General features: G+C 40.4%; 113 protein-coding genes and 3 pseudogenes (1 of these 116 running past the window's edge). 55 read left to right on the plus strand and 61 right to left on the minus strand.

Annotation, left to right across the window (positions count from 1 at the left end; all coding sequences use genetic code 11):
* Positions 1 to 172: 172 nt before the first annotated feature.
* The 3 genes from VB693_RS02275 to VB693_RS02285 form a co-directional block, all read right to left on the minus strand.
* A complete protein-coding gene (locus VB693_RS02275) occupies positions 173 to 928 on the minus strand; it encodes a creatininase family protein (RefSeq protein WP_323264879.1) in 756 nt (251 codons plus the stop codon).
* A gap of 127 nt (positions 929 to 1,055) precedes the next feature.
* Positions 1,056 to 2,186, minus strand: coding sequence for a mechanosensitive ion channel family protein (locus VB693_RS02280; RefSeq protein WP_323264981.1), 1,131 nt, complete (start codon positions 2,184 to 2,186; stop codon positions 1,056 to 1,058).
* A gap of 5 nt (positions 2,187 to 2,191) precedes the next feature.
* Positions 2,192 to 3,289, minus strand: coding sequence for a mechanosensitive ion channel family protein (locus VB693_RS02285; RefSeq protein ID WP_323264880.1), 1,098 nt, complete (start codon positions 3,287 to 3,289; stop codon positions 2,192 to 2,194).
* Positions 3,290 to 4,431: 1,142 nt separating this feature from the next.
* On the opposite strand from VB693_RS02285, the gene VB693_RS02290 reads away from it, so the two are divergent.
* Positions 4,432 to 5,211, plus strand: coding sequence for an S-layer homology domain-containing protein (locus tag VB693_RS02290; RefSeq protein ID WP_323264881.1), 780 nt, complete (start codon positions 4,432 to 4,434; stop codon positions 5,209 to 5,211).
* Positions 5,212 to 5,421: 210 nt separating this feature from the next.
* On the opposite strand, the gene VB693_RS02295 is transcribed toward VB693_RS02290, so the two are convergent.
* The 3 genes from VB693_RS02295 to VB693_RS02305 form a co-directional block, all read right to left on the minus strand.
* Complete coding sequence (locus VB693_RS02295) at positions 5,422 to 5,694, minus strand: cupin domain-containing protein (protein WP_323264882.1); 273 nt, start codon at positions 5,692 to 5,694, stop codon at positions 5,422 to 5,424.
* A gap of 23 nt (positions 5,695 to 5,717) precedes the next feature.
* Positions 5,718 to 6,068: a Mo-dependent nitrogenase C-terminal domain-containing protein gene (locus tag VB693_RS02300; RefSeq protein ID WP_190700497.1), complete on the minus strand. Its 351-nt coding sequence runs from the start codon at positions 6,066 to 6,068 to the stop codon at positions 5,718 to 5,720.
* A gap of 634 nt (positions 6,069 to 6,702) precedes the next feature.
* Positions 6,703 to 9,237, minus strand: a complete 2,535-nt coding sequence (locus tag VB693_RS02305; protein ID WP_323264883.1) for a type II CAAX prenyl endopeptidase Rce1 family protein — start codon at positions 9,235 to 9,237, stop codon at positions 6,703 to 6,705.
* Positions 9,238 to 9,807: 570 nt separating this feature from the next.
* Between VB693_RS02305 and VB693_RS02310 the strand changes: the two genes are divergently transcribed.
* A complete protein-coding gene (locus VB693_RS02310) occupies positions 9,808 to 10,290 on the plus strand; it encodes a hypothetical protein (protein ID WP_323264884.1) in 483 nt (160 codons plus the stop codon).
* Positions 10,291 to 10,404: 114 nt separating this feature from the next.
* On the opposite strand, the gene VB693_RS02315 is transcribed toward VB693_RS02310, so the two are convergent.
* Positions 10,405 to 13,155 (minus strand): hypothetical protein, encoded by a 2,751-nt coding sequence (locus VB693_RS02315; RefSeq protein WP_323264885.1) that lies wholly within the window; start codon positions 13,153 to 13,155, stop codon positions 10,405 to 10,407.
* A gap of 836 nt (positions 13,156 to 13,991) precedes the next feature.
* Between VB693_RS02315 and VB693_RS02320 the strand changes: the two genes are divergently transcribed.
* Positions 13,992 to 14,270 carry a hypothetical protein gene (locus tag VB693_RS02320; RefSeq protein WP_323264886.1) on the plus strand — a complete coding sequence of 93 codons (279 nt, stop codon included), beginning with the start codon at positions 13,992 to 13,994 and terminating at the stop codon, positions 14,268 to 14,270.
* Between the two features lie 8 nt (positions 14,271 to 14,278).
* Here VB693_RS02320 and VB693_RS02325 read toward each other — a convergent pair whose 3' ends face one another.
* Together VB693_RS02325 and mnmE are read right to left on the minus strand one after the other, a co-directional pair.
* Entirely contained in the window at positions 14,279 to 15,049 is a 771-nt protein-coding gene (locus tag VB693_RS02325; RefSeq protein WP_323264887.1) for an SDR family NAD(P)-dependent oxidoreductase, read from the minus strand.
* Positions 15,050 to 15,194: 145 nt separating this feature from the next.
* Positions 15,195 to 16,586, minus strand: a complete 1,392-nt coding sequence (gene mnmE, locus VB693_RS02330; RefSeq protein ID WP_323264888.1) for a tRNA uridine-5-carboxymethylaminomethyl(34) synthesis GTPase MnmE — start codon at positions 16,584 to 16,586, stop codon at positions 15,195 to 15,197.
* Positions 16,587 to 16,874: 288 nt separating this feature from the next.
* Here mnmE and VB693_RS02335 point away from each other — a divergent pair, with 288 nt between their 5' ends.
* Entirely contained in the window at positions 16,875 to 17,075 is a 201-nt protein-coding gene (locus tag VB693_RS02335) for a hypothetical protein (RefSeq protein WP_323264889.1), read from the plus strand.
* Positions 17,076 to 17,089: 14 nt separating this feature from the next.
* Here the strand turns inward: VB693_RS02335 and VB693_RS02340 are convergent, their stop codons facing one another.
* Both VB693_RS02340 and rsmI read right to left on the minus strand, forming a co-directional pair.
* Complete coding sequence (locus tag VB693_RS02340) at positions 17,090 to 17,800, minus strand: Uma2 family endonuclease (protein ID WP_323264890.1); 711 nt, start codon at positions 17,798 to 17,800, stop codon at positions 17,090 to 17,092.
* A gap of 61 nt (positions 17,801 to 17,861) precedes the next feature.
* Positions 17,862 to 18,719: a 16S rRNA (cytidine(1402)-2'-O)-methyltransferase gene (gene rsmI, locus VB693_RS02345; RefSeq protein WP_323264891.1), complete on the minus strand. Its 858-nt coding sequence runs from the start codon at positions 18,717 to 18,719 to the stop codon at positions 17,862 to 17,864.
* 75 nt (positions 18,720 to 18,794) lie between these two features.
* Between rsmI and VB693_RS02350 the strand changes: the two genes are divergently transcribed.
* From VB693_RS02350 to VB693_RS02365, 4 genes are all read left to right on the plus strand, one after another.
* Positions 18,795 to 19,661, plus strand: a complete 867-nt coding sequence (locus tag VB693_RS02350; RefSeq protein ID WP_323264892.1) for a sugar kinase — start codon at positions 18,795 to 18,797, stop codon at positions 19,659 to 19,661.
* Positions 19,658 to 20,536, plus strand: coding sequence for a 3'(2'),5'-bisphosphate nucleotidase CysQ (locus tag VB693_RS02355; RefSeq protein ID WP_323264893.1), 879 nt, complete (start codon positions 19,658 to 19,660; stop codon positions 20,534 to 20,536). Before VB693_RS02350 ends, VB693_RS02355 begins: the two co-directional genes overlap by 4 nt.
* 189 nt (positions 20,537 to 20,725) lie before the next feature.
* Positions 20,726 to 21,040, plus strand: coding sequence for an RNA-binding protein (locus VB693_RS02360; RefSeq protein ID WP_323264894.1), 315 nt, complete (start codon positions 20,726 to 20,728; stop codon positions 21,038 to 21,040).
* A 129-nt stretch (positions 21,041 to 21,169) separates the two neighbouring features.
* Positions 21,170 to 21,928: a hypothetical protein gene (locus tag VB693_RS02365; protein WP_323264895.1), complete on the plus strand. Its 759-nt coding sequence runs from the start codon at positions 21,170 to 21,172 to the stop codon at positions 21,926 to 21,928.
* Positions 21,929 to 21,976: 48 nt separating this feature from the next.
* Here VB693_RS02365 and VB693_RS02370 read toward each other — a convergent pair whose 3' ends face one another.
* From VB693_RS02370 to VB693_RS02380, 3 genes are all read right to left on the minus strand, one after another.
* Positions 21,977 to 22,864 (minus strand): hypothetical protein, encoded by an 888-nt coding sequence (locus VB693_RS02370; RefSeq protein ID WP_323264896.1) that lies wholly within the window; start codon positions 22,862 to 22,864, stop codon positions 21,977 to 21,979.
* 49 nt (positions 22,865 to 22,913) lie between these two features.
* Entirely contained in the window at positions 22,914 to 23,423 is a 510-nt protein-coding gene (locus VB693_RS02375; protein ID WP_190700787.1) for a hypothetical protein, read from the minus strand.
* A 128-nt stretch (positions 23,424 to 23,551) separates the two neighbouring features.
* Positions 23,552 to 24,199 carry a class I SAM-dependent methyltransferase gene (locus tag VB693_RS02380; protein ID WP_323264897.1) on the minus strand — a complete coding sequence of 216 codons (648 nt, stop codon included), beginning with the start codon at positions 24,197 to 24,199 and terminating at the stop codon, positions 23,552 to 23,554.
* A gap of 122 nt (positions 24,200 to 24,321) precedes the next feature.
* Between VB693_RS02380 and VB693_RS02385 the strand changes: the two genes are divergently transcribed.
* The 4 genes from VB693_RS02385 (at position 24,322) to VB693_RS02400 (ending at position 28,528) form a co-directional block, all read left to right on the plus strand.
* Positions 24,322 to 25,941, plus strand: a complete 1,620-nt coding sequence (locus tag VB693_RS02385; RefSeq protein WP_323264898.1) for a glycosyltransferase family 39 protein — start codon at positions 24,322 to 24,324, stop codon at positions 25,939 to 25,941.
* Positions 25,942 to 26,036: 95 nt separating this feature from the next.
* Positions 26,037 to 26,672 (plus strand): restriction endonuclease subunit R, encoded by a 636-nt coding sequence (locus tag VB693_RS02390; protein ID WP_323264899.1) that lies wholly within the window; start codon positions 26,037 to 26,039, stop codon positions 26,670 to 26,672.
* 54 nt (positions 26,673 to 26,726) lie between these two features.
* Entirely contained in the window at positions 26,727 to 27,956 is a 1,230-nt protein-coding gene (locus tag VB693_RS02395) for an FAD/NAD(P)-binding protein (protein ID WP_323264900.1), read from the plus strand.
* A 47-nt stretch (positions 27,957 to 28,003) separates the two neighbouring features.
* Complete coding sequence (locus VB693_RS02400) at positions 28,004 to 28,528, plus strand: GrpB family protein (RefSeq protein WP_323264901.1); 525 nt, start codon at positions 28,004 to 28,006, stop codon at positions 28,526 to 28,528.
* Between the two features lie 13 nt (positions 28,529 to 28,541).
* On the opposite strand, the gene VB693_RS02405 is transcribed toward VB693_RS02400, so the two are convergent.
* From VB693_RS02405 to VB693_RS02420, 4 genes are all read right to left on the minus strand, one after another.
* Positions 28,542 to 29,531, minus strand: coding sequence for a metal ABC transporter solute-binding protein, Zn/Mn family (locus tag VB693_RS02405; protein WP_323264902.1), 990 nt, complete (start codon positions 29,529 to 29,531; stop codon positions 28,542 to 28,544).
* Positions 29,532 to 29,684: 153 nt separating this feature from the next.
* The gene (locus tag VB693_RS02410; RefSeq protein ID WP_323264903.1) at positions 29,685 to 30,017 is read right to left on the minus strand and encodes a hypothetical protein; all 333 of its coding nucleotides are present in this window, start codon (positions 30,015 to 30,017) and stop codon (positions 29,685 to 29,687) included.
* 17 nt (positions 30,018 to 30,034) lie between these two features.
* A complete protein-coding gene (locus tag VB693_RS02415) occupies positions 30,035 to 31,096 on the minus strand; it encodes a hypothetical protein (RefSeq protein ID WP_323264904.1) in 1,062 nt (353 codons plus the stop codon).
* Positions 31,097 to 31,351: 255 nt separating this feature from the next.
* Positions 31,352 to 32,329 (minus strand): GTP-binding protein, encoded by a 978-nt coding sequence (locus VB693_RS02420; RefSeq protein WP_323264905.1) that lies wholly within the window; start codon positions 32,327 to 32,329, stop codon positions 31,352 to 31,354.
* A 261-nt stretch (positions 32,330 to 32,590) separates the two neighbouring features.
* On the opposite strand from VB693_RS02420, the gene VB693_RS02425 reads away from it, so the two are divergent.
* Together VB693_RS02425 and VB693_RS02430 are read left to right on the plus strand one after the other, a co-directional pair.
* Positions 32,591 to 32,851, plus strand: a complete 261-nt coding sequence (locus VB693_RS02425) for a hypothetical protein (RefSeq protein ID WP_323264906.1) — start codon at positions 32,591 to 32,593, stop codon at positions 32,849 to 32,851.
* A complete protein-coding gene (locus VB693_RS02430) occupies positions 32,851 to 33,480 on the plus strand; it encodes an all3515 family Zur-repressed PEP-CTERM protein (RefSeq protein ID WP_323264907.1) in 630 nt (209 codons plus the stop codon). The genes VB693_RS02425 and VB693_RS02430 overlap by 1 nt, the downstream gene beginning before the upstream one ends.
* A gap of 118 nt (positions 33,481 to 33,598) precedes the next feature.
* Here VB693_RS02430 and VB693_RS02435 read toward each other — a convergent pair whose 3' ends face one another.
* The 3 genes from VB693_RS02435 to nifH form a co-directional block, all read right to left on the minus strand.
* Positions 33,599 to 34,504 (minus strand): alpha/beta hydrolase, encoded by a 906-nt coding sequence (locus tag VB693_RS02435; protein ID WP_323264908.1) that lies wholly within the window; start codon positions 34,502 to 34,504, stop codon positions 33,599 to 33,601.
* A 33-nt stretch (positions 34,505 to 34,537) separates the two neighbouring features.
* Entirely contained in the window at positions 34,538 to 34,978 is a 441-nt protein-coding gene (locus VB693_RS02440; protein WP_190700440.1) for a SufE family protein, read from the minus strand.
* A gap of 163 nt (positions 34,979 to 35,141) precedes the next feature.
* Positions 35,142 to 36,035, minus strand: a complete 894-nt coding sequence (nifH, locus tag VB693_RS02445; RefSeq protein WP_323264909.1) for a nitrogenase iron protein — start codon at positions 36,033 to 36,035, stop codon at positions 35,142 to 35,144.
* Positions 36,036 to 37,704: 1,669 nt separating this feature from the next.
* On the opposite strand from nifH, the gene psaK reads away from it, so the two are divergent.
* A complete protein-coding gene (gene psaK, locus VB693_RS02450; protein ID WP_323264910.1) occupies positions 37,705 to 37,965 on the plus strand; it encodes a photosystem I reaction center subunit PsaK in 261 nt (86 codons plus the stop codon).
* A 149-nt stretch (positions 37,966 to 38,114) separates the two neighbouring features.
* Here psaK and VB693_RS02455 read toward each other — a convergent pair whose 3' ends face one another.
* From VB693_RS02455 to petN, 4 genes are all read right to left on the minus strand, one after another.
* Complete coding sequence (locus tag VB693_RS02455; protein WP_323264911.1) at positions 38,115 to 39,677, minus strand: NAD(P)/FAD-dependent oxidoreductase; 1,563 nt, start codon at positions 39,675 to 39,677, stop codon at positions 38,115 to 38,117.
* A gap of 663 nt (positions 39,678 to 40,340) precedes the next feature.
* Complete coding sequence (locus VB693_RS02460; protein WP_323264912.1) at positions 40,341 to 43,382, minus strand: GAF domain-containing protein; 3,042 nt, start codon at positions 43,380 to 43,382, stop codon at positions 40,341 to 40,343.
* Positions 43,383 to 43,549: 167 nt separating this feature from the next.
* Positions 43,550 to 43,711 carry a hypothetical protein gene (locus VB693_RS02465; RefSeq protein WP_323264913.1) on the minus strand — a complete coding sequence of 54 codons (162 nt, stop codon included), beginning with the start codon at positions 43,709 to 43,711 and terminating at the stop codon, positions 43,550 to 43,552.
* 7 nt (positions 43,712 to 43,718) lie between these two features.
* Positions 43,719 to 43,808: a cytochrome b6-f complex subunit PetN gene (petN, locus tag VB693_RS02470; RefSeq protein ID WP_010998401.1), complete on the minus strand. Its 90-nt coding sequence runs from the start codon at positions 43,806 to 43,808 to the stop codon at positions 43,719 to 43,721.
* A gap of 154 nt (positions 43,809 to 43,962) precedes the next feature.
* Between petN and VB693_RS02475 the strand changes: the two genes are divergently transcribed.
* Complete coding sequence (locus VB693_RS02475; RefSeq protein ID WP_323264914.1) at positions 43,963 to 44,415, plus strand: hypothetical protein; 453 nt, start codon at positions 43,963 to 43,965, stop codon at positions 44,413 to 44,415.
* Positions 44,416 to 44,509: 94 nt separating this feature from the next.
* On the opposite strand, the gene VB693_RS02480 is transcribed toward VB693_RS02475, so the two are convergent.
* Complete coding sequence (locus VB693_RS02480) at positions 44,510 to 45,397, minus strand: M23 family metallopeptidase (protein ID WP_323264915.1); 888 nt, start codon at positions 45,395 to 45,397, stop codon at positions 44,510 to 44,512.
* Between the two features lie 255 nt (positions 45,398 to 45,652).
* Between VB693_RS02480 and VB693_RS02485 the strand changes: the two genes are divergently transcribed.
* The gene (locus VB693_RS02485; RefSeq protein WP_323264916.1) at positions 45,653 to 46,858 is read left to right on the plus strand and encodes an HhoA/HhoB/HtrA family serine endopeptidase; all 1,206 of its coding nucleotides are present in this window, start codon (positions 45,653 to 45,655) and stop codon (positions 46,856 to 46,858) included.
* Positions 46,859 to 47,001: 143 nt separating this feature from the next.
* Here the strand turns inward: VB693_RS02485 and VB693_RS02490 are convergent, their stop codons facing one another.
* From VB693_RS02490 to ispD, 3 genes are all read right to left on the minus strand, one after another.
* Positions 47,002 to 47,349 (minus strand): DUF760 domain-containing protein, encoded by a 348-nt coding sequence (locus tag VB693_RS02490; protein ID WP_190700411.1) that lies wholly within the window; start codon positions 47,347 to 47,349, stop codon positions 47,002 to 47,004.
* 277 nt (positions 47,350 to 47,626) lie between these two features.
* Positions 47,627 to 48,154, minus strand: coding sequence for an SMC-Scp complex subunit ScpB (scpB, locus tag VB693_RS02495; RefSeq protein ID WP_323264917.1), 528 nt, complete (start codon positions 48,152 to 48,154; stop codon positions 47,627 to 47,629).
* A gap of 206 nt (positions 48,155 to 48,360) precedes the next feature.
* Positions 48,361 to 49,041 (minus strand): 2-C-methyl-D-erythritol 4-phosphate cytidylyltransferase, encoded by a 681-nt coding sequence (gene ispD / locus VB693_RS02500; protein WP_323264918.1) that lies wholly within the window; start codon positions 49,039 to 49,041, stop codon positions 48,361 to 48,363.
* 140 nt (positions 49,042 to 49,181) lie between these two features.
* Between ispD and VB693_RS02505 the strand changes: the two genes are divergently transcribed.
* The gene (locus tag VB693_RS02505; RefSeq protein WP_190700403.1) at positions 49,182 to 50,138 is read left to right on the plus strand and encodes a glycosyltransferase family 9 protein; all 957 of its coding nucleotides are present in this window, start codon (positions 49,182 to 49,184) and stop codon (positions 50,136 to 50,138) included.
* Between the two features lie 249 nt (positions 50,139 to 50,387).
* Here the strand turns inward: VB693_RS02505 and VB693_RS02510 are convergent, their stop codons facing one another.
* Positions 50,388 to 50,885: a CRR6 family NdhI maturation factor gene (locus VB693_RS02510; RefSeq protein ID WP_323264982.1), complete on the minus strand. Its 498-nt coding sequence runs from the start codon at positions 50,883 to 50,885 to the stop codon at positions 50,388 to 50,390.
* Positions 50,886 to 51,145: 260 nt separating this feature from the next.
* Here VB693_RS02510 and VB693_RS02515 point away from each other — a divergent pair, with 260 nt between their 5' ends.
* The 3 genes from VB693_RS02515 to VB693_RS02525 all read left to right on the plus strand — a co-directional run bounded on the left by VB693_RS02515 (position 51,146) and on the right by VB693_RS02525 (position 53,064).
* A complete protein-coding gene (locus VB693_RS02515; RefSeq protein ID WP_323264919.1) occupies positions 51,146 to 51,343 on the plus strand; it encodes a hypothetical protein in 198 nt (65 codons plus the stop codon).
* Between the two features lie 250 nt (positions 51,344 to 51,593).
* Positions 51,594 to 51,812, plus strand: a complete 219-nt coding sequence (locus VB693_RS02520; RefSeq protein WP_323264920.1) for a type II toxin-antitoxin system HicB family antitoxin — start codon at positions 51,594 to 51,596, stop codon at positions 51,810 to 51,812.
* Positions 51,813 to 51,918: 106 nt separating this feature from the next.
* Entirely contained in the window at positions 51,919 to 53,064 is a 1,146-nt protein-coding gene (locus tag VB693_RS02525) for an FAD-binding oxidoreductase (RefSeq protein ID WP_323264921.1), read from the plus strand.
* Between the two features lie 169 nt (positions 53,065 to 53,233).
* Here the strand turns inward: VB693_RS02525 and VB693_RS02530 are convergent, their stop codons facing one another.
* Positions 53,234 to 53,971 carry a hypothetical protein gene (locus tag VB693_RS02530; RefSeq protein WP_323264922.1) on the minus strand — a complete coding sequence of 246 codons (738 nt, stop codon included), beginning with the start codon at positions 53,969 to 53,971 and terminating at the stop codon, positions 53,234 to 53,236.
* Between the two features lie 136 nt (positions 53,972 to 54,107).
* On the opposite strand from VB693_RS02530, the gene VB693_RS02535 reads away from it, so the two are divergent.
* Positions 54,108 to 54,533 (plus strand): hypothetical protein, encoded by a 426-nt coding sequence (locus VB693_RS02535; protein WP_190700387.1) that lies wholly within the window; start codon positions 54,108 to 54,110, stop codon positions 54,531 to 54,533.
* A gap of 31 nt (positions 54,534 to 54,564) precedes the next feature.
* Here the strand turns inward: VB693_RS02535 and VB693_RS02540 are convergent, their stop codons facing one another.
* A complete protein-coding gene (locus VB693_RS02540) occupies positions 54,565 to 55,482 on the minus strand; it encodes a histone deacetylase (RefSeq protein WP_190700384.1) in 918 nt (305 codons plus the stop codon).
* A gap of 115 nt (positions 55,483 to 55,597) precedes the next feature.
* Here VB693_RS02540 and VB693_RS02545 point away from each other — a divergent pair, with 115 nt between their 5' ends.
* Entirely contained in the window at positions 55,598 to 56,635 is a 1,038-nt protein-coding gene (locus tag VB693_RS02545) for a mechanosensitive ion channel family protein (protein ID WP_323264923.1), read from the plus strand.
* 111 nt (positions 56,636 to 56,746) lie between these two features.
* On the opposite strand, the gene VB693_RS02550 is transcribed toward VB693_RS02545, so the two are convergent.
* Entirely contained in the window at positions 56,747 to 58,828 is a 2,082-nt protein-coding gene (locus tag VB693_RS02550) for an S-layer homology domain-containing protein (protein WP_323264924.1), read from the minus strand.
* Positions 58,829 to 59,001: 173 nt separating this feature from the next.
* The gene (locus VB693_RS02555) at positions 59,002 to 59,640 is read right to left on the minus strand and encodes a Uma2 family endonuclease (RefSeq protein WP_323264925.1); all 639 of its coding nucleotides are present in this window, start codon (positions 59,638 to 59,640) and stop codon (positions 59,002 to 59,004) included.
* 108 nt (positions 59,641 to 59,748) lie between these two features.
* Between VB693_RS02555 and VB693_RS02560 the strand changes: the two genes are divergently transcribed.
* Both VB693_RS02560 and VB693_RS02565 read left to right on the plus strand, forming a co-directional pair.
* Entirely contained in the window at positions 59,749 to 60,651 is a 903-nt protein-coding gene (locus tag VB693_RS02560; protein ID WP_323264926.1) for an alpha/beta fold hydrolase, read from the plus strand.
* A gap of 227 nt (positions 60,652 to 60,878) precedes the next feature.
* Complete coding sequence (locus VB693_RS02565; protein WP_323264927.1) at positions 60,879 to 61,886, plus strand: serine/threonine-protein kinase; 1,008 nt, start codon at positions 60,879 to 60,881, stop codon at positions 61,884 to 61,886.
* Positions 61,887 to 61,985: 99 nt separating this feature from the next.
* On the opposite strand, the gene rimM is transcribed toward VB693_RS02565, so the two are convergent.
* Together rimM and VB693_RS02575 are read right to left on the minus strand one after the other, a co-directional pair.
* Complete coding sequence (gene rimM / locus VB693_RS02570; protein WP_323264928.1) at positions 61,986 to 62,639, minus strand: ribosome maturation factor RimM; 654 nt, start codon at positions 62,637 to 62,639, stop codon at positions 61,986 to 61,988.
* A gap of 133 nt (positions 62,640 to 62,772) precedes the next feature.
* Positions 62,773 to 64,056, minus strand: a complete 1,284-nt coding sequence (locus tag VB693_RS02575; protein ID WP_323264929.1) for a valine--pyruvate transaminase — start codon at positions 64,054 to 64,056, stop codon at positions 62,773 to 62,775.
* 446 nt (positions 64,057 to 64,502) lie between these two features.
* Here VB693_RS02575 and VB693_RS02580 point away from each other — a divergent pair, with 446 nt between their 5' ends.
* Positions 64,503 to 65,612, plus strand: a complete 1,110-nt coding sequence (locus VB693_RS02580) for an S-(hydroxymethyl)glutathione dehydrogenase/class III alcohol dehydrogenase (protein WP_323264930.1) — start codon at positions 64,503 to 64,505, stop codon at positions 65,610 to 65,612.
* Positions 65,613 to 65,625: 13 nt separating this feature from the next.
* On the opposite strand, the gene VB693_RS02585 is transcribed toward VB693_RS02580, so the two are convergent.
* The gene (locus tag VB693_RS02585) at positions 65,626 to 66,297 is read right to left on the minus strand and encodes a rhomboid family intramembrane serine protease (protein WP_323264931.1); all 672 of its coding nucleotides are present in this window, start codon (positions 66,295 to 66,297) and stop codon (positions 65,626 to 65,628) included.
* A 420-nt stretch (positions 66,298 to 66,717) separates the two neighbouring features.
* Here VB693_RS02585 and VB693_RS02590 point away from each other — a divergent pair, with 420 nt between their 5' ends.
* Together VB693_RS02590 and VB693_RS02595 are read left to right on the plus strand one after the other, a co-directional pair.
* On the plus strand, positions 66,718 to 67,107 hold the full coding sequence (locus VB693_RS02590; protein ID WP_323264932.1) for a sugar ABC transporter permease: 390 nt from the start codon (positions 66,718 to 66,720) through the stop codon (positions 67,105 to 67,107).
* A gap of 1 nt (position 67,108) precedes the next feature.
* Positions 67,109 to 69,244 carry a caspase, EACC1-associated type gene (locus VB693_RS02595; RefSeq protein ID WP_323264933.1) on the plus strand — a complete coding sequence of 712 codons (2,136 nt, stop codon included), beginning with the start codon at positions 67,109 to 67,111 and terminating at the stop codon, positions 69,242 to 69,244.
* A gap of 399 nt (positions 69,245 to 69,643) precedes the next feature.
* On the opposite strand, the gene VB693_RS02600 is transcribed toward VB693_RS02595, so the two are convergent.
* Entirely contained in the window at positions 69,644 to 72,757 is a 3,114-nt protein-coding gene (locus VB693_RS02600; protein WP_323264934.1) for a plasmid replication protein, CyRepA1 family, read from the minus strand.
* Positions 72,758 to 73,258: 501 nt separating this feature from the next.
* On the opposite strand from VB693_RS02600, the gene VB693_RS02605 reads away from it, so the two are divergent.
* Positions 73,259 to 75,799: a penicillin acylase family protein gene (locus VB693_RS02605; RefSeq protein WP_323264935.1), complete on the plus strand. Its 2,541-nt coding sequence runs from the start codon at positions 73,259 to 73,261 to the stop codon at positions 75,797 to 75,799.
* A gap of 232 nt (positions 75,800 to 76,031) precedes the next feature.
* Complete coding sequence (locus tag VB693_RS02610; protein ID WP_323264936.1) at positions 76,032 to 76,475, plus strand: hypothetical protein; 444 nt, start codon at positions 76,032 to 76,034, stop codon at positions 76,473 to 76,475.
* A gap of 94 nt (positions 76,476 to 76,569) precedes the next feature.
* On the opposite strand, the gene VB693_RS02615 is transcribed toward VB693_RS02610, so the two are convergent.
* Positions 76,570 to 78,048, minus strand: coding sequence for an alpha-amylase (locus tag VB693_RS02615; protein ID WP_323264937.1), 1,479 nt, complete (start codon positions 78,046 to 78,048; stop codon positions 76,570 to 76,572).
* Between the two features lie 47 nt (positions 78,049 to 78,095).
* On the opposite strand from VB693_RS02615, the gene VB693_RS02620 reads away from it, so the two are divergent.
* Positions 78,096 to 78,236, plus strand: coding sequence for a hypothetical protein (locus VB693_RS02620; protein ID WP_323264938.1), 141 nt, complete (start codon positions 78,096 to 78,098; stop codon positions 78,234 to 78,236).
* A gap of 20 nt (positions 78,237 to 78,256) precedes the next feature.
* On the opposite strand, the pseudogene VB693_RS02625 reads toward VB693_RS02620, so the two are convergent.
* Positions 78,257 to 78,646 (minus strand): annotated as a pseudogene (locus VB693_RS02625) (3-phosphoshikimate 1-carboxyvinyltransferase); the annotation flags it as partial.
* A gap of 37 nt (positions 78,647 to 78,683) precedes the next feature.
* Positions 78,684 to 79,892: a transposase gene (locus tag VB693_RS02630; RefSeq protein ID WP_323264939.1), complete on the minus strand. Its 1,209-nt coding sequence runs from the start codon at positions 79,890 to 79,892 to the stop codon at positions 78,684 to 78,686.
* Between the two features lie 516 nt (positions 79,893 to 80,408).
* On the opposite strand from VB693_RS02630, the gene VB693_RS02635 reads away from it, so the two are divergent.
* The gene (locus VB693_RS02635) at positions 80,409 to 80,921 is read left to right on the plus strand and encodes a hypothetical protein (protein WP_190697456.1); all 513 of its coding nucleotides are present in this window, start codon (positions 80,409 to 80,411) and stop codon (positions 80,919 to 80,921) included.
* Between the two features lie 42 nt (positions 80,922 to 80,963).
* Here VB693_RS02635 and VB693_RS02640 read toward each other — a convergent pair whose 3' ends face one another.
* Together VB693_RS02640 and VB693_RS02645 are read right to left on the minus strand one after the other, a co-directional pair.
* Positions 80,964 to 81,545: a thioredoxin family protein gene (locus tag VB693_RS02640; protein WP_323264940.1), complete on the minus strand. Its 582-nt coding sequence runs from the start codon at positions 81,543 to 81,545 to the stop codon at positions 80,964 to 80,966.
* Between the two features lie 172 nt (positions 81,546 to 81,717).
* Complete coding sequence (locus VB693_RS02645; RefSeq protein ID WP_237990779.1) at positions 81,718 to 81,933, minus strand: chlorophyll a/b-binding protein; 216 nt, start codon at positions 81,931 to 81,933, stop codon at positions 81,718 to 81,720.
* 218 nt (positions 81,934 to 82,151) lie between these two features.
* Here VB693_RS02645 and VB693_RS02650 point away from each other — a divergent pair, with 218 nt between their 5' ends.
* From VB693_RS02650 to VB693_RS02665, 4 genes are all read left to right on the plus strand, one after another.
* Positions 82,152 to 83,645: a thymidylate synthase gene (locus tag VB693_RS02650; RefSeq protein ID WP_323264983.1), complete on the plus strand. Its 1,494-nt coding sequence runs from the start codon at positions 82,152 to 82,154 to the stop codon at positions 83,643 to 83,645.
* 54 nt (positions 83,646 to 83,699) lie between these two features.
* The gene (locus VB693_RS02655; RefSeq protein ID WP_323264941.1) at positions 83,700 to 84,260 is read left to right on the plus strand and encodes a dCMP deaminase family protein; all 561 of its coding nucleotides are present in this window, start codon (positions 83,700 to 83,702) and stop codon (positions 84,258 to 84,260) included.
* Between the two features lie 33 nt (positions 84,261 to 84,293).
* The gene (locus VB693_RS02660) at positions 84,294 to 85,016 is read left to right on the plus strand and encodes a dCTP deaminase domain-containing protein (protein WP_323264942.1); all 723 of its coding nucleotides are present in this window, start codon (positions 84,294 to 84,296) and stop codon (positions 85,014 to 85,016) included.
* An 80-nt stretch (positions 85,017 to 85,096) separates the two neighbouring features.
* A complete protein-coding gene (locus VB693_RS02665; protein ID WP_323264943.1) occupies positions 85,097 to 85,576 on the plus strand; it encodes an XRE family transcriptional regulator in 480 nt (159 codons plus the stop codon).
* Between the two features lie 51 nt (positions 85,577 to 85,627).
* Here VB693_RS02665 and VB693_RS02670 read toward each other — a convergent pair whose 3' ends face one another.
* Positions 85,628 to 86,164 (minus strand): P-loop NTPase family protein, encoded by a 537-nt coding sequence (locus VB693_RS02670; protein ID WP_323264944.1) that lies wholly within the window; start codon positions 86,162 to 86,164, stop codon positions 85,628 to 85,630.
* Positions 86,165 to 86,470: 306 nt separating this feature from the next.
* Between VB693_RS02670 and VB693_RS02675 the strand changes: the two genes are divergently transcribed.
* From VB693_RS02675 to VB693_RS02690, 4 genes are all read left to right on the plus strand, one after another.
* Positions 86,471 to 87,055 carry an adenylate kinase family protein gene (locus VB693_RS02675; protein ID WP_190697438.1) on the plus strand — a complete coding sequence of 195 codons (585 nt, stop codon included), beginning with the start codon at positions 86,471 to 86,473 and terminating at the stop codon, positions 87,053 to 87,055.
* 195 nt (positions 87,056 to 87,250) lie between these two features.
* Positions 87,251 to 87,988 (plus strand): ribonuclease PH, encoded by a 738-nt coding sequence (gene rph / locus VB693_RS02680; RefSeq protein ID WP_323264945.1) that lies wholly within the window; start codon positions 87,251 to 87,253, stop codon positions 87,986 to 87,988.
* 349 nt (positions 87,989 to 88,337) lie between these two features.
* The gene (locus VB693_RS02685) at positions 88,338 to 88,769 is read left to right on the plus strand and encodes an NfeD family protein (protein WP_323264946.1); all 432 of its coding nucleotides are present in this window, start codon (positions 88,338 to 88,340) and stop codon (positions 88,767 to 88,769) included.
* A 43-nt stretch (positions 88,770 to 88,812) separates the two neighbouring features.
* Positions 88,813 to 89,787, plus strand: coding sequence for an SPFH domain-containing protein (locus VB693_RS02690; protein WP_323264947.1), 975 nt, complete (start codon positions 88,813 to 88,815; stop codon positions 89,785 to 89,787).
* 105 nt (positions 89,788 to 89,892) lie between these two features.
* Here the strand turns inward: VB693_RS02690 and VB693_RS02695 are convergent, their stop codons facing one another.
* Positions 89,893 to 91,281 (minus strand): cytochrome P450, encoded by a 1,389-nt coding sequence (locus VB693_RS02695; protein ID WP_323264948.1) that lies wholly within the window; start codon positions 91,279 to 91,281, stop codon positions 89,893 to 89,895.
* Between the two features lie 10 nt (positions 91,282 to 91,291).
* On the opposite strand from VB693_RS02695, the gene VB693_RS02700 reads away from it, so the two are divergent.
* Positions 91,292 to 91,879 (plus strand): TetR/AcrR family transcriptional regulator, encoded by a 588-nt coding sequence (locus tag VB693_RS02700; RefSeq protein ID WP_323264949.1) that lies wholly within the window; start codon positions 91,292 to 91,294, stop codon positions 91,877 to 91,879.
* A gap of 102 nt (positions 91,880 to 91,981) precedes the next feature.
* Here VB693_RS02700 and VB693_RS02705 read toward each other — a convergent pair whose 3' ends face one another.
* Entirely contained in the window at positions 91,982 to 92,374 is a 393-nt protein-coding gene (locus VB693_RS02705) for a Fur family transcriptional regulator (protein WP_190697525.1), read from the minus strand.
* A gap of 143 nt (positions 92,375 to 92,517) precedes the next feature.
* Between VB693_RS02705 and purS the strand changes: the two genes are divergently transcribed.
* The 3 genes from purS (at position 92,518) to VB693_RS02720 (ending at position 95,783) form a co-directional block, all read left to right on the plus strand.
* On the plus strand, positions 92,518 to 92,796 hold the full coding sequence (gene purS, locus VB693_RS02710) for a phosphoribosylformylglycinamidine synthase subunit PurS (protein WP_190697420.1): 279 nt from the start codon (positions 92,518 to 92,520) through the stop codon (positions 92,794 to 92,796).
* 130 nt (positions 92,797 to 92,926) lie between these two features.
* The gene (gene purQ / locus VB693_RS02715; RefSeq protein WP_190697417.1) at positions 92,927 to 93,601 is read left to right on the plus strand and encodes a phosphoribosylformylglycinamidine synthase subunit PurQ; all 675 of its coding nucleotides are present in this window, start codon (positions 92,927 to 92,929) and stop codon (positions 93,599 to 93,601) included.
* A 241-nt stretch (positions 93,602 to 93,842) separates the two neighbouring features.
* Positions 93,843 to 95,783 (plus strand): hypothetical protein, encoded by a 1,941-nt coding sequence (locus VB693_RS02720; protein WP_323264950.1) that lies wholly within the window; start codon positions 93,843 to 93,845, stop codon positions 95,781 to 95,783.
* A 54-nt stretch (positions 95,784 to 95,837) separates the two neighbouring features.
* Here VB693_RS02720 and VB693_RS02725 read toward each other — a convergent pair whose 3' ends face one another.
* The 4 genes from VB693_RS02725 to VB693_RS02740 all read right to left on the minus strand — a co-directional run bounded on the left by VB693_RS02725 (position 95,838) and on the right by VB693_RS02740 (position 97,769).
* On the minus strand, positions 95,838 to 96,443 hold the full coding sequence (locus VB693_RS02725; protein ID WP_323264951.1) for a Uma2 family endonuclease: 606 nt from the start codon (positions 96,441 to 96,443) through the stop codon (positions 95,838 to 95,840).
* Positions 96,444 to 96,453: 10 nt separating this feature from the next.
* A complete protein-coding gene (locus tag VB693_RS02730; protein ID WP_323264952.1) occupies positions 96,454 to 96,630 on the minus strand; it encodes a hypothetical protein in 177 nt (58 codons plus the stop codon).
* Positions 96,624 to 96,752: a hypothetical protein gene (locus VB693_RS02735; protein WP_323264953.1), complete on the minus strand. Its 129-nt coding sequence runs from the start codon at positions 96,750 to 96,752 to the stop codon at positions 96,624 to 96,626. The genes VB693_RS02730 and VB693_RS02735 overlap by 7 nt, the downstream gene beginning before the upstream one ends.
* Before the next feature lie 99 nt (positions 96,753 to 96,851).
* Positions 96,852 to 97,769: a LysR family transcriptional regulator gene (locus VB693_RS02740; protein WP_323264954.1), complete on the minus strand. Its 918-nt coding sequence runs from the start codon at positions 97,767 to 97,769 to the stop codon at positions 96,852 to 96,854.
* An 85-nt stretch (positions 97,770 to 97,854) separates the two neighbouring features.
* On the opposite strand from VB693_RS02740, the gene VB693_RS02745 reads away from it, so the two are divergent.
* From VB693_RS02745 to VB693_RS02755, 3 genes are all read left to right on the plus strand, one after another.
* Positions 97,855 to 98,601 (plus strand): SDR family oxidoreductase, encoded by a 747-nt coding sequence (locus VB693_RS02745; protein ID WP_323264955.1) that lies wholly within the window; start codon positions 97,855 to 97,857, stop codon positions 98,599 to 98,601.
* A 6-nt stretch (positions 98,602 to 98,607) separates the two neighbouring features.
* A complete protein-coding gene (locus VB693_RS02750; protein WP_323264956.1) occupies positions 98,608 to 99,525 on the plus strand; it encodes a gluconolactonase in 918 nt (305 codons plus the stop codon).
* An 83-nt stretch (positions 99,526 to 99,608) separates the two neighbouring features.
* Positions 99,609 to 100,169 (plus strand): antibiotic biosynthesis monooxygenase, encoded by a 561-nt coding sequence (locus VB693_RS02755; RefSeq protein WP_323264957.1) that lies wholly within the window; start codon positions 99,609 to 99,611, stop codon positions 100,167 to 100,169.
* Here VB693_RS02755 and VB693_RS02760 read toward each other — a convergent pair.
* Positions 100,170 to 100,262, minus strand: a pseudogene (locus VB693_RS02760) (element excision factor XisI family protein); the annotation flags it as partial. It lies immediately after the preceding gene.
* A gap of 64 nt (positions 100,263 to 100,326) precedes the next feature.
* Here VB693_RS02760 and tnpC point away from each other — a divergent pair.
* Complete coding sequence (gene tnpC / locus VB693_RS02765; protein WP_323264958.1) at positions 100,327 to 101,799, plus strand: IS66 family transposase; 1,473 nt, start codon at positions 100,327 to 100,329, stop codon at positions 101,797 to 101,799.
* Between the two features lie 36 nt (positions 101,800 to 101,835).
* Here the strand turns inward: tnpC and VB693_RS02770 are convergent.
* Positions 101,836 to 101,889 (minus strand): annotated as a pseudogene (locus tag VB693_RS02770) (element excision factor XisI family protein); the annotation flags it as partial.
* Positions 101,890 to 102,212: 323 nt separating this feature from the next.
* Here VB693_RS02770 and VB693_RS02775 point away from each other — a divergent pair.
* Positions 102,213 to 102,455, plus strand: a complete 243-nt coding sequence (locus tag VB693_RS02775; RefSeq protein ID WP_323264959.1) for a hypothetical protein — start codon at positions 102,213 to 102,215, stop codon at positions 102,453 to 102,455.
* A 33-nt stretch (positions 102,456 to 102,488) separates the two neighbouring features.
* Here the strand turns inward: VB693_RS02775 and mdh are convergent, their stop codons facing one another.
* From mdh to VB693_RS02800, 5 genes are all read right to left on the minus strand, one after another.
* A complete protein-coding gene (gene mdh / locus VB693_RS02780) occupies positions 102,489 to 103,472 on the minus strand; it encodes a malate dehydrogenase (RefSeq protein WP_323264960.1) in 984 nt (327 codons plus the stop codon).
* Positions 103,473 to 103,680: 208 nt separating this feature from the next.
* On the minus strand, positions 103,681 to 103,896 hold the full coding sequence (locus VB693_RS02785; protein WP_323264961.1) for an NAD(P)H-quinone oxidoreductase subunit O: 216 nt from the start codon (positions 103,894 to 103,896) through the stop codon (positions 103,681 to 103,683).
* 106 nt (positions 103,897 to 104,002) lie between these two features.
* On the minus strand, positions 104,003 to 104,875 hold the full coding sequence (locus VB693_RS02790) for a DNA-formamidopyrimidine glycosylase (RefSeq protein ID WP_323264962.1): 873 nt from the start codon (positions 104,873 to 104,875) through the stop codon (positions 104,003 to 104,005).
* Between the two features lie 240 nt (positions 104,876 to 105,115).
* On the minus strand, positions 105,116 to 105,328 hold the full coding sequence (locus VB693_RS02795; RefSeq protein WP_190697365.1) for a photosystem I reaction center subunit IV: 213 nt from the start codon (positions 105,326 to 105,328) through the stop codon (positions 105,116 to 105,118).
* Between the two features lie 294 nt (positions 105,329 to 105,622).
* Positions 105,623 to 106,207 (minus strand): PAP/fibrillin family protein, encoded by a 585-nt coding sequence (locus VB693_RS02800; RefSeq protein ID WP_323264984.1) that lies wholly within the window; start codon positions 106,205 to 106,207, stop codon positions 105,623 to 105,625.
* Positions 106,208 to 106,451: 244 nt separating this feature from the next.
* On the opposite strand from VB693_RS02800, the gene VB693_RS02805 reads away from it, so the two are divergent.
* From VB693_RS02805 to VB693_RS02815, 3 genes are all read left to right on the plus strand, one after another.
* Positions 106,452 to 106,691, plus strand: a complete 240-nt coding sequence (locus VB693_RS02805; protein ID WP_190697359.1) for a DUF3134 domain-containing protein — start codon at positions 106,452 to 106,454, stop codon at positions 106,689 to 106,691.
* A gap of 75 nt (positions 106,692 to 106,766) precedes the next feature.
* Positions 106,767 to 107,870 carry a phospho-N-acetylmuramoyl-pentapeptide-transferase gene (gene mraY, locus VB693_RS02810; RefSeq protein ID WP_323264963.1) on the plus strand — a complete coding sequence of 368 codons (1,104 nt, stop codon included), beginning with the start codon at positions 106,767 to 106,769 and terminating at the stop codon, positions 107,868 to 107,870.
* A gap of 198 nt (positions 107,871 to 108,068) precedes the next feature.
* Entirely contained in the window at positions 108,069 to 108,500 is a 432-nt protein-coding gene (locus tag VB693_RS02815) for a hypothetical protein (RefSeq protein WP_323264964.1), read from the plus strand.
* Positions 108,501 to 108,568: 68 nt separating this feature from the next.
* On the opposite strand, the gene VB693_RS02820 is transcribed toward VB693_RS02815, so the two are convergent.
* Both VB693_RS02820 and psb28 read right to left on the minus strand, forming a co-directional pair.
* A complete protein-coding gene (locus VB693_RS02820) occupies positions 108,569 to 109,072 on the minus strand; it encodes a molybdenum cofactor biosynthesis protein B (protein ID WP_323264965.1) in 504 nt (167 codons plus the stop codon).
* A 124-nt stretch (positions 109,073 to 109,196) separates the two neighbouring features.
* Positions 109,197 to 109,532 carry a photosystem II reaction center protein Psb28 gene (gene psb28, locus VB693_RS02825; protein WP_190697346.1) on the minus strand — a complete coding sequence of 112 codons (336 nt, stop codon included), beginning with the start codon at positions 109,530 to 109,532 and terminating at the stop codon, positions 109,197 to 109,199.
* Positions 109,533 to 109,824: 292 nt separating this feature from the next.
* On the opposite strand from psb28, the gene VB693_RS02830 reads away from it, so the two are divergent.
* Complete coding sequence (locus VB693_RS02830; RefSeq protein WP_323264966.1) at positions 109,825 to 110,568, plus strand: alpha/beta hydrolase; 744 nt, start codon at positions 109,825 to 109,827, stop codon at positions 110,566 to 110,568.
* Here the strand turns inward: VB693_RS02830 and dtd are convergent.
* Both dtd and VB693_RS02840 read right to left on the minus strand, forming a co-directional pair.
* Positions 110,558 to 111,022 (minus strand): D-aminoacyl-tRNA deacylase, encoded by a 465-nt coding sequence (gene dtd / locus VB693_RS02835; protein WP_323264967.1) that lies wholly within the window; start codon positions 111,020 to 111,022, stop codon positions 110,558 to 110,560. The genes VB693_RS02830 and dtd overlap by 11 nt on opposite strands.
* A 72-nt stretch (positions 111,023 to 111,094) precedes the next feature.
* Complete coding sequence (locus tag VB693_RS02840; protein WP_323264968.1) at positions 111,095 to 112,228, minus strand: GTP-binding protein; 1,134 nt, start codon at positions 112,226 to 112,228, stop codon at positions 111,095 to 111,097.
* A 250-nt stretch (positions 112,229 to 112,478) separates the two neighbouring features.
* Here VB693_RS02840 and cysS point away from each other — a divergent pair, with 250 nt between their 5' ends.
* A complete protein-coding gene (gene cysS / locus VB693_RS02845; protein ID WP_323264969.1) occupies positions 112,479 to 113,999 on the plus strand; it encodes a cysteine--tRNA ligase in 1,521 nt (506 codons plus the stop codon).
* A gap of 93 nt (positions 114,000 to 114,092) precedes the next feature.
* Positions 114,093 to 115,343 carry the 5' portion of a TldD/PmbA family protein gene (locus tag VB693_RS02850; protein WP_323264970.1) on the plus strand. Its footprint extends 189 nt past the window's final position, so only the first 1,251 of its 1,440 coding nucleotides appear in the window; the start codon lies at positions 114,093 to 114,095; its stop codon lies off the right edge, out of view.

Below are 115,343 nucleotides of genomic sequence, written 5' to 3' on the forward strand. Positions count from 1 at the left end.
TTAACAAACTATGGTTTGCTTGCTGAATCTACCGAAATGGACTAATCAACAGCTTTAAGTGGTGAATAGATATTTCTCTATGTCTAGATATTTTGATGTTAAAAAACTGATTTTTTCACCACAGAGACACAGAGAAGAAAATATTTAGCTGTCCCCTGTCCCCTGTCACCTATCACCTATTATCCCCTGTCCCTAAAAATTCTAAATATCCTTGGCTGAGTTCTTTGACGGCTAAATCATAAAACTGTTCACCATGTTCTGGTGTGGCTAAAGCAGGGTTAGAACCCATGCGTCCATCTGGGTAACGCAATCTAAAATCTGTGGCACTATAAATTTTATGTCCAGATGCAACTTCTGGTGATAAGTATGCTTGTTTAATCGCTTCTGGATAAACGTATTGGGTGACAGCTACTTCACTAGGGGTAGCGTGAGAACCTTCTTCATCCCCATATAATTCTTTTGCTAGTTTGTAGACAGAACTGCACATAAACCAATTCGCAACCTGACATTGCACCTCTTGTGCATTCTTCATCTGTAAATCTTCCAGATGGGCGTAAGTTTCAGAAAATGCAGCTTTCAGGGTGGCGATGTTACCACCATGTCCGTTAATGAAGTAGAACTTAGTAAAACCTGCTTTAACTAAACTAGTTACATAGTCGCGCACTACTTGAATTAAAGTGCTGGGACGCAAACTAATAGAACCAGGAAAAGCTGTGTGATGTAATGCCATCCCTACATTGATTGTAGGGGCAACGATCGCCTGTGTCACTTCACCCACTCCACGCGCGATCGCTTCTGCACAAATCGCATCAGTCCCAATTAAACCCGTAGGGCCATGTTGTTCTGTTGAACCAATGGGAAAAATAATCCCTCTGGATGTTTGCAAATAGGTTTCAACTTCTTGCCAAGTGCTTAAGTGTAGTAACATTTTTGCTAAATATCCTCATAAAAATTTTGTTAATCAGCCAATACGTTTCAGTTAAAGGTATTTTAGGGATACAAAACCCCTCCTTTTTATCTTTAATCTAAGTTATATTTCTCTATTTTTCTATGACTCAAATAGTCACGGGTGACTCTACATAAATATTTGGTTCTTGCATAGTGAACTCAATTCCATGATTGATTAACTTTTTAGAGATTTTTTCATTAGCTAATTCTAAAAGACGCTTACGCAATTGCAATGAGTTATCACTAGAACCCAAAATAAAAAATGTCACTCTGGTACGAGTAATTTCTTTGGCTGAATGGTGATTTAAGAAAGTAATACTGGTACTTCCTGGATCAATCCCAAACAAGGAATTGGTACTCTCAACAATTACTTGCTGAACTAAGGCTTGTTCTTTCTCTGCAAGGAAATGTAAAAAATCAAGGTAAAGTAAAACCATGATTTTCTTTCCGCGAGTAATATTTTCTATTTCTAAATTCGCCAAGATAGAATTTGGAATAATAAATAAGGTACTTTTGGCGGCTGTACGAATTTTAGTGGAACGTATACCAATTGATTCCACTCTACCAAACAAACCTTCAGGAATTTGTGGCGATCTTTGCAACCGGATATACTCCCCAGGAACGAAGGGTCTATCTAAATACAACACTATTGTTCCTAGCAATTGCTCAAGGGTTTTCTGAGCCGCAAAAGCCACGGCTAAACCACCAATTCCTAAGCCAGTTAATAACCCGATTAAATTAAACTGTTGGCTTTGGGCAAATGCCAATACAGCAATAAATCCAATAATGACGTTTGCTAAAGTTTCAAATACCAAAAGTAATTCGTCTACTTCTCTCCCAAACTTCCGTACTAATTCGATGCCATACACACGAATAAATTGACGGAATAAGCTCGATGCTAGCCACGCCAGACTAACAATAACAGCTAAATCTACAATTGGTGACAAAAATCTATAAACTGATGTATATTCTTCAATCCATGATAAGGATAAGGAAATAAGAATTAATGTACCTGCAATTTTAAATGAGTTTCTAATTGGTTCAATTAAGTTGTTGTAAATACTAGCAACTTGCTGCGGAGCAAAACGCTGAATAATAATTCGCACGAAGCTAGGGGTATAGCGTCCTACTAACCATGATAAGAGAATAAAAAAGAGAAATATACCAAACTTAGTCAGAGCATATATTGTAGTGTCCCGTTGCAGAAACTTGAGAATCAGGTTAGAAAGTGCTGTCATCATTTCTAAATAGTAATTGGTGAATCCACATAAATCGTTGGTTCTTCTATCTCAAAAGCAATACCATATTCTTTTAAATATTGAGTGATGCTTTGAGTAGCCAAATCTAGAAGTTGACGACGCAATTCCATTGAGACATCACCAGAACCTAAAATGAAGAAAGCAACTTGTGCTTGTGTGATCTCTGCATCTGGCAAATGATTAATATTTTTAAAAGTAATGTCTGTATTGCGAGAGTCTATCCCGAAAATATCACTGGTACTTTCGAGGATTACCTGACGAATTAAAGCTCTCTCTTGACTACTAACCACGCGAAAGAATTTTAAATAAAGAATAGACATCACTTTCTTAGCACCAGTGAAGTTTTCAATATTCACTTGTGTCAGGGAACTGTTGGGAACTATGACTAATGTGCCTTTACCAGAGGTTCTAATGCGGGTAGACCTTAAGCCAATTGACTCAACTCTACCAAAAGTTCCATCAGGTAAACCAATATAATCATCAATCACAAAAGGTCTGTCAAGATAGAGAACAATTCCACCTAAAACTTGTTCTAATGTTTTTTGAGCGGCGAAGGCTACTGCTAAACCACCAATACCTAAACTGGCTAGTAACCCTAAAATATTAATTTGATGTGTTTGCGCGTAGACAAAAATGGCTACAAATACAATTACCAGATTAGCTAACCACTTGAAAAGAATTAGTGACTCGCTACTGACTTTTTGTCCGCTCTTAAAGGCAGCATTTAATAAGTATAAATCAAAGAAATTTTTAAATACTTGTGCTGCTAACCAACTGGTAGCGATCGCGAAGATTAAGCTATTGATAATTTCAAAGGAACTAGTACCCTGATTTTTGGGTAATATAGCTGTAAAAGTCTCAATAATGCCAATTATAATCACAACAGTTATTAAACCCTCATTTGGCTTAATTAACTTTTGATAAGGATCACTAAGTTGTAAATTAGATAAGTTCTCCCAAAATGACTTAATCTGTCCTATGAATAAACGTCCGACTAGAAATATAAAACATCCTAATACTAGACCGAATAAACCAATTTGTAGCTCTCCAATTGTCAGATTTTTGGGTAAATAAATCAGCATTTCTTTCAAGTATTACACAAATCAATACTAGGCAAATCTCTCAAGTATTTGCCATGATACGATTAGGTTTCTAATTATTAGAGACCTAATCATATTCATAGTGCATTGTACAACAGTCAATTCACTCATTTAGGTGCTGAGAGACTGAAAGCCACAAGTAAACACTAGAAAGGTACGCTACAGCTATGATGCAGATAGTAGAGATAAATTCAAAGTCATTCATGATCTTTAATAAACTTAGAGTGTGTGAGACGTGAACAAGTTAAATTAGAAACGTTGAAACTGTGCATTTGCTTCTCAAAATGCAGCAAAAACAAATTTTGGCTTACTTAATCAAGCATAATTAGGTCATAACACTGATGAAGCTTCTCATATGGGGTCAGTTTGGATATAACTAACCTCAGACAATCTGCATCACTGATTGACCGGAAAAATAAATGCAACTTTTGAACAAAATGCCAAAGTTTTGCCGAAAAGAGAACAATATCATCCTATTTGGGAATTAATTCCCATTAGATACATCATCAAATCTAAAATTTGATGGAAACTTATACCTATAAAGAACTCTCAGTAGCACAGATTTTAAAATAATTCCTGGCTGCTGTTAGCAAAATCTGGGTATAGCCCATGCTTCTATTTTTGGTAGAATTTCCTCAACTCTGTTGAGGTAGATGGCTAAATAGTAGTGATGAATTATACTGGTTTTATTTTTGGCTAGCTTTTCACCAAAACTGTAACTGTGCTACTAACTCTTAACTACTGTATATATCAGCAGCATCAACAAGGTAGCTAGCATCTCTTAGCCAATGACTATGATGATGATTTTTTGAACTACATTTACTCTATTTTAAACCAAATTGGCAAAACTTGGCAAAAAAAATATAGTTGAAAATTTAGACATGGAAATAAATCAAGCTATGTTAACTAATGTAAAACTATCGAAATCCATTTCGTAGTTAGGACTTTAGCTATTCACTAACAAATAAATTTCTTGCTGAGACAATTTTCAGCATATTCTTTTCTACTCACACATATTTACTTTTGAGTCTAAAAAATATTTCTGCTCATTTAAACATTACTCAAGATGAGTTACCTAAATAGTTTTTATACTTTTAACATCTACAAGTAAAGGTAAAGTGATCATGTATTCTAAGATTCAATTTGTTGTAAATGCTGTCAGTCTAACTACTGTGGCTTTAGTTTGTTTGGGTATCAGTCATTCATCTGCTGCACAGCCCCCTAGACTACTCTTAACTAGTGAAAGTACAATTAGTCAATTAAAGTCCTCAACCACTTTTACTGATATTGCTGGTGTTTCCGGCGAGACAGAAATTAGACAACTAGCAGCACTAGGAGTATTAGAAAGTACATCAGGTCAGTTTAAACCACAAGCACCAATTACTCGTGGTCAATTTGTTGCTTGGCTAGTCAAGACTTATAACCAGCTACACAAAGAGCCAATTACTATACCTGAGAACACCAGTTCAGCTTTTCCTGATGTTGCTTCCTCTGATCCCCACTTCACTTTTATTCAAGCTGTTTACAATGCAGGTTTTCTGGCTGGTTTTGATGATGGTAACTTTAGACCTGATGATCTTTTGACACGAGAGCAGATGATTGCGCTCAAAACAACTCTAGATTCTACTGGTAGAGATAATCGTTCACCCGCTACGCTGCGTAACTTCATCGGTAAAACTAAAGGGTTTACTGATGTTGAGGAAATTAGCGAAAGGTATCTTTCTCACATTGCTTTAGATTTAGGTAATGCGGCTAGTGGCAGAAACTTTACGCGTGTTTATGGTATAACAACTCGCATATATGCACCCCAAAAAGCCGTGACGCGGGCTGAAGCAGCCGTACTTCTATCTCGGTTTCGGAAGGGTGGAACAGTAGAACAGGCTTTAAAACGCAGAAACAGATAGAACTATTTAATTTGATGAATACTTTTGTGGGTATGGAGTCGCTACGAGTTTTCAAATATAGGGATACAACAATTTATCGATTCTGCAACTTTAGCAACACGCGCTGCGAAACTCCATACAATTTCTCACTACTTGATGAGATGGTTACTTTTTTTGCAAAGTTGAGAAGTTTAGATTACAAGGGAAATAACCCTGATGGTTCACTTTTAGCTAATCAAATAAATAATGCTTTTTTACGTCGCTTTTAATTTCCCATGTACAAGACATTCCCGCCGGGAAGGTTACTAAATCTCCTTTACCCATCTGCACTGGTTCACCGCCATCAGGCGTAACAATTACATCACCTTCTAAAAAATAACAAGTTTCTTGAGTATCATAAGTCCAAGGAAATCGGGATATTTCTTTTTGCCAAACTCCCCATTTGAATACACCCAATTGGTGTAGTTTTTCTTGACTTGGTTGATGCTCAATTTTGATTTCCATATCACACTTTCTCGATTTTTAGATTAGCAGTAGGACTGTATATCCTCTCCACATTTATCTACTAAATAACACAAAGCACGAAAACGCAAACCAACTAACTGATCGTATAGGGGATTCAGCTTACACATTGGAGGAATGTGGGCTATTTTACGACCAAATAACATCACGTCACGCTCAAAAGGACACTGAGCAGGAATATATTTGGCGAGAAAGTAAGCTAATTTACGATTGTGTATTTCTAGTGCGTCAAGCCTTTGACGCAAAGGTTCTAACAAATCAAATTTTGGGGAAATATCTGCTTTTGGGGAGATACCTTCATGTTTAATGAAAGCAGATAGAACAATATGTTGATTTTTTGTCTTGATTACACTCATAAACTCAGCCTTTTGGTGAGAATAAATTACTTATCAATTGTGCAGCTTACCATACAATCTGTTCTCACGAATTATGTTCCGTGCAGATAAATTAAGATAAGCACAAATGTAGGTTAATTTTTAGGAAGTTGGTCGGTAAACGGGTAACTAATTGATATTTAAACTTACTGAATGGGTGAGAACTGTCCCGTTAAATACAAAATAACAAAGAAAATATAAAAGTGGTATTTCTTTAACTTATCGACTTCTGATATTGCTAATAGCAATTTCATATGTCTAGGGAAAATCTCCGGTTGGGAAACTATACAGTGTATGGAAATGTACTTTTATAAGTAGAAATGCTACTTTGCTGAAGTTTTAGTAATGTTTAGTGGGGTTTAAGCTTTACGGACAATTGATTGTAGGCTATTGAGTATCAAATAAATTGTCATCTACGCTACATAAGCTGACCTGAATATTATTTAATAAGTTCCCCCTTAACCTTTGATAAGCATAAACTAACTTAGGAAAAAAAGTGATTGATTAATATCTGAGGTAAGTTGCTTTTCTCTCAAAAGTAAATTACCCTCTTTTATGGGAAAAATAACAGGCGATCGCAAGAATAGTATTTTTAAACGCAGAGGGGCGCGGAGGTTCACGCGGAGGGGCGCGGAGATTTTATTAGTCCTCCGAATCCTAATAGCCACACTGCTACTACAATCCAGTGGATGAGGACGATTACCCAAAAACAGCCTGTGAGTGCATAGGCGACTGTGCAGCATAGTCCTAAGAGTCCGGCTAAGGTGAGAAAAATGGGGTGAAAGAATGTGGGAAGTCCAGCCGGGAAAAAAGTTTTGGCGTTGAGGGGATGGTAAAGAAGAAACAGCAAGAGTATGAATGTTGCCCACAATGCCCATTTATACCAGTTGATGACTTCTATGGGATGGGGAAGGGGTAAAACCCGAAATACCAATTCTTCGGTGATGGCTGGTGTAATAGCTGCTTGTAATACGATCGCCATTTTCTCTTTTTTCTGAGTCGGAGTGAAACTCCAGCGTAAAAAGCCTGACTTTAAACCCAAAGGTAAAGCGATCGCTGCATAAATTAAGAGGGTTACTCCCATCACTAGCCAATCTTGGGTTCGGGGTATAACGACAGATGCTAGTAGTCGATTGAGAAAAATGGTGATGGGTGCAATGTTTGTTCCCGGAATTTTCAGATACCCTAATCCCATTGTAGGTGCTAGGGGGGCTATATCGGGATTCACTCCACCAATTTGATTGGTTCTGAGAAACCACAGTTTCGCACCATGTCTTAAGAATAGGTTGGCGAGTTCGTCATGTGCTTGTCTGGGTAGCATAGTCCGCCAACTTGTTAACGCCGCCCAAATACTGCGATCGCGTTCTGCTTGTTTCCCATCACTAGTCCCCATTAAATAGTCTGCACTACTTCGCCAGTCGGCACGAACGATCCCCAAAGGTGTTAATTGCCGTTCCAAAGCTTTACCCAGACTGACTAACTGCTGAAAGCGTAATGTCTGGGGATCATCAGGATGATTGTCTAGCCATTGCTGAATTACTGGGTTAGATTTAAGTTGCCCAGTGATGACTCTAATTGCAATATATAGGGCTTGACTGGCATCTTGGACACAAGAAGTCGCCGGGGAAACTGTCGCGCTACCTGTACCATCACCTGTGCGATAACGCGCCATCATGATTTGCAACTGTTGGAGAAATTCTGTAGCGGGGGAGAGTTTGATCCCCGCGAAATTATAGTCTTGGGTAACAGGTGCAAACTTAATTAGTATGTCAGAAATGGGGCGTGTTGCTGCCCATCCCCATTGTAAGTTCCCCATATAATCAGCCCAGGAATGTTTACCTGCAATGATCCCATCGGCATTGTTAGCGTAAATCTGGGCATATTCAATGGCAAACTGTAATTCTTGGGTGATGGGTTCACTCACTACCTGCGCCATGCCAAAGGCAAAGTGTCCGGTGACTGTAAAAACTGGGAATCCTTCGGCTTTTTTACCGCCAATCCCGCCGAAGTTGTGTAAGACGATGGCTTTATCTCCTTCTCGCCAGTCTAATAAGGCTTTGGGTGATGAGTTGGCGTTGGGATCAAGCAAAACCTTGGTGATTTTCCCTTGTTCTGGGGGTGTAATCTGCCAATTTTGATCCTTGGTGTAGATTAGTCCTGCTTCTTGCCCTAATACTATTTTACTGGGCTGGAGTCGGAGGAGCGATCGCGGGACTAATCCCTGAACAATAAATATTCCTTGGGGGTCTTTCGCACCATATATGTACCAACCGGCTATTCCTACTGGGGAGGTTTCGATTTGTCTAGGGGTGGATGGTGGTAGATTACGTGTATCAAATACCTGTTGGGGAATCCGAATAATTTCTTCCACGCCATCAAATTGGCGAGAAACTCGATTGTAATGGCGCACACGGAAGAAATCACTAGCACAAGGCGAACTCCCCGGACAAACTGAGGACGCAGGATATTGTGGGCTAGTTGGTTCTGGATTTAATATTTTGACTAAGCCATAGAACCTACCCGTTACTAGTACAGGTTCATCGGCAATTTGCAGACGGGGTTGACCATTTGCTGTCACTACTTCCGCATCATCTAAAGAGACAATTACATCGTCATTAGGTCTTGCACCAGCCAGTGATTGCAAAGCCCCCACCTGAAGACGACCATCCAGACGCGCCGGATGGATATTACCCATAGTTTCGCTGTTTTTGGTGCTTTTAGTAAAATTCACATCTCGCTGTACAGCCTGGAAGTAAGACTTTAACTGGGGTTTGTCTTGCCATTCTAAGCGGATGATTTTACCCATTAAGGACTGCGCTTCGGGGGGTGCGTGTTGTATTTCTATCCATACCCAATCCTCTCCCGGTTGGATTTGTTGTGATGCGGGTAAGATTAACCTGCCTACCCACTTAGCTACAGGTTGATATAAATCAGGGTTGATAGTTTGATTGAGAGGATAAAACTGAGTTTGATTAAAGCTTTGACGTTTGTGGATAGCGTAATTGCTTTCTTGTCTGACTATTGGTTGTGGACGTGGATAAAAAAGGAAAATAGCGATCGCACTAATGATCACCAGTAGCACAAACATCCCCAAGCGAAATTTTGTCCTTTGGTGCGATCGTTGTCTGCTAGACAGTTTTTCATTTGGCATTGCCCTGATTTAATACCCTTATTAGTAGTGATTGTCTATGTTAAAGCCTGCTGATCCCCCTTGGGATTAGTCTGCTGGGTTGCACCCCAACGTAGCTGATCGCTTATGATGAGGCATAAATTACCTGTAAAAATATGATATTTGTCTATTTACCATAAGACAAATATCATATTTTTATGTCGGTTTTATTTTAATAATTTAACGGCAAAATCTTTCTTTTTAAAAATATATGTTGTAATTTATTAAATGAGAATACAAAATCAAAATCACAACCTTAAAAACTGTGATAGTGTCATTAATAGATATGGTCAAATTGAGTATTTTTGAAATACAGATAGGGAGACATTTTGTGTGGGCTTGTCTCCCGACTTAAGTAAACTCTGACTTTTCACTTTATGTGGAAAAATTAACGCGAAATCTAACCCCCTAACCCCTTGCCTACTAGGAATAATTGTCCCTAAACTTTACTACAAAAAACCTGCATATTAAGTTATAAATCCAGTTTATATAAGCTACATAGACAACATCTCAGCAACAATTTTAATTCATCAACACAAAGGATTTCTGAACATGAATTTACCTTCCCTTTCTGCTGGTAACTGGTTACAAATTGGTCTATCTCTGACAGGTTTAATTGGCTGCTTAACTTTGGGATCTGCTCCAGCATCAGCACAAGTCTTAATAGAAGACCCTATCGCCGATTTCGGCTCTGGAGATGCTGGAGCTTTTGCAGGTGTAGCAATATATGTTACCCCTAGTGCTTATTTGTCTACAATTGCGGCTGAAGCAGTTGCTCCTACAGGAACTTATTTTAGAGGAATTAATGGTACTGGTATGTTAACAGTTACAGCAACCTCATATATAGATCCGATTACTCATGTGGCATATCCAAGCCTAACACTTCATACAGGTGGACTAGGAGTTCTCCCATATGATGCAGGTGGAGGCTCTATCCGAGGTGCTGTAGTTGAAAGACTAAGATTTGGCAATCTTACATTGGATGAATTTACGGCTCTTGTTAGGGCTGCTGTTGGTAATGATGGGTTAGAATAATACCCTTTCTATAGCAATCCTAAATCATTGATAAAGTGGAGAAGCCTGGTTTCTTTTAGCAAGAAACCAGGCTTCTATATTCAAGGCAGATAACAATATAACTTTTTTCAGGCTTTAAAACCTAAAATCTCCTTCAAAACGGGCTTCAAAGATATCTCCACTCATCCCAATACGAGACTTCCAAAACATACTACTACTTGGAGTATTATGCTGAATTATCAGGCCATAAGAAAAATCATTAACTCTATTTCGTATGCCTCGCTCAAGACTTACAAAATTCTGTAGATAAACTCCCGAAGACCACTGTGGATTTATTTGTTTAATGCCTTCTAATGTGTAAAAAAACTGGTCTCTTATTTCTACAGAAGTGCTAAATTCCAACCCTGTATTTAATACCAATTTCCCCTGGAAGAATCCCGAAGGTATGAAGCTAGATTCATCATTCAGCAATATAACCCCTGTAGATAAAGAATAATTCAAATTTCTATCTTGACGAGAAAAAAAGTAGCTCAAATTCAGGTAATTAGGATTTTGGAAATTAGCCGCACTATTCCAATAAAATTGCAAAGATGGAATATGATTAGTAATAGCTTGAGTTTTACCCTCTACATCAACCTCTACAGAGGTATTGATATAATTCAATGCGCCATTAGCATAAATACCCATTGTTGGCTCTAAGAACCCAAAGTTATTGGTTACATTAAAGGTAGTATCTGCATTTAGGTTAAACCACATACCTGAATTAACACTATAATTCCATTTACTAGAAGAACCAGTCAATAAAATTTCTATAGTAGGTAAATATAAATATCCACTAAAAGCTTGTAAATCAGTCATAATTTGACCATCTTGACTTAACTCAATGCGGTCAAAAGCAATATCGAACAACCGGAGATCAATCGGTAATGATGTCATATCAGATGAACTTAAGCTTTGGGAAAACTGCTGACCATTAGGATCAGTTAAAGTTACCTGTAGAGCTGATGAGCGATTGCTTGTTCCTTGAGAGGGAATAGGTGCATTTACAGACGTTAAACTACCAAAACTGTTATTAGAAACTTCAGCCTTAGAAATGAAAGTCTCTCCTTCTCTCCAAGTACGCTTTCCATCTAGAAACTGAACTAATCGCCGATGATTACCAGTACGAATTTGTAAAATATTGGAACTATTTGGTGTAATTGTACTGGGAAATGTCAATTTTCCAGAAACTTGTTCTAACCCACTCGTGCGATTACCTAGAAACAAGCTTCTATTTAGTCTTTGGTTAATTTCTCTTCTTTGCTCTGGTGTTGCTTTTGAGTCTAGATTTGCAAAATTCTCTTGTCGAGAGAAACGTTCTTGAGCTTCCTGTAAACTTTGCGTTAAATGAGGAAAATCGATTAACCCAAAAATTCCTCCCATGAGCATTCCTAATGTAGAGTTAGCAGTTTGTAATTCATCTATTTCTCTTTCACCAAATGACAAAGATAAAGAAATTCCTGGATTTGTAGAAATATTAGTATAAGTTGCTTTAGCCTCTAAAGGATCATACTCCAATAGAGTACGATTCTGAGAATAGCTAAAATAAAATCTATGCCAATCATTGTTTTCAGTTTTCTCTCTAATTCCTCTATTATTTTGTCTCTCACTTAAAGAAACCCAATATAGAGAATTCAAGTAATATAAATTGCGTTGGTTATCAGTAATAGATGGATTAAGCAAAATATTATATAAATCGGAATTATCAAATTGTTCTCTATTACCAAATTTTATCCCTGGAGCAGATGTGATTGGCGGCTGAAATTGACTTCTTTCTCTAGTTAAAGGATTACCCCAAATAAAACCTGCATTTTCTAAAGTATCTTGAGGAATTACAGAGCCACGAGAAAGACTTACCTCTCCTAATAATGGTTGTAAATTGCTTGTGGGAAATGTTTGTAAAATTAATGGGTCTTTATCTGCATTAAAGCTAGAGATATTTGGGACAAGAGAACTTATAGAATTATTTTGATTACTTCTACTATTGATAATAATAGGAGCAGCTGGAACACCTACAGGATTATTCACCTCCGCAGCAATTGATTCAATAGAAAATTGATTAATACCAATTCCCTCTGTTAATTCTTGCAGTGATTCGGGAAGAGAGAAAACTGTTTGCATACCCCAAAGTTTTTGCGTCAATCTAATCGTCTGTCTAATTTCAGTATTACTTGATTCTCCTTGGTACAAAACTCCACTCTGCCAACCTTTGGTTTCTACTACAACCCGATTACCAGGTAAGACCCAATAGAATTGATCTTTTTGGGGAAAATCAGCAAACGTAAATCGGTTAAATATGGCATCTTCTGATGAAAATTTAATTGAAAAATCAATATATTTACTATTTTCAAGAGGATTAAATGTAGAAGAATAAAATGTAAAATCATCTCTAGGATCAATAATCCAAGGATATTTGAATACACTATTGCTAAGAGCATTTAATATTAATAATTCTAAATCGTTTTTTGGCAATTTTGTATTAATATCTTGATCATCAAGAGTATTTGGTTCTATCTTGTCATTTTCATCATAATCAGAATCTGGATTCTGAAATGGTTTGATTCGATCTAAAATATTTATATCATTAGGATTAGGAATAACTCTAATTGGATCTTGAGATGAATTTTGTGTAATAAAATTAGAGTTTAAAGCTCCTGGAATTTTTTTTAATAAACTATTGTTAGATATTTTTTCTGTTGTATTGTCAACTGATTTACTAGATACTAACAAATTTATGTCTAATTTTCTTTTTGCATTCACTTTACCTACCATAAAATTAGTCGTTAATAAAAGTGTGAATAGAGCTATATTAACAACTCTATTCAGATGATTTGATGTTGTAAACATGATAGTCCCAAATAAATAATCTAAGCTATATATGATCAGTGTCTAGATAGTTACATCAATAATTTGAACCTTTATGCAGACTTACATTTGCTACATTTAAAAGGGTATAAAATTAATGCTTAGATGAAAAATATCGGCTACTTAGATTTGCAGTTAAGGCTGAATTCTTGTGGAGCTATGATTACTATTTCACCTTCAAGCATATTTTGTATTTGGAGAGGTTTACATATAGCAAACATATTGCTGAAAATAGTAACCTAGTAAATTAATTAATCCTATTTAACTAAAGGCTGAATTAACTTGAATAGAGAAAAGGTATATTGGATAGTTTAATATTTTTGTGGCGAGATAATAATACCTAAGGTCTTTTTGAAAATGTCTTTTGGCTAAGAGTATGTTTGAAAAGTTTTGGGCGAAACAGGCTAAGTCCGGATGGTGCGCTGACTAACCAAAAATGAGGTTTTTCACACCCATGTAGGTGGGTTTTGTCTGTGTAGCCAAGCCACTACTTTGGGCAGGTTTCCCGACTTGTAGCAAGTGCTACGGGATTTATAATCGCCAGGATTAGTTGTAGAGATTCATGCTTTTTTATATTGCAATTTTGTCTTTTTTCTAGCAATAATTACTATCGCATTAGTAGATTTTTATTGAATACTGGTTATTTTGGTACATGGATATACAAAGAGAGTGCGATGGGCTACGTCCCTAATCACATCAAGTATCAAAAGGCTGAATTGAGGTTCTCTCTGGAGATTTATGAATTGATAACAGAAAATGCTTATATTCAGATTATTAAGATATTTTGCTACCAAATCATGTAAGTGAAACAAATAATTATGTCACATCCAATTACATCTATTGAGCAATTATTGACTGAATTAACTCCAGCAGCAGAGGCTAATATAATTGGTGGCGTTAAAATTGCAACTACCAATAAAAGTGAAAATAATCGCACTAACATTAGCATTGATAATGCTAGTGCTAAAATTCGCGTTGAATTGGGAAAAGCGTCACCAAATCAAAGTTTTAAGAATAAATTTGGTCAATGTAGCTCACATTTTGATGAATTTACTGGACAATTCACTTTTTCTTGTATGTTGAAAAACTCTAAGTAATTTAGAGCCTACCAAGGTAATCTACTTCCATCCCATGAGAAAAATTGTCCGCTATCGCTTTTTTGTAGTTGTTCAATAACAGCAAGTAGTTGGGTAACAGTGCGTTCAACTGAGAATAATTTCTCCGCCGATACATTTTTTTGGAAGGGACGAGAAAGCTGTGTATCAGTTGTACCGGGATGTAAAGTGACGACTATAGTTTGAGGACAACTTCTACTATACTCAATCGCCACATTTTTCATAAACATATTGAGTGCTGTTTTAGAGGCTCGATAGCCATACCATCCACCAAGTTGGTTATCGCCTATGCTGGCTAATTTAGCTGATATAGTAGCAAATACAGCCAATTGATTATGGCGAAATAATGGTAAAAGATGTTTAGCCAAAAGTACAGCACCAACACTGTTAACTTGGAAGTAACGTAATAAATTATCGGCATTAATTTGTCTTAAACTTTTTTCGGGTTGCAAATCACCTTCATGTAGCAATCCCACGCAGTTAATTACTAAATGGAATTTATCTATTTGAGTGCGTATCTGTTTTATAGTTTCAGCAATTTGTAACTCATCAGTAATATCTAATACTAAACAAGTTAGACGACTCGAATATTTATTAGTTAATTCTATTAACTCAGAAGCTGATTCTGCTTGACGATAGGTTGCATAAACTTTGCTAACTCTGTCATCTTGGAGTAGTTTTTTCACAAAACCTAAACCAATCCCTTGGCTTGCTCCTACAATTAAGGCGTTGGTATGATTAATTTCATCAATAAAAGACATATAGTAATCCGTTTTGATTTTTTAAGTTATTTGTTTAGGAAGGGGACAGGTGACAGGACAGGATTTAAGTGCAAGCGCAGGCTATGCCTTACGTTAGGCTATTACCAACGCTCATAAAAATCAAACAAGAGTGATTTTAGTGATATTATTTACCAATACAAAACCTACTAAAAATCCTATTAAGTACAGATTCAGTTACATCTTCTCCTGTTATTTCTCCTAGTGCTTGAATTGCACCTCTTAAATCAATTGTCCAAAAGTCTAAAGGTAACTGTTGAGCTATTGTCATCTGTACTTGTGCTAAAGCAATTTTAGCTTGAGTCAATGCAGCAGCTTGTCTTTGATTAATGGCTAAATCCATATCAGCAGCTTGTACTTTCCCTGTATGAACTATCTCTAGAATTGCTCTCTCTAGGGAATCAATGCCTTGATTTTGGGATGCTGCTGTGTGGACAATATGATGGATATGCTGGGGATATACTAAAGCGTTAATGAATTGCTTTTCTACTAAGTCAATTTTATTAATTACGAGAATCAACGGCCGGTGTTGTACTTGTTCGTAGATCTGTCGATCGCCATCTGTCCAACCTGTGGCCGCATCGATGGTAAACAAAACTAAATCTGCTGTGTTGGCAGCACGACGCGATCGCTCTACCCCTATCTTCTCTACTTGGTCTACTGTGTCCCGAATGCCTGCTGTATCTAGCACCTGCACCGGAATACCCCCCACGACTAGCTGAGATTCCACCACGTCGCGGGTTGTACCGGGTAAGTCTGTGACAATGGCGCGATCGCTCTGACTCCAAGCATTCAACAAGCTGGATTTACCCACATTCGGACGACCAACAATCGCCACTTTCAACCCTGTACGCAGCAGTTCACCTTTTTCTTTACTTACCAGCAATTTGGTTATTTCTGCGGCAATACTGTCAATATCTGATATTATCTGTTTATCATCCAACGGGGGTAGGTCTTCTTCAAAATCAATCCGAGCTTCAATTTCTGCCAAAATATCCAAACAATTAGCGCGTAACTGACGGATGGGATGGGCTAATTTTCCCTGTAACCCAGCTAAAGCAGTTTGAGCGGCTTGGGGTGATTTAGCTCCCACCAAATCAGCAATACTTTCGGCTTGAGTTAAATCTAATCGTCCATTCAAAAAGGCGCGGAGGGTGAATTCTCCTGGTTGTGCTAGCCTTGCACCATTTTCTAAACACAGCTGCAATACCTGCTGCACTGCCATAATCCCGCCATGACAATGAAATTCCACTACATCTTCACGGGTGTAAGAACGGGGTGCTTTCATCATTAGTAGCAAGGCTTCATCTACCATCTGTTGCGTCTGGGGATGGCGGATATAACCGTAGAGAATGCGGTGACTTTCCCAAACCTGCTTTCCAGGGGCATAAAACAGAGTTTGAGCAATGGCTAGAGCGTGGAAACCAGACACCCGCACAATACCTACACTACCCTGTTGGGGGACAACAGCAGTAGCGATCGCGGCGATAGTTCCAGTGATAGCCAACAGTTCCGACATGAGCGACCTTTTGAGCAAGAGATTGCATATATACGGTTAGCGTAGCAGGGATTGGGCATTAGGCATTGGGCATTGACTTTTGTGCTTCCTGCTTTTTTTTTAAATCGTAAATATTTAGACTAATTTGAGATCAAATAGCAGGGTAAAATTTACCTGGAAAGTAGAAATAACAAACAAAGGAAATAAAAATCCCTTTTCACTACTCCCCAGTCCCCAGTCCCCACAAGTTGTTGAATTTTGAATTGATTCGTCCCCGATCCCTATTTTCAAATCAGAGAGGAATTGACAGTGGAGCAGAAAATTAACTGCGCTCAAGCCTGCGTTAACGGTTGTGTTTTAGGGGAGAAATGCCCAAACATTGAGTATAGAGAGGCTGCATCAAAATTTATCGCTGAGACTTCTTTAGACAGAATGCTAGAAATTGCGGAAGAACGTCTCAGGCGAAAAATGACAGAACCTCCGAAATGGGTGTTTCCCGAAGAACAGTAAGCATCCCTTGAGCATTAAATAGTATTTGGATCTATACCTAATTCTCGCAGCTTCGCCTCTAAGCGATCGCTGCGTTGTTTTTCTTGTTCAGCGCGTTGTTTTTCTTGTTCAAAACGCTGCATCTCCAATCGTGCAACTTCTTGAGGTGTGAGTACGATTTCCCCATCAGCAGTGTAAAAGCGTAAATTCTGCTGTTCAACCCCTAAATATAACTCTAATTGCTGACTCCATAGCCTACCTTGGGGGTTTGGTGCGATTGGCTCATATTTACCACCCATTAAAATAAACCCAGCAAATTCTAAATTATTGGGGTCGAACCAAAAGTATTCCGGTGTGCGGAATATATCTTGATAGATTTGTTTTTTTAAGCCTCTGTCAGTAGACGAAGTAGAATCTGATAGTAGCTCTACAATCACGTTGGGATACTTACCTTCTTCTTCCCAGACAACCCAACTTTTACGTGGTTTGCGTTCTGTTCCTAACACCACGAAGAAATCCGGCCCGCGAAAGTGTTCGGATTTCAATTGTCTCGGACTATAAAAAATAGTCAGATTACCCGCAGCAAAAAAATCATTGCGGTCTTGCCACCACCATTCTAAGGTGTTTAATAACAGGATTAGTTGCTGTAAATGTAGATAACTTTCCAAAGGCGGCTCATCACTGTATAAATCCCCTGGAGGAAAGATAACATATTCTGGGTTTGTTAAATCTTTGGCTACAGACATGGCAGCAAATCTCTTACTCCTATAAGTTTAGCCTAGAAATATTTGTAGATAGCTGTTGGTATTACTCAGGATTGAGATCAATCGCCAGAGCAATTTGATAAACTTGACGACGGTTAAGGGCAGTATATTTATTTAATTGTCGGCTAGCTTGCGATCGCGATATACCTTGACGCATTAATTGTTCTAGTTCGGCTTTGAGTTGTGCTTCTGTGAGTAAGGGTTGGCTGGGTGGATTCCCTGCTAATACTAGAGTATATTCACCTTGGGGTTCTTTTTGTTGATAGTGGGCGATCGCGTCTCCAATACTACCGCGCCAAAATTCCTCATACAATTTAGTTAACTCCCGCGCCATCACAATTTGGCGATCGCTTCCCCAAATTTCGGTTAAGTCTTGTAAAGTATCACGTAAACGGTGGGGCGATTCATAGAAGATGAGAGTGCGAGATTCTGTCTGTAAAGTCTCTAAATGTTCTCGCCGTTGCTGACTCTTCGCCGATAAAAAACCCTCAAATACAAACTTATCTGTGGGTAGTCCCGCCGCACTCAACGCTGTAATCGCTGCACTCGCACCAGGAATGGGAACTACGGGAATCGTTGCTTCAATACAAGCCTTCACCAATTCATACCCCGGATCAGAAATTCCTGGCATACCCGCATCACTAACTAAAGCGATCGCTTTTCCACTCTGCAAATGCTCTATTAATTCTGGGATGCGACTACTACTATTATGCTCATGGTAACTTGTCTGGGGTGTTTTCACCTGTAAATGTTGTAGTAATTTCCCCGTGTGGCGCGTATCCTCTGCGGCAATCAAATCCACGTTCTGCAAAATCCGCACCGCCCGCAAGGTAATATCTTCTAAGTTACCAATGGGTGTGCCTACTATATATAGTGTTCCTGGTTTGGGATCGGTTTGCATTTAAAATTCAAAATTCAAAATTCAAAAACTTGTGGGGACTAGGGACTAGGGATTGGGGACTGGGGAGAATAACTAATGACTAATCACGCCTTATTTGTAGGTTTAATCACTTTAGATTTAATTTACTTAGCTGAATCTGCCCCACAAAATAATCAAAAGTTAGTTGCATCTGACTACACTGTAGCAGCAGGCGGCCCAGCTACCAACGCATCTGTCACTTTTAGTTATCTAGGGAATCAAGCTACAGTTTTGGGTGTGTTGGGTTCGCATCCCATGACAGAGTTAATTCGGGGAGATTTAACTATATATAGTGTAGCGATCGCTGATCTTGACCCTACGATCAATACAGCACCGCCTGTATCTTCCATTATTGTCACCCAATCAACTGGGGAACGGGCGGTAATTTCCATCAATGCTGTCAAAACTCCAGCCAGTAGTAGCTCGATTCCAGCAGATATCTTACATAATATAGATATAGTCCTGATTGATGGACATCAGATGCAGGTAGGATATGCGATCGCCAAAATGGCTAAGGCTCATCATATCCCTGTAGTTATTGATGGTGGTAGTTGGAAAAGCGGATTTGAGCAAGTCTTACCCTTCGTAAATTACGCCGTTTGTTCAGCTAATTTTTACCCTCCCAATTGTCACTCCGAAGCAGAAGTTTTTGCCTATCTCCGCGCCTGGGGAATTCCCCACATCGCCATTACTCACGGAGAAAAACCAATTGCCTACTCAAGTCATGGTAAACTTGGTAGCATAGCTGTACCTTCTATCCAACCAGTTGATACACTAGGGGCTGGAGATATTTTTCACGGGGCTTTTTGCAACTATATTGTACAAGCAAGTTTTACTGATGCCCTTGATCAAGCAGCTAAAGTTGCAGGTGAAGCTTGTAAATTTTTTGGTACGCGTCGCTGGATGGATTTGAGGAGACAATGAAAGACTTACAAGAAATACTAGCGATCGCTCGTGCCATCGGTTGGGGTGCAGCAGATATATTACAATCTTATTATCACGGCACTGCCACAGACCCTAATCTGGACGTGCAGTATAAACAAAATGAACCTGTCACCGTCGCTGATGTCGCAGTTAGTCAATACATTCTCCAAAAACTACAAGCGGCCTTGGGTAACGAAGATTTTGCTTACATCAGCGAAGAAACCTATAAATCCAAAATAAATACAGATACAGACTCTACACCTGATTGGGTATGGATTATTGACCCTTTAGATGGTACGCGTGATTTTATCGACAAAACTGGGGATTATGCAGTTCACATCGCTTTAGTCAAAGCACATAGACCAGTCTTAGCAGTGGTTGCAGTGCCAGAAAAAGAGAAACTGTACTATGCTACCCAAGGAGGCGGAACATTTGTGGAAACCCGCAACGGTGCTGTTCCCCTACAATTACTATTTAGTGATAAAAATAAGCCGATTGAAGATTTAACTTTAGTTGTCAGTCGTTCTCACCGCAATCAACGCTTAGATTATCTACTGCAAAACTTGCCCTTACGCCATCAAAAAGCCGTCGGTAGCGTCGGTTGTAAAATAGCCACCATTCTCGAACAACAAGCAGACATTTACATTTCCCTTTCTGGCAAGTCTGCCCCCAAAGATTGGGATATGGCAGCACCAGAACTGATTTTGACAGAAGCTGGCGGACAGTTTACTCATTTCAATGGTAATCCGCTACAGTACAATACTGGCGATATCAATCAATGGGGTGGATTGCTCGCTAGTAATAGTCAGCATCACAATATCTTGTGTCAAGAAGCAGCAAAAATATTAGAGCAGTTAGCAAATGCTGCAAATTAGGATAAATTCCAGGTCATGCACTGCTCAAAACTTTTGGTTTCTATCGGCTACTTCGTCAGAGCCAATATTTAATCGCTGTGCTATCCTTGTCAATATAAGAATTATTTTCGGTTGAGTAACTACTTTTGATGTCTAAAAAGCGTCTCTCCGAATTTAAGTCTCTACACTTGTTTAATTCGGAGACATTGTATGTCAATTTACGTAGGTAACTTGTCCTATCAAGTTACAGAAGATGACCTGAAGCGTGCCTTCGCAGAATATGGGAAGGTTAACCGCGTTCAGCTACCAACTGATCGTGAAACTGGTCGTCCTCGTGGTTTTGCCTTTGTAGAAATGGAAACAGAGACTGAAGAAAATGCTGCCATTGAAGCCCTTGATGGTGCTGAATGGATGGGGCGCGATCTAAAAGTTAATAAAGCTAAACCGCGTGAAGAAAGAAGTTCTCCTCGTGGTGGTGGTGGTGGTAATTGGGGTAATAACAACCGTAGCGATCGCCGCTACTAGAAATTTTTCTAAACAATTAACTTCAGAGTCTCCAGCAGATAAAGCCAAAGGCTCAACTCTGCTGGATTATTTTTTGTCTCCAGTCTTCAACTATAAGAATATAGACTGCTTATTTAGGTTTTGAAGAAAATGTTGCGTGTTTATCATTTGCTTATAGGTGCTTTTTTATTAATTTCTCTTCCCGTTGGAGCTAAATTTATTTTACCCCAATTTTCGGACAACAAAATAGCAACAACAACCCCAAGTGTTACACCTCCAAGCACTACATCAACAAAAACCAGTGTTAAAGCAGAAAATATTTGGCAAAAAGTTTTAAGTAAAACTACTGCTCCCAATGGTTGGGAAGTTAAACCTTGTCAGGACAATGTTGCTTTGCTGTGCGTGTCTGAGCAAGGTGAACGTTTGGGTACAGTAGAAATTGTGGTTTATCCAGTCAACAATAATCCAGAATTTCAAAAGCATTTAACAGCATCTGGTATTCCTTTAGGTTCTCAAGCAGACTACCAAAATCAGGAATATCAAGCAAAAGTAATCAAAGTTCTCCAAGCTTGGGTTGCAGACTTCAACACTAGCTTTGTCAAAAACCGTCAGGGCGTTTACGGTAATAAAGTTGTTTTCTCCACCTATCCACCGCAACAAGTCAAAATAGGTAAACTCCCTGGTATTCGCTATGGTTTGGTGGGAATTAAGTCAGAGGGTGGAGTAGAAGAGCAGCATATTGGCCATGTTACCTACGATGGTGCAAAGTTGTATGTCGTAACTACATCTTTTGCTCCAGGTACAGGTAAGTTTGCCAAGCTGGAGAATTTGGCCATCTTTCAACCATATCTATATGCGATCGCAGAAAATTTAAACTTACCGATGAAGGGTTCAGGCACAAAACCCTAATAATAGGTAATAGCCCAGAAAAACTGGATTTGAGCTATTACCTATGATTTAAATCTCTGCTACAGCTCGTTCAATTAAACGACGTGCGAGAGTCTGCGTACCTGTATGTTCGTAGTAATTGGTGGCTACATCTAAAAATGCTGCTAGATAATCTAACTTGTCATCAGCAAGTTGCATAAAACCTTGCAAATTACCGACAACTTTTTGAGGGGTTAAATTATTAGCAGAGACAATACCATTCATCCAACCTTTAACTGATTCAAAGCTTTCGCCAATAAAATTGAGCTTACTACCGGCATTGTTACCAGGAATCATATCCTTCATGCTTTGGAAAGTGGAATTTTGATCCAACTCCTGGGGACTGGTTTGGTTCAATCCAGATAAAGCTTTATCGATAAAGTCTGGCCCTAAGGGTATCAAACCATCAATACAAACTAAAGCCACCATGCGAATTAGGGACTCACCACTGTACTCTCCTAAAGAAGCGACAAAATCGCCAATGCTATCACCGGGGATGCCATTAATTTGGCAGAAGGCAACTAATTCAGCTACTAATTTCAGGGATAAATCGATAGTTTGGGCTTTGTCTGGTTTGGGAGTAATTGAGTTTAAGAAACCCAAAAGTGGGATTTTTTCACCAACTTTGTTAGCTAAAGCGGCTGCACCTAAAGCTTTATCTGTACCATCAACAGTTTGATAAAGCCATAAAGCTTTTTGATATCCTTGGGAGCGATCATTGTAAAGATAAATCGCCCGTTCGCCAATTTGCTGAATTAAATCTTCGTCGGTTTCACCAGTGACGGTTTTAATAGTATTGACAAAGCCCACTGTATTTTGCCACTCACCAGGAGCAACAAAATCTAAAGCATTTAACATCGAAATAGTCAAGCCACTAGTTGGTAGTTCATCAACCAACTCAAAAATTGGTTTGCTCACAAAAATCTCCTGATTTAGTTTTTTTTATGTCTAATTGCATGGGTGCAGACTATTTGAGTTTGGCGAGTCCGTCAAGATTAAATTTTTCTACCCAATCAGCGCGATCGCTGGCGGTAAATGATGGTGAACGAGACAATACTTTTACCTGATATTTACCTACTAAAACCGCAGTTTGCGTATTACCTACCAATACCGACGGATAACCACCAATTTCTTTGCTGCTGTTCGAGAATTTAGCGGCTGCACCTGGTGTGCTTGTGGTGTCAGAAATAGATAACATCGCTAAGTCTTTGCCGTCTTTTTTCAATTTGGCTTCAGCAAAGCCTTTTTTCTCTTGGGTAAATACACGCTGATAACCAGCTGCTTCGGCGGGGAAGAATTTGTTAAATTCACTTCCCTGAGTCGCCTTTTTAGCAACAGCTTGCCCGCTTTTTTGTTTACTACTTTCTTGTTGTACCTGATCAAAGCGGCTTGGTGCTTGGGCTGTACAAGCTGTAGTCAGTAAAACAACTGACAGCAACACAGCAGCTAAAACCCTACGTCCACGAGGAAAAATCATCTCTAGGTTCTCCATATACTTGAGCTTTGAGGCAATTATCTGCGCTGCTTTGAGTTTCCACTCAGAAACTTTACTTTTTGATAACTATTGTAGAGATGCGATTCATCGCGTCTTAATCTAAGAATGGATTATTTCTCTCGGTAAGCGATCGCCGCATAAAACGGATCTCCCCCAGTCACCCCTAACCACTGCAATAAATTGGGTGCTGTAGATTGACGCACAATGATTTCCGGCGTGGTGAATCCGGGTACGGAAGCAAAGTAGCCTTTGACTAGTTCTACTCGCCCTACTTCGGAAGCATCCCGCCAAGCTTGAATCGCCTTTTGAAAGAACATCCGATTAGAAAAGCTAAAAATTGCCACCCCACCAGGTTTCAGGATGCGGTGAATTTCGGCAAATATGGCTTCTGGATATTGTAAGTATTGTACGGAAACGCAATTAATCACAGCATCAAAATCTTGATCTGGTAGGGGTAAAGCCGGATTGTCGTTAAGATTCTGGACAAAGTAGTGATTTAACCGAGGATTCCGTCCTAATTCTTCGGCGTTGAGTCCGTGTCCCTCAACATGGGTAAATTGCATCTCATCTGGTAGATGGGACACCCAACTGCTCATCATATCTAAGATGCGGGTGTTGGGTTTGAGTCTTTCTCTATATAAATCTGTTAGCTGTTGAATAAAACCTTCATCGACATGGGTGACAAAGCGGGGATAGGCATAAAACAGTTTATCGTTTGTATCGTCTAATTTGAGGCGTTGATCTGGTTTTAACAACATAGAAATCTATTTGGGCAAATTTTTTCGGGAAATTGGTGCAACTTCAGGTATTCTTTTGAACAAGCACTATTGAATTCATTTTAATAAAATCCAGATAAATCCTCGCATCTACGCAGCATCCAATGTTGTATAAACTACCTTTTTTAAAGCCTATTTGGCGACAAATCAGCCTATCCGCGACATTCCCTTACGTTAGCTTGCTGGTTTGGACAATCCCCTTATTACTCTTCAGTTCTGGGGAAAACAGCGTTATGGCACATGATGAGGGGCTTTATGCTTGGCGCGCCCGTCAGATGTTTGATGCTGATGACTGGATCGCACCCTGGGGTAATGCTCATCATAAAACCCCTGGGCCATATTGGTTAATTGGCGGATTTTACAAATTATTAGGAATCAGTGAATTTAGCACCAGATTACCTAACATGATATTGGGAATTTTTTGCCTATTGTTAACATACGAAATTGGCAAAATTATGCTGAGTCAAAAATTAGCTTGGCTAGCTGCTGCTATTTTAAGTGTGACATTTCTCTGGTTACAATACTGTCGCTTAGGCACTCCTGATATCCCAACTGTTTTTTTGGTGCTTTTAGCTATTTACGCTTTTATCCAAGCAGAAATATATCCTAAATATAGATATATTTGGGGTTTGATTGCTGGGTTAAGTTTAAGCTTAGGCTTCTTAATGAGAAGCTTCATGATTTTTCTCCCAACAGTAGCTTTATTCCCCTATTTAATTATTGAAAATCGCCGTCATCGTCATTTAGCTAACCCATTTTTGTATCTAGGTTTAATTGTAGGTTTAATCCCGACATTAGTTTGGTTCTGGTTTAATTGGCAACGTTACGGTAATAATAGTTTTGCGGCTCTATTTGGTTTTGTTTTAGAGTTAGGTTCTCAAGAGCGTGCTGGGAATAGCATCATATTCTACTTTTGGAATATCCCTATAAACACCTTTCCTTGGGCATTTTTTAGTATTTTGGGCTTATTTTTAGTTATCCGTCGCCCTATTCGTAACTATCAACTTATACTCGTTGGTTTTCCTGTTGTTTTATTTGCCCAATTGAGTATTTTTTCCACTCGTTTATCTCACTACAGTCTCACTCTTTATCCTTTTATTGCCTTATTCGCAGCGATAGGTTTAGATTGGTTGGGGAGAATTTATCAGTTAGGATATGTCAATCGAAAACCTCTATTGCAAAAGGGAAATATTCCCCGGACTCTCAGTTATGCTTGTGGCTTACTCGGTCTTTTATTGGTACTCGCATCCATAGTTGCATTTGCCTGGGGCGATCGCAAATATTCAACTCTCGGTTTAATTCTGGGTTTAAGTTGGTTAATTGTGCCAGTAGTCTGGATCAGTCGTTACCACTTGGGCTGCAAGTTTCTCACGGCTGGTTATTGGATAGCTGGTTGGTTAATTCCCTGCTGGTTAGGTTTAGCGGTTGCTAGTGGCTTTGGTTTATTGGGCGATTATAACCCTGCTTACAGGACTTTTTTCCAAAAACCTGCGATCGCTTCTATTTTACAAACCTATCCCATATATTTTGTGCAATTAGGTGGTAAAAATGCTGTGCTACTCAGGTTTTATACTCCTCTTCACGGTCAAAAAGTAGAAACAATTGCCCAAGTACCACCCTCTAGCTATGCTTGGGTTTACAAACAACCATCTTCTCAAATATCCCCACCACACCGGGTAATCGGATCAATACAAGATTACAAGTTAATCCAAATCTTACCCTAATGAGGAAAGCAGAACCCATAGATTAGGAGCAAAGGAGAACGCAAGACACAAAAATCTGTCAATATCAGGATAGTATAGTTCCCTGTCCTCAGATTATGGTTCAAACAATCCAGCCAAAAGACATTACCCTACTGGAATTAGAGACAAAATTTGGACTCCAATTTATTGAGTATGAGCAATTTTTCCTAGAATGGCAAGATAAACTACCAGAAATTACCAGTGTTGAAAAACAACAACTTGACCGAGTTAAAGCCAGTTATTCTAATTTGCTCAAGTACCCTCCCTTACTAGAAAACACCGTCAAAATGGTGGTGTTATCTCCTCTGTTGGATTTAGCAGACTTTTATCTCTCTCCATTTCACGTCAAATCGGAAAAATCTGTAGAAATTTCTGCTAAAAATGAAGACGTTACTGTTAAAGGACAGATTGATGTTTTAGTTTTGTTTGAACAGCTAGTAGTAATAGTTATAGAATCCAAACAAGCAGCTTTTTCTGTGGAAGTCGGAAAACCTCAACTTTTAGCTTATATGCTGGCGTTATCTAACTCTGATCAACCAATATATGGGCTAATATGCAATGGCAGTAGTTTCCTTTTCGTTAAATTGATTAAGCAAGAAACGCCTAAATATGCTTTGTCTCGCTTGTTTTATATCTTTAATCCAGGAAATGAATTGTATTCAGTTTTAAGTGTGTTAAAACGATTGGGTCAATTAGTTAGAAATAGCAGTTGAGTAGATGTGAAGATACAATGATAACGATTATCGTTATATCTCACAAACTCGGCAATGGAAACGACTCCACCACAGTTACCCAGCAAAATTGACTTGGCAATTATTGGTGCTGGCCCTCATTCGTTAACATTTATTACCCATTTGCTACAAAAACGGTCAAAAATGAAGGGTAGGTTTTTGGTATTTGACCCTAGTGGCAGATGGCTGAGTCGATGGGAGCAGCAGTTTGCAGCTTTAGATATACCACATTTGCGATCGCCTGCGGTACATCATCCCGACCCCAAACCCTTCGCTTTACGAAAATTTGCCGAATCTCGTTCCCAAGAATTATTTCCCCCCTACGACTTACCAGGGACTCGGCTGTTTGAAGACTTATGTAATGATGTGATTCATCGTTGGGATATACAAGATTTAGTTGTGCCTGCCAAAGTAACACGTCTTGAACCCTTACATCAGGGTTTTCGTTTGTGGTTGCAAGATGGTGAATCAATTCTTGCCAAGCGGGTTATATTAGCTACCAACAACAGTCAACTTCAGATTCCCGACTGGGTAAATCACATAGCATCAGCATATCCCCAAGATAAACTCTGTCACTCCCAACAAGTAGATTTACGACAATTACATTTAGCAGGTGAAAGAGTCTTAATTGTCGGTGGTGGTTTAACCAGTGGACATTTAGCCGTTGGTGCGATGACTCGCGGTGCAAAAGTCCAATTGATGATTCGGCGACAGTTGCAAGCCAAATTATTTGACGCTGAACCTGGTTGGTTAGGGTCAAAATACTTAAAGGCATTTTTGGCTGAGTCAGATTATCAACAGCGATCGCAAATGATTCAGCAAGCGCGGAATGGCGGTTCTGTAACACCAGCAATGGCTATGCAATTACGGCGATTGGTGCGTGCTGGTCATGGGAGAATAGATGAATATTGCCAAATTGTTGCTGCTCAATGGTTAGATAATCATTGGCAGGTAAAATGCAATGATGATAGTGAATATGAGTGCGATCGTATTTGGCTTTCCACTGGTAGTAAATTTGATGTTCAGGCTGAACCATTATTACAAGAAGTTTTAAATGCGTACCCGATTCCTGTAATCAACGGCTTACCTATTTTAGATACTTGTCTGCGTTGGCCTGGTTGTGAATTATTTTTGATGAGAGGGTTAGCAGCTTTACAGATAAGGCCGACAGCACGAAATTTATCAGGTGCGAGAATGGCTAGTGAAAAAATTGTCCCAGCGATTATCAAGCCAAGTGTTGTTCTTCCTCATCCTAAAATTGCTTAACTCTTTTATGGAAAAATGAAGTAAATGATAAAGTTGTAAAAATTTTCATGAAAGTAGAAGTTTTACCCCACAATCTTATTTGGCGTAGCAAATTTGAGGATGAAACAAAGCTGATTGCACCAGTTTTCGCTAACAATTTAGTGACTATTCACCATATTGGCAGCACTGCGATTCCTCATATCTATGCCAAGCCCATTATTGATATTTTGGTTGAGGTAAATGATATTAGCAAGGTAGACGAACTTTGTTCGGCTATGACAGCATTAAGTTACGAAGTCATGGGTGAATTTGGCATACCAGGCCGTCGTTACTTCCGCAAAGATGATGTGACTGGTACAAGAACCCATCATGTTCATACTTTTGAGGTTGCTTCACTCGAAGTAAAACGACACTTAGCATTTCGGGATTATATGATTGCTCATCCTGAAACTGCACAGAGATATAGTGAATTAAAATGTCAGTTAGCCAAACAATATCCGAATGATATTAATGGATACATGGATGGAAAAGATGGGTTTATCAAGGAGATAGAAAAAAAAGCATTGATATGGAAAACACTCTCGAAATCTTAGCAAGCATAAAAATCTAAGGTTGTGACTGTTGAATTCTGGGTGGAAAAATTAAGTATGTTCCGCCTAAACCTTCTACAATGGTGCGTGTATTGGCAAACATCATCTTTTGATAGGTATCTGCATCACTTCCCGGTTCTCCTAGCCCCTTCGTATATAGTTGTCTTTCTGATAATTTAACATTTGCTTCTGCTGCTACAGACTCCATTAACTCAGGATTAACTGTTGTTTCTAGAAAAATTGTTGGTACTTTCGACTTTTGGATGTATTGCACCAAATTTTTGACACGTTGATTTGTAGCTTGTTCTTCATTGCCAAAACTGGCTGAAGGAATACCATAAGCTTTGGTGTAATAATCTATGGCATTATTGGTTGTGACAACTTTCAGTTTATCTTTAGGAATACTCGCAATTCTTGATTTGATCCAACTATCTATCTGTGTGAGTTCAATTATGATTCGTTTGGTATTCTCTTGATAAATATCTGCATCTCTGGGGGATAATTTCTTTAAGTTGTTATTAATGACTTCCACCATTTTGATTGCATTCTGGGGATGATGCCAAATATAAGGATTAATGACTGGGCGACCATTTACCTGAAATTGTCGTGCTTTAGGAAGTGCAACTTGATTAACAGCTATTTTAGTAGTTGGAGTTTTTGTCGCTGTAATTATTTTAGTTAATGCTGGCTCTAGATTATAACCATTATAAAAAATTAATTTTGCTTCTTCAATCGCTGTCAGGTCTTCTGGTTTTGGTTGATAATCTTGGGCATTTGTATTAGGAGGAATTATACAGGTAAGATTAATTGTATTTTCTGCAATTTGTTTGGCTAAGTCACAAAGTACACTGGTAGTAACTACAACTTTAGGAAGATTTTCATCGACTGTGGTAGAAGTCTGAGTGAAGGATGTATTTATAGCTTGATTTCCACAGCCGAAAAATCCAACTGTTAAAAAGAAAAATCCAAGTCGTAAGCAAATATTGTTTAGTAGTTTTTTTGACATATTTTAACCATGCTGAATGTGTAAAACAGCTAATTTTCATGAGTAGCAATTATTTATTTACTACTAGTTTTTTGATCAAAGAATTAAATAAACATACACAGTAAAGGCACAGAAATGCTGTGCCTAAAATGATATTTATAATTTTTAACGGGATTAAAAATCTATAGATGGCAATTTACCTTGTAAAAGTTGAAATTTAGACTGAAGGCAATTAGCACAATTACAACCTAGTTGTTCGGTTATAGGATTAGATGTTTGAGTCAAATGTGGGATTGCTATTTCTGAAAATGGTTGAATATGTTCTAGTGTCAGTATTGGGGTGGTAGATATGGATTTGACACTAGCATTGGCTGGTTTGGCTGCCACTAGTATAGATGACAGAATCACAGGAAAGGCAAGCAAAAACAGTTTGACTAGGTTCATACTGCAAATATTAAAGACTGCTGTTGATACAGCATAGCCAATTTTATTGATGAGCTTCAACATTAGTAACTGTCTAGGACTTAACTACGCCCAAAGCCTTGACCGCGTAATACTTTTGACCAAATGAGGATTTCCCCTTTGTCACCACCTGCGGCTAATAATTTACCTTGAGGATGCCAAGCTAAGGTAGAAAAGCCATCAGCAACGCCTGTGAGGATTTGGGATACTTGCTGGGCTTTGTTCCACAAACACAACCAGCCATCTGTAGCCGCCGAAGCTAACAGAGAACTTTGAGGTGCAAAAGCGATCGCATTAATCACACCCACATGATTAGTCAAAACCCGCGCTTCCCAACCCAAGTTCTCATCCTCTAGCTTTTCCCAGACCACAATCCCTTCCACACTGGAAGTAGCTAACAATGGCGCACCTATTTTAGTATTAATTTCTGACCAAGCCAATTGACGAATCTTACCAGGGAAGCCACGCATCACCCAAGGGTCGGGATTGTTCCATTCCAAAACAGTGACACTGCGATCCATGTTACCGGAGGCGAGAAATTTGCCATCAGTTGACCAACCCATAGCGACGCTAACAGTTGGCATACTGAGAAGATATGGTTCTTCTTCCCAGTTTTGAGAGTGCCAAATTTTAACTCCTTGGTTTCCACCAATGGCGAGATATTCCCCATCAATCCGCCAATCAATACTCAATGCGGAGGAGTCGGAAAAATTCAGGGTGACAACCACCTCACGATTATCAGCATCCCAAACTTGGACGTAACGCCCTAAACTAAAAGCCAACTGGTTATTAACATGATTCCAAGCCAGCTTATCCACCCAAGCAGGGGCATTTTCTAAGGTGGTAATTAATTCCTGTCCCTGCCAAATTTTCACCCGTCCATCCTGTCCCCCAACGGCTAAAAATTGACCATCCCTGGAGAAAGCTACACAATCTACTGATTGACCTTCACCACTTTGCAAAGTTGTTAATTCACCATCTTGCCACAGTACCACTTCCCCAGCCGCCGAGGTTGCAGCTAGAGTATCACCTAATGGCGACCAGGCGATCGCAGTTACATACTCTGCGAGTGTCCCGGAATAGTGTTCTTCAAATTCTTTTGATTTGCTAGTTGTGAGGTTCATAGTGCTAGGGATTGGGGACTAGGAATTTTAGATTTTGCGGAAAGTTCTGTAGGCGGGTTTCCCGCCGTAGGAAACTTTTCAAGACGTATTTTAGATTTTGGATTGAATAATCTAAATCCAAAATTGCAAATCCACTCATTGAAAAGCTGGGGACTGGGGATTAGAAAGCAGAGGAGTAGGGGAAGCAGGGGAGCAGAGAGGAATACTAATAATTAATTTCACGCTCTTTACTCCCTACTCAGCACTCAGCACTCACTACTCAGCTGCCATACAAGCAAGAAAATCTTGTTTCAATTGGGCTTCATCGAGATTGCGACCGATGAAAACCAATTCGTTTTTCCGTTTCTCGCTAGCTTTCCAGGGTCTATCAGGTCTGCCATCCAATATCATATGCACACCTTGGAAGACAAATCTATTATCCTCCCCAGCAATATTTAATATGCCTTTCATCCGAAAGATATCTGGGCCTTGGGTACGCAATAATTCTGAAAGCCAAGCATTTAATTTCTGCCCATCCAGTTCCCCTGAATCTACCAAAGCTACAGAAAAAATACTATCATCATGTTCGTGGGTATCTTCACCCAAAAAATTGGGATCTATTTCTAACGCGCGATCTAAATCAAACGCATTCACACCTAATAAAGCATCCATTGCTAATTCTGAATTTTGGGTGCGATAAATTTTCGCCATCGCATTCATCGATCGAATCCGTTTTTCTAATTCATCTAATTCTGCTGGGGTTACTAAATCTGTTTTATTAAGTAAAATTACATCGGCAAAGGCAATCTGTTCTTGAGCTTCATCTGCATCCCAGTGCTGCCAAATATGCTTGGCATCAACCACTGTCACTACAGCATCTAAAGCCAGTTGGCTTTGCATATCTTCATCTACAAAGAATGTCTGAATTACTGGTGCAGGGTCGGCTAACCCAGTAGTTTCTATAACTAAATGGTCAAACTTATCGCGTCGCTTCATCAAATTGTTAATGATGCGAATTAAATCCCCTCTGACGGTACAACAAATACAGCCATTGTTCATCTCAAATATTTCTTCATCGGCATCAATTACTAATTGATTATCAATGCCGACTTCCCCAAATTCATTAACAATCACAGCCACTTTTTTGCCGTGTTCGTAGGTGAGGATGTGATTAAGTAGAGTTGTTTTACCTGCTCCTAAATAGCCGGTCAAAACAGTCACGGGAACTGAATTTATCATTACGTCAGCAACCATACTTTTAAAACCTCTTATCTCACCTTATGGATAATTATTATCACCCATCATAAATCCTTTTATATTTTTGTGTGAATTTGCCATTAATGCAAGCTGCAATCTACACTATTTGCTGTTTTTGGCATCTGTACTTAGTTATAAATATTCACAATTCACCAGGATTGAAGACTTCTATTTTTAACAAATTCTTCATTGACAAACCCATAAAGAGCATGATAATCATTATCGTTGGTAAAAATTATACTTTCAGGGAGAACCCTAGTGGTTTCAAAATACACTAGCTTTTGGCACAAGCAAGCTTATATTGCTGTGGGCTTTTTGGCTGTTGCGCCATTAGTTGTATCTACAGCTATTGCACCTGCACAAGCTCATGATGACACTGAATATTACATTGGCTTAGATGGGTTACAGATTCTTTTAAGCGGGACATATGCAGGATTAGATAACCCGAACTACAACCGTTTGACCTTCTTATCTGCACACCGGGAAGCAAACCCTGCGAGTAATCATTTTCATTTATAGTGGGGACTTATAGCTACTTAGGTGCTGTAGATAGCCCAAGTATTAATTCAACCAGTGCTAATAACAGAATCCCTGAGACTTATACGGGTATTCCACCACTAAAATTATTACCGGGTACAGGGATTTATTCTGGTCGCTTGATTAGCTCTGACACCCATGAAGAATATAGCAATCTAAACATCCAATCCATAACATCTTTAGCAGGTGCTTTAGAAGAAGACGACCAGTATTTATTTAATAGTTCTGGTGGTCGTTGGCAGTCGCCTCTGACGGGTGCAACAATTGGTCTACAGTTATTGGAAATTAGTAGTGGATTGAATATTGCGAATGAGGCGGGTGAAAATATCCTCAATTCTCTTGGTGATATTTATACCCTCGGTGGTGGTGACGATTTTTCCTTCACCCCTACTTTTTGGACTCAGAAAACAGCAACACCAGGTACTTACTCAGCAACATTTAAGCTGGTGGATTTAAGTAGTAATAACTATTTAGAGTCTGGTACATTTAGCTTTGATTTCAGAGTAGAAAAAGTACCAGAACCTTCTACTACTATTGCTTTAGGATTCGCTGGTTTATTAGCTTTGTCTATTTCTCATCTGAAGAAACGCACTGTAAAAACTTTGAATTAGTAAGTCGTTGGGAAGAAATCAAACTAACTATGTATTTTGCGATGTGAAATACTTGTGATTGAGTTCTTAGTAAGGGCTTTAGTCCTTAAAAAAGGGCTAAAGCCCTTACTACAAACCTTTAATGATGTAAAAAATCCTCAATGGCTGTAAAAATCTCTGCTGGGTATTCCTCGTGCATTCCCAAAGAACCAGGAAGTACAACACTTCTAACCCCTGGGAGTGCAGCGACAGCTTCCATTTCGGCGCGTGATTTCGGTGGACTCGATTCTGCAATCACTACCATGAGGGGAAGAGATAAGGACTGTACAAGTGCTAGAAAATCGGATTGATTGCGTACTGCGTCAATATTACCAGTTACAAAAGCGGCAGAAGCAAACCTAGCACCAGGTTTTTGGGTGGATTGCCATTTCTTTTCCATGAAACTGGGTGTAAGTTTTGTTGTATCGACAAACACATGGCGACGATACATAAACCTTAAGAAAGAAGGAGTAGTGTTGAGTTTGTAGAGAATTTGACCGACAATAGGCGATCGCACTAATCCCCTAACTACACCAGCTAAAATTGGATTTGCCCCCATTGTTGGTAAAGGGCCGCGCCAAGTCGGTGCAATCAAGACAATTTTTGAGAAAGTATCTAGCTGTTTGTGCGCTAGTTGCAACACATAACCAGCAGCATGACCAGCTGCTATAACAGTTATAGGAGTAGAAAAAACAGCCTGAACAAAATCCCCCAGAAATTGCTGATAAATCTCTGGTCGGTAATCTATACTAGGGCGAGAAGATTGCCCAAAACCAGGCCAGTCCAAAGCCACTACTTGAAAATGAGGAGCTAGTAGCCTAGCCAATCCAGCCATTTCTTGACGGGTGGATACGCTGCTAAAAGCTGGCAATAGTAATAGAGGTGAACCATTGCCAAGAGTTTCATAAACAACGCGCAATGGTTGATTTTCCCATTGCCAGACATATTCTTGAACTACTCCACCAAATCCAGTAGGGTCATAGGTTGATAATAAACTGGTAGACATCGCACTAAATATTGGGTAGTTGTCACAATACTTTTAGTTTGGCAGGTCTAACTTACATTCCAACGCTTTTTTTTGCATAGTTTTAAAAATGTTATAAAACCCATTAGCGCGAGAAGGGGTAAGGCTGACATTTAAACCAGTCGCTTGGATAAAATCTGGTGTGAGTTCCACAATTGCGGTAGGTGCTAGTTCGTTTAAGCCTTCAATTAATAGGGCGAGTAATCCTTTCGTCAATTGTGAATCAGAATCCCCCTGATATGTCACCTTACCATCATGCAAAGTTGCAGTTACATATACTTGGGAAACGCAACCAGGGACTTTATTTTCTGGGACTTTATCAGCTTCTGGAAACGCTGGCATTTTTTGAGCATACCAGATGAGTTGTTCATAGCGTCGTTTTGGATCTGTCGCCCGTTGAAAACGCTGGACAATTTTAGCTAGAGCAGGCGGTAAGGAGTCTAAAGTTGAAGACATAACAGCAGTTGCGAATAATCGGTCTTTCTTTGAGTGTAGATTATCTTCAATCTAGGCGATCGCAGAATTGCCCAGCTACGCCAAAAAAAGATGGTGAACAGAAATAACCCCGATTTTCTCAAAATTCGGGGTTATGGAATCTATCAAAACTGAATCACATTACTTACTTAGCAGTGGGTTCAGAAGTTGCAGCAAGCATTTTTGCAGCATTTTCTTCGCTTTCTAGAATACCGAATTCAATCAACAACTCTTCTAGTTCTTCCATCTCAATTGGGGTAGGAATCTGAAGATTCTTGTTGTTGACGATTTTGGTAGCCAATGTCCGGTATTCGTTACCTTGTGCGCTATCTGGTGCGTACTCGTTAACGGTCATCCGGCGCAACTCAGCGTGTTGAACAATGTTGTCACGAGGTACATAGTGAATCATTTGGGTGTTCAACCGTTTTGCCAGAGTTTCGATCAATTCGATTTCTCTGTCAACGTTCCGGCTGTTACAAATCAAACCACCTAAACGTACACCACCTGTGTGGGCATATTTCAAAATACCGCGAGCGATGTTGTTTGCAGCGTACATCGCCATCATTTCACCTGATGTCACGATGTAGATTTCTTGTGCTTTGTTTTCGCGGATAGGCATCGCGAAACCACCACATACAACGTCACCTAGTACGTCATAAGATACAAAGTCAACGTCTTGGTAAGCACCATTTTCTTCTAAGAAGTTGATGGCGGTGATAATACCACGACCAGCACAACCTACACCGGGTTCTGGTCCACCAGACTCCACGCACTTCACACCACGGAAGCCGGTTAACATTACTTCTTCGAGTTCTAGGTCTTCAACTGCGCCACGTTCAGCAGCCAAGTGCAGAACTGTGGTTTGAGCTTTAGAGTGCAGCATCAAACGGGTGGAGTCAGCTTTAGGGTCACAACCTACAATCAGGATGCGTTGACCCATTTCTGCCATTGCTGCCAAGGTGTTTTGAGAAGTAGTAGACTTACCAATACCGCCCTTACCGTAGAAAGCTATTTGTCTGATTTTTTTGTCAATACTCATGGTTTGTGTTTTCCTACAATAACTGTGAATGCAAAGTTCTAGAGTAAATATTGGTAAGAGGTTGCACAGATGAGGGTTTCTCTCTCAGGAATATTGCAAGTATTACTGTACTCACGACTGAGTCCAGAAAAGCTTGACATAGACATTGCAGTTAATTGTCATAAATCACCATCGGTTGCTCAAGCCTTAAGAGTGGTTACAGCAGGAATATTTATCCAGGTTTTTTCCCTGAACCCAACTAACCAACATTGCAATCCACTCTGAATGGTGCTGACAACCTTCCTGATTTCGTATATGTCAATACCTTACATTAGCAACCTCAAACACTAGGATTTGGGCAATGTATTGGTGACTGTTGACAATATGCTTAAATTCCTAAATCTTGGGGAACTATATCTACTCTGCTTCAAGTTTTTACGCCCAAAGTGAGCAACTACTAGAACATAGTTTGCTAATAGGAATAGTTAATTCCCATTGCACGATATTCAGTAACCGTTCTGATTTTTTTTAGATTGCCAGGATGTACTAAGAGTCTTTCTTCCCAGTCTCTTAGAGTAATTATTTCTGGCAGGTAATACTAGCTTGTCTAGCCAACTCTCACTAGTTATTACCTAAGCAAGTTATCACTGACTTCAAGTTTGTACTAATGCGACAATCCTGTTTATCTGGCTGATTTATACCGTTACCAAAAGGTGTAACGATATTGAAGTGGATTTACCAGAGCAAAAGGACTTGATTAAGTCGCAATATTACTTGCGAAGTCTTTTTGCGTGCTTGCTTTTTTGATTCCTGTTGTCATCCTAACATAGTTTTACTAATTTATTCATTCGATATTAAATTATTTTTTCTGGACATATTATTGTTTTGATTATTTCGCTGAAACATGAGTCTGGGCTTTAGATTTAAACAAAATGGCAGGTATTCATCAGGTACAAAGGAATAGTTGAAAAGCGTAATTCATTTTACATAAACCAGAAGATAGACCTGCTTATTTTGAACTTTTTTGTGCTGCGAAAATGTTTTCGATAAATTCGTATTTTTATTAATTTTGTGATTATTAATTGCCAGTTTTGTTTTATGTTTTGGCTCAAACTGAATAGTTTTTTAAGTTATTTGATGATTTTAAACACAGAAATCATAATTGATTAAATATCAAGGATAAAAGAATTTGAATTAAGTAGGGTGTAACACCAGGTCAAAGCTGAACTTTGCATCATGATGCGAGTTGTTTAACTCCAACCTGATTTGAGAAATATTCATTTGTTGTGCATACAGATATTAGAGGCAAAAAGAAGCTTCATTTCATCAGCTAGTTGCAACTATGGGAAAAATGTAAAAACTGTTGATATTGGGTTTAAATAATAATTGCGTTGGCGTAGCATCTCGTAGAGAAGGTAGAGATGGCGTAGTCACCTAGCAAATTCATACATTATGATAATATTCATTAAGATGTAATGGCAAGCACAAAATAAATATCTTTTGTGTGTATATAAATAGGTTTCTCCAGCATCATCTCAATCTACCTACCAAAATTGATCCCCAAATTTATGAAGTATTGAAAATGAATGTTAAATATTAATGCAAAATAGCAATTTCTCTTGAATTTATTGCGAGATTTTTCAGATGATATTTTCAATTATTCGATTAAATTTCAGGAGCATAAATTCAGGTGTTAACTTCAACCTTACTCGCTGCTGCCACCGCACCCCTGGAATGGAGTCCCACAGTTGGGATTTTCATGATTATTGCCAATATCATTGCCATCACCTTTGGCAAATTCAGCATCAAGTATCCCAGTTCAGAACCAGCTTTACCTTCTTCTAATCTCTTCGGTGGCTTTGGTTTACCCGCTTTATTAGCAACTACAGCCTTTGGCCACATCTTAGGAGTAGGTCTAATTTTAGGACTACATTACCTAGGTAGATTTTAGGATAAAAGCTTAGGAAGTAAACAGTAGAAATCAGCAAAATATTTTTGCTGATTTGAGGTTATTTTCTACTTACCTAAATAATGTAGTTATTGATTGTTGTGTCTGTATCTATGAGCCAGGGAATATATTCCCTGGCTCTTTTCTATTTGTTAGTTGGCTGCTACTAAAGGCTGAAGTGTGTTAACTTTCCGCCGTACTGATTCCCCTGTCAGCAGTTCTACAACATCCATCCCATTGCCAATTACACCCGGTACACTGGGATACCCAGCACTTGCACCCACTAAAAACAGGTTTGGTAATTCCGTCGTGTATCCTATGCGATTTAATCCTACTTGTTGGGGTACTAATTTCGCCCCATAAATATTACCTTCTGGTTGTCCTAGATAATATTCGCTGGTGGTAGGTGTACCGTAAACCTTCATGCGCGTGTAATTGTCTATGTCAGGAATCAAATCCCTAACACTGTGCATGATTTGTTGGTAAACTTCACGTTTTTTGGCTTTGTAAGCTTGTAAGTCAGTTTTGTGCAGATGTTCAAAAGGTGCGTAAGGGCAAACGGTGGCAATTTCTAGAATATGATGTCCTTCTGGGGCTATTCCCGGTTCATCAGATTTCATAGTTGGACAAGACAAGAAAATCCACGGTTGGCTAAAGTCACCTTGCAATTGTTGTTGATATTCTCTATTTAAGTTACCTGTAGGATAGTACCAAGTATTCCAATTACCGATGCCATAACGTTCTGGTTGAAAGCGGCTATCTAAACCCAGGTAAATATTAAAAGCACTAGCTGAATATTCATAGCCAGTCAACCGCCGACGTTCCCTATGGCTGATGGCTTCATTCTCGTGCATCAACTCTACTGTTAATTTGGGGTCAAGGTCGCTAATATAAGCCTTGGTAGCACGATAGATTTTGCCATCAGCTAATACACTATGAACACTACCGTTACTGACTTGGATATGATTAACCGTGGTAGCATAGGCAATTACACCCCCACTGGCGGTAATGGCATCAACAATGGTGTCTACAAAGTGCTTAAAGTGATGTTTGGGATAATAAGCACCTTCGGAATAGTCCCAAACTAGGGAAGTATGGGTAAGAAGGGCTATTTCTTGGGGTGGTAGTGCATAGTCGCCACTTTGTCCGGCTAGGATGGCTTGTAATTTAGGTGATAACCCGACATGATTATATAAATCTTGCAGAGTCCAACTGCGCTTGCGAAAAAGATTGAAATATTTTGGCAACTTTAACCAGTTAGACCATTTTTGATCATACCAACGCACTTCTTGCCCTAAGCTGCGAATTTCGTGATGGAGTTGCTGAATTTCATCACAGTAGCGGTTGATAGCATTAGCTTCTTCTGGGAAGGTGGAAAGCAATCGGGAACGCAGACTTTCCCACCCTAGGGGAATCCTAAAATCTGCCTCTGGTGTGATGATGCGATCTATGCAATCTGGATTTAGGCTATTAAAGGGTACATCTCGGTTAATATAGTTGAGAAATTGCGCGATCGCTTGACCACTACCACATTGAGAAATATAATGCACATCAGCACAAAAACTATATTCCCCATAATCAAAGGTGTGACAGCAACCACCAGGTAAATAGTGTTTTTCTAAAACTGCGACATTATATCCCTGACGTGTTAAGCAAGCTGCTGTTGCTAATCCACCTAATCCAGCTCCTAAAATTACATAATCAAAGATTTCCATGTTACCCTCCTCTGGTAATCTTGATTGCTTTTGATTTAAGTGGTCTGATTTTTATAAAGGGTAGGTTTCTCAACCCACCCCCAACTACCTCACCGCAAGCGAGGCTAAGGTGTATACACAAGTTTTAATGAAAGAACTTATGTGATGAGGAAATGCTATATTAGCTCCGGTTTCTGAGTGATGGGTATTCGGTCAATACTGTTCGGATAAGAGAGTATAGGGGATTGGATTGAGGAACGTAGCAAGATACCGCAGAGGAACTCAACATTTGCACGTATTTGTTGGGTTAATCTACGATTAGGGTTACGTGCGCCAACGCAAAGCCTTAATTGAACCGTATTGTGGATTGGCTAGGAAACAATAGCTAGTATGTAGTTACCCTGAAATTCTCAAATTCAGGAAAGATTTAGCCTGTGATTTTTATTAAGTGGCAGATACTGATTGGCTAAGTAGTGCTGATCAATCTTGGTAGGGTGAATTTGGGATTGATGTACTTTAGTTTATCTAGAATCTCAAGCTTTGTTCAAGAACTTTTGTCTTTCTTAATAATTTTTTAAAATATCATAAAAACTACTTAATCTGCGGGAAACCTGAAAGTAAGTGTTTTAGTTTTTGTCAGCTTTTTGGATACATTAGCCGAACGCCTGGGTAATTCTAATAACTTTAGTTAACCGCAGCTAAAGGCTGTGTGGGAATTTCTATGCAAAACTTACAACCTTTACCAGGTTCAGAAATACAGTTAATTTTACCGCCGTGTTCTTCCACTATAATTTTATAGCTAATAGATAAACCTAACCCAGTACCTTGTCCTGGTTGTTTGGTGGTAAAGAATGGTTCAAAAATCCGCGATCGCACATTTTCTAGAATGCCACAACCATTGTCAGCAATACTAATGAAGATTGTATGATTTTCTATAACTTTTGTAGATATTTTAATTTGGGGCGTGACAGTAATTTTATCCAAAGACATGGCAGATTCTAGAGCATCTATAGAATTATTAATAATATTCATAAATACCTGATTCATCTGCGCTGCGTAACACACTACTTCAGATAATTCACCATACTCTTTTATGACTTCTATCGCTGGAAAATCATTTTTAGCTTCCAGCCGATGTTGTAAAATTAACAAAGTGCTGTCGATACCTTCATGCAGGTCAACAGGTTTCATTTTCGCTTCGTCAAGTCTGGCAAAACTACGTAATGATAAAACCATCTGAGAAATTCGTTCTGCACCTATCATCATTGATTTGAGAATTTTTGGTAAATCATCAGCAATAAAATCTAAGTCTAATTCTGCTATCTGCTCTTGAAATTCTTTCTTAGGCTGGGGATAATTTTTTTTGTAGCCATCCACTAATTTAAATAAATTTTCTGTGTGTTCATTCACGTATGTGATGTTACCGTAAATGAAACTAATTGGATTGTTAATTTCATGGGCTATTCCAGCTACTAATTGCCCCAAACTCGCCATCTTTTCACTTTGAATTAACTGGCTTTGTGTTTCTTGTAATTCTTTTAGTGCGTGAGCAATTGCTTCCTTTTGGCACTTGGTTTGTTCTAGTAACTCCGCCTGTTGAATCCCCACACCTAATTGAGTGCTAATCTGCACTAATAAATCTATTTCATCCTCTTGCCATTCATGAGGTTGAGTATTTTGATAAGCACCTAATAATCCCCATAGTTGCTCACCTTGAAAAATTGGCACAACTATGTATGCTCTAGCTTTCATTGTTTTAATCAAAGCCAGATGATGTTGAGAATAATTTCGGCTGTGAATATCATTAATAGCAATAATTTTGCCGTTAGCGAAATCGCCTCCTTGGGTTTTTTGTAAGTAATCATCTGCGATCGCATCTACAATTTTGCTGACTGGTGTCCAACCATCAGCTAATGATTCCGCAACAAATTCACCACTCCAATCAGACTGAAAACGATAGATGATGACGCGATCTACTTCCAATAACCGCCGGACTTCTTGAGTGCTGGTAATAAAAATAGTATTCAAGTCCAGGGAACGGCGGATTTTTTCTACTGTCGCCGCTAAAGCTTTTTCCCTGGCTGCGGCTTTGCGTTCTCGTTCGGCGGCTTTTGCTAGTTGTTCAGCTTGCACTTGCACCTGTTGCAAAGTTTCGGCTTGTTGTAGTGCTATGCCTAGCTGTACACCAACTTGAGCTAATAAGTTGGTTTCTTCTTCTTGCCAATAACGCAGTCGCGAGTTTTGATAGGCTACTAACAAACCCCACAGTTTTTCACCTTGGCAAATCGGCACAAAAATTTCATTACGAGCATAGTTCCCTGGTTGTGTTTCTGGTGACAGCAAGCGTTCTGTAGGAGGTTGTGGTTTGATTATTGGTTGCCAACCATTAAGAAGGGAATCAGCCACAAATTCACCACTCCAATCAGGATGAAAGCGATAAATTGCTACTCTTTCGACTCCTAGTAAACCTCGTACCTCTTGAGTAGTGGTTGTAAAAATGATTTCAATATCTAGAGAGTGGCGGATTTTTTCTACAGTGTTTGCTAATGCTCGTTGGCGTTCCGCAGCTTTGCTGAGTTCTGCGGCTTGGATTTGCATTTGTTGTAAGTATTCCGCTTGCTGTAAAGCTACACCTAATTGAGTGCTAACTTGAGTAAGTAAGTAAACTTCATCTTCTTGCCAATCACGAATCCCAGTGTTTTGGTAAACTGCTAACAAACCCCACAGCTTTTGTCCGTGATATATGGCAATGATTACATAGGCTCTGGCTTGATAAATTTCTAATACATTGAGGTAACACTCACTAAACCCTGCATTGTAAATATCAGGACAAACGCGATACACTTCACCTCTGGTGAAACGACCACCTTCTGTATCTTGTAAGTAAGTATCTGCTACTGGAGTTTTGGCTAACTCTTTAGCACTACATTCACTGACATTTTCTTTTAATTCTGGTCTTTGTAACTGTTCATCGATCAGGGAAATCCAACCCTCTCTCACAGATTCAAAAACAAACTCCCCAGTCCAATCGGGATTGAAGCGATAGATGGCTACACGGTCAGTATTGATGAGTTTTCTGATTTCTGCGGTACTGGTGCGGAAAATGGTTTCTAAATCTAGGGATTGGCGAATTTTTTCAATGGCGATCGCAATTGTTTTTTGCCACTCTACGGCTTTTTCTCTGGCTTGAGCTTGTGCTAGTTGTGCTGATTGTGCTTTGGCTTGTTCTATATAATCTGCTTGCTGTAAAGCCACTGCCAAATGTTCAGCAATTAACTGCACAAACTCAATTTCGGCAGTTTCCCATTGTCGAGTGCTACTACACTGATGAATGCACAATAACCCCCACAAGTCTTGACATTTGATTAAGGGAACAACAATATTGGCACGTACTTGGAATTTCTCCAGCATCTGAACGTAACAATCACTGATTCCAGCTTCATGGATATCAGCCATTGCTGTAATTTTACCCTGCTGATGCAGCCTAGCAAATTCCTCTGTAAGACAGTGATCGCCCAATTTGGTTGTTAATAAGGCACTCCATTCATCTCCCACATCTTCGTAGATAAATTCTCCTTCCCATCCCAAATTAGGAGTAAAACGAAACACCCCAACTCTGTCTGTATTCAGAGATTGGCGGACTTCAGTAACCGTAACTTTGAAGATAGTATTTATATCCAGAGACTCACGAATTTGGGCTATTACTCTAGATAAGGCTGTTTTCATAATCTGTCTTAAATATAAATAGGGAATAGGAAATTAGAAATGAAGTCATATATCATAATTCCCTAGGCAGAAGTAAATTTAACAGTAAAAATTTAAAGACACGATAAATAAATACCGTGTCCCTGGGAAAATATTCTTGAAAAAACTGTGCTTTGTTCACTAGTGAATCATCGCCGCTTAGTAGTGGTGCGTCGGAGTTCACGTTTTTCGTTCTCTTGAAGACGGCGATCGCGCCATTCTGCCAAGGTTAAATAGCCAACGCCACCAGTAACTACTACTAGCAGCACTAAGGCGACTAAAGCCAAAATACTCAGAAATGGACTTTCCACAATGCCTCTATAGTCCGTTACGACCCCATACTACCATTGCAATTGACCAAGTAAACACAACTAGTAGTGATACCCAACCCAATGTCAAAATCGCCATAGTTTTACTTCTGAAATTTTTTACAAAACGTCTCTAATATTTATCATACTGGTTACTGGGGACTGGGTACTGGGCAATTTTCCCATCTTTATCTCAACTAAAGATGAATCATGAATTCATACCTAATCTCTCATCCCAATTTTCAATCTTGATTATGAACCGAATTTTAGATCATCAATACATGGCAGAACGGCTAGAATCCCTTAAAGCCGGAATTATTGGGGGTTTGGCTTTGGGTTTGGCTTTCTTAATTACTAGTTTTGTCAATACCCTGGTGCTGGCCAAGTATTTTCCCATACTCGTAAGTCTGCAAAGAGATTTTAATTGGTATTGGTTAATGAGTGGGGCGATCGCTGGTTTTTCTGGTTTACTATTCGGTGTGACTTACCGCTATATCATCCGCACCGATCAAAATCCACACTTGAACTCTGGTGGTGTGTTGGCTTTTGGTTTGGTGCGTGGCTTAACTCAAATCGAAGGGTTAAATGCTAGTAGTACAGTTTTACCCTTTGTAGTCTTAGTAGGTGAAAGTATATTGTGGTTTGCAATAGCGGCGATCGCGCTTGATATTGCTCTCCAACGCTCCTGGGTAAAACCTTTTAGGTAAAACTGTATTTACCCCTGAAATAAAAGTTAATTTTGAATTTTGAATGGTTGAGGCGATGGGCTGCGCCCCGCCGTAGGCGATCGCTGGCAGTGTTTTATGGTTTTAAATAATCCTTGGGGTTTTCAGCTACCCAACCCAGAGAAGAACTCGAACGAATTTCAAAATGCAGATGGGATTGTTTACCCGTTGGTTGTCCAGTTGTGCCTACAGTTCCTAGTAACTGACCTTTATTGATTTGCTGACCAACTTTAACTTGAATACTATCAAGATGGGCATAACGGCTTTGCAGTCCGCCATTATGGTTAATGATGACTAGATTACCGTAAGTACCCTGTTCTTGAGCAAATACTACCTTACCTGCGGCGATCGCTTCCACAGGAGTTCCTACATCTGCTAATAAATCTATGCCGCTATGGAAGAATACCTCACCTGTATTCGGGTTAATTTGCCAGCCATAGGGTAACGTCACCTCTCTCGCCTGCTGTAAAGGATAGCCAGATAGCTGAACTGAGGTAGTGAACACAGCATTTTTGGGAGTTGCAGTAAAACCATTAGGCGACCAATTTACCCCAGGTACAAACACAATTCTAGGGTCTTGCTGACAACCATTCACCTCAAATAGAGCATCAGGACGAACTTTAAATCTTGTCGCTATTTGTCGCCAAGTTTGACCGCGAGGTACTTCCACCACCACCCCATTGAAAGGAGGAATTTGTAATTCACTACCTACAGCCGGAAGCGAACCATCCTGAAGAGATGGATTCATCCCCACAATCGTTTCGGGAACAAGATTGTAACGCTGTGCAATGCTCACCAAAGTATCACCACGAACCACCTTATGCCGCCGAAAACGAGACAAAGCCGAAATTGGGCAACCCTCAACAGTCGCACTAGCAATGTTTGAGTTTGGCAATATAGCTGTTGCCAGTCCCAAAGCACTAACTAAGCTACAAAGAAGAACAAAACGATCGGGAAAAGTCATGGATACAAGATAAGACAGCCTTAACTTTAAATTTTAGTTCGGGAATTGGGAATTGGGCATTGTATTTTTCTCCCCCTGCTTCCCCTGCTCCCCCTGCTTTCTTGTCCCCAATCATCTGTCACCTATCACCTGTCACCTGTCCCCTGTCACCTTCCTCAAAAAGCTACTGAATGTTAAATTTATCTGTCCACTTGCTGGTTGCTTGACTAAACTTATAAATTAGCAACTGCATTGCTGTCCTTAAGTGTAGTCATTATGAATTTATCTTTAAAGCAAATAGCCGGTTACTTGTCTTTATTGGCGATTGGCAGTGGCGTAGGTTTGTTAGGCAGTCGCTATCTGCTCCCAGAAAATCGCTCGTTTCAACAAATCAAAAATGTCACAGTGGCTTTACCTTCAGAATCTGTGACAACTAACCCTGTGAGTGTCTCTCCAGGGGCTATTGGTGGTGATAATGTCAATTTTATTGCTAATGCAGTACAAAGAGTTGGACCAGCCGTTGTGCGGATTAATGCTACTCGCAAAGTGACCAATCCCATCTCGGATGCTTTAAAAAATCCTTTATTGCGCCGATTCTTTGGCGAGGATGAACAACCAATTCCCTCAGAACGTATTGAACGTGGTACAGGTTCGGGGTTTATTTTAAGTGAAAAAGGAGAATTGCTGACTAATGCCCATGTGGTAGCTGACACAGATACAGTACAAGTAACTCTCAAAGATGGCCGGACTTTTGAAGGGAAGGTGGTGGGAGTTGATAATGTCACAGATGTAGCTGTAGTCAAGATTCCCGGAGATAACCTACCGACAGTGAAGTTGGGAAATTCACAAAATTTAATTCCCGGACAGTGGGCGATCGCGATCGGTAATCCTTTAGGTTTAGATAATACGGTCACTATTGGCATTATTAGTGCCACAGACCGCACCAGCGCACAGGTTGGTGTCCCTGATAAACGAGTCAGCTTTATCCAAACCGATGCAGCCATTAACCCTGGTAACTCCGGCGGGCCTTTATTGAATGCCCAAGGCGAAGTCATTGGAGTTAATACCGCTATCCGCGCCGATGCTCAAGGATTAGGTTTTGCTATCCCCATAGAAACTGCTGCCCGCATTGCTAACGAACTTTTTACCAAAGGGCGCGTAGAACATCCCTTTTTAGGGATTGAAATGACAGACTTATCTCCCACCAAAAAGCAACAAATTAATCGAGAAAATAAGCTCAATATTCAACAAGACACTGGGGTTGTGATTAAAGATGTGCGACCTGATTCACCAGCTAAACAGGCAGGACTACTCCCTGGCGATGTGATTCAAAAAATTAACGATAAATCAGTAAAAACATCAGCACAAGTACAGAAACAGGTTGAGTCCAGCACGGTGGGAGATATTCTCGTCATAGAAGTTAACCGCAATGGGAAAATCGTCACTGTACCAGTGCAGTCAGGAGTTTACCCCAAAAAGTAGTTATTGGTCATTGGTCACTGGTCATTAGTCATTAGTTCTTAGACTTTAATTATCTCGCACCCATTTTGGATTTTGGATACTAAGCTGCATTCGCTACGCGGATTTATAGAGAAGACAGCAAATCTAAAATCCAAACCTGTTGACTATTGACCATTAGACAAATGATCTAACTGCATTCTTTGTTCCATTTGGCGCAGAAAATAACCTGTCATCATAGCTGATGCTAGTATTCCGGCAAGGTTTTCTTTGTCGGTGGTAATTTGGACGTTGAAACTTTCTGCGGGGAGCATTCCCACTAGCCCTTGCACGTTCTGGGAAATAATTTGTTTAATTTCCGGGCTGACGGACTGGGCAACACGGGCTAGAACTTCTGGAGACTGATGTTGGAGATATTTAAGTAACTGATTGGGGTTTTCCCCAAAGTTGTCAGAAAGCAGTTGGTTGGGGTGTTCCTCGGAGTTGTCGTTCAAAAAATCAGGATCAAACACCATTGGCAATTTTTTTTAGCTTAGTTGCTAATTCTACTTTAAACCATAGTACAAGGGTAGTGGGTAATTGGGGACAGGGGACAGGGGACAGGGGACAGGGGACAGGGGACAGGGGACAGGTGACAGGTGACAGGTGACAGGTGACAGGGGACAGGTGACAGGGGAAAAGAAAGAAGGGGGAGCAGGGGGAACAGGGGGAGAAAAATACAATGCCCACCCACTCAGCACTCAGCACTCAGCACTCAGCACTCAGCACTCAGCACTCACTACTCACTACTCCCTAATCCCCTGTTTCCAGGACTAGTTCTAGTTGTTGTTCTTTCTCGTTTTGGGCAAGAATTTGGGGGAGTTGTTCGATTTGGAAATATTGATGAAATTTTGGGGTTACTTGTAGCGAATAGGAACGGGATTCATTATCTCGGCGTTTGCGAACAAAACCTAATTCGACTAGTTCGGGAACGTGTTGATATACTCCTGAGCCTCGTAGGTTAATTAAATCGCTTTGGAGGATGGGACTATTAAGAGCGATCGCAGCTAGTGTTCGCAATGCACCTAGTCCTAATTCTACGGGAATCAGCGTTTGTACTAATTCATGGAAGTCAGGCCGTAGTTGCAAGCTGTAACCAGCCGGCGTTTCTACAACTTCCAAAGCACCCTCTCGGTGGGCGTAGTTGTCCATTAGTTCAATCATGCCTTCCTCGACCGTTGCGCGATCGCAGGCGGCATACTCGGCAATTTCACCGAGTGATAAAGGCTTACCCTTCAAATAGAGAATCGCTTCTATCTTAGTCGCTGTGGCTGTATTCATTTATTCCAGATTCCATAGTCAATAGTCAATAGTCAATAGTTCTTAGTAATTGAAAATTGACTTTAAGCTGCTTTATTTTCTTTTTAAGGCTTAAAGATTTATGTTTGATAAATGTGTGGGATTATACCTCTTTTCTGGTTTTAAGTCAATATGAAAACCCCGCAACTGATGGGAAGTCACGCCTCAAAAGGATGCTTTTCCTCTACTTAGTACCTACTGCTGAGGATAAATTCTGCGATCGCTAAATCTTGGGGGGTGGTGATTTTGAGATTTGTCTCTTCTCCTTCCACAATTTGCACTTCGATGCCGCATTTTTCAAACAAAGCTGCATCGTCGGTAACTTCCCAACCTTGACTAACGCCTTCAGCATGGCACTGTTTTAACAGCTTGACGTTAAATCCTTGGGGTGTCTGTGCTGCCCAAAGATGACTGCGGTTGGGTGTACTTTGAATTATGCCATTTCCATCCACGACTTTGATCGTGTCTTTCACTGGTACAGCCGCAATTAAGCCCGAACATCGACGAATAGCTTGGGCGCAGGCGTTCAGTAAATCTGGTGTTGCCAAACATCTAGCCCCATCGTGAATTAAAACTTGTTCTGCTGCCTTTGGTAGTGCCTGTAAGCCGTTATAAACTGATTCTTGACGGGTAGAGCCGCCGACAATTAACTCCACTGGTTTAGTTAGCTGTAAGTTGGCGAGAATTTCTTTAAATTCTCGCCAGTCAGTAGGTTGAGAAATAATCCCAATCCAAGTTATTTCGCTGGCTGCTTGTGCAGCTAAGAGAGTCCAAGCCAGAATAGATTGCGATCGCACCTCCAAAAGCAATTTATTCCGTTGGCTACCCATCCTTTTGCCGACACCTGCGGCTGGAATTAGTAAATACACAGCATTCCTCAAACTTTAAAGCGATTTATTTTGAATTTTGTAGCTTGCTGCTCCGGAGGAGTATTTTGAATTTTGAATTCCCCGCAGGGGCATACCTATATTCACCTAAAATAAGGAGCGAGTAAGCGTCAATAATTATTATGCGAGTAGTAGCCCTTGTACCTGGTGGAATTGGCGATCAAATTCTCTTCTTTCCGACTCTAGACGATTTGAAGAGATGTTATCCAAACGCACAACTAGATGTCGTTACCGAACCCCGGTCAAAGGCTGCCTACCGGGTGAGCAAGTCAGTGAATGATGTACTGATTTTCGATTACAAAGACCGTAATAGCCTGGCAGATTGGGGCAACCTTGTAGGCACAATTCGCGATCGCGAGTATGATGCAGCCATTACCGTTAGTCAAAGCTGGTTAGTGGGTCTTTTCCTCTGGTTAACCGGAATTCCCACACGCATTGGCTACCAAGGTAAAGGCTCTGGATTTCTCACCAAAACTGTACCTTTTAAAGCATCCCAATATGTAGCAACAACTTACCATGACTTGCTGCAACCATTCGGTATTACCACCCCTAACCCAGAGCTAGCGGTGAATGTGCCTAAACCCGATATTGAGTGGGCGCAAACAGAACAAAAACGCCTAGGAGTAAATGGAACAAGTTATGTGTTGATTTATGGCGGTACTAGCTGGATATCCAAACCCCAGGCGTTGGATCTTTACCCGCTAGATAAATGGCAAGAAATCATTCAAGACTTTCAAACTAAACAGCCAGATTTACCTGTAGTAGTCATTCAAGGAGCGAATGATGAAGCATTAGTGCGATCGCTCCGAGATTTATGTCCCAATATTAAGGTGACAGCCCCTGAAGATATCGGCAAGTTAGCGGCTATGATCGCTGGAGCTAGCTTGATGTTAACTACTGATAGTGTGCCATTACAACTCAGTGTAGCAGTACAGACTTACACCATTGGTCTGTTTGGTTCTACAGAGCCAAGCAAATTGTTACCAAACAGCGACAAGTTTCTGGGTATCAAATCTCCTACCGCAACAGTGGCAGATATTTCTCCCGAAACGATTTTACAAAAAGTCTGGGGAGGGTAAAAAGTGAGTGCTGAGTGCTGAGTAGTGAGTAGTGAGTAGTGAGTGCTGAGTAGTAAGTAGTGAGTGCTGAGTAGTAAGTAGTGAGTGCTGAGTAGTGAGTAGTGAGTGCTGAGTAGTGAGTAGGTAGGCATTGTATTTTTCTCCCCCTGCTCCCCCTGCTCCCTCTGCTTTCTTTTCCCCTGTCACCTGTCACCTGTCACCTGTCACCTGTCACCTGTCACCTGTCACCTGTCACCTATCCCCAGTCCCTCAAAATAGTGCAAAAAAGGCATCATCTAATTCGTAACCTAGCATTTGCGCCATAGATTTAATCCTCGCTTGCCAGGGAATATCTTGCTGTTTTAACCAGTCACTCAAAAGAAAAACTTTGTGCATCAAAAAGATTTCTAAAGCTTCGGGATTATACTGAATACCTTCTTTTGCACTAAATTGATGCGGTACAAGCATAGCGGTATAACGAGCCATTTCTCCGGCTTTCCAATCTAATAAAAATGGCAACCAGGGATATTTTGCATCTAAGCGTACAAACCACAGGCGTAATTCTGGAATTTCTGACAGTTCACGAGGATCGCCAGGTTCTAAGGGATAGTCAATATCAAACTGCAACTGCTGTTCATAGTTAGCGTAGACACTTTGTGTTTTATCTTGGGTTGCTCCTTCTTGTAGCAGTTGATTCATTACCGTATCGACAGGTGATAAATCCAGGTTATTAACAGAATCGGTATTGAGTGCGATCGTGATTGTCATAGACTCAACAGCTACTTTTTGTACACAGTGGTAAACTTGACAATTCACAGTACCAGCTTTCTGCAATTGACGCTACATTTACCGCATACTTCATATCCTGCCGGAAATTATGAATTACATCAAGCCTGCGGCATAGCTGCGCTTAGAGCGTATCGAGGGGGAGCGTCGTTACGAATTAATTTTCCTGGTACAGTCGCCAATATCTGTTGGCTTTGCCATAATTGATGATCTAATCAGTAATTATCTATGGCTGCTTGCTAATGACAGACAACCAAGTCAAAATTCACCTGCTTGTTGGTATCCAGGGTTTGACGTTGTTGGTTTTCTATACAGAAGACTGTTGGCAGTTTCGAGTTTTAACTGTGGATGGTGCTGTTTTTGGACAAAGAAGAGTCTATTACAGTACCCACGCAGCAGAAAAAGCCGGATGGGAATGGATTAATGAAAATTTTCAATGAGTGCTTTTTGTGATCAAACAGGGTGTGATTGCCATTCTTAAACCTCAGAATTGGCAATGCAACGGCTTAACGCAAGAGCGTAGCTGATCGCGCTTACCATGTCAATGTCAGGGAAAGGGTGTGCGATCGCCTAATTCAAATACTTTAAGATTGGCTTTTTTGGTTGAGATTGAATTTAATCTGCTGTGGTTGATAGTCCTTGTCTAAATAAAAGAAGTAGAGAAGAAACAAGGGCAGGAGAAGCAGAAATATGAGTAAATTTAAGTATCAAATGTTGATTCAATGGTCAGAACTAGACAATTGCTTCTTGGTTGGATTTCCTGATTTTCCCGGACAGCGTTGGCGGACTCATGGTGATACTTATGAAGAGGCTGTGACGAATGGCATTGAAGCCTTAGAGTCTATAATTATGGCTTATGAAGCAACAAATGAAACACTTCCAGAGCCAACTGTTAATCAAGCTGCCTAATTGACCAGTTTTAATTAAAAATTAAGAATCAGCGTGAGGAAAGTGTGGGCCATACCTATGGTAAGCTGCGCTAACGCTATTATTAAGTTTACAAACAACATATTAAATGAAAACATACGACTGGATTGTAGTTGGCGGTGGAATTACGGGTGCGACACTCGCCTACGAATTAGTCAAAACAGGCTTGAGTGTACTGCTATTAGAAAAAGATGAAATATCGCAAAATGCCACCCGTTACAGTTATGGTGGACTGGCTTATTGGTCAGGAAGCACACCACTCACTCGCCAATTATGCCAAGAAGCGATCGCTATTTATCAAAATTTAGCTCAGGAGTTAGACGCTGATATTGAGTTACGGGAATTAGACTTATTACTGACTATTGCTGCTGATAGTGACCCCCAAGCAACGGCTGCATTATATGCTAATTGTGCCACTCCACCGCGTTTAATCAGTGTTCAAGCAGCTTGTGAATTAGAACCATTGCTAAATCGGGAAGCGGTTTCCGGTGCTTTGACTGTCAAACATGGACATATCCACCCCCAAAAAACGGCGCAAGCTTACATTCAAGCTTTTTTACGTGGTGGTGGTGAAATGCAAATCACCGAAGTATTGCAAGTAAGGTCAGGTAGTGTCACAACTACTTCTGAAAATTACTTCTGTGGGAATGTGGTTGTGTGCGCTGGCGGACTTAGCCGTCATTTATTAAAAGCAGCAGAAATTCCGATCAAACTGTATTTTACCCATGCAGAAATTATAGAAACACCACCTGTAGATTTACAGTTAAAAACTTTAGTCATGCCAGCTAATTTACAAAGATTTAAATTAGAAGCTGCATCTACAAAAGATGATAAATTGTGGGAAAAGATGGGTAATCAACCAGCCCCACCAATATTAGATATAGGTGCAATTCAGTTTCAAGATTGTAGTTTGCGCCTAGGTCAAATTAGTCGTGTGCTGACAGACCCTTATGCTAATGTAAATTCAGATGAAAGCGAAAATTGGTTAAGACAAAGTATTACTAAAATTTTACCTGTATTGGGTAATTTACCAGGAATTTGGCATCATTGTTTAGTAGCATTTAGTAGTAATAATTTACCTTTAATTGGTGCTATTCCAGGATATGAAGGTATTCATATTTTTTCTGGATTTAGTAATCCTTTAGTTTTCATACCTCCTTTAGCACAGCGATTTGCTCAATTTATTACTAGCAATGAAGATGAGATTATTGTTCAATTAAATATAACAGCGTAAATAATAGTGATACAGAACTCCGTCTGCTAACTTGATGCTTATCTGAAATATATGAAATTATCTGGTTTTTCATGTTATGTAGTAAAATCTGCGCCTAATCTAAACCCCTTTCCTACTAAAAACCTGACTTTGCACGGGTTTTACAGATTCCGTGCAAAATAAGATTGAATTATGAATTACGAGTTAATTCTGGCATTTTTATATCAATATCATTCGTAGCGATTAAAGTTGCGGCTTCTTGTAAAAGCTCTTGTTGCTCTTGTTGAATAGCTTCTAATCTCAGTGATATTTCTGCTAACCTTTGCAGTTTATCTTTGTGAACTGTGTCACTTAAAACTGATTGTGTTTCTGCTGGTTGATGATTTATTGATTTTTGTAGGACTGAATTAAAAATTTGAAGTAAAAAGAAAAAGCTAAAATTAATTACAGCCTGAATTAATTTTAAAGGAACTTGCAGAATTGACCAACTAGCTCTTTCAATCAAGCTCATCACGGCTTTAATGATACTCCAGATGAGAGTTAGACCAAACAGTAATACTACTAAACTAATAATCGGATGATTTGCTGCCCAATCTAATATTTGTACTAGCCGCCACAATGTTGGGTGCTGTACCAACCAATTATTAAAAGCAGAATTAATCCCTGATGTGGGATTTGTTAAGACTGTTTGAATAGCTGTTGAGGTCATACTCTTAACTTGTTCAGCATTTTGCCAACTTTGATTCAATGTTTGTGTCACTGCATCAATAGTTTTATCGGTCGTTGTTGTAGCAGTTTCTTGTAAAGATTGCCCAAATGTTTGTGCTGAATTAGTCAAAGAATCAACCTTTTGATTGGCAAAATCCTTTGCTGTTTGCCAGTCTTGCCAAACTCGATCAGATAATTTGATATATATTGCAACTATCATAATCAATTGAAGTCTCAAACTGCAAAATTACCTAATCCCTAATCTCCAATCTCCAATCCCGACTACACAGGATTTGCTGAGGCTGGATAATATCTCTGTAGGCTACTATGTGGCATAAGTATTTATCCGATAGCTTATGTTTAAAAAATTGCCAATTGTGTTAGCCGCAGCTACTCTGTTATTAACATCAATAGATCATACTCAAACCAGTTTAGCCGGAACTTGCGCTTCTAATTGTGGTTCTCGTCCCCTTCAGTTTACACCCGGTCAACGTATCCGCTTAGAAGTAGTTAATAATACTTCTAAGTTAGTAGAACTAGAAAAAATCCAAGGTTCTAAGGCGATTCCTCTGCAACCTGGAGAGAAATTACAATTTGCGCAAGAAGACGGTAAACAACCCAATCTTTCCCTTGTGTTTTGGGATAAGACAGGATCACCCTTACAAGCCGTTGTTTCTCAACCAAATTTTGGCACATTACGCGTAGAGATTCGTCCCACTTGGCGTTATCCAGGCGATCGCTCTCTGTATATACTGAATGATGGCCGCGTAAATGTGTTTTGAACTCGGCATTATACTTTTGGAAGCAGTAATATTAGAGTTGATATTGACGATATACCTGACTGGCGGCACGATGCACTAGGGAGTGTCGCCAAACTAAAGATTTCATATCATCAGCGTAACCACCACCAATTACGCAGGCGATGGGATAACCAGCACTGACACAGGTGTTTAACACCTGCATTTCTCGACGGAAAAGCCCAGTATCAGTTAAGGCTAATTTACCTAAGCGATCGCCTATATGCGGATCAACACCAGCATCATAAAATACTAAGTCTGGTTTGATATCTGAGAGCAAATCTGGTAAGTATTTAGCCAAGGTTTGTAGGTAAGCGTCGTCTTCCATACCCACGGGTAGGGGAACATCTAAATCGCTTCGTTGCTTAGTACCAGGAAAGTTAACTTCGCAGTGCATGGAGAAAGTAAATACGCTGTCATCATCTTGGAAGATAAACGCCGTACCGTCTCCTTGATGGACATCCAAGTCAACAATGAGGATTTTTTGCACGAGTCCCTGTTTTTGGAGAACGCGAGTGGCGATCGCTAAATCGTTGAAAATACAAAAACCAGATCCATAGCTGGGAAAAGCGTGATGCGTTCCACCCGCAGTATTACAAGCTAAACCTTGACTTAATGCTAACTGTGCGGTGAGTATTGTCCCACCTGCTGCTACACAGGTACGATTGGCTAACGCTGGACTCCAAGGTAAACCAATCCGACGCTGTGCTTTGGCATCTAATGTACCTTCACAGTAACCTTGGACATAATCGGGGGTGTGAACTAATTCAATTAACTCTGAGTGCGGACGGGTTGGTGTATGAAATTGTTCTATGTATGCCACGCCTTCAGTTAACAGCAACTCATAGAGTTTTTGGAACTTTGGCATCGGGAAGCGATGACCTTCAGGTAATGGTGCAACGTAATCAGGGTGATAAATAATTGGTAGATCCATATTATTTATTTTCACCGGAATTGTAGTATTCGATCCGTCTGGAGGTTTTTGATTGTGTAGCGATGAGGTAAAATCTTGCAGTAATCATCCCCTTGCTGGAAATTCCAAATTAATAATGATGGACTGGATTTTACCTTTAGCATTAATCTTAGTTGGCTTGCTGACGGGAATAATTGGTGAAAAAGTTATTTTCAAGAAACTGAAAAAATTTGCCACCGATAAACAAATTCCCGGCAGCAATATAATATTTACGTCTCTGCAACGTATGCCTTTTATTTGGTTTGTACTTGCAGGTTTTTCCGGTGCTGTTGTGAGTGCGCCGATCAAGACAGATATTGTTATTCTATTGCAAAAAGTTACTACAATAGTTTTCCTATCTTCAGTTATATTAGTCTTAGCTAGACTCTCTGCGGGTTTTGTGAATCTATATACTAAAACAGCAGAGAGGGCAACTGCATCACTTATATCTAACCTCGCTAAAGCTGCTGTTTTAGGATTAGGCGGATTAATTTTACTACAAACGTTGGGAATTGCTATTACTCCAATTATTACAACTTTAGGAGTTGGAGGTTTAGCCGTTGGTTTAGCATTACAAGATACCCTAGCCAATTTATTTTCTGGTTTTTATCTAATTCTTTCTAAGCAGGTGAGAAATGGCGATTATGTCAAATTAGATGATGGTAATGAAGGATATGTGATTGATATTTCTTGGCGCAACACAACCATTAGAGAACTTTCTAATAATGTTGTGATAGTTCCTAATTCTAAGCTTGGCTCGACAATTTTTACTAATTATCATTTACCTGCCAAAGAAATCACTTTAACGATGAATGTAGGTGTTAGTTATAATAGTGATTTAGAACAAGTGGAACAGATAACAGTAGAAGTTGCCAAAGAAGTGATGCAAGAGATTGCCATTGAATTAATTAAAAATGAGCCATATATCAGATTTCACACATTTGGTGATTTTAGTATAGATTTTACATTATATATGCGTGTTAGTGAATATTTTGATCAACGCATGGGTAAACATTTATTTATTAAAAAACTGCACAAGCGTTATCAAGAAACAGGTATTTCTATTCCTTTCCCCATTCAAGATGTTTATATCAAAGAAAATGTTAATTCTGCGGGAACATTAAATTTGGAATAAGAAAAGGTAAAAGGTGAAAAATGAAGCAAAATTTTACCTTTTACCCTTGTTTTTATCCTACTGTGAACATTTCAAGAGGCAATTGATTGCATCTCTAAAACTGGAGAAATCCTATCTTTTGCTACCTGGAGTTCGTCCATCTTCATCGTTACTACCACCGTGGGGACGAGAATTACCAGGATCGCAATTTTCAGAACCATTACCAATACCTTGGTTACAATTGCGACGAACTTTTTTATCATCGTCGTCGTCGTCATCATCGAATTGGCGACGGACTTTTTTATCATCGTCATCATCGTCATCGTCATCGTCATCGTCATCGTCGTTATCAATTCTATTGAATTTATCAACCTCAGCTCGCTGCTGTAGACTTTCCACGGCGTATTGAGAAGATATATCCGCTACTTCTCCAGTGCTGGCTAAAGTTTTGTAGATTAAAGCACTAACTTCTGCTCTAGTGGCTACCTTATCAGGATTGAGGTTCTGCACATTAGGATAGTTGACTATGATACCTCGTTCTGTGAGGGCAGCGATCGCATTGCGAACATCACTACGAATACTGGTAGCATCTTTGTAAACTGCCAGCATCGTCTGTGTTGAACCGCTAAAAGTATAGTTAAGTCCTTGGGCTAAAGCTAATAAAACTTCTAAGCGAGACAAACTTTGAGTCGGTTTGAATGTATTCCCAGATCCTCCGAAAAATCCCATTGCATAAGTTTCACGGATGGCGTTATAAGCCCAATATCTACTAGAAACATCTCTGAAGCTAATAGCATTCCTGACTTTGGCTGTGGCAAAGGCTTGAGTTAGCATCGCTGCAAATTGGGCGCGAGTCAACTGTTCATCAGGACGAAAGTTACCATCGGGGAAACCTTGGATAATTTGCAATGCGGCTAATTCAGAGATAAAGTCTTTAGCCCAGTGATTAGAAGAAACATCAGTAAATTTAACTTGGATACCGTTAGCTACCCCAATCTCACGATAGCTCATCATCATCTGGCCGACATCATAGATAGAACTATCATTATCACTGACTTCATTAAGTTCTACTAATCTACCTGGTTCAACTTTCAAAGCTTCCGCTAAGTTGTAACTAAAGGCGTTCATCGTCTGACGCACGATAGCAAACTCACCCGTGCTGAAGGAGGTAGGATAAACGCTAGTTGTCGCTACAGTTGAGAACCCTTCCGCTTGGAACTGGCTAACGTTGATTGTTTGGGAACTACTGAGGAAAGTCACCCGTTCGCCGCTAACTTGGGTGAAGTAGTCGTAAGTGGTACTACCAGCATCAATTGTGCCGTCTTGGTTAGCATCATTACCGCAAACTGTGCGAACAACTTGATATTGTGAGGGGTTTTCTGACAATATCAGGTTGACGGCTGTGTTTGCTGACAATAATTCAAATTCACTGTAGCCCAGAAAGCGGTTTTGAAGATCGTACAGGCGCACAACCACGCGATCGCCTGCTTTTAATCCTTTAACAAATTTCGCCTTCTGACTAACTTTATATTTGTAATCACCCAAAAATCTTTCTTTTAAAAAACCCTTGTGACGTTTGGATTTCAAAGAAACACGGGCAATCACATTAGAAATGTTACCAGCAGGTTGCAAAATCGCCAAGCTAAAACCGGTTTTTTTCCCTTTGACAGAAGTGTTAGTAGCCGTTAGTTGGGTACTGCGTTGGGTGGCGGTTTGTTGTTGAACAGTGCGGCTAGTAGTCGTTCGAGAGGCAGTTTCCTGATTCTCGATCATTGTAGTTAGGAACTGAGTTGCACCTTCATCAAGTTTGGCTAGTTTCCCAGATGTATCAGTGCGATATACCCACACCCGTGTTTGATTAGTAGCTACTACTTGCCAGCCAGGGACTTGAGCTTGTGTACAACTTCCCGCTACTGTTAAACCCAAGCAGCCATTTGACCACATTTGCTGTTGAGCCTGAATAATGCTTAAGGCTGAAACTTTTGCACCTGTACGCCGAGAAATATCTTGAAGAACGGCTATTTTAATTGGTTCTGGCAGCTTATCAGCTTTACTGCTGAGAGATTCTTCTGCTATTATCTGTTTTTGGGTAACAGTGCTAGAGATTCCTGGATCTGCATAGGCAGAAACTATGGGAGAAAAGATGGCCAAGGATGTGGCTGCTAGCAATACTTTGCTGAAATGAGCTAGGGAACGTGGATGCTTATATTTCATCTCACACCGTATTAATTGGCTAAAAGTGAAAGGAACTTCATCGTTCCTTTATCTATTAATCCCTGTGTGAAGATAAAACTAACATTTCGAGCAACTTTAGTACAATATTTCGTCAATTTGTAGCTTTTTTAAGCGCAGAACTCTTATGTCCTTTTGGCTGTCACCTGTGTTTTTTAAAGTGTTTGCGCTAGAAATATATCGAACTCGGTCAAAGTCTGGCTCACACCAACTTCTTTAGCTCGCTGCATAAACAGTGGAATAGTCTCTATCACTGTGATACCAGGAAAAGTTTGACTTGTCTGAGATTCAACATACTTATCTTGTTGCAGTAGGTAGATTTTTAAGTGGCTATTTTTGTATATCCACAGTTCTGGTACTTTCAACGCTTCATAAGCATCAAGTTCTGTTTTAGAGGTCAAGTCAGTTTCTAATGCTAAATCTGGTGGGGGATCTACAGTCAAATCCAGTCGAGTTTTACCGATAACAGCTCTGTAGTTTTCGATATAGAAGCATTCGTCAGGCTCAATACCTGCTGTCATACTCTGACTTTTAAAAGTAGTAGAGCCAAGGGGTTCCCATGAGCGTTTTTGAAATTTGAGCAGGGCTTTTACTAAGTCTGCAAGTAAAACTTTTGACCTTTCATGCTCAGGTAGAGGGGCCATGATTTCTAAAATCTGATTAGCATAAGCGATTCGAGATGAGCGCGATTCTCCTAACTTAGCAAGAATCTGTTCAAACTCTCCCCAAGCAACAGGCTCTAAAGTAACTTTTTGACCTGGTTCTAACCGCAGACTAATAGCAGTTGCTGGCATAGGGATTTCCAAATAAAAAAGTATCTCAGTCTAAAAATAACATTTTGATGAGAATGCTAGGAGGTGAGAGGATTTACTATATATAACAATAGTATAGGAATCTTCATAATGACTTTAACGACCCAGCAGCTAGTAACCACGGCGAATTTTGAAAAACTGGTTTGGACTTGGCGCAATCACAAAATTCGATATACGGTCATGGGTACTGGACAACCGTTGGTACTTGTGCATGGCTTTGGTGCTTCCATTGGACATTGGCGTAAGAATATCCCAGTTTTAGCGAGTGCTGGCTACCAAGTTTTTGCTGTGGATCTTTTGGGGTTTGGTGGTTCGGATAAAGCTCTAATTGATTACAGTACAGCAGTTTGGGTAGAACTCTTAAAAGATTTTTGGACAGATCATATTCAACAACCGGCCGTATTTATTGGTAATTCTATCGGCGCACTTTTAAGTTTGATAGTTTTGGTAGAACATCCAGAGATTGCGGCTGGGGGTGTGTTAATTAACTCGGCTGGTGGGTTGAGTCATCGTCCCCACGAATTGAACCCACCCTTAAGAATTATCATGTCAGCTTTTAATCGAGTTGTGCGATCGCCAATTACAGGTAAATTTGTATTTAACCGCATTCGCCAAAAATCTCAAATTCGGCGCACACTGTACCAAGTTTACCGCGATCGCACAGCCGTTACTGATGAATTAGTTGATTTACTTTATACTCCATCTTGCGATCCAGGCGCACAGCAGGTATTTGCCTCTATCCTTACAGCACCACCAGGCCCAACACCAGAGGAACTCTTACCCAAAATAGAACGTCCTCTATTAGTGATTTGGGGTGCTGACGACCCTTGGACACCAATTACTGGGGTGAAGATTTACGAAACCGCCCTGGCAAATGGCAAGGATATTAAAATCGTGCCTATTCCTGGTGCTGGTCATTGCCCCCATGATGAAGTCCCAGATGTTGTCAATACCCAGATTGTTGACTGGCTAACGCGGGAAGCAGAGGGGTAGGAGAGCAGGGGCGCAGAGGAGCAGAGTAGAAAAAACTAATGACTAATAAATCTTGACTCAGCACGCTGCTCACGCCCCGCTACCACTAACACCACTCACTACTCATTACTCATTACTCATTACTCATTACTCAGCACTCCATAAGGGCAGAATGGCAGATAACAATCTGGGTGAGAATTTATAATTTGTTAATTGCACTTGACAAAATTCAACTCAGGTGGTGTTTAATGGAGCTTGATGTGCGTAATCAAGGGAAAATCCCCTTAATTCAACATCCAGATTTTTCTGCTTTGGGTTATGAAGTTATCCGAGAATTGGGACGCAACCAGCAAGGGGGACGCATTACTTATCTTGCTGGTGTCCGTAACTTCAAACAACAGGTAGTAATTAAAGAGTTTAGTCTCTCCCATGCAGGTGCAGACTGGCTGGGCATAACAGCTTACGAGCGAGAAGTGCAAATCCTGCAAACACTGAATCATCCCCGCATCCCGCGTTATATAGATTCTTTTACCACATCCAAAGGTTTTTACATAGTACAGGAGTACAAAAACGCTCCTTCCTTGGGTTCAGTAAAGAGATGGCATCCAGAAGCAATTAAGCAAATAGCGGTATCACTTTTAGAAATTTTGGTGTATTTACAGCACCGAGTTGATCCAATTATTCATCGGGATATTAAACCAGAAAATATTTTAGTTGATGAGCAACTAAATACCTACCTAGTAGATTTTGATTTGGCGCACATACAAGGTGAAAAAATGGCTCTGAGTAGCTTGGCAAGTGGAACTCCTGGTTTTATGCCACCAGAGGAACACTTAGGTCAAACTCTGACTCCAGCTTCAGACTTGTATAGTTTAGGCTCAACACTGATTTATCTACTGGCCAAAACTCATGCTGTCAATATTAGTAAGTTATTTGACGGTAACTACCGCTTTGATTTCCAGCAATTTCCAGCAGTTAATCCCTGTTTTGTGTGTTGGTTAAGGCGAATGGTAGAACCTAAATGGCAATATCGCTACCCCAATGCTGCTGCTGCATTAGCTGCACTACGACCCATTCAGGTTACTGGTGCTACTAGTATGCTAGAAAATGCGATCGCATCCCTGAGATTAAGAAGACACACTTCCATACTAGGACTAGTAATGATTGGGTTATTGGCAGTAGCCGGAATTACATTGGTCATCTCACAACAGGATAGTGCAGCCCAGCAGGTGCAGAAGGTGACAGGGGATAGGTGACAGGTGACAGGGGAGCGGGGGAGCAGGGGGAGCAGGGGGAGCAGGGGAAGCAGGGGAAGAAAAATACAATGCTCTAGAAGTTTTTGAATTTTTAATTGATTAAGTCGCCAGTTCCAATAAACCGACAGGGGGGGTAATTTCAATCCGACGAGCTGGTAAATCTACCACAGGTGCGATCGCTTTGACAAAGGGAATTAACAGTGTCTTGGGTTTTTCCTCGCTAGTTGGGGACTTTTGTAACTGTACCTCTAGCAAATCATTTCCAGCCGGAATCACATTAACTACTGTACCCAGCAGTTCCCCAGAGGCTTGCAGAAATACCTCTACGCCAATTAAATCGATGACATGATATTCATCTTCTCCTAATTGGGGGCGATCGCTAGCCGGTACAAATAATCTACAATCGCGTAATTCTTCAGCCTCGTTACGACTTTCTACACCAGCCAATTGGATAACGTATAAGTTTTTCCCTTCTATATAACGTCCTGTTAACAATTCGATGGGTTGCGGTTCTATCTCGCCTGGATGCAATAACCATCGTGTTCCTGATTCCTGAAACCGCTCAGGAAAGTCAGTTTCAGGATAAACCCGCAACTCTCCACCTAAGCCTTGTGGGGCAACGATTTTCCCAATTTCTATCCAATCATCAAGGTTGGGGGATTGGGGACTGGGGACTGGGGACTGGGGATTGGGTTTTTGCTTCTTCCCTGCTTTCCGCCTTCCTTTCTTTTCTTTTGTTTGTTCTTGGTTCATTACCATTAACTCAACTAGTACAGCACAGCGTAAATGAACATACCATGTTAAATGGGTCAACCAATCTTTGACGCACTATTAGTCAAGCACCGTAGACATCACAAAGTAACTCTTAATTACGAACTACGAATTACTACGCGCTAACAGCCGTACTTTGATACACTTTTTCGGCTACTTTGGCTAAAAGTTGCATCGCCAAGGCTATCTCTTCATTCCTACCCGTGAGGCTAATACGTAAACATTGCTGTTTGTGTGGCCATTCTTCTTGTAAACCAGGGAAAAATGTACTACCAGGAACGACAATTACACCGACTTTTTTGAGTTCTTGATAAAATTCCCAATCGGTAATCGGTAAATCTTTTAACCACAACCAAGCAAAAATAGCTCCCTCGCCACGATGTAAGAACCAAGGTAAATCCTTGGACATGGAGGTATTTAAGGTATCTTCCAAAACGGTAAATTTGTTTTGGTAAAAGGGACGAATGACGCTTTCAGAAATTTGTGCCAGACTACCGGATTCAATAGCACGAGCTGCGATCGCCTGTCCATAGCGTGACGGATGAATACACAAGTTTGTCTGGAAGCATTCCAAAACGTGTATCCATTTTTCATCCCCAATGGCAATGCCGATGCGTTCCCCTGGTAATCCAGCTTTAGATAAACTCATGCAGTGGATGATATTGTCGCCAAAAACTGGCTGCATCTCTGTAAAGTTTAATGCTGGGAATGGTGGTGCATAGGCGGAGTCAATCAACACAGGTACATCATAAGAGGCGGCTAAAGCAGCAATTTTCTTCACCTCATCTTCTGTCATGACGTTACCTGTGGGATTACAGGGACGAGAAAAGATGATACAACCGGTGTTTTCTGTCACCGATAATTGGCTGAAATCAGGGCGATATTTAAACTGGTGGTTGGGTGCGTCTATATCGAGAGTAGGCTTGTAAGCTAGTAAAGCTTCAGGAAACAAACATACACCGCCATAACCCGTATAATCTGGACTCAGGGGTAAGACGATTTGCTTGAGTTGCCCATCGCTAGTGTAGCCACCAAAAGAATTAGCTGCGTAGAAGTAGAGGCTTTGACTACCGGGGGTGAGTAAAATATTGCGCTCAGTTAAGTTTAAACCGTAGCGTTTGTTAAAGTCATTAGCGATCGCTTCAACTAATGGTGCATAGCCTTGACTAGAACCATAACGACAAACCACTTCTCCATATTCTGAACTAGCTAGTAATTCTACTGTGTAGTCCCGCCACAACTGTTCTACCTCTGGTAAAATCAACGGGTTGCCTGCACTCAAATTAATTAATTCCTGCCCTCGACTAGCTTTTAACGTTTCGTTAATGTCCTTCATGATCGCTCGTACACCTGTAAGGTTGGACATTTGAGAGCCAATTTTCGTTAGGGCAGGGTTCATACGCTTTACAAAATTAATAGATAACTGAGGGGATAAAAATTCAATCAGGCAGATATAGCGGTTTGCAGTTGAGTCTAATACAGACCTAACCCCCAACCCCTTCCCTACATTCGCGCAGCGTGTCGAAGACAGGGAAGGGGAGTAAGACTCAAAGCCTCTCTCCTACAAGGAGAGAGGTTTGGAGAGAGTTTAGAGTGTATAGCATACAAACAAGAAGTGCTATGGATTATGATTTTCCAAGTTTACTACCTCTAACTAATGTACCAATCTCTCCGCAAAATGCAATTTCATAGTTAATTCACGTATAGACTATGAAAAATCTCGCTACCACCCTAAGATATAAATTCAGATCATCAAGAATTGCTTCAACTTACCCGTGTTTCCCTTGAGGATAACGGCTAGTATTGGCTTTTTTTGAATTTTGAATTTTTTAGGAGGGTAGACTCGTGGAAGTTAAAGCAGCAGTGGCTTATAGCGCGGGTCAGCCTTTAACTATTGAAACTGTACAACTTGAAGGGCCGCAAGCCGGGGAAGTTTTAGTTGAAATTAAAGCCAGTGGCGTTTGTCACACCGATGCTTATACCCTGTCTGGGATTGATCCTGAAGGTTTATTTCCCGCCATTTTAGGACATGAAGGGGCTGGAGTAGTGGTAGAAGTGGGTGCTGGTGTGACTAGTGTCAAGCCAGGAGATCATGTAATTCCCCTTTACACTCCAGAATGTCGCCAATGTCCATATTGTCTCAGCTTTAAAACTAACCTCTGCCAAGCAATTCGCCTGACTCAATCTCGTGGTGTCATGCCCGGTGGTACTAGTCGCTTTAGTATTGATGGGAAGATGATTCATCACTACATGGGTACTTCTACCTTTGCTAACTATACGGTGCTGCCAGAAATCGCCGTAGCTAAAATTCGGGAAGATGCCCCTTTTGACAAGGTTTGTTACATCGGTTGTGGAGTAACAACAGGTATTGGTGCAGTTATTTATACAGCCAAGGTAGAACCAGGGGCTAATGTAGTAGTCTTTGGCTTAGGAGGTATTGGCTTAAATGTCATCCAAGGGGCGCGGATGGTGGGGGCGAATATGATTGTCGGGGTAGATATTAACCCCAGCAAGCGGGCTTTAGCAGAAAAATTTGGGATGACGCATTTTGTCAACCCCCAAGAAGTGGAGGGGGATTTAGTTAGTTACTTAGTTGATTTAACTAAAGGTGGTGCTGATTACAGCTTTGAGTGCATTGGGAACGTCAAAGTCATGCGTCAAGCCTTAGAATGCTGTCACAAGGGTTGGGGCGTGAGTGTAGTTATTGGTGTGGCTGGTGCGGGTGAGGAAATTAGTACCCGTCCGTTTCAACTGGTGACTGGGCGCGTGTGGAAAGGTTCAGCCTTCGGTGGTGCAAGAGGGCGTACAGATGTACCAAAAATCGTTGATTGGTATATGGATGGCAAGATAAATATTGACGATTTAATTACTCACGTTATGCCTATTGAGCAAATTAATGATGCCTTTGATTTAATGCACAAAGGGGAGTCAATTCGTAGTGTGGTGACATTTTAGTTTACTCAATTGCTTAATCGCGTTTGAATACTCCAAATAAAGGTGAAAGGATCATGCCAAATACAAAACCACCAATATGCGCCCAATAAGCTACTCCCCCTGTTTCAACACTCATATTCGCAGAAGCCCCTAGACTAGCCAATCCAGAGATCACATTTTGAATAAAGAAAACTCCAATCAATATCATTGCCGGAATGCTAATTGTAGTGACAAAAAAACCTAAGAAAATTAAGGTAGTTACTCTAGCCTGGGGAAAGCGGATCAAATATGCACCTAGTACCCCCGAAATTGCACCACTAGCTCCTAAAGAGGGGATAGTGGAGTACATACCAATAAACCACTGACACGCAGCAGCTAAAGCACCACACGCCAAATAAAAAATTAGGTATTTCAGATGACCCAAACGGTCTTCAATATTATTACCAAATACCCAAAGAAAGACCATATTTGAAATTAAGTGCCACCAACCACCGTGTAAAAATTGGGAAGTAAATAAAGTCGTCCACTCAACAGCTAAATTAGTGGTTAGCTGTTGAGGTACTACTGCATATTGATCAAAAAATAAATTCAACTGGGCATTAGACAAACTCACTTCATGAAGAAACACTAAAACGTTCATCCCAATTAAACCGTAAGTGAAATACGGGGTGATTCGCGTCGGGTTGTCGTCGTAGAGGGGAAACACAGGTGTTTTTCCTAATAGTTGATAATTGCAATATAACTTGAATTAAGAGTCTAGGTATGACCACACTATCAAAACCACCAATTCCAGAAAAACATTTATGTAATTAATCACACAAAAAATCAAATATGATTATATTTGCATGGCGATCGCCATGTAAATATAAAATTTTCACTATCAAAAACAGACTTCCAGATAAAAAATATTCCCACTGTAGGGTGCGTCAGTATAAATAATTGCTTGTGTAGTTAGGTTTGAGCGCACTGAGGCACCCGACTAAGCTATCGAGAGCCTGACATAAGCCTCACTCAAATCATGTGTCTGCGGTTCATTTCTCCGTCAAAACCCTCGGATATTAACTAAACTTGCCCAACAACCGATACAATCGTTTAGAAAGAATATAGTTATATTTAAGCGATTTATATGGTAACAACTAACTTGCAAGTAGCGATCGCACTCACTGAACTAGACTTAGATGATGAGGATTTGCAAGCAGAAGTACAAAACTTGCTCCCCCAGTTACAAGAAGTGGACGGGGTAGAAGATGCAGATTTAGTCCCTGTCGAAAATGCACCCCCGAACACCAAAGCGTTAGGCGGCTTTTTGTTGGGGTTGTTGAAGGCAGAAGTTAACCCCGCTAATATCAAAAATCTGTTTACATTTTTGGGCGATAGGTTTGGCAACAAACCCATTAAGCTGGTAGTCAAAGCCCCTGATGGTAGAGAACTCAACCTAGAAGCCGCCAGTCGGGAAGAATTTGAGTTTGCTTATCAAAAAGCCCAAGAATTTCTCAACAACACATCAAACAGCTAAAATGGCGAGGATAGCACTACTAATCGGCATTAGTGAATATGAGCCGGGATTAGCACCGCTACCCAACGCTGTCAACGATGTGGAGGCGATGCGGCGAGTTTTGCTAAATCCCGACATGGGCTGTTTTGCACAGGAATATGTGACTGTGCTGAAAAATCCTCCACGGCAGGACATGGAAAGGGCAATTTATAATTTGTATGGTAATCGTCAGAAAGATGATTTGGTGATTTTCTACTTTTCTGGTCATGGTGTGACAGTAGAAAATGGGGAATTTTACTTTTCGACTCGCCAAACTGAAAAACAAAACAATAAATTGCTCCCATTCACCGCCGTAGCTGGAAAAAATGTACATGAATGGATGAACCAGAGCAAATCTAAGCGACAAGTAGTAATTTTAGATTGCTGCTTTAGTGGTGCTTTTGCTAAGGGTTTGACAGCTAAAGATAGTGGAACAATTAACCTAGAACAACACTTAGGCGGTGAGGGTAGAGCAATTCTCACGGCTTCTACTTCTACACAATATGCGTTTAACTCCGATGATTTAGACTTGTCGATTTACACCCATTATCTAGTAGAAGGAATTGAGAAAGGTGCAGCCGACAAAGACGGTGATGGTTTGATTGCGGTAGATGAATTGCATGATTATGTGAAAAGCAAAGTGCAAGAAGCAGCTCCCGCCATGACACCTGAGTTTTATCCTGCGAAAGAGGGTTATCGGCTTGTGTTGGCGAAATCACCCAAGGATGATCCTCATCTGAAATATCGCAAGGAAGTAGAGAAAATTGCTCTTGAAGATGAAGGAGAAATTTCTGGAGTTAAACGGATATCGTTGAATGTGTTGCGGAATAACTGGGGATTATCTGTTGATGAGGCTAATTTAATTGAGTTTGAGGTTCTCGAACCTTATCGAAAACGCCAGGAAAAATTGCAAACTTATGAACAAGCCTTATCTGAAATCAGACAATATCCACTCAGAGAAAAAGACCGCAAGGATTTAAAATACTTACAAAATATCTTAAATCTTCGGGATGAAGATGTCGAACCAATAGAAGAACGAGTATTTGCCCCAAAAGAAGCCGAATATCAACGACAGCAAGCTGAAAGACTCCGCCAGGAACAAGAAAGAGCCGAATATCAACGACAGCAAGCTGAAAGACTCCGCCAAGAACAAGAAAAACAGCAAGCTGAATTACGAAAACAACAAAAAAGGGAATCTACTAAACCAAATTCTCCCCCAGGTATTCAAACTCGGACTTTTGAATTTGAAACAGCTAGTATCACTGTCAAATCCGGGTTTTTGGGAATGGGGAAAAGCTGTGAAATTCAACGCAGTCGGGGACGTGCGGAGTTTTTTGAAGAAGATTTGGGTAATAGGGTACTTTTAGAGATGGTGTCCATTCCTATTGGTCAATTTCTCATGGGTTCGCCAAAGGATGAGTTAGAACGAACGGACGATGAAAGTCCACAGCACAACGTCACGATTCAACCCTTTTTCATGGGGAAATTTCCTGTCACCCAAGGGCAATGGGCAACCGTCGCCGCTTTTGATAAAGTTAATATTGATTTAAATCCCGACCCATCTAATTTTAAAGGTGCTAATCGTCCTGTAGAGCGTGTTTCTTGGGATGATACTGTTGAATTTTGTGCGAGGTTATCAAAGAAGACTGGAAAAATCTATCGCTTACCCAGTGAAGCCGAATGGGAATATGCTTGCCGTGCCGGAACAACTACACCGTTTTACTTTGGTGAAACAATTACCACAGATTTAGCAAATTACAATGGCAATTACACCTATGGTACTGCTCCCAAGGGTGAATATCGTGAACAAACAGGTGAATATCGTGAACAAACAACAGAAGTAGGAAAATTTCCTGCCAACCCCTTTGGTTTATTTGATATGTGTGGTAATATATGGGAATGGTGTCAGGATGAGTGGCACGAAAATTATAATGATGCACCGACCGATGGAAGTGTTTGGCTAGGTGATAACGGCAACCAGAAGAGGCTGCTGCGCGGTGGCTCGTGGAACGTCATTCCTGGATATTGCCGTTCGGCGTCTCGCCTCTGTGTTACGCGTGTCAGCAGTTACTCCTATCTGGGTTTTCGGGTTGTGGTTGTGCCGGGTAGGGACTTTTAGCACTTTACACTTTTGCCCTTTGCTCTTTTTTCTTTACCCTTCTTACTGTCTCGCCCTAGGCGCGATCAAATTTTTTTGTGATCTTAGGATGAATGATTTACCTATAACTTAATTTCAGGCAGTTTCTTAGAACTATAGTAGTACGCCACCACAAATAATGATAGGTCGTAGATCCCCGACTTTTTAAAAAAGTTGGGGATCTGAACACACACAACTTGTCAAAATCAATTGGGTGGAGCGATCGCTTAGGCGTAAGTAGTGCGTTAAATGTAGGTTGGGTTAAGCGCAGCGCAACTCAACATTGATCTCGGAAACTTAATCTAGATGTTGGTGTTGGGTTTCCTTGCGTCAACCCAACTTACAGTTGAATTGCAACATTTTAGGCTTGATTACTTCACACTAACTACAGAAGTTACTGACTGTTTGTTTTTGTGTCGTAGTGACAAAGCTATCTGTAGGCTGATCGCTACGATTTTTCATATGAGATAATATCAACTCATCTCGTTGATGCCAAACTGCAAATATTTGCTCTCTGCCATCATTAAAAGTATTTATGTCAATTTGATAAAAATCATCGCTGCGTTTTAATTTCAAGCCTAACAAATTCAACAAGCGACTGAGGATTTTTATCCCTGTAGAGTTATTCCTACTTCTGTTAAAGTCAATACCCAGCACTCTTTTAATATGCTTACTATGTTGAAATACAATATCTTTCAACCAGATTAGATTAGGGTCATCTTCTATAAATTTTTGTTCTGGCTCAAGAAACTGTAACATCCCCAAGGCTCTCATTACCTCAATTTTTATGGTGTAGGTTTTTAAATCTGGTAGAAAAACTTTACCTCCACCCAAAAATAATTGTTGATGCCATTCTTGTTGGTCTCTAATGTGAAAATACTCACTTTCATGGGTGAGATAATAGTGAATTAATAATTGCGAATAGTACCCTTGATCATCTCGCAATTTCAGCAGTGGCGTGACTGGTATTCCGTATCTTAGCTTGAGATGATATTTTTGAATTTGATGGCGTTCTACATCTGTAAGGGAATGTTGGGCAGATAATTGATCATGTTCGACATAATCAATATCTTTAGCATTGGCAACATTCAGTGCGGCTGCTAATTGATTTTTTTGTTTAATCTGCCTAATTTGGCGTTTAATTTCCTTACCTTTTTGACGCTTATCTGTCCACTCTTTTTGGACTTTAACAATTTCTAAAACTAATCTTTTCCGAGTTGCTAAATCCTGCGAGTCAGTTGCTAAAAACGCTAATCGTAAATCTCTCACAATATTATTGTGAATAGCATTACTCCTCACTCTGATTTGATGCCCATCATTAGTTAATCCCTCTTGCATTGATTGACGATACAGACGGATAGAAGCATTTACTCTGGCTGATAATTTAGCCCAAGTCCGCAAATGTACAGGGTCATAAACTAAGGGCAAATCTACATCTATTTTATGCAAGGGACTAAGCAAGGCGAGATTTTCTTTTTGATTTTCCTGATACCAGTTAGACAATAAACGATAATTGGTACTACCACTACCAATCAAGCCAATTCCGCGTTTAGCACACCAAACAACTCGCGGAATATCATCGCGGACTCTGGCTAATGCTTGTCGTGCTTCTGAATCAGGAATTACTCCTTGAAAGATGCCATATACTTTATCAAAGTGTTGGACATCAATACTAATACCTGTACCCAAACTAGGAGTCACAAATACAGTTTCGTATTCGGTAATTTTTTGATTAATTGCTGGGACAAAATCAACAGCCGCATGGCCTGGGGTGTTTGTTGTCTGACTATTAACTACTAAAGTTTTGGGAAATTCGTATCGCAGTTTTTCTAAACGTTCTTTTAGGTAACGTTCGATTGTTTCACAACTATAACGTCCAGAACGGCTATCAGTAGTTACATAACATTTCCGTCCTGCTAGTAAATCTAACTCTAACTGTTGAATTAGAGGTATAGGATTAGGAGAATCATAAAATTTTACATCCCAACCTCGTTGGGGTTTCCATTTATTGACTAATACCCAAGGTGCAATTTTACATCCTGACAAACTTTGCAAATACTCTAAAGATACATCTGATAAATCCGCATCTTGGGCAATTACTAAGCCCCCAGTGGATAAAACAGTAGAAATTAATTGCTGGAATAATTTTAAAATTATGACGCGCTTATTTTTACAAGTGCTGCTATTGAGGAGATGCCATAAAGATTGCTCTACTTCATCTAAAATGATAATTCCTCCCCGCCAATCATCTGGGTTCAGCTTCCAAATTGAATCAATACATAAACCGACGGATTGAATATTATTTAATGATGTATGAGTTGGGGTCAAATAATCGGTATTATTTGTGAGTTTTTCAGGATTATTCAAACCCCATTGAATACCAATTTTCTCACATAAAAATCTTCCTAATTGAATGCGGTGTGTGATTAATAATACAGGCTGATTCTTAGTTTTCGCTTGTTTGACAACAGTTTGTAGCCCTGTGGTTTTACCTGTACCTTTGGCTGATTTGACTCCTACTAATCCAGAGGTAGGGAAAGCAATTTCACCTAAGTAGGGACGGTTGACACTCAAGTTAGCAGGAATAGTTAAATCGGTATGGGGCTTAATTTCAGCTAGATAAATTTCTAAATCAACACTATGGCGATAAACTTTTTCAAAAGCGATCGCACCTTTGGCGATGATCAAATCGTCCACACCTTTCTCTAATCCTGGCAGGGCAATGACTTTTACAGGACATTTCTGTTCTTGAAACAAACAACCAATTTGGGTAATCGCATTGCTGACAGCAGCCACTTTTTGGTGTTGAGTTTCAAAATCAAAACAGATGTAAACAGTTCGTTGCATCTGGGCAAATACAGCTAAATCAGGGATTAATTGGCGGTTGATAACTTTCCCAAATTTATCTTTGACAACCCGATAACCACTAGTAATTCCCGGAACGGCAATGGCTGCATAGCCTTGTGTCAAGAGGGTGGCAGCTTTTTTCGCCCCTTCACAGATAATGATAGGTATTTGATTTTCTATTACCCATTGCCAAAAACCTACAGCTTCTCCTTGTTCGTTGATGCTGATTAGCTTAGGCGCAGCAATGTTGTAACGCTGGGAAACTTGCTGCCAGATATCCAGTGTTACCCGCAGACAAAATATTCTTGTGGGGGTGCTGGGGGGATGTTCGTATTTGATTGACTTGCCATTTTGATTGGTGCGCGGTTGGTTGGGCTTAAAGCAACCCCATTCCATTGGTTGCCAATGATTGAGAGGATCGAGGCCAGAACACCACCAACCGCCAGCCGTAGCATGACTGTAGCGTTGTAACCAGCCACTTGTGACCATTCCTGTGTTCGTGCGGGGTAGATGTTCGGAAATTAATAGATATTCATAGGCTGCTGCGCCTTGAAGAGACTTAAAGTTAAGTTGGGTTAAGTCTAAATTGATACCACTACGCTTGACTAATTCTTCAAGATGTTGTGGGTGTAAGTCTGGCAGATACATGGGGCAACCGAGAACGGAATGAGGATGGATTTAAAACTTAGCACGCCTTTACTGTTTTTTTTCTGGCAAAAATTCTCAGTATTATATGCTATTTTTATTACTTCGTTGCCCGAAATACATCGGTAACTAACACACTGAGTCATTTTGTGAGAATGTGCGGCTGAAGTAATAAGCCTGTATTGTATATTTATTGACTACTAATTTTTATTTTTCAGTATATTTTTTATTCTGCTTGAAGTAGCATACACTTCTGAGCTTTGTCAATCAAACTTTGTCAAGATTTTTGGATGAGCGATCGCCTATCGCTATACATATTCTTCGGATACAATAAAATCTACAAAAATACTGAGATACATTAGGAAATTAAAACTAATTCATAGTATTGAATTATTTAATTTTAAGTATTTGCTAATAAGGCAAAGTTATATATCTTACTAAAAAATAGCAAAACTCTAAGGCGGCAAAAGGTATAATGTCCCATGATTTTGCTAACACCCAAATATGAAAAATTTCCGAAAACGTCGGTTATTCAAGGGACTCAAAATAGGTATATTTGTACTGATATTGCTGGGGTTATTGTTAGTATCATTTTTAGGCTACACTATACGGCGTTCTTTTCCTGTAGAAAATGGAGCGATCGCTATTTCTGGTATTAAAGCAGAAGTGACAGTCCAACGGGATCAATGGGGTGTACCTCATATCTATGCTGCCAACTCCCACGACTTATTTATGGCGCAGGGTTATATCCACGCCCAAGATAGATTTTGGCAAATGGATTTTTGGCGACATATTGGTTCTGGTAGATTAGCAGAAATGTTTGGAGCTTCGCAATTAGATACTGATAAATATCTGCGAACCCTGGGATGGGCAAGGGTGGCGCAGCAAGAAATCCAGCAAATGGATGCAGAAATGAAGGCTAATTTGACAGCCTATGCTGATGGTGTGAATGCTTATCTGCAACAACATCAAGGTACTGCGTTGAGTCTCGAATATGGGGTACTAAAATTACTCAATCCTGGCTATCAAGTCGCACCTTGGCAACCTCTACATTCCCTGACTTGGGGTAAGGTGATGGCTTACGATTTGGGTAGAAATTTTCAAAGCGAAATTGAACGTACTGTTTTACTAAAAACCCTCACGCCTAATCAGGTGGAGGAACTTTTTCCAGCCTACCCGCAAGATTTGCCTGTGATTTTACCGGAGTGGGAAGTAGGGCAAAAACGCAAAGGGGCGTGGAGGTTGGCGCAAAGGGGCGCGGAGGTTTTATCTGTGGGAGAAATTGCGCCAAGTTTAGAATCAATTACTCAACCAATGTTGGCGTTAGAAAAACTTATTGGTGCTACAGGAGTGGGTATTGGTTCAAATAACTGGGTGATATCGGGTAAGCGCACAGCTACGGGTAAACCGATTTTGGCGAATGATCCCCATTTGGCGGTACAAATGCCTTCGATTTGGTATGAGGTGGGTTTGCACTGCACTACTAAAAATGCTGAATGTCCTTATAACGTGACTGGTTTTTCCTTTGCGGGAATGTTGGGGGTAATTGTCGGACATAGCGATCGCATTGCTTGGGGTGTGACTAATGTACAATCCGATGTGATGGACTTATATATTGAGAAAATCAACCCCAAGAATCCTAATCAATATGAAGTCAATGGCAAATGGGTAGATATGCAGCTTGTCCCAGAAACTATTCAAGTTGCAGGAAGTCAGCCTATTTTACAGACAATCCGCTACACCAGACATGGGCCGATTCTTTCTGATGTTTCACCCAACTTGCAAGAGTTTAAGCAAGCAATAAAATTACCACAAAACTATGCTGTAGCTTTGCGCTGGGCGGCTTTAGAACCAACAAGACTGGTTTATTCAATTCCCCAAATTAATCGCGCTCAAAATTGGCAAGAGTTCCGCGCGGCTGCTAGTGACTTTGATGTGCCAGCACAGAACTTAGTCTATGCAGATATCGAGGGGAATATCGGTTATCAAATGCCTGGTAAATTCCCGATTCGGGCTAAGGGAAATGGGCGTTACCCTGTTCCTGGTTGGACTGATGAATATGAATGGCAAGGTTATATTGATTTTGAAAAATTACCTTATAGTTTCAATCCACCTCAAGGTTATATAGCTACGGCAAATAATTTAGTTGCGAGTGAATATCCTTATTTAATTACTACAGATTGGGTTTATGGATATAGAGCCAAGCGTATTGTCGAGATGATTGCCCAACAAAGTCAGCCGATTTCTTTAGCAGATATACAGAAAATACAAGGTGATAATCTGAATTTGAATGCTCAGAATCTTGTGCCATTTTTGCAAAATCTTACTTTTGACACTCCCAGATTAAAAGCTGCTCAAAAACTTCTACAAGATTGGAATTTACAGCTAGGGATGACATCGCCTATAGCAGCTTTGTTTGAAGTATTTTGGCAGCATTTGTTAGCAGATACCTTTCATGATCAACTACCTTCCGAATACTTTCCTGATGGGGGCGATCGCTGGTATGCTGTCTTACAAAATATTATCCAACAACCTAATAGTAATTGGTGGGATAATGCCAAAACCACCCAAGTAGAAAACCGCGATCAAATTTTGCAACAAGCTTTTAGAGAAGCTGTAGACGAATTAGAACGTATTCAAGGTAAAAATCCTCAATCTTGGAACTGGGGTAAATTACATACCATTACTTTTCGTAACGCCACCTTGGGAAAATCTGGTGTTACAGCCATTGAAGCTTTATTTAATCGCGGTGCTTTTAGCACATCTGGGAATGGGGAGACTATTAATGCTAATCGTTGGAGGGCTAATAAATCCTTTGAAGTAACTGATATTCCTTCACTACGAATGATTCTAGATTTAAGCAATCTAAATAATTCGCTAGCTATTCATGCGCCTGGACAGTCAGGTCATGCTTTCCATAGACACTATGCTGATATGATTGACCCTTGGCGCAAGCTGGAGTATCACCCGATGCTTTGGGAGCAAAAAACGGTTGCTGCTAAGGCTGCGGCGAAGTTGAAGTTAACACCAAAATCCCACAATTAATTTTAGTAAGTAAAGTTTTTTATAGTCTACGGAAATACTACTTCCGGCGATGTATATCTAATTTAACTTTTTTCTATTTCAGTGTAATTGCATACACCTGTGAAAAAGAATGAAGTATAAAGTAACAGGGCTAAAAAAGCCGCAAGCAAAAACAGACTTGACTTGTACTTTTGTAAACTACTTTTTTTATATGCCCATTTTTACGGAAACATAGATGGAGATATTACAACATATGTCACTTACGCTGAAACGAACTGCTACACTTTCTTTAGTAGCTGCGATCGCATTATTATTTGCAGGTTGCGGTGAAAGTAAAGTTGCCCAATGTAACAAAGTTATTAAAGTAGCTAATCAAGCAGCCACACTGAGTCAGCAATTCGGCAAAGATCCCAAATCTGCAAAAGGTTCTCAAGCTTTAACTGAACTTGCTAGTAAGATAGATGGAATCAGCACAGAAATGAAAGGTATAGAAGTCAAAGATGAAAAAATAAAAGGTTTTCAGCAACGGTTTCTCACTCTCTATCAAGATATTAGTAAGGGTTTAAATGATGCAGCCGGAGCTATAGATAAAAAGAATATTCGAGATACAAATGGCTTCTTAGCAGGCTTGCAAAAGAGTAGTGCTGAAGAAGGTACAATTGTCAAAGAAATTAATAGCTATTGCTCTAGCAAATAAAGATTTTATTTGTGAAAATGCGAGACTTTATAACCCCAATTTCTTTAATAAATCGGGGTTATTCACTATAACATTAATTCAATTCGAGTATGTTTTAAGCTTGCACCCAAACAGATACTGAACCGCCTAGACAACGAAATTCACCCCAACCCCACGCATTGGTATATACAGCTTCTTTGATATGTTCAGTTAGGTCAATAAACTTAGTATTGGGTTTACCAACTTCCATCCACTTAGAACCTTCTGAACCATCACTCATAATCACAGCCATCCCTTGAGGATGATCTTCATCACCTAAGCGTGTCCAACCAATAGTATTCCAGTGGTCTAAATAGTTGTATTGTGGCCCGTAAGCATAATGTTTACGTGCATAAAGTAACTTATCAATAATCCAACGGTGGGACGGCATAAAAATATTGTAACGATTGCCATCTTTCCCCCAGTCTTCATACTCCGCACCATAGTAGTCAGCATGAAAGACACAAGGATAGCCTTCTTGTCGTAACAAAATAATGGCGTAAGCTAAAGGTTTAAACCAAGGTTCAACGACAGATTCCAATGCTTGTAATGGCTGAGAATCGTGATTTTCGACAAATGTCACAGCATTGCTAGGACGTTGTTGCATCATTGTGCCATCCAAAATCCGGCGCATATCATAATTGCCTCCAGATTTGCTGGCTTGATGAAAGTTGTAATGTAGTGGTACGTCAAAAACTGACATCTTGCCAGCTACAGCATCAACATACCAAAGCAGAGTATTAATATCGTTATACCAATACTCTCCTACCATAAATAAATCTTTACCAGTATGGCGTTCTAGTTCATCTATCCATTGGGGAAAGAACCAAGAAGAAATATGCTTAATAGCATCAATGCGGAAACCATCTACTTTTGTGGTGTCAAGATACCACTTACCCCAGTGGGTAATTTCTCCACGTACCCACTCATTTTGGAAATCGAGATCGCAACCCATCAAATATGCAAAGTTACCATTTTCTAAGGCTACGTAGTCGTCGAATTTTTTACCTTCTAATAAATAAACTGTGCTGCGATCGCCACTATTATATTCGTTATAATCAACAGCATCAAAATGCCACCAATGCCACTCAAAGTTAGAATATTTGCCTTGCCGTCCTGGGAAATTATAATGAGTGTATGTCTTAATCTCTTGTAACCCACCTTTAGGATTCAGGCGATCATTTTGAGTAAAAGGCGTTGCTTTTGGTGTTTCTATTCCGTCACCACCCATCTTATGATTTAGTACCGCATCAGCATATACTTGCAAACGATGCGTTTGCAGAGATTTAACCGCATCAAGATACTGCTGACGTGTACCATATTTCGTCCGCACTGAGCCTTTTTGCTCAAACTCACCTAAATCAAATAAGTCATAAACACCATATCCCACATCATACGACCCAGCAAAGCCCTTGTAGGCTGGTGGTAGCCACATGGCTGTGAAACCTGCATCTGCTAATTCTGGTGCTGAAGCCGCAACTTTACTCCACAAGTTCCCATCGTTAGGGATGTACCAGTGGAAATATTGCATCATTGTGCCATTAATCTGTGCCATGTCTCTTTGTGCCTGTAAATATCACCTTTGACGAGAGATACAGTCTAGTGGCGTGGCAATTCGGAATTTTTGAGGCGATTAGACGCGAAAATATGGAAGAAATACTTAAGAAATCGCTGATTGAACCCACAATTCCCACAATTCAATTGCGGGGAGTGCGTCAATGGTTATTTATGATGACCAGTTAGCTAATGCCCTATACCTAATTTCACCCTAAAATCTGTTGGAGTGTATTAGTGAAGTTGGGATAAGAAATAGGCTGCTGCTTCGGCGAGGTGAATGGTGGTAATCCCACTAGCATTTAAAGCAGCGATCGCTAAACTCATGGCAATGCGATGATCTGTATGACTATCCACATCTGTCCCTACTAAGGAGTCCCGCCAATAATTTCCATCCCATCGGGTAATTCGGTGACTTTTGCGCCGAGTTTATTAAGTTGTTGCGCCATCACCGTAATGCGATCGCTTTCTTTCACTCTCAACTCTTCTGCATCCCAAATCATAGTAGTTCCTTGGGCAAACACCGCCGCCACAGCCAAAATAGGGATTTCATCAATCATGCGCGGTACTATATCCCCAGCAATGGTACAACTGCTTGACATCCTCCCCCGTTTAGAAAACAGGGGATTCCAAGAATCACTTCTTGGGTTTCCTCTTTCCGCGACTCGACTTACTTGGAGGGATTTCTCCTCCCACGCAGAGGTCGATGTCTCCAGAGGCGTTAGTTCCGACGTGACCCGCCGTACTCAATCCTTTTTCTAATATGTTACGCGCAGCGTTCCAGTCCCGGTCAAGGGTGAGCATACAATGAGGACAAACATGAGTTCTTGTACTAAGAGATTTCTTGACAATCTCACCACAATTAGAACAATTCTGGCTAGTGAAATGGGGGGGAACTGCAACAGTCACCACACCAAACACCTTACCGAAATATTCAACCCATTCACGAAACAGCGACCAGGAAGCATCACTAATCGACTTAGCCAAGCGATGATTCTTGACCATATTCCGCACCTGCAAATCCTCATACGCCACAAGGTCGTTAGACCTCACCACGCACCTTGCTGTCTTAACAGCAAAATCTTTACGCTGGCGACTTACTTTGAGGTGCTTACGCGCAAGTTTATTTCTCAACTTGACTCTATTGTTAGAACCCTTTTTACTCTTAGACAAACGGCGTTGCAACCGTTTCAAAGACTTCTCCGATTTACGCAGGTGTCTAGGGTTTGCAACTGTTTCACCGTTACTATCTGTATAGAAGTGGTTTAATCCCACATCAATACCAACAGTTTTACCTGTTGGCTCTCGTCTTTCTACTCGCTCAGAGTCAATGCAAAACTGGGCGTAATACCCATCAGCACGACGTACAACCCGCAATCTTTTAAACTGTTTCAGTTGGTAGAAATGCAGGTCACGAGTTCCCCAAAGCTTGAAAGTTCCTGCTTTAAATCCATCCGAGAAAGTGATATATCTACGGTCGTCAGAAAGTTTCCATCCACTGGTTTTGTACTCAACGCTCCCGTGTGTCTGTTCTTTCTTAAAACGTGGATAACCTTTCTTAAGAGGTTTAGACTGCTTGCAATTGTCATAAAACCTAGCAATTGCACTCCAAGCCCTCTCAGCAGAAGCTTGACGAGCCATAGAGTTCAACTTATCCGCCCAAGGAAAGTCTTCATCGGCGGCAAGAACAGCACAATAAGCACTCAACTCATACCTGCCAATATCCTGGTTATCCATCCAATATCTCAGGCAAGCATTACGAACAAAACGAGCAGTTCTAATCGCCTCATCTAGCGATTGATACTGCTTTTTTGTTCCTTCCAGCTTTGCCTCAAATACTAGCATAATTACGTTAGTGAGCTTAACGTAATTATACCATGTTACAACCGCATAAATTCAGTCATTCGCTTATATCCCCCGGCTAAAGCGCGGGGGCTTTACGCATCACGACTCGTAATAATTACCAGCCAATGCCCAAATACCCAATTTCAAGACCACATCTTCTTAATTAGCAACTTAGTTTAATATAGATTTATTTTTTAGCTATTGTTAATTAACTCGTCTGTGGGATACTCAATTAATATTATGATTGAAATTATTAGTTTCAATTATTCACAAAAGTATAACTTTTCACATAGGTTACTTATAGATTCCGTCATTGTAGGGTTAGTTTTTTAGATTTATATCAAACTTGTTTTTATGTTTGTTGATATAGCTTACTAAACAAGCATATTTAGTGAATCTTCAGTTAATATTAAGCAGGTTTTATTATGCTTCTCTCTTTATTCACTTAACCCCATCAACTCAACTTTCTGGTATTAATTTCATCTCATTCAATAGCTTTTAGCCTTCAACGCTCCCATGCTCACACATCACCGCAAGCCCGTGTGCTTATCACTTATTTCCACTGATCTGCCATTCTGGTCTGTAGTGGAAACTGCTGGAACATTATATCAAAAAGACACTGATAGATTCCACTTACTACTGACTGCACCACCCCTAATCACCTGCGAACTAGCAATTCCTGAGACAACAGAAGATACACTTCTCCCACGTAAAAGCAAAGCTTATACTCCCACTAGTCCCAGGGTTTTGTGGCTGGAAATCTCTCCCTATCGAATTATCATGACCATGCAAGGTAACGAACAGGTGAGTTACCGTCACTTTTGGGAACAGGGTGTTTATGGTGTAAGTCGCTATTGGTTGCCAACGGAGTCCATACAACCCAATCATCCCATTCGCTTACGCAACTTTACCAATAATTTGACTCTTAGTGGTAAGCCACTACCAGAACATCTACGCGTGGAATACGAATTGTGGGCAGAAAACGTCCAATTAGGACAATACATTCTCAATCTGGAAATTCAGCACTAATCATTAAATGTAGAGACGTTGCATTGGAACGTCTCTACATGATTAACCGAAATAACTGGGTTCATTCCCCGGCTTCCATTTAATATTGCAACCAATACTAGGCTTTTGTTCAGTGGTTATGGGTTTACCAGCCAAAACTGTATCAATGGCAGCACGTAAATCTGTACCTGTGACTGGTTTACCATTACTAGGACGGCTATCATCTAACTGACCTCGGTAAACAAGTTTGCGATCGCCATCAAAAACGAAAAAATCAGGCGTACAAGCTGCTGTATAAGCCTTAGCAGTCGCCTGGGTTTCATCGTAGCATAACGGAAATTGCCATCCCTGTTCTAGAGCTAGTGCTTTGAGAGATTCAGGTGCATCATCTGGATACTTTGCGGCATCGTTCGAGCTAATAGCTGCGATCGCTAAATCACTCGTGCGATAATCTTCTCCTAACTTGGTTAATTCGTTTTGAATATGCTTCACAAATGGACAATGCCGACAAATAAACATTACCAACAGCACTTTTTTGTCGGCAAAGGTAGCCAAAGAAATAGTCTCGCCAGATACTACTTCTGGTAGATGAAAATCTGGTGCTTTCGTGCCTAATGGCAACATGGTTGAAGCAGTTAAAACCATAAGCTGTGACAGATTAAAAGTTATAAGTAACAGTAGAGAAATTTTCTGTTTTCTCTTCCTTTGATCACTGTCAAAATAACACGAAATCGCCCCATACATTTAGAGACGGGAAATTTCCCGTCTCTGATTTTGTTAAATTGATTTTTACAAAACTTTAAATATTCTTTTGCTTTTACAGATTCGCGAAAAGACCAAAAATACCATGTCCTGTAAATACTTCTAAGGCAATCAGAGAGATAAAACCGATCATGGCTAGACGACCGTTGAGTAATTCTGCATAGGGAGTGAAGCCAGTGCGATCGCCTTGCTCATCTACATAAACCTTTGGCTCAATCGCGAAGTTGTTCATCAGACCTTGGTCGTCAATGATGGCATTGTTTGTACGCATTTTATTTTCCCCAGTTGCTGCTTATGTAACAAACTGTAACAAATATATGAATATTTGTAAAGCTTTTTCATCTGCCGAAAGTCTTAACTCCGGTTTTCTAAGGGTGGTAGTTGCTGATGTTTATCTGGATTAAACTTTTCTAAAGCATCTGCTCGACTAGCAACGGTTGAAGTGATATGTTATCGAAGCTAGTTTTTTTCGACCTTGAGCCAAAAACCATGACAGTAGCGGGTAAGGCAACCCAATTCGAGTACAAAGCACTGTACAAGCCTAATCAACTGATTTATGGCAGTGGACAAACAGTGGTCATCACAGGGTGGACAGTAAAGCAGGCGATCGCTAAACATTTAGAATCGCAAGATTATGCTGTAATTGGGCAACTATACTCACCCACACGGGGTATAAACTTATTAGTGCGGAATTTGCTTTGGAATCCTCATGTCCGCCACTTAGTTGTTCTGAACGCTACTAAGGAAGATCAAAACGCCGGTGCGGGAGAGTGCTTACTAGACTTTTTCCGTTACGGCTTTGAAGAAGGTGTATGTGATAGTGGCTTACGTTGCTGGATGATTCGCTCGGCTATTCCCGGTTATATTGATATAGACGTTGAAGCTAGTGCCTTAGAACACTTGCGGGAGTCAGTACAGTATAGTGAAGCCAAATCTATACCTGAAGCCGTTAGTTTAATTAAATCCTATGTTCAACAGGAAGCGATCGCTGCGTGGGGTTCACCGTTGAAATTCCCCATGCCTACTGTTGAACCGACAGTTTTACCAGGGTCGAGATATGGACACAGAATTGAAGGTAAAACAATAGCTGAAACTTGGGTAAAAATTATTCATCGCATTAAGACAACGGGAACAATTCGTCCAACTGGGTATGATGGACAATGGCAAGAATTAATTGATTTGATGGCAGTTATAACTGATGAGCCATCTAGTTTTTACTTCCCCGAACCTAATTATTTGCCAATTGACCGAAATTTTCTAGAAGAATATATTTCTCAAATCTTAGATGATGCGCCATACCGGGAAGGATTGAAATATACCTATGGTCAACGTTTACGTTCTTGGTTTGGGCGTGACCAAATTGAGCAAGTAGTTAATAAATTGATTGGAGAAATTGACGCTGCTAGTGCAGTCATGAATCTGTGGGATGTGAAAGACCACGAAAAAGGCGGTAGTCCCTGTCTGAATCACATTTGGTTGAGAGTTGTTGATAATGAATTATCACTAACAGCCACATTAAGAAGTAATGATATGTTTGCTGCTTGGCCTGCAAACGCAATGGGATTAAGGGCTTTGCAACAACATATTAGAGATAAAATTGCTGAACATTCTGAATATGATTTAAAGATGGGGCCACTGATCACAATCAGTCAGTCTGCTCATATATATGACGATACTTGGGATAATGCCGATAGGTTAATAGCTAATCAATACGCTCTAATTCTTAAGCAGCGTAACTACGATGATCCTTCAGGAAATTTTTTAATTGAAGTTGATAATAACGAAATAGTAGTTACTCACACAACTAGTGGTAGTGGTGAGATAGTTAAGTCTTATCGAGGCAAACAACCTCTTAATCTACTTAGGGAAATTTGCGCCACATCTCCAGCCATCCAGCCTGAACACACTGGTTATTTGGGTATCGAACTGCAAAAGGCGAGTCAATGTATTAAAATTGGCAGGTCTTACATTCAGGATCAGTAACGGTAAAAAGCTATGCCTCGTATACATATAGCTAGTAATTGAAATTGATAAATCATGCAAGATATTTCATTAAATGACGAACATCCTCAAAGACCAACATGGGACGAATACTTTCTGATGTTGGCTAAACTCGCCGCCACTCGCTCAACTTGTTTAGCATTTCCAGTAGGTGCTGTGATTGTTAAAAACAAACAAATAGTGGCGACTGGCTATAATGGTTCACCATCCGGTTCGGCTCACTGTACTTCTCAGGGCTACTGTTATCCTGGGTTAAGCAGTTGTGATGCTAGCAAAACTTTACCATCAAGAGCTGTACACGCGGAAGCAAACGCGATCGCACAAGCGGCAAAACATGGCATTTCAACAGATGGAGCAAGTATTTATGTTACTTTAGAACCTTGTTTATCTTGTTTAAAATTAATTATCTCCGCAGGGATTAGGGAAGTATTTTATGAAACTTCCTTTAATAGTGGAGATAAAGCCTTAGTCAGAAATTCTTTTATTAAAGAAGGTTTAGTCATCCTCAAGCAAGTTAAGCTTTCTGAAGCTACAGCACAACGAGCAGCATCGTTTTTACTATTTTCCACATCTGTTGTAAGTTGTGATATTTTATAAGATCCATAAATCTACATATTATATATATTGACTATGTTGAGTGATACAGATATTAGACTACAAATAGAAGAAAGAAAAAATAATCCAACAAAGGGAATATTCATAGATCCATTTGAGGAAAAATACTTGACCCCTGTTGGTTATGATTTGCGAGTTGGAACAAAAGGATTTTCTTGGAAGAAAAAATGTGAGATCGATATAGAAAAAGAGAAATGTATTGAGATTGAACCCAACGATACGGTAGTTATTGAAACTTGGGAATCAGTCAGTCTTTCTAAAGAAGTAGGTGCTACTATACATGCAATGGTTTCAAAAGCTGTTCTGTATGGACTATCTCATATTTCTACAACTATAGATCCAGGATGGACAGGCAAACTATTAATTTCGGTTAGTAACTATCGAGATAGTTCTGTCGTGCTTCGTTTTAGAGATTCTCTCTGTACAGTTTGTTTTTATAAGGTGGAATCTGCATCAATAGCAACTCTTGGAAGACCTGTTGATAGAGATGATATATGGGAAAGATTATTAGAGATAGCAAAGGTAGAAAAAGATAGACAAATAAAGGAAATGCAAATCAAAAAAGGAAAAGAAAAAGCAGAAGATAGAATTCGTATTGGCTTAATGGTGGCTTTTATATTACTAGCATCATTTATTGGTCTTCAAATTTCTTTTAAAGATGCCGCATTGGGTGCATCACTAGCTGCCTTTCTCGCTGTGGTCAGTCCCAGTATAATCGAGCTATTAAAACCCAAGTAGATATTTTGAAGTTAAAAAAGTTGTAATAATAGAGTTCAAGATTAGTATTATAGTTTTGCTATTGTTACATAACGAATAAGATGAATGAATTAAAAAAGCGCATATATGTATCTGGCGCGTTAACAGGAATTAATAATTCAGATTCTCTTAAAGAGTTCTATGTGGATATTGGCTTACTCTGTGAGGATACAGGATTTCAGGCTTATATTCCTCATCTAAATACTGACCCCAACAAACATCCTAATATTAGTCCTCGCCAAGTTTTTGAAACTGACAAGCACCAAGTTACAAAATCTGACTTAGTTATTGCTTACATTGGCTATGCCTCACTGGGTGTCGGAATGGAACTAGCTTATGCAGAGACAAATGCTATTCCAATTATTATGCTCTACGAAAAAGGTAAGGTAGTCTCAAGATTTCCTCGTGGTATACCTAGTGTGCTTTCCGAAATCGAATTCAAAGATTATCAAGATGCTTTAATTCAACTAGACAGTGTTTTAAAAAAGTGGAGACAACAGCATATAGAACAATATTCATCAGCACCGTTTTACTCCACTTAAATACTGCCAGTATTAGTTTACTGTTGAACAAATGAATTAGGGTTTATTTGTTTAGGGGTGGTGACTGCGACGAATCTCGGTGATTTGGTCTGCCACATCTAAAATAGATTGCGGCATTTCTGTTCCAGTGAAAATGATATCTATATGGGAAGGGCGTTTTGCGAGAAAAGCTAAAACCTCGGTTTCGGGAATTAAACCAAAGTTAATCGCCAAACTTAACTCATCTAGAACTACCAGAGAATATTTGCCCTCGTTTACTACTTGCTGTGTGTGCTGCCATAACCTTTGTAAAGATTGGTGTTCTGCCTCATCTAACTGTGGCGTATCGATGCAACGAGGTAAATCACAGCGCAGCCAATCTAAATTTTGTCCCAACTGAATGGGACGGTCTTGTCCTTGATTTATGCCACCTTTGAGAAACTGTACTATCAGCACTGGTGTACCTTGACCAGCCATTCTGAGTGCTTCCCCCATAATGCTGGTAAAAAAGTTACGGTGAGTGCTAGTGAAAACTTGTACTAGACCTTCAATTGGATGCGGTAGGCTAAGAGTCGAATTGGCACTGGGTGTTTCTAACTGGGCAACCATAGGATAAATTTCAAAAAATTACAATAAATTCACTAGATTTTGCAGTGATTTCTTTTAGAAACTCACCTGTATAATCAATTTGTTTTTGCTCAGTTCTATGGATCTATCAATCTGCTCTATAAGTCAAACACTAGGTTTGCGCTGAAGTCAAGAGATGAATGAGGAAATGGAGACTGGGGACTAGGAAAAATTCTGGCTTATCTCCTCTAAACTTGTAACTCTTGGGCTATATGTTAGATTTCCTACGAGGTTGGGCAAAACAAACTTATTATGTGGTAAATGTTACTGCTTGAGGAGTGAATAGTTGTGAAATTAGTGATTCTAGGAGGTTCAGGATCGGGGAAAAGCAGCCAAGCACAACGATTGGGTAGACACTTGGAAGTTCCTGATATTTCTACGGGTGATATTTTGCGGGAGGCAATCTCTGGCAATCAGACCTTAGAAAGCGTCTATACTAATCTTCGTGAACTTGGTCGCTATGCACAGCCTTATATGTCTAAGGGCGAACTAGTCCCCGATGAAATGATTATTGAATTAATTCGGTTGCGGCTAAAAAAGCATGATGTCAGTAGTGGCTGGATTTTAGAAGGTTATCCCCGGACTGCTTTTCAAGCGGAAGAGTTAGATTTTTTGCTAGATGAGTTGGGGCAAAAATTAGATTGGGCAATTTATTTACAAGTGCCGGAAGCAGTCATGGTGAGTCGTTCTCTAGGTCGTTCTTTACCAGATGATCAACCTGAAATTGTCCAGCGTCGAGTAGAAATTTTCTATGACCGCACTGTTCCCATTTTAGAGTATTATGACCGTCGCCGTCGCCTGTTAACGATTAATGGCGACCAGTCGCCGGAATTGGTGCTGCAAAATATTCTGACCTTGCTAGAAGTCCCTTAACAAAGTCTTTAGTTATCCTAAAATTTTTCTTTGGGGCTACTGCATATTTCTCAATAAATCTTATACTCTAAGTTCAGTCTTATTACTTTATTTTTAGATGGAGATGCCGACCCTACGATACAGAATCAGTATGAGTTGCGATACTAAAGTAACTTTAAGGCATAATTTCACCATAAAAATTTTGAGGCAGCTCTGATGGTTTGGCAGCGTCCCGATGGTCGAAAACCCTATGAACTTCGTCCTGTAACGTTTCAATCTGAATTTACTCGCTTTGCTCCTGGTTCTGTACTGACAGTATGTGGTGATACTAAGGTACTCTGTACTGTCAGCGTGGCGGAAGGAGTTCCCAAGTTTTTGTTAGGAAGTGGCAAGGGTTGGTTAACTGCTGAGTACCGTATGCTACCGTCAGCGACGCAGCAACGCTATGAAAGAGAATTGTTGAAATTGTCTGGTAGGACACAAGAAATTCAACGCTTAATTGGACGTAGTTTGAGGGCTGCAATAGATTTTGAGGCTTTGGGAGAAAGGACTTTAACAGTAGATGCGGATGTGTTGCAAGCCGATGCAGGCACAAGAACAGCAGCGATTACGGGCGGTTTTGTCGCCTTAGCTCACGCTATTTCTCAATTATTACAGCGAGGAGTATTAGAGCGATCGCCCCTATGTGGACAAGTAGCAGCTGTCTCCGTTGGTTTATTAGAACAAGAGCCATATTTAGATTTGAACTATATAGAAGATGTCGCTGCAACAGTAGATTTTAACGTAGTGATGAATCACAACTTGGGCATCATCGAAGCCCAAGGCACAGCAGAAGAAGGCAGCTTTAACCGCACCCAATTGAATCAGCTATTAGATTACGCCGAAAAAGGCATTCAACAATTATTAATTGCTCAACGAGAGGCAATTCCCGGCTGGGAGACTTTGAGGAATTAAACATTTGATGTATTTAGCTCATCAACTCAGGAATCCTGAGTCATTTTGTTGTGTATTAGTCTAAAGGCCCATACCAATAAACCGACTCGTGAACTTCGATTAAATTGAGATGTCAAAGACTTGAAGGCTAGAATACACTGAACTTGTGTACATCTGACTACACATTGTTACCTAAATTCGACAAGAATGCTCCCGCTACAACGCACAAGCGGTTGCTTCAGCCGAAGCGATAACTTGTACTCACTACTCACCACTCATTACTCATTACTCATTACTCAGCACGGGCTAAACGCCCCGCTACCGCTAACATCACTCACCACTCACTACTAACTATGTCTAGGATGGCACTATGCCAATTTCTACCTTAATCTGGCTACTAGCAGGAGCAGCTCTGTGTTTAACGGAACTGTTTTTACCGTCGGCTTTTGTCGCCTTCATGATGGGTATTAGTGCCTTAATTGTGGCGTTACTATCCCAATTTGGATTTGCTTTATGGATACAAGTTACAGCTTGGTTGATGCTTTCTACCTTATTGATTGTGCTTTCTCGGCGGTTTTTGCAACCGCGACGGCGCAAATCAAAAATCCAGGATGCAATCATAGCAGAGACTTTAACAGAAATTCCAGCAGGTAAAACAGGGCGGGTACTATACGAAGGCAATTCTTGGCGGGCGTTATGCGACGATGAACAACTTAATGTTGCAGCTCATCAAAGGGTATATGTAGTGAGAAGGGAAGGAACTACATTAATTGTGATGCCAGAAAATCTGTTGCGTAGTTAGTAGTCATTAGTTAAAATTCAACGTCAAATATTCAGGAGCATAAATGTTAGAAAACTTTTTTTTACTTATCTTCTTAGCACTTGGTGGTTCTGCTGTAGCAGGGTCTGTTAAAGTTATTAATCAAGGTAATGAGTCTCTAGTAGAAAGATTAGGTAGCTATAACAAAAAACTTGAACCTGGGCTAAATTTTGTGATTCCTTTTTTAGATAAAATTGTCTATCACGAAACTATTCGAGAAAAGGTTTTAGATATTCCACCCCAAAAATGTATCACCCGTGACAACGTAGGTATTGAAGTGGATGCGGTGATTTATTGGCGGATTGTCGATATGGAAAAAGCCTGGTACAAGGTAGAAAATCTCCATTCAGCAATGACCAATTTGGTACTGACTCAAATTCGCTCGGAAATGGGGCAACTGGAATTAGACCAAACTTTTACCGCCCGCTCCCAAATTAATGAACTTTTGTTAAGAGATTTGGATATCGCTACTGATCCTTGGGGTGTGAAGGTGACGCGGGTAGAACTGCGAGACATTATCCCTTCCCAGGCGGTAACGGAATCGATGGAACTGCAAATGTCAGCAGAACGCCGCAGACGAGCAGCAATTTTAAATTCTGAAGGTGAACGGGAAGCGGCTGTTAATAGTGCTAGAGGTAAAGCTGAAGCCCAAATTTTAGATGCAGAAGCTAGGCAAAAATCTGTAATTTTACAAGCGGAAGCAGAACAAAAAGCGATCGTCTTGAAAGCACAGGCGGAACGTCAGCAGCAAGTTCTCAAAGCTCAGGCGATCGCAGAATCCGCAGAAATTATAGCTCAAAAAATCAACTCCAATGCTACTGCTCGCCCAGCGTTAGAAGTCTTGCTGGCTTTAGGCTATCTGGATATGGGTTCTACCATCGGTAAGAGCGATAGTAGCAAGGTGATGTTTATGGATCCCCGTACTATTCCCGCTACTTTAGAAGGTATCCGCTCGATTGTTTCAGATATTCAAAATGATTCAATAGTTAATGGACGTTAGTCAGTAGTTAACAAATCAGTGAACAGTTAACAGTCTTAATAGGATTTAATAAGTGTTCACTGTTAACTTTTCTGGATGCAATGATCAATGCGATTTCACGCCGCTTCAGCTTTCATTCCGCCAAAACTTCACCTTTAAGCCATCACGAGGACGAGAGAAAGGTAAAACAGTCCGTGCCAGATTTTGGTTAGGTAGGAGTTCCCATTGATATCTACGCACTATCAGAGCAGCAAATATCTTTATTTCCAGTCTGGCAAATTCTTTGCCCAGACATTCTCTAATCCCGCCACCAAATGGAATGTGACTGAAGACTTTTTGTTTATCCTCAGCCCGCTCTGGTGAGAAGCGATCAGGATCAAATCGTGCTGAATTCTTGTAAATCTGTCTATCTTGATGGGTTTCAGGAATTTGATAATACACATCCCAACCCTGCGGAATTTTATATCCACCGAACTCAGAAGATTCCAGAACTTTACGTGAACCACTGCGAACGACAGGCGGAATGAGCCTTAAAACCTCTTTTAGCACTTGTTCCAAATAGGTCATTTGCTTCAAAGTTTCTTGGGTTAAGGTTGTGGGGTTGCCCAAACGTAGTTGTTCTGCACGAAGCATCTCTAGCACCTCTGGATGTTGAGCTAGAAGCTGACACAGAGAACTCAGTGCTGACGTTAGCGTTTCATGTCCCGCCACTAGCATTCCTAAAACGTTATCTTTTATGTCTATTCGGCTGAGTGCATTGCCTTCCTCGTCTTTTGCAGCCAATAAAATACTTAAAATATCCTGTTTAATCGTTGGATGTTGCTGGCGTTGGTCGATCAGTTTGTCAAACTGGGTGAGTAGTTGTTCTCTTGCTCGAACCGCCCGCTCAAACTTACTACCAGGAAAACGTACCGGAATCGATAACAGCCCATCACTCCAAATTTCATAGACTTTTTCTAACTGTTCATCCGCCGCCGTGCTAACTCCAACTAACAATCGACAAGCAATATCGAGTGTGTATCTTTTTAACTCGTCATACCAAGTCAGTGTCCCTATTTGCGCCCACTTTTGTAAGTAACATTGTGTCACTTCTGCCATTGTTACAGCATAATTTTCTAATGCTCTTGGCTGAAAGGCTTGAAACAGTTGACGACGCAAGATTTGATGGGCAGTTCCAGTTTGCACGCCGATCGATTTTTCACCAAGTAACACTTTAAAGCTAGGCGTATTGGTCATTTCCAGTCGCTGTCCGTCATTAATAAATAGAAACCGCGCAGCATCTGCTCCAATCAAGGCAATGGTTGGACGACCAAAAAGGTGAGTTTTGAAGACATTGCCATATTTCTGCTGTCGCTGGGCGATAAAATCTTCTGGATTGCGTAAATACTGAATAGATTCCCCAATCCCAGGTAGGCCGAAACAACCAGGAGGAAGTGCCAGTGTTGGCTGAGTTGAAAGATTGGTCATGGTCTCTAGTTCTAGACTATTTCGATACGCTACTGTTTCGTAAAACATAATAGCCTTTATGAACGAAGTCAACAAAAAAATTGGGAGACCCCGCAGTACCCAATCTCACCAAGCAATATTGCAAGCAACGCTGGAGTTGTTGGCAGAGGTAGGGTTTGATGTCATGAGTATTGAAGCAATTGCTGCTCGTGCTAGAGTTGGCAAAACAACTATCTACCGACGTTATACCTGTAAAGAAGAATTGGTTGCTGATGCCATCGAGAATGTGCGAGAAGAAGTTTTAATTCCGAATACGGGCAACTTTTGGGGTGATATTGATGCGCTAATCGAGAATGCGGCGAGAATTACACTTAGTCCGCTTGGGCGACAAACGGTTTCTATGATCATTAGCAGTGCATATAGTAATTCTCAGTTTGCTCAGATATACTGGACAAAATACTTACAACCTCGACGACAAGCTTTTGCGATTGTCTTAGAACGAGCCAAAGCAAGAAATGAAATTAAAACTGAGAGCGATCCCGATTTAGTTTTCGACATAATGAGTGCAGTGATGTTGTACGCACTAGTTTTTCGACCTACAATTGACCCCTGGGAAGTATACGTTCGCAGTGCCTTGAATCTCATCTTAAAAGATGCATTACTCTAGCTTTGACAGACGTTTTTCTATGTCAATGTTGGGCTAAATCAGTTTTGAGATAATGCCTTAATAGTCGTTAGTTATTTGTTTTTTATTTGATTTATATAGTGACTATTGACTATGATTCATTTGACATTTACCACACAAACCGAAGAACTCTAAGGTGTGGTAGAAAATTTTAAACTTATGGGTAACTTGTAGTTGGTCTTCTAAGTCATGCACAGGGCATTGATGAATGGGAATTGAAGCACCACATTGCAAGCAAGTGAGGTGGTGTTTATCTTGAAGTGCCATACTATACAGAGCTTCACCATTAGATAAAGTCCGTACCTGCACCAGACCTTCGAGTTTTAAGGCTTCCAATGAGCGATAAACCGTGGCTAAACCCATACTTTGATTACGATTTCGTAGTTCTACATAAATATCTTGGGCGGAAATCCCTTGTTTCATGGTTTGCAGGAGGTTTAAAATTCGCTCTTGGCTGCGGGTGCGTATGGCTCTCATAGACATGGTTTTAATTTGCCACTGTAGTAGAAGCTGTTAAACTGGCTAACTAATAGATCAACTGTAACGGCTTCATAATCTTATTTTTACCTAGTTGGAACAGAAAGTTATAGTATAGCGATCGCAGCATTCAGCAAAAACCTGTGCAAACCAAGTATCTAGCCAAAATTTTTGTCACCCTTCGTCCTTCAGTCTTAGATCCGGCTGGTGTGGCTGTACAATCTGGTCTCCAGCAGATGGGATACAATACCGTAGAAAATGTACGGATTGGTAAGTACATTGAATTGACGATTACATCCTCTGATGAAACCAAAGCACGTCAAGACATGGAGCGCATCTGTAACCAAATGTTAGCAAATCCTGTCATTGAAAATTACCGTTTTGATTTAATTGAGGTCGAAACTCAAACGGGAGTGTTTTAGAGATAGGTGACAGGTGACAGGGGATAGGTGACAGGGAAGAGAAGGGAGAGTAAGTCATACCAACTTTCCCATGCTCAATGCCCCCATACCCAATGACTAATGCCCAATGACTAATGACTCTTGATTAATTATGAAATTCGGTGTTGTAGTTTTTCCAGGTTCTAATTGCGATCGCGATGTTGCTTATGTCACCAGAGACTTGCTAGGACAGCCAACTCGCATGGTTTGGCATCAAGATACAGATATTGATGATTTGGATGCCATTATCGTCCCTGGGGGGTTTAGCTACGGCGATTATTTGCGCTGTGGTGCGATCGCCCGATTCTCGCCTGTGATGCAGCAAGTAATTGCCCACGCCCAAAAGGGTAAGTTAGTCCTGGGGATTTGTAATGGTTTTCAGGTATTAACTGAAGCCGGACTTTTGCCGGGGATACTTACTAGAAACCGAGATTTGCATTTTATCTGCGATCGCGTCCCTTTAAAAGTTGAAAGCCATAATAGTCCTTGGACACAGGCGTATAACACTGGTGAAGTTATCACTTTACCAATTGCCCACGGAGAAGGACGATTTTATGCGGATAAGGCGACTTTATCTGAGATTGAAGATAAAGGGCAGGTAGTTTTACGTTATGCAGGCGAAAACCCTAACGGTTCACTAAATAACATTGCGGGGATTTGCAATCGTCAGGGTAATGTTGTCGGTATGATGCCACACCCAGAAAGGGCATCTGATCCCGTAATTGGGGGTGATGATGGGTTGAGATTGTTTAAAGGTTTGCTAGAAAAGGTAGTAGCCTTGGCGTAATTTTCACCTTCACACCCATGATATTTCAGCAATATAGAGGCACAGTCAGACTGTGCCTTTTTATAGATGTATCAAAATATCAATGTATGTGAAGAATTACACAACGGAGGCATGGCAAGGGAAAATGTGAAAGGAATCAATTACAATTATTTTTTTGCTGAGGAAGGTTAACTAAAGGCGACATAAATAAATTGAATCTGTATAGTTAATTTTATTAGAGCATTATCCCTTGGATTATCAAATGTCACCCTCGGATGCGGAAAATAAATTTATCACATGGATACAATCTTTTGATTATCGTGTTTTACAACACCAAGAAGATGTAGAAACTAAGTTTGTTATACCAATGTTTCATCATCTCTGTTACCCAGAGGAATCTTGTTCTAGAAAATGTAGTTTGAGTTCCGAAACCAACGGAAATCTAGCAAACAAACTAGAAACCATGCAAATTTATTTTTCTACTGATGATGTAGTCAAACAAAATGCTGACACATCGTTAATAATTATTATTTATTTATCCCCGCAATCAAATAATTTTCAAGAAGCAATAGCCCAAGCAAGATTCTACAGTATCTATTTAAAACCTTTATTTTTTGTAGTCACCAATGGTTATCAAATTAAATTTTTTAAATATTTAGTTTATCATAGGGAGGAATGTGTACTTGACAAAAATATTTATTCCTTAAAAAGTAATACTACAGCATTAGAATTTTATAATAATTATAATTTTCACTACCTTAAAAATATTGATAAAAATACAATTAACACTTTAAAATATAGCCAATATAATTTAATTGAAAAATCATTAAGACGACATAATTTACAAGAAATTGTAGCTCAAACGGATTTTATACCCGCGATTGTGCGAGAAGGCGATCGCTTAATTGCCGTCAAGCCTAAAGTAGTCATAGAATGTAACTTACCCAAGGCTTTCAGAGATGGTGATTGTCTCATCCAATTTAGTGGGGTGATTTTAAGAGGTTGCAAGATTAAACTCAATCACCAAGATATTTTAGCTCAATTAATGACCGGATTGAATACTCGCCCTGAATGGGGATGTCGGAGATTTATTAAACAAATAGATGATAATGCTTTTGAGGTTAGTTTAGGTCAAACTACAGTTATTTTATCTGATTTAGAAACAGCAGATTTATGTTTGTGTATTGATGTAATTTGCCAAGCATATAAGCAATCAATTATTGAATGCGAAAATATTTTAGAAACCTGGGATTTTGAATTTATTGAATTTTTAGGTAGTCGTGGAGTACATCTTTTTTCTGTAGATGCCAAACTATGGCGGTTAATGCACGATTTTGCAAATGAATTTAACTATGTGCAAGGTAAATCAGAATGGCACTTATTTCAGCAAGAAGAAATTTCCATTCGCGTAAGTCGAGGAATCCGTGATCATGCGTTTATTTTACCTCGCCCTGTTAATTATTTCTCTTTATTACCTAATGGCATCATTAATATAGTTTATGAAATTAATCATATTCACCTCCAGTCTTTAGAAAATGGGGAAATTAATTCATGGCATCAAGATATTGGTACAAGAGGGACTTGGACAGCTACATATACAAAACAATGGTTATTAGAAAAATTTATTCCTAAAGTTATCGATTACTATGCACGAAAAAATAATTTATCAGCATCAGAGTTAAAGAGAAATATCGCAGATTATGGTAGTAAGTACACTCCAATTTCAGACATTGACGATATTAGAGAACTAGTACCTTATCTCCAAGATATTCAATCTTGGTTAAATAATTATGTTGAAAATATTCCGGCTGTTCTTTTAAAAGCATACTATCAAACACTAACAAATCTAGTGCGAAATACTGACTCATCCATAGAGGGGATAGACTATATTATCCGCAACTTAACTTTAATGGAAGCAGGTAACACTAAAGACAGAATGAATAGTAATTTTTATAAATGGAATTTTAAAGATGCTTTGTATTATTTAGATGCTCAAGTAGGCAGAATTAATAATTATCAATATGAGCAAAGTTTTCAAGCTGATTTAATCACTAGAACTTTTATCTGGATTATAGAACATGGCAAAACTCGTTTCTCTCAAGCTCAATTAAATGCTGCAAAACAAGCTTTATTACCACTCTGGGAACAGAGTCGGTTTGAAATGCGCTATGTAAATCCTTCTCGGCAGCGCAGCAATTTATAATAGCTGTTTTTGATTTAGCTTGAATGAAACTATCTTAACTAACTCTTTAATTTGCTACCAAACTTGGCTTAAATCTAAAACAAATCCAGGTAATAACGGTTCACCAGAAAGCGTCTGAGGATTATCTAATAACTCAACATTAGTATTAGGACGATAAATAAAAACTTGGCGTTGTTTTCTATCAATTAACCAACCAAGCTGTGTCCCATTATCTATATACTCTTGCATCTTGTCTTGCAAGATTCGCAAATTATCACTTTCAGAACGCAATTCAATCACAAACTCAGGACAAATTGGTGCAAATCTCTTTCTTAATTCTAATGGTATTGCTTCCCAGCGAGTGCGTTTTATCCAAGCTGCGTCAGGAGAACGGACTGCACCATTTGGCAAGGTGAAACCACCACTAGAACCAAACCCTACACCTGTGCCATCTTGCTTTGTCCAAACCCATAACTGTCCAATTAAATTAAAGTTGCTCTCATCGGTTTCAGAGCCAGTTGGGGGCATAATTATTAATTCTCCAATAGCATTACGTTCGATACGAAAATCGTGGTTGAGTTGACAAAATTCATAAAATTGATCGTCATTGATGGCGATCGCACTCGGTAATTGCAATACTATTGGTACAATTTCTGTAATGCAGGGTAAGCTTGTAGTCATAATTTTGAATTTATTCTTTACTCACAACCCAATACACACAACGTCTTGCGCCTGCTAGGATGTGTTCTTCTCCCTCTACTTTTACATATTCTCCGAGAACACATTGAAAAATCATTAACTCTTGCTTACATAATCCTATACAGGCTGTAGCCGCAGCATAAATTGGACAGTGGTTTTCAATTAACAAGAAAGAGAACCATCATCTAAGGCTTGACTCTCCGCCATTCGTGCGTGCGATCGCAATTTAACTAAAGCTGTGAATGAACCTTGGCTAGATACTTGTACTTGATAGGTAGTAAGTAATCGCACAGAATTATTTACACATGAGTTTCTATTCTGGATAAGGGTTTTATGGCTTAACTTTGTGTAATTAATTTTGTTTAGCTACTTATTTTGCGGCTATCTAGCTTAAATCCCCTGACAAACACTTTGAAGTATTTGCCGTAACCAAATACTCGCCTGATCCTGATTTGTAAGTTTGCTCCACAGCATAGAAATCATCCAAGGTTCAGTTTGTACAGGAAGTTCAAAAATTTCTAATGTATCTTTGCAAGCAAACGGTGTTACCAGTCGAGAAGGAATCACAGTCACCAAGTCACTGGATGAAATGACGGCTGGTAATATCAGCAAGTGCGGCGTAGTCAAAGCGACACGACGCTGTAGATTTTGTTCAGCAAGCACCTTGTCAATTTCACCAATGTCATCTCGTCTGAGAGTAAAAAGAGCTTGGGGGAGACGAGCAAAGGTTTCCGGTGTCATCGTCTCCTCCGTGATAACAGGGTGTCCACGGCGACAAATACCTACAAAATGTTCTTGAAATAATGGCATTTGTATTGTTTGTCGGGGAGGATTTTGAAAGAAACCCAAAGCAACATCAATTTCTCGTTGCTCTAAGAGGTCTCCCACAGAATCCTTCTCAAAACCAATTAATCGAAAATTAATGCTTGGTGCAACCTGACAACAAACTTCTAACAGCTTGGGTACAACAACATAGCTGGTGTAATCGGAACTACCAATTGCGAAGGTATGTTTAGAAGTTGCTGGCTCAAAGGTTTGACTAGATTCTAGGGTCTGTCGGATTTGCTGGAGAGCAATTGAGATACCTGGAGCAATTTCTAGAGCTTTTGCTGTTGGCTGCATTTCTCTACCGATACGGATAAATAAATCATCCTGAAATAGTGTGCGTAACCTTCCCAGAGCTGCACTCATTGCTGGTTGTCCGAGGTATAAACGTTGAGCGGCGGCTGTCACACTGCGTTCCTCAAAAAGCACTTCAAAGGCGACAAGCAGGTTGAGGTCAATGGCAGATAAATCGATTAATCCCATTAATTAAATGTATCGCTGCAATCAATTTGCTTAATTTATAACATCTCAGTACAGTAAATCTGAAAGCATTTTTTAGGTCACAAAAATGACAACTCAAACGAGAATTGCGGTGGTAACAGGTAGTAATAGAGGTCTAGGATATGCTATTTCTCGTAAGTTATCCCAAATTGGTATCCGTGTAATTCTGACGAGTCGTAATGAAACAGATGGTTTAGCTACCAAGCAACAACTATTTAGTGAAGGGCTGGATGTAGACTATCATTTACTAGATGTTACTGATGATGCAAGTGTTCAGCAGTTTACCCAATGGTTGCGTGAAACCTATGGCAAAGTAGATATTTTAGTTAATAATGCAGGTGTGAATCCTACAACTAAGCCAGAGGAGTCTAGTTTGCTGACTGTGCAATTGGAAACGATGCGAGTCACTTTTGAAACTAATGTTCTGGCGGTAGTGAGAATTTCTCAAGCATTAATTCCGTTGATGCAGGTGGAAAACTACGGTCGCATAGTTAATATTTCCACTGAAATGGCTTCTCTGTCTACAATTCCCGATGATTATTATCCGTTAGCACCATCTTATCGGCTCTCTAAGGTGGGTGTGAATGGTATCACGGCGATTCTGGCTAAGGAACTCCAAGGGACTAATATTCTTGTGAATGCCTATTCTCCGGGTTGGATGAAGACAGATATGGGGGGTGATCAAGCTCCGTTTACAGCAGAAGAGGGAGCGGAAACAGCCGTCTATTTGGCAACACTACCCGATGGAGGAGCGCAAGGACAGTTTTTTGCAGAGATACGGAAGTTTGGCGGCCCAGTTCAATTACAGTGGTAGGTCAATATGGAAAATTTAGTAGGTTTACCCCCTATTTACGAGGATACACCGATTGATTTAGCTCCTGCTAAAATCATTACCTCATTCCCTGTCAATACTTTTCTTGAAAATCTGGCGATCGCTCCCGATGGTACAATCTTCGTAACTAACCATGAAGTTGGTAAAATTGTTCGCATCACCCCATATGGCAATCAGCAGATTCACGCCAGTGTGGAAGGAAAAGTAAGCGGTCTAGCTTTCACTAGTGATGGCGGTCTGATAGCTACAGGATGGAATGCTGATTCTGTACCCGTGGTTTCTCTAGTTGCCAAGGATGGTACAGTAGAAACCTTGTTAACCTTGCCAGATGCCATATTCCTCAACGGTATCACCCCTCTATCAGATAACAAGTATTTGACAGCAGATTCCTATCGCGGTGCAATCTGGCTAATTGATGTTGCTCAACCCAGTGCATCTATTTGGTTAGAACATCCTTTGCTGGCTCGCAGCAATGCAGAGAACCCCATTCCAGCCGCCAATGGGATCAAACGTTTTTGCCGGACGGTCTACGTTTCTAATACAGAACAAATGTTGTTATTGCGGATTCCCCTTGGTGTGGGAGATCACCCCAGTGAGCCGGAAGTCTTTGTAGAGAAGACTAACATTGATGACTTTGCATTTGACGTAGAAGGCAACCTGTACGGAGCAACGCACATTTACAACACTGTAGTACGGATTGGGACTGATGGCATAACAACTATTATTGCTCAAGCCGAGCAAGGTGTAATTGGCAGTACATCTGTAGCCTTTGGTCAAAGTGAAGGCGATCGCACGTCCATCTATATCGTCACCAATGGCGGAATGTTTTTACCTCCTCCCACGGGAGTTGTTGCTGCTAACGTTGTGCGGCTAGAAGTCGGGAAAGCTGGATATATCTTTGTTTAAACAATACCTGAATCATTTGTAGGGGCGCACGACTGTGCGCCCCTACAAATGTATTTGTCCTATTATTATTGGTAGCGATAGAGATGGAACAAGACGATCAAATTATCACGGTAGTCATTTCACAAGTTGTGAAACCAGGATGTGAAGCTGCTTACGAAGCTTGGTTGAAAGATATAACCACTGTTGCTAGAACTTACGTTGGTCATTTGGGTACAAATATCATTCGTCCCCAAGCTGGAGTGCGTCCTGAATATGTGATTATCTTTCGGTTTGACGGCTACGAAAATCTTAAGACTTGGATGACATCACGCGATCGCGAATATTGGCTAACTCAATCCGCAACTTTGATAGAATCTGACCCCGAAGTTCAGCATATCAGTGGTTTAGAAGCTTGGTTTTCCCTTCCCGGTAAACCATTGAAGACTCCACCACGCTATAAAACAGCACTGCTAACTTGGGGATCAGTATATGTGTTGATTAATGTTTTGAATACATTTATCACACCTCTACTGCGCGGCTTACCTCCCTTCATTATTTCGTTGATTATTACAATTACTATGGTTTTGCTGTTAACTTATGTTGTCATGCCCAGAATCAGCCGTTTGTTGAGCTTCTGGCTATATCCTAAATCACGAAAAGTTTAGCTAACCAACAGCAAACTCTGTAAATTGTCTTTTAAAGGGGGAATGAAAAGCTAATACGATTTCTTGTTTGGGTATACCTCGACTAATCAGTTCATTGGTAAGGATTCAGGTGGCAGAGTATTGACAAAGGGATCGCTTGAGGGTGAGTATCACAAATATGAACCAAAATCTGCCTCAAGATTTAGACCGAGAAAGCTTAAACCAGTTGTCGAAGGAAGAACTGGTAGAGATAATTATTGAGCAGAGCAAGGTAATACGTGAGTTACAGAAAATAGTATTAGAACTACAGCAAGAAATAGAACGTTTAAAAGTCAGTAGAGATTTGGATAGCTCTAATTCGTCGAAACCACCGTCTGGGGACATTCACAAAAAGAGCGAAAACAAAAAAGCACCCCCACAAGAGGAATCAAATCAACCGAAAAGAAAGCCAGGTGGACAGCAAGGGCATCAAGGTAAGACTGGTAAGGGTTTTAGCAGAATAGATCGTTATGAAATTTTGCGTCCAAGTGATTGTGTCTTTTGTGGTCACAAAGCATTTGCAGCGGGAGCAGTAAAAGTAGAAAAACAGGCTGTAGCGCAACTGGTGGCATGTCCCATTGAAGTCGTAGAGTATCAACGCCATACCTGCGTGTGTGAGTGTTGTGGAAATGTACAAGCAGCACAGTGGTCACAAGATATCATCCCAGGGCAAGATTTAGGAACGTCTTTACAGGCATTTTTAGGATGGGCAAATAATTACGCACACATGCCCTATGAAAAACAACAAGAAATGTTATGGGAACTCGGTCACATTGAAATTGGACTGGGAACTTTAGTCACCACCAATGAACGAATTCAAAAAGCAATTGAACCGAGCATTAGTGAATTAAGTAATTGGGTAAAACAGACGCAACCAAACATTCATGTAGATGAAACACCTTGGTCAGTCAAAGGAGTTAAAGAATGGTTATGGGTAGTTGCCAATTCTGATTTCTGCCTGTTTACTGCGGCTGATACTCGCTCTAGAGCCGAACTAGAAGCAATTTTAGGGACTGAGTATACAGGAGTATTCAGCAGCGATGATTTTAGTGTCTACAATGGTTATGCTGTAACTGACCAACAGAAATGTTTGGCTCATCTACGCCGTCACTTCAAAAAATTAATTCAACTTCCAGGTCTTCACAACCAAGTTATTGGTGAAGCATTTGTTGATTTAATTGATGAAGCTTTTAGACATTACGCCCTATGGTTTGAGACTCTTGACTGCGCTAGTTACAATGATTGGGTCAATCAATTCAAATCCAAATTACAACAAACACTCGATTGCTGGATTGACTTAGCAGGGGCTACAGCAGGTAAGCTTTTACGTTCTTTGCGTGATAAAGCACATCAATGGTGGTATTTTCTTCACTACCCTGAAGTTCCTCCTGATAACAATCAGGCCGAACGTTCGCTGCGTTTAGCTGTTACAAAACGTAAAGTTAGTGGTGGCTCCCGTTCGATGGAGCGATTTCAACACACTGCCAATTTATTGACAGTAGTGCAGACTTGTCGCCGTCAAGGTAGGTCTGTAATTGATTTTTTTGCACAAGCTTTACTGGCTTACTCTAATAATTATTTGTCTCGTCCTTCTTTGCTTCCGCAATATTAGACCTGAATCCTTACGTTCATTGGCAATACCTCCTTAAGTCCCATCATGTTGAATCCAAATTTTTTCGTTTTTAATATCTAGATGCAAAACACGTTTAATATCCCAACAACATTTAAGGCTAACCGCGAGTTTGATAATATGGCAATGTGGCTGAAATTGCTCAACGGTTTGGTGGAGTTACGCAACTTAGAGAAGCAGTGAAACACTTGCAAAGTTTACTTTACATAGCTTAATTATATTAATTATGCAAGACAGAGGTTACATATTTTTATTTCAAGGTAAATATGCTGATGTACTCAAAAATCGTGTTAAAGACAGGAAAATATTTAGAGAAACTGTACCTTTTGTAGTGTCAGATAAATATCAAACAGTAGAGTTTCATTTTATATCAACAACAGGAATTAGCATTGATTATGCCGCGCATCCAAAGCAATACAGCTACTGTCACTGACACCTTGATTGTGGGACTAGGAATGAACGGTGAGATTGACTACGGCAGCTTTGAGAGCTTGAATATTCAACTGGGGGCTGGGAGTGATGTCATCACCATTGAAAGCACTCATCAACGGATGACTATGATTGCCACAGGTGCTGGTAATGATGTGGTGAATGCCGAAAGCAAATCCGCCAATAAATGCAGATGCCTATCGGTTTGATTCAGTAGCGCACCAGAAGCAGCAAGGTATTTGTTAAACCGAACTTGTAGCAGCTAAAATTTCTTTTGCTCGCTCAATATTTTTCTGTACAGATTGAGCCGAAATCTGCAAAGCTGCTTTTTCACTCTCACTCAAATTCAATTCCAAAACACTCTCAATTCCACCAAAACCCAAGCGACAAGGAACACCAATCACCACATCTTTTAAACCATATTCACCTTGCAGATATGTCGCCACAGGTAACAACCGCGACTGATTCAATAAAATTGATTCCACCATCACACTAGTAGCCGAAGCTGGGGCAAAAAATGCGCCGCCAGTCTGCATCAATTCCACAATTTCCGCACCACCATTGCGGGTTCTCTCTACCAAACGTTCAATTGTGTCTGTATCCAATAATTCCGTGATGGGGATACCATTAACTGTGGCGTGACGAGATAAAGGAAGCATCAAATCGCCGTGACTACCTAAAACCATCGCTTTGACATCAGCAGGTAAAACCCCCAACTCCAAGGCGATAAAAGTTTCAAATCGTGCGGAGTCCAACACCCCAGCCATCCCCATGATTCTATTCCGAGGTAAACCCGTCGCTTCCCAAGCTAAATAAGTCATCACATCCAAGGGATTGGTGACTACGATAAAAATAGCACTAGGAGAATAGGCGATCGCACTCTTGGCTGCTTCAACAACAATTTTGGCGTTAGTTTTCAGCAAATCATCCCGACTCATCCCTGGTTTGCGGGGAAGTCCGGCGGTAATCACCACAATTTGCGAACCAGCCGTATCAGCATAATTATTTGTCCCGATAATCTGACGATTATGTAATTCCAGACCCCTAGCTTCTAATAAATCCAGTGCTAAACCTTGGGGTATTCCCTCAACAATATCTAATAAAACCACATCTGCCAGATTTTTCTCAGCGATGCGTTGGGCTAGCGTACTACCAACTCTACCAGCACCGATGATAGAGACACGAGGTAGACGACAAGAAATTGAGGACTCAAGGAGAGAAGACATAGTTCGGTTAAAAAGTGCAACCTATACCACCCAGGGTAACAGCTAGTTTTGCGATCGCCAGTAGCTTAAGTAAGAAAATCTCCTATGTAGAATGGACGAAATCAAGTCCGAATAAACAAGTTTGTAGTAAGGACTTTAGTCCTTAGAAAAATCAGGACTAAAGTCCTTACTACGAACCGTCAAAACTAACGTGATAGACCACTAGCCGCTATTCAAAAGCTTCGAGTTGATCCAAACGTAACCAAATATTCGGTGTCGGGACTTGTCCGAACATCACCAAGGCGTAATCACCCTTAATATCTACAATTTCACCTTTAGTTTCAAACAAATACGCTGGAAAGCGAGTGTCACTAGCTTTAGCCTCCACACTATTTTCCAGCTTATCGCGGATAGCCCGCACCATATTTCCTTTTTTTACCGGCATAATTTCCCCTTTAAAGTTTTGACACCCTTTTAAAGAGGATTATAGGGGATTGGGGACTGGGTAAGAATTGTTCCCTTGTCTCCCTTCTTTTGCTTCCCCTACACCCTTAATGCTGACACTGGGGGCAAAAATGACTGGATCTCCCCCCTAACTTAATTCGCTGAATTACTTCACCACAGACTCTACAGGGTTCTCCTGCACGGTTGTAAACCCAGGCGACACCGCCATAGTTACCATTGATCCCCTTGACATTCAGGAAATTACTAAAAGTTGTTCCGCCAGCAGCAATACTGGTTTCCAACACTTGAATAATCGCGGTTCGTAAAGGCTCGATTTGCTTTAACTTTAAATCTGTACACAGCGTTTGAGGCAATATCCCACTCTTAAATAATGCTTCATCAGCATAAATATTACCCAACCCAGCCACCACCGATTGATCTAATAGTGCAGTCTTAATGGGACGACGGCGATTATGCAGCTTATCGGCTAAATACTCAACAGTAAACTCCGGCGAGAAGGGATCAGCTGCAAGTTTACCTAACCCAGTCATGACACTTTCTACAGCTACTCCCGGCTGCACCCACCACATTTGTCCAAAAGTACGCTGATCAACAAACCGTAACTCCTGTTGATCTCCAAAGAATATTCTTACCCGTGTGTGCTTGTGCAATGGTTCATCGGGCTTTACCCATAGTAACTGACCAGTCATTCGCAAATGAACCCCTAGCCAACCGCCAGAAGGGGAGGATGAGGAAGCAGAGGAAGCAGGGAGGGGTTGAGAGAGTTCACAGAGGAGATATTTACCGCGACGCTGCCAATTAATGATAGTTTTGCCTGCGATCGCATTTACAAACTCATCTACAGAAAAAGGGTGGGCGATGGTGCGATTGAGCAACACATCTCCACCCGTGATTTGCCAATTCAGAGTCAATTGATTTAGACCCCGACGGACTGTTTCGACTTCAGGCAGTTCAGGCATTTAAACTGATTTAGCAAGCGATTAGATTTATTTATAGGGATCAAAAATTGAATTACTAATATAGATACATTTGCTAACTCAACTACGAAAAATAATCCGCAAATACCCGCAGGTCGGTGCTGATTTAGTAGAGTAGTCTGAGGTGAAGAATGAAAAAATTATAATTTTTATTCCTCGGTATCTATATTTTACCCTTCGCTTCATCATCCCATTAAATAAATCCCCTTCAGGCTAGGCTAGTTATTTTTTAGCTTTAGCCTTGGGTGCTTCTACCTCTAGAAGTTCATCTGGAGAGAAGTTGTTAGTGTTGATGCCAGAGTAATTTACCTTCTCAAAGCGGACAATTACAGGGTATTTGATGCCACTTTGGTCTACGGAAGCTACAGTGCCGACATCTTGAAACCAGTAGGATTCTGGGCGAAGAACACGTACTTTAGAACCACGTTGTACCATGATTATTTTCCCTTTTAGTTATCAATCGCCATTATTTAGGGCTAATTGATTTCACTCTACAACTTGAAGGTCGTTACTAGAGGATTTGTTAAGTTATTTATCTGATATTGAATAACTTCTGCCCCTCTCCTTCCCCTGCTTCCCCTGTCACCTGTCACCTGTCCCCATATACCAATCTCTACCTTTAGTTGCTTTTATGTCCCAAATTACAAACCTAGTATGGTGTCATACCCTCCTTGACAAAGTACCAACAATGACGTACCGTCGTTCGCAAACACATATTTAAGGAAAATACTATGTTTTACTTAAAACAAACACACTACCCTCGTTACCCCTGCCAATTCGCAAGTTTTCGTCTAGGTAGGTGATATCCAACCAGCCTTGTTGTGTATCACTCTTGATAGGTACATCCAACGCCGTAAATTTTTTACCAGCCACAATTTGTTGGATAAAATTCTCTGGAGAAGTGTATCCTATTAATCTTTGTAGACCAATGATAGAACGCTCAAATTTTACTTGGATACGTCGCTCTGAAACTGGCTCAAATTTGGCGGCTACACTGACTAATCCTTCTAAGTAAGGTAAGCCATAAATCTCGGCAATGTTGTAAACGCTCGTAGTTTCTACCCGAATACACTGATAAATTTGACCAAGTTTATATACAGGTATGCGATCTATATTCAAGAGAGCCTTGCTAGTGGTGTAAAGTAAACGCCAATTGCCTTCTAGTAAATTGGTAGCCTCTAATGGACGAGGTGTAGGATTTAAGTCTTCTAAGCTGGCGATCGCTGCTAGGATAAACTGCTTTTGTGGTTGACTAGCTAGTAAACCCCGATTTGTAAGAGCGATCGCATCTAGTAGAGCCGCTTTTTTCATGATCACCTATTGCCTCAAAAATTATCAGGATTAAAGCCACATTAAATTGATATTAATGTCCTATGTATAAAGCCGGAAAAATTACTCAGAATCAGTGCTTAATTGCGTTATCACTATTAAATAAAATATTTTGGTTAGCTTGCGGATTTATTCATCCCAGAGTTGAAGAAATAACTAAATTATCGCGTGTCAAGTGATAGACTTCTTAATGTCTAGTTACATAAGCTTTTTTGCCTATTAAGTCGATATGTTGAATTCTCCCCTACGTGAAGAACCTCGGAATCAGCGTGCTGCTGTCATCCCCCTAAAGCAAGAGTCTTCTTTATTAGATTGGCTACAAGCTAACGGACGGATCATACCGCGCGACGTTCAAGAATCTAGTGTTCGAGATGAAGAAGAAGAAATATCAGAATTTCTCGGTGGGGATGACGGCATTGACTACCTTGATGATGATGATGATGACGATATCAGTCTAGACGAAGATTAGTCTTTTTTGACTGGGATTTCCGAAAGAGTATTCAGTTAAGCAGTTTTATTAAGTGTGGAGTGAAGGGAAGTTTTTGTGGACGCTAAATTATCTCCAAACCAAGGATTAAATTTTTCTGGGATTGGTCTGGCTTCTGGCCTAGCCGCCGGACTGGGTATAGCAGCTGTAATTCTAGATTGGTTGGCAAACAGAACCCCTTGGCAGGGCATATCTCTGACTCTGCCACTGGTAATGTCTACCGTAATTTCAGCTGTTGTAGGTTACTTTGTAGTGCCTCTACTGCAAGCCCTCAAAACTGGGCAAATTATCCGCGAAGATGGTCCCCAAGCCCATTTAAAGAAGGCGGGTACACCAACGATGGGAGGTATCTTTTTTATCCCTGTGGCGGTGATATTAGCTTGTGTTTGGTCTAGTTTTGCACCAGAAGTGCTTGCTGTCTCCGCATTAACTCTCAGTTATGGTTTAATTGGCTGGATTGACGATTGGCAAATTCTCCGCCGGAAGTCTAATAAAGGCATCTCTCCCCGGATGAAATTGTTATTGCAAATTGGTTTTGCTCTAGCTTTTTGTGTGTGGCTGATGTTTAATCAACCTGCCAATATTACGAGTGTTGCATTACCTTGGGTAGGTTTTGCCTTACCTTTAGGATTCTTATTCTGGCCGTTGGCTGGCTTTGTCCTCGTGGCAGAGAGTAATGCAACTAATTTAACTGACGGTATTGATGGTTTGGCAGCTGGAACAGTAGCGATCGCCTTGCTAGCATTAGGTGCTATAGTTGCTCCTACTTCCCCTGGATTAATGGTTTTCTGTGCAGCCTTAAGCGGTGGCTGTTTAGGTTTCTTAGCCCACAACCGCAACCCAGCCCGTGTGTTCATGGGAGATACTGGTTCTCTAGCTTTGGGTGGTGCTTTAGCAGCCGTAGCGTTGTTAACTAATAGCTTGGTAGCCTTGTTTATTCTCAGTGGTATATTCTTTGTCGAAACCCTGTCTGTGATGGCACAGGTGACTTATTACAAAGCCACCAAAGGCCCCGATGGCAAAGGTAAGCGTCTGTTTAAAATGGCCCCTCTACATCACCATTTAGAATTATCAGGTTGGTCGGAATTGCAAGTAGTTGGTGTATTTTATATCATCGCTGCTATGTTAGCGACAATTTGTTTAGCGATCGCTCCTTTTTAAATCTTTTTAAATAACTATAAAACTTTAGCCCCGCTTTCTGGATGAAGGTGGGGTTATTCTATTAAGCTTTTAGTGTTGTTGAATAATAATATTTAGAAGTTCACGCAGAGGAGAACGCCAAAAATAATTTTATCTATTATTAATTCAGAAATTGTCTGTGAATGAATTGGATCTATTCATAGCGTTAGCAATGAAAATATGAAAAGGGTAATTGCACCAATATTATTAATGGGAATTAGTGTCGGGTTACTAGCAAGCAGCCCCAGTAATGCTAATAGTAGTAATTTGTTAGTAGCCCAAGCTAACAATAGAAATCGAATTGCACAAGAGTTTATCGCGAGTGGAACAGAGCCTTTTTGGAGTGTGACAATTAGCAAAAAAGGAATTATTTACGCCACGCCAGAATCCCGTCAAAGTTTCCCTTATGTTTCGCCGTTACAAGCATCTGGTCGCCCAGTAGACTTAGTAAGAGTTTATCGATTGAGAGATAGAAATAATGCAACTAATACTTTGGTAATTAAAAAAGTAGATTCCTGTAGTGATGGTATGTCTGATATCACATATCCTTATTCAGCTATATTTATTAGGGGTAATACTGTTTTAGAAGGTTGTGCCAAACCAAATAAATAGCGGTCACTTCGCTGCGCTCCGAATTTAAAATTCAAAATTAATTACTTCCGAGTAGCGTTACTATTCCCCTATTTTCGTATTTGGCTAACCAAATGACTAAGTTCTGGTAAGATGAGCTTTTCCATCCCCAATCGCACAGCATTGCTAGAACCAGGTAGAGAGAAGATGAGTTTATTTTGATAAACACCAGCAACCGCACGGGAGGCGATCGCACGCGAACCAATTTCTTGATAACTTAAAAATCTAAACAACTCCCCAAATCCCGGTAGGGTTTTTTCCAGTAATTTCTCAATGGCATCATAGGTAGTATCTCTAGGTGCGATCCCTGTACCACCATTAAAAATCACCGCATCTAAATTGGCTTTTTGACCAAGTAATTCTATCTGTTGTTGAATTTGTTCTGGTTCATCTTTGATGATGGCATATGCTCCCACAGCATAGTTAGCACCAGTTAGCAACTGCTGGATAATTTGACCGCTTTTATCTGTCTCTAGTGTACGTGTATCACTGACGGTAACAACAGCACAAGCTACTGTTATTCCCGGTGCATCTGGATGAGGTTGTGATGTCATGATCGCTATGATGAAAGTCATTAGTAGCAATATGCGAAGCTCAAAAGTCAAAAGTCAAAAGACTCGTACTCTCGGCTGTGTGAAGTTAATAGCCAATGACTAATGACTAATGACTAATGACTACCTATGCTTTACTGAATCCTAAACCCTTGTCTTCAGCGTATCGCTCCATAAAACGCATAAAGCGATCCCATTCATCGCTAGATTTCATCAAGTAGATAGCTTCTAACGCTTCTGGTTTACCGTTGATGAATTTACCCTTGACCTCACGGGTGATTAGTTCTCCTTCTTCATCAATTAAGTACATCCCGGTAATCTCATCGGTGCTACCTTGGGCTAGAATTTTAGGATTTGTAAAAATAAAGGTTGCTGTACCACTGTCACCAGTGCGCGATCGCGTCAAACGTACTTCTGGAATTACGTCTTCGTCAAGTCCCTTGGAAAACTGTATTTTCGCCATGATGAGTTTAAAGTTTTGTGATCATTAGTTTAATATTCTCTCATCATTTGGTGGGTATTAGGGAGCAAAGGAAACACAGGGAATCTCTATTGCCTATTGTTTACTAAATAACGATCGTGAAAAGTTCAGGTAAAAACATTGTTTAAGAAGCCATACAGAGAATCCCTATCTACAACACACTAAGTATCCCGTAGGGAATGCACATACATAAAGGCTTGGTAAAAGTTTAAACTTTGTGTAAAAATGACAAAAATTAAGAAAAACTTCTAAAAATACCAACTTTTAAATTGATATGAGTTTATTTTGTCTAGTTCACGGTGCTTTCCAAGGTGCATGGTGTTGGGATTTGCTAGTTCCCTACTTAGAATCACAGGGCCACAAAACCCTAACAATGGATTTACCAATTGAAGATACATCTGCTACCTTGTCCGATTTTGCGGATGCAGTAATTCAAGTGATGCCAAAAACTGATGATGATATTGTGCTAGTTGGTCACTCAATGGCTGGTACTATCATTCCTCTGGTTGCCGAAGCAGTAAAAGTGCGTCAGTTAGTGTTTGTAGCTGCTCTGATTCCTTATCCTGGAATCAGTACACTAGACCAATTTTCTCATCATCTTGATTCTGATACACTCAAATCATTAAATTACCAACCAAAAGACCCAAGCCAATTAGAACAGTTTTATTCTGAGCCTAGTATGTATGAACCAACTGCGCTAGGCAAAGATTTTTCAGACGAAGCAGTATTAATAGATTTGTTCTTGCATGATTGTCCACCAGATGTAGCACAGTGGGCAATCTCAAAAAATCGTTCGCAACAATCTCTGGCATATATTTATGAAATAAATCCTCTAAAAGCATTGCCTTCGGTTGAGCGTAAATATATTGTTTGTACCAAGGACCGAATAATATCTCCTGCATGGTCACGCTATGCTGCACGCAAGCGTTTAGGAGTCGATGCCATTGAACTACCGTCTGGACATTGCCCACATCTGTCTTGTCCTGACCTTCTTGCCTCAGTATTAACTACTGATTAATTGTTTGGAACTCTTTCTCCAGTATCAAAGTTACTGGTCCGTCATTTTCGATGCTGACTTGCATCATTGCGCCGAATTTACCTGCTTCTACTCGCAAACCGCTATTTTGTAACTTAGCAACAAAGCTTTTATATAATTCTTCAGCTTGGGAAGGATTCGCCGAACGGTCAAAGGAAGGACGGCGGCCTTTGCGACAGTTACCGTAGAGGGTAAATTGGCTAACTACCAACAACTCACCGCCAATTTCTTGTACAGATTTTTGCCACCTATCCCCATCTTTTTCATCAGGAAATAGGCGTAACTCTAAGCATTTACGCGCCATCCAGTCGAGTTCTGCATCTGTGTCTGTATCAGCGATCCCTACGAGTAAATTTAATCCTCGGCCAATTTTGCCAATTACTTCACCGTTAACGGTAACTTGAGATAATTTTACTCGCTGGACGATTACACGCATATTATAGAAATCCTAGTTTTAGAGACGTAGCATTGCTACGTCTCTACATGATTGTTCAGAGATGTCTATTGACTATTTCCCAAAGCCTTTACCTCGGCTGGTGGAAGGAATGCACAGACAATTTTCTAATTGAGTCAGTAAGGTTTCCCGATCTAAATTTTGCCCAATCAGCACTATTTGATTTTTGGGTTCACCTTTCCATTCGTCATCATCTAGAGTGAACCGTTTACCGCACAGGTGGAAAATATGCCGCTTGGGACTTTCATCAAACCACATGATACCCTTGGCGCGGAAGATAGACGTGGGTAGTTGATTATCTAAAAAATATTGAAACTTCCGAATTGAGAAAGGTTGGTCACTTTTGAAAGATATGGATGCAAAGCCATCATTTTCTAAGTGGTCAGAGTGATGATGGTGGTGTTCATGGTCGTGATGGTCGTGACCGCAGTTTGCATGATCATCATCATCATGGTCATGATGTTCGTGACCACAGGTTGAATGATCATGGTCATGGTCATGATGTTCGTGATCATGCTCATCAACACTGCCAAAATATTTATCAGATTCAAACAGTCCGACACTGAGAATTAAAGGTAACGCAACTTGCGATCGCGTCGTCCTTAAAATCCTTGCACCTTCCTTAACTTCGTTAATTTTCTTTTCCAACTCATCTAATGTTGCTTCATCAACCAAATCTGCTTTGTTCAAGACAATCACATCACCGTAGGCAATTTGACTGTAAGCTGCTTGGGAGTTGAATAAATCTAAGCTGTAATTTGCTGCATCTACTACAGTAATAATCGAGTCCAACCGCGTTAAATCCCGCAGTTCTGTACCCAAAAATGTTAGGGCTACTGGTAGGGGATCTGCTAATCCCGTTGTTTCTACAACTAGGTAATCTAGCTTTTCGTCCCGTTCTAAAACTTTATATACAGCATCAACTAAATCATTATTAATAGTGCAGCAGATACAACCATTACTCAGTTCCACCATATTCTCATCGGTGGAAACGATTAACTCGTTGTCGATGCCGATTTCTCCAAATTCATTCACCAAAACAGCAGTTTTTAAACCCTGTTGGTTGCTGAGGATATGGTTAAGTAAGGTTGTTTTGCCACTACCAAGAAATCCAGTAATAATTGTGACTGGCATTCCTTGTTTGGGGGCATCCATTGGTTGAAAATTGGAAGTAACTGCTGATTGCATAAGACTGTAATCAAAAAATTTGAAAATTTGAGAGAAGTTAAAATTGCAGCACCGCTACCAGGAGATCAAAGTCATAGACTCGAAACGGCTACCCACACGATAAGTCAAAAGAGTTGAATTTTGGTCTTTTGTACTGTTTTAAATGGTAGTCGTATTTCAGCCGTGATGTACTAGCATAGGGATGCTGGATAATTATTCCTGCTGCTTTACTTTATTATCGCGTATCTTTCTATTTCAAATTTACTGTGTTATGACCCTAACCATTTACAATACCCTCACCCGTCGGCAAGAACCTTTTGAAACTGTAGAACCAGGAAAGGTTAAGATGTATTGCTGTGGTGTGACAGTTTATGACTATTGCCATTTGGGTCATGCACGTTCTTATATCGTTTGGGATACTATTCGCCGTTATTTGATCTGGCGCGGTTTTGAAGTAACCTACATCCAAAATTTTACTGATATTGACGATAAGATTCTCAACCGCGCTAAAGAACAAGGTTCAACGATGGAAGCGGTCTCGAACCGCTTTATTGATGCTTATTTTGAAGATATCCGCCGTTTAAATGTCATGGATGCGGATGAGTATCCCCGCGTTACTGAGCATATTCCCGAAATTCATGAACTGATTCAGATTTTAGAACAAAAAGGTCTAGCCTACGCTGTGGGTGGAGATGTTTATTACCGTGTAGAACGCTTTCCTGATTATGGCAAACTCTCAGGCAGAGAACTAGAACAGATGCAAGCTGGTGCTAGCGGTCGGTTAGATGCAGAGGAATCAGAAGTTAAAAAGCAACACCCCTTTGATTTTGCCTTGTGGAAGGGAGCAAAACCAGGAGAACCGGCATGGAGTTCTCCTTGGGGTGAAGGTCGCCCCGGATGGCATATTGAATGCTCGGCGATGATTCGCTCTAAATTAGGAAAGACCATTGATATTCATGGTGGTGGTGGAGATTTGATTTTTCCGCACCATGAAAATGAAATTGCTCAGTCAGAAGCAGCCATCAATCAACCATTGGCGCGTTATTGGACACATAACGGCATGGTGATGGTAGATGGTCAGAAAATGTCTAAATCACTGGGTAATTTCATCACCATCAGGGAATTACTAGATGGGGTGGGAAATTGGAAAGATCAGCCAGTCAACCCGATGGCGGTGAGATTGTTTGTTTTACAGGCACATTACCGCAAGCCTTTAGATTTTACCGAAGATGCGATCGCTACTGCGGAAAATAGCTGGAAAACCCTGAAAGAAGGGTTACTTTTTGGCTATCAATACGGCGAAAAACTGGGATGGAGTGAAGAAGCAGGGGAGCAGGGGAGCAAGGGAGCAGGGGAGAAAAACCACCTACAAGTGGGTCAAGAACCGGCGATGATTCCCGAACTTGTCACCCGCTTTCAAGAATTGGGGGATGATGATTTTAATTTCTCTGGTGGTTTGGCCGTTGTGTTTGAATTAGCCAAAGACCTGCGCCGCGAAGGAAATATTTTGGTGCATGAAGGAATAACCAAAACCCCATCCGATGAACTCCACCGCCAGTGGTATACCCTAATTACCTTGGCTAAAGTCTTGGGTTTAGAAGCAACACTAGATGATGAAACCCTGACAAAAGACGGTTTAAGTGATGCAGAAATTGAGGCTCTAATTCAGCAAAGACAGGACGCGAGAAAATCTAAAAATTTTGCCGAAAGCGATCGCATCCGCAACGAACTACAAGCTCAAGGTATAACTTTAATTGATAGCCCTCAAGGTACGCGTTGGCATAGAGGCTAAAGGTGAATGGGGACTGGGGAAGAGAAAATTTACCCAATCCCTAATACCCAGTACCCAATCCCCAATACCCAATCCCTATTCCCTAAAATTTTTATGTGGTCTGAATTAACAAAAGCGATCGCTAGTTTTAAAATACCTGCTGATTGGATCGGTATTCGAGTTGTGAAGGAAACGGCTGCTAACCATTATGTCCGGGATGGTTTGCCCCAATCCAATGGCAAATCTACAACCCAGGGAGCAATGCTCGAAGTCTTGGTTAACGGCTGTTTGGGTTACGCAGCAACTAATTCCTTAGAACTACCATCGCTGCAAGTGGCGGCGGAAATGGCATATAAACAAGCACTTGCAGCTAGTGAATGGTGGATTTATCCCTTCCGCGAAACTGAACGTCCTAAAGTGGTGGGTGAATATAACTCACCTTTTTTAGAACCATTGGATGCCCTATGCCCAGGGGAAATTAATGATTTACTGGTGCGGATTTGTCACACCCTCAAAGTTGACGAGAAAATTGTGCAAACCACAGCCAGCGTCAGCACGAACCAGAAAGAGAGTTGGTTTGTCAGCAGCAATGGTTCTGAGGTATATCAAAAGTTTTTATCTTTAGGAAACCATTATGGAGCGATCGCTCAAGATGGGGCAATAGTCCAACCACGCACCAATAACGGCTGGCAAGCACACTGTTATCAAGGCGGGATGGAATTGTTACACAGAGAAAATTTATGGCGAGAGGTACAGCAAATTGGCGAACAGGCGATAGAACTGTTAACCGCCGAGGAATGCCCAACTACCCGCACCAATTTAGTTTTAGCCCCCGACCAAATGATGCTGCAAATTCATGAAAGTGTGGGACATCCCTTAGAAATTGACCGAATTTTAGGAGATGAACGCAACTACGCCGGCGGTAGCTTTGTCAACACCAGCGATTTTGGTCAGCTAGTTTACGGTTCACCCTTGATGAATATTACCTTCGACCCTACCGTTGATGGTGAATATGCTAGCTACGGCTTTGATGATACAGGAGCGATCGCCACAAGAGAATATGTCATCAAAGAAGGCGTATTGCAACGGGGTTTAGGTAGTTTAGAAAGTCAAGCCAGAACCGGAGTTCCTGGAGTCGCCTGCGCTCGTGCATCCTCTTGGAATCGCGCCCCAATTGACCGCATGGCGAACTTAAATTTAGAGCCAGGAAACGCCAGTTTTGACGAAATGATTAGGGGGATTGAACACGGCGTTTATATGGAATCTAATCGTTCTTGGTCAATTGACGATCGCCGTTATAAATTTCAGTTTGGCTGTGAGTATGCCAAATTAATTGAAAATGGTAAACTCACTAAAACCCTCCGC

This window comes from Anabaena sp. UHCC 0399 (genome assembly GCF_034931465.1).
Classification (GTDB): Bacteria; Cyanobacteriota; Cyanobacteriia; order Cyanobacteriales; family Nostocaceae; genus Trichormus; species Trichormus minutissimus.

Coding starts and splice junctions, on each gene's coding strand:
- VB693_RS02275 (WP_323264879.1), bottom strand. CDS start 928: ATGTTACTACACTTAAGCACTTGGCAAGAAGTTGAAACCTATTTGCAA.
- VB693_RS02280 (WP_323264981.1), bottom strand. CDS start 2,186: ATGACAGCACTTTCTAACCTGATTCTCAAGTTTCTGCAACGGGACACT.
- VB693_RS02285 (WP_323264880.1), bottom strand. CDS start 3,289: ATGCTGATTTATTTACCCAAAAATCTGACAATTGGAGAGCTACAAATT.
- VB693_RS02290 (WP_323264881.1), top strand. CDS start 4,432: ATGTATTCTAAGATTCAATTTGTTGTAAATGCTGTCAGTCTAACTACT.
- VB693_RS02295 (WP_323264882.1), bottom strand. CDS start 5,694: ATGGAAATCAAAATTGAGCATCAACCAAGTCAAGAAAAACTACACCAA.
- VB693_RS02300 (WP_190700497.1), bottom strand. CDS start 6,068: ATGAGTGTAATCAAGACAAAAAATCAACATATTGTTCTATCTGCTTTC.
- VB693_RS02305 (WP_323264883.1), bottom strand. CDS start 9,237: ATGCCAAATGAAAAACTGTCTAGCAGACAACGATCGCACCAAAGGACA.
- VB693_RS02310 (WP_323264884.1), top strand. CDS start 9,808: ATGAATTTACCTTCCCTTTCTGCTGGTAACTGGTTACAAATTGGTCTA.
- VB693_RS02315 (WP_323264885.1), bottom strand. CDS start 13,155: ATGTTTACAACATCAAATCATCTGAATAGAGTTGTTAATATAGCTCTA.
- VB693_RS02320 (WP_323264886.1), top strand. CDS start 13,992: ATGTCACATCCAATTACATCTATTGAGCAATTATTGACTGAATTAACT.
- VB693_RS02325 (WP_323264887.1), bottom strand. CDS start 15,049: ATGTCTTTTATTGATGAAATTAATCATACCAACGCCTTAATTGTAGGA.
- mnmE (WP_323264888.1), bottom strand. CDS start 16,586: ATGTCGGAACTGTTGGCTATCACTGGAACTATCGCCGCGATCGCTACT.
- VB693_RS02340 (WP_323264890.1), bottom strand. CDS start 17,800: ATGTCTGTAGCCAAAGATTTAACAAACCCAGAATATGTTATCTTTCCT.
- rsmI (WP_323264891.1), bottom strand. CDS start 18,719: ATGCAAACCGATCCCAAACCAGGAACACTATATATAGTAGGCACACCC.
- VB693_RS02350 (WP_323264892.1), top strand. CDS start 18,795: ATGACTAATCACGCCTTATTTGTAGGTTTAATCACTTTAGATTTAATT.
- VB693_RS02355 (WP_323264893.1), top strand. CDS start 19,658: ATGAAAGACTTACAAGAAATACTAGCGATCGCTCGTGCCATCGGTTGG.
- VB693_RS02360 (WP_323264894.1), top strand. CDS start 20,726: ATGTCAATTTACGTAGGTAACTTGTCCTATCAAGTTACAGAAGATGAC.
- VB693_RS02365 (WP_323264895.1), top strand. CDS start 21,170: ATGTTGCGTGTTTATCATTTGCTTATAGGTGCTTTTTTATTAATTTCT.
- VB693_RS02375 (WP_190700787.1), bottom strand. CDS start 23,423: ATGATTTTTCCTCGTGGACGTAGGGTTTTAGCTGCTGTGTTGCTGTCA.
- VB693_RS02380 (WP_323264897.1), bottom strand. CDS start 24,199: ATGTTGTTAAAACCAGATCAACGCCTCAAATTAGACGATACAAACGAT.
- VB693_RS02385 (WP_323264898.1), top strand. CDS start 24,322: ATGTTGTATAAACTACCTTTTTTAAAGCCTATTTGGCGACAAATCAGC.
- VB693_RS02390 (WP_323264899.1), top strand. CDS start 26,037: ATGGTTCAAACAATCCAGCCAAAAGACATTACCCTACTGGAATTAGAG.
- VB693_RS02395 (WP_323264900.1), top strand. CDS start 26,727: ATGGAAACGACTCCACCACAGTTACCCAGCAAAATTGACTTGGCAATT.
- VB693_RS02400 (WP_323264901.1), top strand. CDS start 28,004: ATGAAAGTAGAAGTTTTACCCCACAATCTTATTTGGCGTAGCAAATTT.
- VB693_RS02405 (WP_323264902.1), bottom strand. CDS start 29,531: ATGTCAAAAAAACTACTAAACAATATTTGCTTACGACTTGGATTTTTC.
- VB693_RS02410 (WP_323264903.1), bottom strand. CDS start 30,017: ATGTTGAAGCTCATCAATAAAATTGGCTATGCTGTATCAACAGCAGTC.
- VB693_RS02415 (WP_323264904.1), bottom strand. CDS start 31,096: ATGAACCTCACAACTAGCAAATCAAAAGAATTTGAAGAACACTATTCC.
- VB693_RS02420 (WP_323264905.1), bottom strand. CDS start 32,329: ATGGTTGCTGACGTAATGATAAATTCAGTTCCCGTGACTGTTTTGACC.
- VB693_RS02435 (WP_323264908.1), bottom strand. CDS start 34,504: ATGTCTACCAGTTTATTATCAACCTATGACCCTACTGGATTTGGTGGA.
- VB693_RS02440 (WP_190700440.1), bottom strand. CDS start 34,978: ATGTCTTCAACTTTAGACTCCTTACCGCCTGCTCTAGCTAAAATTGTC.
- nifH (WP_323264909.1), bottom strand. CDS start 36,035: ATGAGTATTGACAAAAAAATCAGACAAATAGCTTTCTACGGTAAGGGC.
- VB693_RS02455 (WP_323264911.1), bottom strand. CDS start 39,677: ATGGAAATCTTTGATTATGTAATTTTAGGAGCTGGATTAGGTGGATTA.
- VB693_RS02460 (WP_323264912.1), bottom strand. CDS start 43,382: ATGAAAACAGCCTTATCTAGAGTAATAGCCCAAATTCGTGAGTCTCTG.
- petN (WP_010998401.1), bottom strand. CDS start 43,808: ATGGCGATTTTGACATTGGGTTGGGTATCACTACTAGTTGTGTTTACT.
- VB693_RS02475 (WP_323264914.1), top strand. CDS start 43,963: ATGAACCGAATTTTAGATCATCAATACATGGCAGAACGGCTAGAATCC.
- VB693_RS02480 (WP_323264915.1), bottom strand. CDS start 45,397: ATGACTTTTCCCGATCGTTTTGTTCTTCTTTGTAGCTTAGTTAGTGCT.
- VB693_RS02485 (WP_323264916.1), top strand. CDS start 45,653: ATGAATTTATCTTTAAAGCAAATAGCCGGTTACTTGTCTTTATTGGCG.
- VB693_RS02490 (WP_190700411.1), bottom strand. CDS start 47,349: ATGGTGTTTGATCCTGATTTTTTGAACGACAACTCCGAGGAACACCCC.
- scpB (WP_323264917.1), bottom strand. CDS start 48,154: ATGAATACAGCCACAGCGACTAAGATAGAAGCGATTCTCTATTTGAAG.
- VB693_RS02505 (WP_190700403.1), top strand. CDS start 49,182: ATGCGAGTAGTAGCCCTTGTACCTGGTGGAATTGGCGATCAAATTCTC.
- VB693_RS02510 (WP_323264982.1), bottom strand. CDS start 50,885: ATGACAATCACGATCGCACTCAATACCGATTCTGTTAATAACCTGGAT.
- VB693_RS02515 (WP_323264919.1), top strand. CDS start 51,146: ATGACAGACAACCAAGTCAAAATTCACCTGCTTGTTGGTATCCAGGGT.
- VB693_RS02520 (WP_323264920.1), top strand. CDS start 51,594: ATGAGTAAATTTAAGTATCAAATGTTGATTCAATGGTCAGAACTAGAC.
- VB693_RS02525 (WP_323264921.1), top strand. CDS start 51,919: ATGAAAACATACGACTGGATTGTAGTTGGCGGTGGAATTACGGGTGCG.
- VB693_RS02530 (WP_323264922.1), bottom strand. CDS start 53,971: ATGATAGTTGCAATATATATCAAATTATCTGATCGAGTTTGGCAAGAC.
- VB693_RS02535 (WP_190700387.1), top strand. CDS start 54,108: ATGTTTAAAAAATTGCCAATTGTGTTAGCCGCAGCTACTCTGTTATTA.
- VB693_RS02540 (WP_190700384.1), bottom strand. CDS start 55,482: ATGGATCTACCAATTATTTATCACCCTGATTACGTTGCACCATTACCT.
- VB693_RS02545 (WP_323264923.1), top strand. CDS start 55,598: ATGATGGACTGGATTTTACCTTTAGCATTAATCTTAGTTGGCTTGCTG.
- VB693_RS02550 (WP_323264924.1), bottom strand. CDS start 58,828: ATGAAATATAAGCATCCACGTTCCCTAGCTCATTTCAGCAAAGTATTG.
- VB693_RS02555 (WP_323264925.1), bottom strand. CDS start 59,640: ATGCCAGCAACTGCTATTAGTCTGCGGTTAGAACCAGGTCAAAAAGTT.
- VB693_RS02560 (WP_323264926.1), top strand. CDS start 59,749: ATGACTTTAACGACCCAGCAGCTAGTAACCACGGCGAATTTTGAAAAA.
- VB693_RS02565 (WP_323264927.1), top strand. CDS start 60,879: ATGGAGCTTGATGTGCGTAATCAAGGGAAAATCCCCTTAATTCAACAT.
- rimM (WP_323264928.1), bottom strand. CDS start 62,639: ATGAACCAAGAACAAACAAAAGAAAAGAAAGGAAGGCGGAAAGCAGGG.
- VB693_RS02575 (WP_323264929.1), bottom strand. CDS start 64,056: ATGAACCCTGCCCTAACGAAAATTGGCTCTCAAATGTCCAACCTTACA.
- VB693_RS02590 (WP_323264932.1), top strand. CDS start 66,718: ATGGTAACAACTAACTTGCAAGTAGCGATCGCACTCACTGAACTAGAC.
- VB693_RS02595 (WP_323264933.1), top strand. CDS start 67,109: ATGGCGAGGATAGCACTACTAATCGGCATTAGTGAATATGAGCCGGGA.
- VB693_RS02600 (WP_323264934.1), bottom strand. CDS start 72,757: ATGTATCTGCCAGACTTACACCCACAACATCTTGAAGAATTAGTCAAG.
- VB693_RS02605 (WP_323264935.1), top strand. CDS start 73,259: ATGAAAAATTTCCGAAAACGTCGGTTATTCAAGGGACTCAAAATAGGT.
- VB693_RS02610 (WP_323264936.1), top strand. CDS start 76,032: ATGTCACTTACGCTGAAACGAACTGCTACACTTTCTTTAGTAGCTGCG.
- VB693_RS02615 (WP_323264937.1), bottom strand. CDS start 78,048: ATGGCACAGATTAATGGCACAATGATGCAATATTTCCACTGGTACATC.
- VB693_RS02630 (WP_323264939.1), bottom strand. CDS start 79,892: ATGCTAGTATTTGAGGCAAAGCTGGAAGGAACAAAAAAGCAGTATCAA.
- VB693_RS02635 (WP_190697456.1), top strand. CDS start 80,409: ATGCTCACACATCACCGCAAGCCCGTGTGCTTATCACTTATTTCCACT.
- VB693_RS02640 (WP_323264940.1), bottom strand. CDS start 81,545: ATGGTTTTAACTGCTTCAACCATGTTGCCATTAGGCACGAAAGCACCA.
- VB693_RS02645 (WP_237990779.1), bottom strand. CDS start 81,933: ATGCGTACAAACAATGCCATCATTGACGACCAAGGTCTGATGAACAAC.
- VB693_RS02650 (WP_323264983.1), top strand. CDS start 82,152: ATGACAGTAGCGGGTAAGGCAACCCAATTCGAGTACAAAGCACTGTAC.
- VB693_RS02655 (WP_323264941.1), top strand. CDS start 83,700: ATGCAAGATATTTCATTAAATGACGAACATCCTCAAAGACCAACATGG.
- VB693_RS02660 (WP_323264942.1), top strand. CDS start 84,294: ATGTTGAGTGATACAGATATTAGACTACAAATAGAAGAAAGAAAAAAT.
- VB693_RS02665 (WP_323264943.1), top strand. CDS start 85,097: ATGAATGAATTAAAAAAGCGCATATATGTATCTGGCGCGTTAACAGGA.
- VB693_RS02670 (WP_323264944.1), bottom strand. CDS start 86,164: ATGGTTGCCCAGTTAGAAACACCCAGTGCCAATTCGACTCTTAGCCTA.
- rph (WP_323264945.1), top strand. CDS start 87,251: ATGGTTTGGCAGCGTCCCGATGGTCGAAAACCCTATGAACTTCGTCCT.
- VB693_RS02685 (WP_323264946.1), top strand. CDS start 88,338: ATGCCAATTTCTACCTTAATCTGGCTACTAGCAGGAGCAGCTCTGTGT.
- VB693_RS02690 (WP_323264947.1), top strand. CDS start 88,813: ATGTTAGAAAACTTTTTTTTACTTATCTTCTTAGCACTTGGTGGTTCT.
- VB693_RS02695 (WP_323264948.1), bottom strand. CDS start 91,281: ATGTTTTACGAAACAGTAGCGTATCGAAATAGTCTAGAACTAGAGACC.
- VB693_RS02700 (WP_323264949.1), top strand. CDS start 91,292: ATGAACGAAGTCAACAAAAAAATTGGGAGACCCCGCAGTACCCAATCT.
- VB693_RS02705 (WP_190697525.1), bottom strand. CDS start 92,374: ATGAGAGCCATACGCACCCGCAGCCAAGAGCGAATTTTAAACCTCCTG.
- purQ (WP_190697417.1), top strand. CDS start 92,927: ATGAAATTCGGTGTTGTAGTTTTTCCAGGTTCTAATTGCGATCGCGAT.
- VB693_RS02720 (WP_323264950.1), top strand. CDS start 93,843: ATGTCACCCTCGGATGCGGAAAATAAATTTATCACATGGATACAATCT.
- VB693_RS02725 (WP_323264951.1), bottom strand. CDS start 96,443: ATGACTACAAGCTTACCCTGCATTACAGAAATTGTACCAATAGTATTG.
- VB693_RS02740 (WP_323264954.1), bottom strand. CDS start 97,769: ATGGGATTAATCGATTTATCTGCCATTGACCTCAACCTGCTTGTCGCC.
- VB693_RS02745 (WP_323264955.1), top strand. CDS start 97,855: ATGACAACTCAAACGAGAATTGCGGTGGTAACAGGTAGTAATAGAGGT.
- VB693_RS02750 (WP_323264956.1), top strand. CDS start 98,608: ATGGAAAATTTAGTAGGTTTACCCCCTATTTACGAGGATACACCGATT.
- VB693_RS02755 (WP_323264957.1), top strand. CDS start 99,609: ATGGAACAAGACGATCAAATTATCACGGTAGTCATTTCACAAGTTGTG.
- tnpC (WP_323264958.1), top strand. CDS start 100,327: ATGAACCAAAATCTGCCTCAAGATTTAGACCGAGAAAGCTTAAACCAG.
- VB693_RS02775 (WP_323264959.1), top strand. CDS start 102,213: ATGCCGCGCATCCAAAGCAATACAGCTACTGTCACTGACACCTTGATT.
- mdh (WP_323264960.1), bottom strand. CDS start 103,472: ATGTCTTCTCTCCTTGAGTCCTCAATTTCTTGTCGTCTACCTCGTGTC.
- VB693_RS02785 (WP_323264961.1), bottom strand. CDS start 103,896: ATGCCGGTAAAAAAAGGAAATATGGTGCGGGCTATCCGCGATAAGCTG.
- VB693_RS02790 (WP_323264962.1), bottom strand. CDS start 104,875: ATGCCTGAACTGCCTGAAGTCGAAACAGTCCGTCGGGGTCTAAATCAA.
- VB693_RS02795 (WP_190697365.1), bottom strand. CDS start 105,328: ATGGTACAACGTGGTTCTAAAGTACGTGTTCTTCGCCCAGAATCCTAC.
- VB693_RS02805 (WP_190697359.1), top strand. CDS start 106,452: ATGTTGAATTCTCCCCTACGTGAAGAACCTCGGAATCAGCGTGCTGCT.
- VB693_RS02815 (WP_323264964.1), top strand. CDS start 108,069: ATGAAAAGGGTAATTGCACCAATATTATTAATGGGAATTAGTGTCGGG.
- VB693_RS02820 (WP_323264965.1), bottom strand. CDS start 109,072: ATGACATCACAACCTCATCCAGATGCACCGGGAATAACAGTAGCTTGT.
- psb28 (WP_190697346.1), bottom strand. CDS start 109,532: ATGGCGAAAATACAGTTTTCCAAGGGACTTGACGAAGACGTAATTCCA.
- VB693_RS02830 (WP_323264966.1), top strand. CDS start 109,825: ATGAGTTTATTTTGTCTAGTTCACGGTGCTTTCCAAGGTGCATGGTGT.
- dtd (WP_323264967.1), bottom strand. CDS start 111,022: ATGCGTGTAATCGTCCAGCGAGTAAAATTATCTCAAGTTACCGTTAAC.
- VB693_RS02840 (WP_323264968.1), bottom strand. CDS start 112,228: ATGCAATCAGCAGTTACTTCCAATTTTCAACCAATGGATGCCCCCAAA.
- cysS (WP_323264969.1), top strand. CDS start 112,479: ATGACCCTAACCATTTACAATACCCTCACCCGTCGGCAAGAACCTTTT.